This is a genomic window from Streptomyces sp. NPDC057697, assembly GCF_042799335.1.
Lineage (GTDB): Bacteria > Actinomycetota > Actinomycetes > Streptomycetales > Streptomycetaceae > Streptomyces.
Genome location: NZ_JBHVJA010000004.1, coordinates 421,718 through 537,060 on the forward strand (window position 1 = coordinate 421,718; position 115,343 = coordinate 537,060).

Consider the following 115,343-nt stretch of genomic DNA (forward strand, 5'->3'; position numbering starts at 1 on the left):
CCGGGAAGGGGCGGGGCGGGGGAACGGGCCCGCCGCAGGCGCACCCCCCCCCCTCCCCCCCCCCCCCCACCGACCCCCCCGCCCCAACCCCACCCGCCCCGCCCCCCCCCCCCGCGGGCGCGCCCCCCCCACCGCCGGCCGCGGCCCCCCCGCCCCCCCGGCCACGACCGGATCACACCGGTTCGGGCTGCGGTTCCAACTGCCGCACGGGTGCGGCCTCCGGTTCCCACTGCCTGGTCGTCCGTACGTAGGCGTAGATCACCGAGACCATCGCCAGGACGAGGAGCGGCCCGAACAGCCAGGGGTACCTGGCCATTTCCACCGGCAGATAGCGGTAGGCCACCAGGAGCACGGCGAAGACCGCGGTGCCGTAGGCGACCAGCTGGATCCTCGACCGGTCCCAGCCGCGCTCGTGCGCGCGCAGCGCCGCCTCGATCGTGAGGGTGAACACCACACCGGCGATGATGTCCGCGCCGTAGTGGTAGCCGAACCCCAGCGTCGCGCCGAGCGTGGCGATCAGCCAGAACGCGCCCGCGTACCGCAGGACCCGGGGCCCCTGGCGGGAGTGGATGAAGATCGCGGTGGCCCACGCCGTGTGCAGGCTGGGCATGCAGTTGCGCGGGGTGATCCCGTCGAAGGCCATGTGCTGCGGGGTGCCGAGGGGCGTAGGTGTGTCCGGCCACAGGTCGGCCACCGCCCAGTGTCCGCCGTCGGCGCCGTAGGCGAAGATCGGGCCGACCACCGGGAAGATCATGTAGATGGCCGGCCCGAGCAGGCCTATGACCAGGAAGGTGCGCACCAGATGGTGGCCGGGGAAGCGGCGCTCGACGGCCACCTTGCGCAGCTGGTACAGCGCGACCACCACCGCGGCCACCGGGAGCTGGGTGTATACGGAGTCGAGGAAACGCTCCCCGACCACACCGGTGGCCGTGACCATCCGGCCCACCACCCAGGACGGATTGCCCAGCGCGTGATCGGCGGTCGCCACGTACTGGTCGAGCACCAGGGGGCGGGTCTTCGACGTGATGAGCAGCCAGGTGTCGCCGGTCTTGCGTCCGGCCACCAGCAGCAGACCCAGGCCCACACCCTTCAGCAGCAGGAGGCGTTCCGGTCCGGTGCGGCGTGTGACGGCGAGGACGGCACAGCCCAGGATCACCCACAGCGCGCCGTTGCCGAAGGGGTGGCCCTCGGTCACCCTGGTGTCGGTCACCCACCGCACCAGGGCGAAGACGAGGTCGATGCCGATCGCGGCACCGGCCGCGATGAGCCGCTGCCGCCAGGTGAGCACCACCATCATCAGCCCCATGCTGGCGTACAGCAGGAAGCCCGACTTGGGGGCGACCACCACCTCCTGGGCCTGGGTGACGATCGGCCCCGGCAGACCGTAGTGACGCGCGGCGATCTCCAGCGCGATCAGGAAGCCGAGGGTCACCACCGCCGCCGAGGCCCACAGAACCGCCCGTGGTCGACGCCACGCGGCGCCCTCGACGCTGTTGTCTCTTCGCGAAAACACCCGCGATGCTCTAGGTATCAATTGTTTGGCCGATGTGTTAGTCGTTGGCTGGACAAGTCACTCTTCATGCCGGAAAGCACGGTTTCTCCGGTCAAGGACGGGTGACGAGCGTGCTCGCCATGGGCTCGAACATGCTATCGGAGCAGGGTGCGCGGGTTTCGCTGGTCACGGGTGGTGCGAAGGCGTCCTGCCGGCGCGCGCCGGGAGCCGGGGCGCGCCGGCCGCGCCGGTGCCGCTCGCGCGGCCCGCGCCACGCGAGAAGTGGCCCCCCGTCACCTCCCGCTCGGACTCCCCGGGGACGCGTCGCGGAGCCGGGGAAGGCGGGCGATTCCGTCCGTGGGGTGACATCCCGCGCATGTCGGCCCCAGGGCCGGGAACCGCGCGCCCCCTCCTGATACCAGCAGGGCATGCCCAGGCCCTCGCATCAGCAGCCCGACACGACGGACCCCGGCGCATCGTTCGGGGGACGGCGCCACCGGATCCGCGCCGCCTCACGCCGGGCACTGCGCGGCACGACCGCCCCGTCCGGCCGGGACCCGGGCGCCCGGCGGACCTCACCCGGCGCGCCGCACCCGCCCCGTGTGAACCCCGCCTTTCGGACGGCCGCCGCCTACGCGTGGCGGATCCTCGTGGTGGGCGCCGTCGTGTACGCGGTCTTCTCGGCGCTGGGACGGTTCCACGAGGTGGCGGCGGCCGTCTTCCTCGGCCTGGTCGGGACCGCGGTGCTGCGCCCCGTCGCGGACCTCCTGGACCGCGTGATGCCGCGGCCGCTCGCCGTCGCGGTGGCGCTGCTCGGCAGCATCGTCCTCGTTCTCGGCGTCCTGTCGCTCGTCGGCGAGGTGGTCGCCGGAGAACGCGCGGGCCTGCAAAGGGAATTGGGCGACGGACTGGACCGGGTCGAGCACTGGCTGGAGGGGCCGCCCTTCCGGCTGGCCCCGAAAACGCTCGACGACCTCCAGTCCCGGGTCGGCCGCTATCTGTCGAGCCATCGCTCCGCCCTCATCAGCACGGCTGTCAGCGGTGTGGGCCGGCTGGTCGAGGTGGTGACGGTGTTCGCCCTGGGGCTGTTCTGCTCGGTCTTCTTCATCCACTCGGGCGAACGGCAGTGGGGCTGGTTCTGCGAGCAGCTCCCGAGGAGGGCCCGGCCCCGGGTGGCGACCGGGGGCCGGGCCGCCTGGCGTACGTTCACCGGATACACCCACGGCATCATCCTGGTGGCAGGGACCAACGCCGTGCTCGTGGGGCTGGCCCTGTTCGCCCTCGGGGTTCCGCTGGCCCTGCCCCTGGCGCTGCTGGAGTTCTTCGCCGCGTTCGTCCCGCTGATCGGCTCACCGATCGCCCTCGCGGTCGCGTCCGTGGTGGCTCTGGCGGCGAAGGGCCCGATCGTGGCGGCCGTCGTCCTCGTCCTGATCGTGGTCATCGGCCAGATCGAGGGGCATCTGCTGCACCCGCTCGTGATGAGCTGGGCCGTCCGTCTGCACCCGGTCGTGGTCGCGCTCTCGGTGATCGGCGGCGCCATCGCGGCGGGGGTGCTCGGAGCGGTCGTGGCGGTGCCGCTCGTCTCGGTCCTCTGGGCGGTCCGTCAGGCGCTGCGCGGGACGGACGGGCCCCCGCCCGCCGAGGGGTGAGCCGGGCAGGGTCCGCCGTGCCGGGTGCGGCGCGCCCGGCCGAGGAGGCCGGGTGCGCCGGTGCCGCCGTACCGGTCCGCCTCAGCGGGATACCGGCTGCTGCCGCTTCACCACCAGGCCCTTCGGCGCCTCGACGTGTGCCGTGCCGTCGGCGTCGACGGAGATGTCCAGCCGCCCGCCCGCGATGTCGAGCCCCTCGACCTTCAGCGGGCGGTGGGCCTCCGCGAACGCGGGCGCGACCGTGAGCGTCCCGCCGGGGACATCGGCCGAGAGCCCCAGCACCGACTGGAGGACCATCACGGACGAGGCCGCCGCCCAGGCCTGCGGGCGGCACGACGCGGGATAGGGCGCCGGCCGGGCGCCGGCCGACGCGCCATGACCGGCGAACAGTTCGGGAAGCCTGCCGTCGAAGGTCGTCGACGCGCTCAGCAGCCCCTCGGACAGGGACGCCGCCGCTTCCGGGAAGCCGGCCCCGACCAGGCCGTGCACGGCGATGGCGGTGTCGTGCGGCCAGATGGAACCGATGTGGTAGCCGTACGGGTTGTAGGCCACGGAGTCGCTGCTCAGGGTCCGCAGACCATGGCCCGAGTCGAGGTCGGGCGCGCCGATCCTGGCGGCCAGCAGGGCGCTCTCCTCGTGGTCGAGCAGGCCCGTGCCCAGCAGGTGGCCGAAGCCCGAGGTGACGGAGTCCACCGGCCGGTCGTTCCCGTCGAGCGCCACCGCCGGGTACGGCCCCCGCTCGTCCTCCACCCAGAAGCGGCTGCGGAAGCGGTCGCGGAGCCGCTCGGCCCACTCCTCCCACCGGTCGGCACCGGGGCGGCCGAAGGCGCGCAGCAGGTCCGCGCCGCCCCGGGCCGCTTCGTAGGCGTACGCCTGGACCTCGCAGAGCGCGATCGGGGACGTCGCGATGCCCCCGTCGCCGTAGCGGATGGAGTCGCCCGAATCCTTCCAGCCCTGATTGGCCAGGCCCCGTCCGGTGTGGTCGATGTACTTGAGGAAACCGTCCCCGTCCGGGTCGCCGTGGTCACGCATCCAGGCGAGGGCGGACTCCGCGTGCGGCAGGAGCTGTTCGACCTGTTCGGGTGCTAGGCCCCAGCGCCAGGAGTCGTGCAGCAGGGTGATCCAGAGCGGGGTGGCGTCGACCGTGCCGTAGTAGCAGGGCGGCAGGGCGAAGTCCTCGTTGAAGTGCTGCGTGGCGCGGCGCACTTCGTGCAGGATCTTGCCCGGCTGCTCCTCGGTCGCCGGGTCGGACTTCGTGCCCTGCCTGCGGGCCAGGGTGCGCAGCGTACCGGCGGCGAGACCGGTGCCCAGGGGCAGCAGCATGCGGGCCGCCCAGAGGGAGTCGCGGCCGAACAGGGTGAGGAACCACGGGGCTCCGGCGGCCAGGAACTGATCCCCGGGGCCCTCCGGATCGGTGAGCCGCAGCCGGTCGAGGTCGTCCGTGGACCGGCTCAGCCAGTGGTCGAAGCGCCGGTCCGCACTGCGCAGCCGCGGCGTGCGCCAGGGGACGCTGTCCGCGGGCGGCGCGGGGAACTGGTCGCCGTCCTCATGGGCCGCGGCGCAGCTCAGTACGGCGGTCCACGAGGCGCCGGGGGCGAGCTCGATACCGTACTCCAGCCGCCCGGCGGCCGGGTCGAGGACCTCGGGCTCCGGGGAGCTGCCGAGGCGTACCGCGAAGGTGTCCCTGGACCAGGCGAGTTGGCCCCCGGAGGCCGTGGCGGCGACCGGGTTCTGTGTGTGTCCGGACTTGACGCGTTCGATCGGGGCGAGGTCCGTGGTGGCCGTGACGATCAGCCGGGCGCGGACGTGCTGCCGCCCGGCGTTGGTGACTTCGAGGGTCTCCTCCAGCCGCCCGGGGGCGACGCGGCGGCGCCGGTGGAGGGTGACCGCCGGGTCCGCCGTGTCCTCGCCGAGGCCGCGCAGCACGTTGCGGAAGGCCGCTCCGTCCGCTCCCTCCGGGGTGCCGCCCACCGGGGCGAGCACGATGCCCTCCGCGGCGACCGTCAACCGGGCCAGTGCCCTGCTGTCGCCGTGGTAGAAGCCGTCGGCGGCACCGTCGAACCGGCCGTCCTCGCGCGAGATCACGAAGCTCGGCGCGTACAGCGTCACACAGGCGTCGTGCAGGAATGGCTGAAGACCTTCGACCGACGGGCCTGCCCCCGTCCCGGAGTTTGTTACGTCGTGGGTCTTGACAGTGGTGTCCAAAAGAGCAGAACCTCTCAGGCATTGGAGCGTTCCAAGAACCCTAACGACGACCTCAGGGCGTTGACAATGTTTTTGGAACGCTCCAATGAACTCGTCCATTCGTACAACCGGTTCCGGAGATCTCCATGGCCCGCTCCACCAACAACCCCGCGACCAAGGCCGCTTCGGTCACCCTGGCCACGGTCGCGCGGCGGGCCGGAGTGTCTCCCCAGACGGTGTCGAACGCGCTGAACTCGCCCGAACTGCTGCGCCCGGAGACCCTGGACCGGGTCCTGCGCACCATCGACGAGCTGGGCTACCGCCCGCACCGAGCGGCGCAGACCCTGCGCACCCGCTCCAGCAAACTCATCGGCTACGGCATCCGCCCCACCGCCCCCGGCGCCTCGGCCCCGGTCATGGACCGGTTCCTGCACGCCCTGTCCCAGACCGCCGACGAGGCGGGCTACCGGATCCTGCTCTTCGCCGCGCCCCCCGGCACCGCGGGCCTCGACGGGTACGAGGAACTCCTCGACCTGCACAGCGTGGACGGGTTCGTGCTGAGCGGCACCGAACGGGGCGACCAGCGCCAGGCCTGGCTGGAGAAGCGCGGCGTGCCGTTCGTGGCCTTCGGCCGGATGTGGTCCGGCCGGCAGATCGGCGACTGGGTCGATGTCGACGGCGCCTCGGGCACGGACGCCGCGGTCGAGCACCTGGTGGGGCTGGGACACCGCAGGATCGCGTTCCTCGGCTGGCCCCGCGGGTCCGGCGTCGGCGACGACCGCGCCGAGGGCTGGCAGCGCGCCATGCGGCGGCACGGCCTTCCGGTGCGCGGCAGGCGGGCACAGAGCGTCGACGACATCGCCTCGGCGCAGGCCGCCGTCGGGCCCCTGCTGGACGCGGGCGCGACCGCCGTGATCACCGCCAGCGACATGCTCGCGCTCGGCTGCTACCACGCACTGCGCGAGCGACGGGCCGTGCCCGGAGCCGACGTCGCCGTCGTCGGCTTCGACGACGACCCCATGGCGGCGCTGCTGTCGCCCGGACTCTCCACCGTGGCCCAGCCGCTGGAGGCCGTCGGCCGCGAATGCGTCCGGCTGCTGCTCGCCCGGATGTCCGAGGCGGGCGCTCCCCCCGAACGGGTCCTGCTCGAACCCTCGCTCGTCCTCCGCGACAGCAGCACCTCCCCGTCGGACGCCTGAACCGCCGACGCCCCGGACCCCACGCACCACACCCTCACACCCCCACCCGCCCGTTTCGCGGGCCACCTTTCACAGCACGCCCTTCTCGGGCAGCTGAGCCGCAAGCCCCACCCCTCATGGAGGAACTCATGGGAACCCGTACGGCCTTCGCCGCGCTCGCCGCCTGCGCGGCGCTCCTGGCCACGACCGGCTGCTCGTCCAGCTTCGGCAGCGACAAGGAACCGGAGCAGGACAAGGCCGCCAAGCAGAAACTGACGGTTCTGATCGCCACCTCGGGGGACGCCGAGACCCAGGCGGTCAAGGCCGCCGCCGCCGGGTACGCGAAGGAGTCGGGGAACACGGTCTCCGTCGAGATCGCCAAGGACATGAACCAGCAGCTCGCCCAGTCCTTCGCCGGGCACAAGCCGCCGGACGTCTTCTACGTCAACTCCGACCAGTTCGCGAACTACGCGAAGGGCGGCTCGCTGTACCCGTACGGCGACCGGATATCCGACGCCGACGACTTCTCCCAGCAGCTGCGGACCTCGTTCTCGTACGACGGGAAGCTGGTCTGCCTGCCGAAGGACACCTCCACCCTCGGCCTGGCCATCAACACCGACCTCTGGAAGAAGGCCGGACTGACCCGGAAGGACTACCCCAAGACCTGGGAGGAGCTGAGGACCGTCGCGGGCAAGCTCACCCGGAACGGCGTCACCGGCCTGGTCACCAGCGACGAGTACCAGCGGCTCGGCGTCTTCATGAAGCAGGCCGGCGGCTGGCTCACCGACGCCGACCAGAAGAAGATGACCGCGGACACCGCGGAGAACGCCAAGGGCCTCTCCTTCGTCCAGTCGATGCTCAAGTCGGGTTCGATGAAGTTCGCCAAGCAGGTGGACACCAGCTGGGGCGGTGAGGCGCTCGGCAAGGGCAAGGCCGCGATGACCATCGAGGGCAACTGGCTCGAAGGCGGCATGAAGCTCGACTACCCCGAGGTGAAGTACGCCATCGCGCCCCTGCCCGCCGGACCGGCCGGCCAGGGCACCCTCGCCTTCAGCAACTGCTGGGGCGTCGCCGCCGACAGCGCCCACCGCGACGCGGGCGTCGACCTGGTGAAGTACCTGACCTCCGCCAAGCAGCAGCTCGCCTTCGCCGACGCCTTCGGAGTCATGCCCTCGCGGACGAGCGCCCTCGCCTCGTACGCCGAGAAGCAGCCCGCCGCCAAGGCCTGGGTGGACGGCAGCGCCTACGCCCAGGGACCGGTGACGATCGCCGGATTCGACAAGGTCCTGAGCCAGTTCAACACCGAACTCCAGTCGCTGCGCACCGCCGACCCGAAGAAGATCCTCGCCGACCTCCAGCGCAACGGCGAACAGGCGATCGCGAAGGGCCACTGAGCCCCATGCCCATCCGCACGACGCATGCGAGCGACACACCCCGTACGACCGGGTCGCCGGGCGCACCTGACAGCGCCCCCGGCGAGACCGGCACGACCGCGAAGGCCCGCGCCCGGCGCGCGGGCCTCCGCGGGGAGGGCACCTGGGGCTGGCTGTTCGTCAGCCCCATGGTGCTCGTCCTCGGACTGTTCATGGTCCTGCCGATCCTGATGGCGCTGTGGGTGAGCCTGCTGCACTGGGACGGACAGTCCAACCCGTTCTCCGGGCAGGCGGACTTCGTCGGCCTGGACAACTACCGGTCGCTGCTCACCCAGGACGGACTGGACCGCACCCTCTTCGCCACGTCCCTGCGCAACAACCTCTACTACGTGCTGCTGACCGTCCCCCTGCAGACGCTGCTGGCACTGGGCCTCGCCCTGATCGTCAACCAGCGACTGCTGCGGGGGCGCGGAGCCCTGCGCACGACGTTCTTCTTCCCGTCGGTCACCAGCTCCATCGCCGTCTCCACGGTCTTCCTCTTCCTCTTCCAGGGCAGCGGAGCCGTCAACTCCATGCTGTCCTGGATCGGGGTCAAGGGACCGAACTGGTTCGCCGACCCGCGCGGAGTGCTCTCCCTGGTCCTGGGAGGCCTGGGAATCGTCGACCCCCAACGGCCCACCGGCATGCTGGCGGACCACTCCACGATGGGACTGTCGTGGTTCGAATGGCTCTCGGGCCCCTCGGTCGCGATGTGCACGCTCATCCTGCTCGCCGTGTGGACGACCTCCGGCACCTTCATGCTGATCTTCCTCGCGGCTCTCCAGAACATCCCCCGGGAGCTGGAGGAGTCGGCGGCGATGGAAGGGGTGAACCGCCGCCAGATGCTGCGGTACGTGACCCTGCCCGCCCTGCGCCCCGTGCTGTTCCTGGTGCTGACGCTCGGGCTGATCTCCACCTGGCAGGTGTTCGACCAGGTGTACGTGATGGGCCAGGGCGCCCCGGGCAACACGACGCTCACCCCCGCCTTCCTGTCGTACTCGGCGGGCTTCGACAACGCGGACTTCGGCCAGGGCGCGGCGATCGCGTTCATCCTGCTCGCCCTGATCCTCGTCCTGACCGCGTTCCAGCGCTGGGCGCTGCGCGAGCGCGGCGCACGTACCGGGAGGAACCGATGACCGCCGCCACGGCCGTACGCGAACGGACACGCCGCGCTCCGCACGACCGGGGGCGCCCCGTCCTCAGCCGGTTCCGCCTGCCGTGGCGGCTGGTGGGCTACGCCGCGGTGCTCGGGCTGGGGCTGCTCTATCTGCTCCCCTTCGTCCTCCAACTGGTGACCGGCTTCAAGACGGACCCGGACGCCGCCGCCCACCCGCTGTCCCTGCTGCCGGCCACTCCGACCACGGCCGCCTACCAGCGGCTGTTCGGGCTGAGCCGGACCGCGGACGGGGTGCCCTTCCTGCGCTGGCTGGGCAACTCGGCCCTGATCGCGGTCGTGGTGACGGCGGGCCGGGTGATGTTCGACTCGATGGCGGGCTACGCACTGGCGCGGCTGCGCTTCCGGGGCCGCTCGCTGCTGTTCGGCTTCGTGCTCGCGGTGATGGCGGTGCCCGGCGTGGCCCTGCTCATTCCGAAGTTCCTGGTGCTGAACACCTTCGGCCTCTTCGACACCTACACCGGCATGGTCCTCCCGCTGCTGGTGGACGCGGCGGGCATCTTCATCATGAAGCAGTTCTTCGAATCGGTGCCGCGCGAGGTCGAGGAGGCGGCACGGGTCGACGGGGCGGGCGTGTTCCGGATCTTCTGGTCCGTCGTCCTGCCCATGGCCAGACCGGCGTTGATCACGCTGACGATCCTGTCGTTCCAGGGCTCGTGGAACGAGTTCACGCACTTCCTCGTCAGCACCCAGTCCGGCCAGTACGAGACCCTCACCACGGGCCTGGCCCGCTTCGTCTCGGGCGGCCTCGGCGGCGGCACGCAGTACCCGCTGAAACTCGCGGCGGCCCTGCTGTCCACCCTCCCGGTGGCCGCGCTGTTCTTCTGCTTCCAGCGCTACTTCGTCAGCGGAGCCAACGCGGGCGCGGTCAAGGAGTGAGCCCCGGCCCGACGGGCCCCTCGGCACCACCCGCGGCCGGTACCGGCGCGTGCACGCCCAGCCCGGGGCGTGCGCGCACCGGTGCCGGCCCGTCTGTCAGGGCGCTGCGGGGAGCGTGCCGTTCAGCTGTTCCAGCCGGTGCTGGAGAGCTTCGATCGCACCGGGGCGCCGGCCGGGCACATGAAGGCGCAACGCGACCAGCGGCGGGCCGAGTTCGAGGCACCGCCGCGGGTCGTGGAGTTCCTGCCACTGGTGGTGGGCACGGTCCACGGCGCCCACCACGGCGGGGTCGTCCGGGGACTGCCGCCGGGCCAGACGGGCGTCCGCGGCAGCCATCCACAGCTCGCAGCTGCGCGCCGCGTCGCCGGCCAGCCGGGCGAGGTCGGCCCGGACCTCCAGCCAGTGGGTGGCCTGCACCGAATCCGCGCCATGGGTGCGCAGCGCCCACCCCTCCCACATGGCCGCGAGCGACGCGGCCTCACCGTGCCGTCCGGCGTGCGCGGCGGCCAGGATCGCGGGCAGCGGATCCTCTTCGGCGGCCCCGGTGCCCGCCGCGAACGGTACGGACGCCGCCGGAGCGGGCGCCGGGGTCCGCTCCGGCGGATACGGGTCCTGGACGGCCGACGCGGCGGGGGCGGCACCGGCCATGCCGTCGATGGCCAGGAACAGCGCGTCGGGGGAGCCGCTGCGGGCGGCGGCCTGCTCGTGGAGCTGGGCGAGCGGCGGGTTGATGCCGCTGCGCCAGGCGGTGGCGAGGGCCTTCAAGTAGGCCGGTTCCGCGATCTGGCGGCGGGGCGGCGGCGGGACGACCCGGCCGTACACCCGGATTCCGTGGCCGAGGACGAGACCCCCGGAGCCCAGCCTCTGCCAGGCGTCCGGGGCGGCGACCAGGTCGGTGACGACGGTGGTGGTGCCCGGCCGGCGCAGGGCCAGTTCACCGGCCAGCCAGTGCCAGGGCAGTGCGGTGTAGCGCAGGGTGGCCGGGGTGGACCGGGCGAGCGCGAGGTGGATCAGGTGCTGCTTGTGGTCGAGGTGCAGCTGCCCGGCTATGTAGAGGGTGAGCGGGCCGGGGGCGGCGGCCACGGCGCGGACCCGGGTGAGGACGGTCTGCGGATCGGTCGGGTCGGCCAGCTCGACGAGGGTGGCCGCCGCCGTACCGGTCAGGATGCCGGGCGGGACCGCCGCCAGCGCGGGCAGGACACCGGTCGCGTCGATGAGACAGCCCTTGCCCGCCGGGGACGCCGCGATCAGCAGCGCGGTCCCGGATGCCGTGTCCTCCCCGTTGATCACCACGACAGCACCGTAGCCGCTGCCCGCCGTGTGGGGGTAACCAGCGGCCAACTACGGCCCGATGAGCGGTGGGGAACTGTTATGCGACTGTTCGGCCGACGAGGTGCCCGTGCCCGGCGGCGGCAGCCGCGCTGCCGCCCCGCGAGGCCCGGTCAGCCGTGGCCGCCCCCTCGGCGGCTCGCGGCGAAACGCGACGGGGGCAGGCCGAAGGCCCGGGTGAAAGCAGCGGTGAACGCGGCGGGGGAGGCATAGCCGATCCGGCCGCTGACCTCGCTGACCGACTCGGTGCGCAGCAGCGGCACGGCCGCGAGCAGACGGGCGCGGCCCCGCCAGACGGCCGGGCTGTCTCCGGTCTCGGCGCGGAAACGCCGGGTGAAGGCACGCTCGCTCATGGCCGTCCTGGCGGCCCACACGGCATTGGTGGCGTCGGCGTCCGGGGCGGCCAGATACGCGCGGCAGAGCTCCGCGAGGTCGGCGGAGGCGGGAATCCCCACATGGAACGGGAGCGGGGCACGCTCGGCGATCTCGTACAGGAGGAGCGCGGCGATGCTTCCCTCCCGCCCCGACAGGCCGTAGTCCACCTCGAACTCGACGGCGGCGAGCAGCAGTTCCCGCAGCAGCGGCGGAACGTCCACCACCGTGCAGGTGGCGGGCCACCAGGGGACGGCACGCGGCTCGATGTACAGACTCCGGGTGCTCACCCCCAGCATCCGGACCCGGTGACGCGTGGTGGGCGGGATCAGTACGGCACGCTCGGGCGGAACCGTCCAGGTCCCCTCGGCCGTGTCGACGACCATGACCCCCGTGGCGCCGTACAGGAACTGCGCACGCCGGTGCTCGTGCCAGTCCAGTACGTGACCGGGCGGGTAGTCGGTGCCGATGGGCAGGACGGCCCGGTCGACGTGGTCGATCTCGGCCAACGGGACGTTCTTCACCCGTCCACCCTAGGCCGGGCCGTGCGGCGTCCGGTGCGTGCGGTCGCACGGCGGAGGGTCGCCCCGCTACCGGGCGTACCGGGGCGGGCCCGACAACGCGGCGAGTGTGCGCGCCGGACACCGCCGGGCAGGCGGGACTTTCGATACACGCCCCAGGGGTCTTTCGTCCGGAACGTGCCGGGCTCGCGTGCCCCTGATCGGCCCGATCCGGACGGAGGACCCTGGCGGCCGACACACGAAAGAACTGTGCCGACCATCGCATGCGAGAAGACCGCCGGGGCTGGTGGAGTGGGAATCATGGACTTCGTGATGTTGGTCGGTGTCGGGCTCCTCACCGGGGTGACGACCGTGTTGTTCGGCTTCGGCGGAGGGTTCGTCGCGGTACCGGTCGTGGTGTGGGCGGACGCCGCCCTCGGCACGGACGCGATGCGGGTGGCCACGGCCACCTCGGCCCTGGTGATGGTGGTGAACGCGGGATTCGCGACGGCCGTCACACCCCGGCGGGTGCTTCTCTCGCTGCGCGGCAGCGGAGCGCTGCTCCTCCTGCTGGCGGCCGGGGCCACGGCCGGCGCGTTCGCCACCCGCCTCGCCCCGGCCGCCCTGGCCCACTGGGCGTTCGTCGCGTACGTCGCCCTCACCATCGCCGATCTGCTCCTGCGCCCCGGCTTCCTGCGCCCGGACACCCGGGGCGCGGCGGCACCGGACGCGCCGCGCCCGCTGCCGTCCGCCCTCGGCGCACCGATCGGAGGGGTCGCCGCCTTCCTCGGCGTGGGCGGCAGCGTCATGACGGTCCCGGCGATGCGGCGGGCCGGGCACACGATGCAGGTGGCGACCGCACTGGCCAACCCCCTCACCCTGGCGATCGCGTTCCCGGCCACCGTGGTCTCGCTGTACGTGGCAGCGGTCCCGGCCGCCGCGCACGCAGACGTGCATCTGGTGGGACTCATCGACCTCCGCGCCGCCGCGGCGCTGCTCCTGGGAGCGCTGCCGGTGATCGCGGTGCTGAGGCGGCGCCCGCCCCGCATCCCCGACCGCGTCCACGCCTGGGCCTACATCGGGCTGCTCGGCGTGGTGACGGTCGCGATGCTGCTGGTGGCCTGACCGGGCCGGGGCGCGGCCGGTACACGGCTCACGGCCCCGGCTCCACGGCCGGGGCCGTGAACGAGATCCAGCTGTCCGGCGGCAGGTCCGGGCGGCCCGGCACCGCCCTGCGTTCCTCGGTCCACGCCTCGCCCGCGATCTCGGCGGCGGCACGACGCCAGAACCGGACGGCGGCGGCGTTGCGCTCCTGGAAGGCGACCGCCCACGGCCCGGGACAGGTCGCCACGACCTCCCGGACGGCGCGCAGTCCGAGCCCCGTCCGGCGTGCGCCACGCACCACGAAGAAGCTGTTCAGCACGCGCGTCGGTCCGTTCAGGCCGCGGACGAGAGCGAGACCCGCGGGGCATCCGCCGCTGACGAGGAGATAGGGGGCGTAGTCGGCGTCCGTGAACGCGGCGTGGAGCCGGTCGCTCCGGAAGGTTCCGTCCGGGGCGGGCAGGACACCGTCGAACTCCGACATGTCGTGCCGGAACATCAGCCAGAGGCGCTCCATGGCCGGTCGGTCGGCAGGATCGGCGAGGCGCAAGGATGCGTGGTGCACGGGCAGGCCGGTCATGAATCTCCTCCACGTTCTGCGGTGCGGCAGTGACGGCGGCGCCCTCGGGACCGCTCGGCCGTCGCGGCCCGGCGGCTGCCGCGCGGTGTGTCCCGGCCTGCCCCCGGGACGGGCCGGGACACAAAAAAGCCTCCGTGGCGGAGGCGTGGCCCGGCCGGGAGGCGTATGTGCTGCCAGGCAACGTATCAGATCCACAAAGGCGTTCCTCGCGCGCACCGGACCGGTCGACGAGGAGCGTCGCGCCGTGGACGCCGGGCATTCCGCGTGCGGACGTGACACCGCCGCCCCGGGCCATGCCCGTGGTCCGAAGGCCCCTGTCGGGGGTGGTGCCGGTGACACCCCGCACATGGGCCCCAGACGGCCTGACCCTCCGTCGGCCGCGCAGCAGACTCCTTTCCAGCGCCGACGAGGGACCTGTCGGCACCGATCACGGACGGGGAGAGCGATGACCAGTCACACACGCCGAAGGATCCTCCAGGGAGCGGCACTCGCGGCGGCCGGAAGCGTCGTCGGAGGGTACGGCCTCGGCCGCGCCGCGACCGCGGCACAGGCCGCCGGCTCCGGTGCGGCGGCCGGAGGCGGCGACTCGTTCCCGTTCCTGGCGGGCGCCTTCGCCCCGGTGACCGAGGAACTCACCGAGTTCGGCCTGGAAGTGACCGGCCGGATCCCGCGCGACCTCGACGGCCGCTATCTGCGCACCGGCCCCAACGCACTGGGCATCGAGGACCCGCGGGCCCACCACTGGATGATCGGCGACGGCATGGTGCACGGCGTGCGGCTGCGCGACGGGCGCGCCGAGTGGTACCGCAACCGGTGGGTCCGCTCCTCGCAGGTGGCGCGGAAACTGGGCGAGCCGTACCCGGGCGAGGTACCGCCGGACGACTTCGCCTGCAACACCCATGTCATCCCGTACAAGGGGCGCATCCTGGCCCTCCAGGAGAGCGGACCGCTGCCGTACGAACTGGACGGCGAGCTGAACACGGTGCGCCCCTACGACTTCCGCTCCACGCTGGAGGGCGCGTTCACCGCACACACCAAGTACGACGCGGTGGCGGACGAACTCCACGCGGTGGCGTACTACCCGACCTGGAACCATGTGCGGCACCTCATGATCGACCGGACCGGCCGGGTGGCACGGACCACCAGGATTCCGGTGGCGGACGCGCCGATGATGCACGACTTCGCCCTCACGAAGAAGTACGTGGTGATCGTCGACCTGCCGATCACCTTCGACCCGGCGGCCGCCGAGGCGGGCGCGCTCGTGCCGTACGTCTGGAACCCGGGGCACCCGATGAGGGTGGGGGTGATGCCGCGGACCGGCGGAGCCACCCGCTGGTTCGAGATCGATCCGGTGTACTACTCGCACACGCTCAACGCCTATGACCAGGGCGACACCGTCGTCATGGAACTCACCACCATGCCCGCGCCGTTCTACGCCGCGGGCCGGGGCAACGGAGGGCCCTCCGCGACCGGCACGCCCGTACTGGACCGCTGGACCATCGACCTGCGTGCGGGCCGCGTCCGCACCACCCGGATCGACGACCTGCCGCAGGAGTTCCCCCGCGTCAACGAGTCCCTGGTGGCGCGTCGGCACCGCTTCGCGTACGCGGCGAGCGCGGCGGAGATGTGGCGCGCCTACGAGACGGTCGACGGGGTGCCGCCGGACGACAAGTTCACCAACTGCCTGGTGAAGCACGACATGCTGCGCGGCAGCCGGCAGGTGCACCGGTTCCCGCCCGGGGCGGCGGCCGGGGAACCGGTCTTCGTGCCGCGCCGCGGGGCACGGGACGAGGACGACGGCTACCTCCTGTCCTATGTGCACGACCCCGACCGCGGCGCGAGCGACCTGGTGATCCTCTCCGCGCAGGACTTCACCGCCCGCCCCCTGGCCCGCGTCCATCTGCCGGGGCGGGTTCCGCTCGGCTTCCACGGGAGCTGGGTGCCGGACGCGTGAGCCTGGCACCCCGGAGGCGAAGGGCGGGGCAACGGCTTCTCCCACGCCGCGGGCCGTTGCCCCGCCCGTCCGGCGGGAAGCCGGTGATCAGCGGTAGTCGTCCGCCGAGCCCTTCTTCCCGCCGTACGTGACGTCCTCGAAGTACGCCCATGCGTCGGGCCGACTGCCGTCCACGTCCCGGACGTCATAGGTCCGGGCGAGTTCCGCGCTGGAGGTGGACTTCCCGTTCCAGCGCGCGGCCCGGTCCGGGTCGGCGGCGAGGGCGGCGATCGCGCGGGCGAGGTAGTGGGGCGACTCGGCGATCGCGAAGCCCGGCTCCTGGGCGATGGCGTCGCGCCAGTTCTCCTCCCGCACGCCGAAATGGGCGAGCATCTGCTCCGAGCGCAGGAAGCCCGGGGAAACGGCGACGGCGGTGCCCCCGTACTCCGCCAGTTCCTGGCCCAGTCCGAAGGCGATGCGGATGGGGGCGTTCTTCGCGAGGTCGTAGTAGAGGTTCTCGCGGTACCGGCGGTTGGAGGCCGCCGTGCCGTCGGTGACCTCCACGTGCAGTGGTGCGTCCGAGCGGACCAGGAGCGGGAGGGCGAGCGCCGCGGTGATCACGTGCGAGCGGACCCCGAGTTCGAGGATGCGCAGGCCGTCGGCGAGCGGCGTCTCCCAGCTCTTCTTGCCGAAGACGGATCCGGTGAGCAGATGCTCCCCGCCCCAGAGGTCGTTGACCAGGATGTCGAGCCGTCCCTGTTCGCGGTCGATCCGCCCGACGAGGGCGCGTACCCGTTCCTCGTCCAGGTGATCGGTGGGAACGGCGATGCCGGTGCCGCCGGCCGCCGTGACCAGTTCCGCGGTCTCCTCGATGGTCTCCGTGGCCCGGCCGACCTCACTGACATGTTCGCGGGTGGTCCGGCCGGTGACATAGACGGTGGCGCCGGAGCGGCCGAGTTCGACGGCGAGGGCGCGTCCGGCGCCTCGGGTGGCTCCGGCGACGAGCGCGATCCGACCGGCGAGCGGGCCGTCGTGGCCGGTGGTGGGCTGGGTGTGGGTGTGCTTGCTCATGGCACTACGGTGCACGTGAAAGGCGACAGATCATGTCGTCTTTTCTTCCGGGTTTCCCGTGTGTCCCTTCGGCGCGTCTCCGGGGCCGCGGTGCCGGTGTCGTCCGCCGAACCTGGGCCGTTGGCTCTTTCCGGCGCCCGGCGCCCGGCGGGCGGTGGCAGAATGCCGACATGGTTCTGATCAGAAAGGCCGATGCCGCGTAGGCGTCCGAAGGCCGTCCGCGCCGAGCGGTGGCGGCCACCCGGATATGTCCGGGTCTCTCGAATACCGCGCGTATCGGCCCGCACCCGCGCAGCGGTGCGGCGGGTCGAGGCCGACCACCTCTGGCCGGACGCGGTGGCCGATGCCCTGAGCCGGTTCGAGTGCGCTTTCATGCAGCCGGGACGCTTCCTGACCGGCCCCGGAGAGAGCCCCGGCATCGAGATCGAGGACGCCCGGGACGACCTCGACGTGGCGCTGCGTTATCTGCCCGCAGGGGCCCGCGCCGACCTGGGCCGTCTGGTGGAGCGGATCGACGCGGAGTTCGAGCGCCGTACGCTCCCGGACCCGGGTCGGGCGAGCGAGTGGACTGCCGGGCGCTGGTGGTGGTGGCGCATTCGGGAGCGCTGATCCGGGCGGTCGGCGGACCGGGCGAGCGCGGGCTTCGGGGCGGAGGGCGCCGTCAGGAGCAGACGTGACGGGGGCGCCGGGTGAGAGGACGCCGCGACGGCGCGTGGGCGCGGCCGACGGTGGCGGTCATCTGCCCGCGGTCACGGCCTTGAGCTCGTCGAGCGCGTCCTGGATCAGTTCCGGCAGGTCCTGCCGGTTCGACTCGTCGATCCAGCGCACGAACGCGATCTTGAAGACGGTCATCCCCGCTTCGGCGGCGAGGCTCGCGGTCGGCTCCGCCACGCCACGTCGGCGCAGAGCGTCGGCGAGCGTCGACGACAGCGAGGCGAGCTTGATCAGCTCGCGTTCCTGGAGTTCGGTGTGGGCGTCGATGACGGCCTGGCGCCGACGGGCGAGTTCCCGGCGCTCCTGGAGCGGACCGGCCGTGGCCCGGAGGGCTGCGGCTATCGCGTCGATCGGCGCCGCGGTGTCCGTACCGGCGTCGAGTGCGGTGACGAGGGAGTCCCGCAGCGCGCTGGAGCCGAACAGGACCTCGCGCTTGTCCGCGAAATGACGGAAGAACGTGCGCTCCGTCAGCCCCGCGTGCTCGGCGATCTCCTTGACGGTGGTCGCGTCGAACCCGCGCTCACTGAACAGATCCAGTGCCGCCTGTTCCAGGCGCCCGCGTGCGTTCGGCTCCCATCGTCCCATGCCCCGATCATAGCGACGACAGTCCCTGTCATCACCTGTTAGGCTGATGTCAGTCCATGACATCGTCGTCCGTGGTCGCGCCGCCCGGCGGCGCAGGCCGTGGCACAAGGAGGTCCTTCGTATGCGTGTCTTCGTCACCGGAGCGTCCGGCTGGATCGGCTCCGCTCTCGTCCCCGGCCTGATCGCCGGCGGGCACCGGGTCGTCGGCCTCGCCCGTTCGGATGCCTCCGCCGACGCGCTCGCCGCGGCCGGGGCCGAGGTGGTCCGTGGCTCCCTCGGCGATCTCGACGTCCTGCGGGAGGCGTCCACCGCGGCGGACGCCGTGATCCACCTGGCGTTCGACCACGAGGTCGCCTTCGCGCAGGGCGACTTCGGGGCCGCCGCCGATGCCGACCGACGGGCCGCCGAGGCGATGGGGGAGGCGCTGGTCGGCACCGGCAAGCCGTTCGTCCTCGCCTCCGGTACGCCCGTCGAGGCGGGCCGCGTGGCGACCGAACGCGACGGGCACGCCCGCGTCCCGCTCGACGCCGTCCCGCCCGAGGCCGTGGGCATGGTGACCCGTCTCGCCACCGCCGAGCGGGTGCTCGACCTCGCCGCCCGGGGCGTCCGCTCGTCCGTCGTACGGCTGCCGCGCACCAACCACGGCGAGGGCGACAAGGGCTTCGTCGCCTCCCTGGTCCGCACCGCCCGTGACAAGGGCGTGGCGGGCTACTACGGCGACGGGTCCAACCGCTGGCCGGCCGTCCACCGCCTGGACTCCGCGCACCTGTTCCGCGTCGCCCTGGAGACGGCCCCGGCGGGATCGACGCTGCACGCCGTATCCGACGAGGGCGTGTCCCTCCGGGAGATCGCTGACGTCATCGGTCGCCATCTGGACGTTCCCGTGGCCGCCGTTCCCGCTGAGAAGGCCGCCGAACACTTCGGCTGGCTCTCCGCGGTGCTCTCCATGGACCAGCCCGCGTCCAGCGCGCTGACCCAGGAGCTGACGGGCTGGCGGCCGGTGCGTCCGGGGCTCATCGAAGATCTCGACCAGGGCCATTACTTCCGCACCGCGACCGCCTGAGGCGCGGTGCGGGGCCACGGTGTCCGGAGCGGGCGGCAGGAGCTCCCGACGCGGCACGCACCGGGCGTTTCCCGCGTGTGCCCGGCCCGGTCGTGGCGCGCGCGATACGACAGGCTCGTGACCGACGGGCTGCCTGCGCTCGACCGGGCCGACACCGGGATCGTCCGGTCCGGCCGCCGGCCGAGGAGCCGCCCTCGCCCCGGCGCCTGCCGCGCGCCCCCACGGGGCAGCCTCCGACGACCTCGCCGCATGCCCTCTTCTCGCAGCTCCGGGCCGACCCGGATGCGCTGGGCCTTGCCCACGGACCGGTGACGTGGCCACCAGGCCGGAGCCGGTACCGACCCACCTGCGCATGTCTCCGGTCCGCAGCGGCCGCGCCGCCCTGCACGCGTCGCCGGGCACGAGCCATGGCCGTGCCACCCCACCGTGGTAGCCGCTCCCCGAACGCACCGCCGCAGTACGGGACCCGCCGAGGTCTTCCCGCGCCCGCCGAAAGGCGCTCCGGGCGCATCACCGGCAGTACGCGGCGTCCGTCGTTCATGGCAGCAGGGCGGCGGCGAGCTCACGCGGACGGGCGGCGAACGGGCTGTGGCTGCCCGACAGGGTTCGTACGGTGAACGGACGCTCCGGCATGGCCCGGTCGGCTTCCGCGATCATCAGGTCCTGGACGGGCGGCGTCAGCGCCCGGTCCTCGGCACAGCGCAGGAAGACCCGGGGAATCCGCCCCCATCGCGAGGAGGTCACGGCGACCGGTGTGAGGGGGATCGCCGGCGGGAGGTCCGGGCTCAGCGCCGTGCGCCAGCGGCCGAAGCGCTCCGCAGGGGTGTCCTGGTAGTGCGTCTGCCGCAGCTCTTCGACATAGGCGGGATCGGGCGAGAGCGGGTTGATCCGGAAGGCACCCAACTCCTCGGGATCGCCCAGGTGGAGGCCCTGGCCCCGGGCGGCGGCGTTCTCGGGGGAGCCGATGTAGTCGGCGAACCGTGGTCGTCCGGCGGGGACGAAGGCCGACAGGTAGACGAGCGTGTCGACGAGTTCGGGCGCCCGCTCGGCGGCCAGCGACGCGGGACCGCCGCCCGCGCTGTGCGCGACGAGTACGACCCGCTGGTACCGGCGGGCCCGGCGCAGGGTGTCCAGGACCACCTCGGCGCAGTCGTCCATCGTCACGGTGGCGAGCGCGGACTTCTCGGTGAGCAGGCCCGGCTGACCTGGCAGCAGATACCCGCTGGGCAACGGCGCGTCGAAGCCGTGCCCCGGCAGGTCGACGGCCACGCTCGCGGCGCCGAGCCCGGCGAGTGCGCGCTGCGTCGCCGCCCACTGTCCGGAGCTGTGCCAGGCGCCGTGCACGAAGACGAATATGGTGTGGTCCGGGGAGAGTTCGATCATGGACCCATTCCATGCGACCCGACTCCGGTCATCCAGAGAAAGATCTGACACACTGGCCCGCGATACTCCGGAGATATCGCCAGGAGGCCGACGTGGAGGCGCGACACCTGCGGTACGCGCTGGCCCTGGCGGAGCACGAGCACTTCGGCCGGGCGGCGGGCGCCCTCGGCATCGCGCAGCCCCCGCTGTCCAAACAGATCGCCGACCTCGAACGCGAGGTGGGGGCCCGGTTGTTCGAGCGCACCCGGCGGGGAGTGTTCCCTACGGCGGCGGGCACGGCCTTCCTCGCCCGTGCACGCCGAGCGCTCGACGAGATCACGGCGGCCTCGGTCGACGCCGCCCGGGCCGCACGCGGCGAGACGGGCCGTCTGCGCCTCGGGTTCATCGCCTCGGCCCTGCTGGAACCCCTGCCGGACGTCCTCGGCCGGTTCGGCCGCGAACGGCCCGACGTACGACTGGAACTCCACGAGATGGCGAGCAGTCGGAGCACGGCTGCCCTCGTCGCGGGTGGGCTGGACGTGGCGATCACCCTCGGACCGCCCCGGAGCATCGGTGCCGAGCGGCTGGTGTCCGTACCGATCGGACACGACCATCTGATCGCGGTCGTGTGCGACAGCCACCCCTACGCCGGGCAACCGTCGGTGGACGCGGCGCAGTTGCGGCAGCAGCCGCTGGTCGTGGCCTCCGGGGAGGACGAACCCGCCGTCGTCGCCGGGTTGCACGCCCTGCTGGGCAAGGACTCCCCGGCCCTCTCCGGCGCGACCGTCGCGAGGGACATGCACACGATCATCGGGCTTGCCGCCTGCGGGGTGGGCGTCGGGCTGGGACCCTCGCGCATGCTGTCGGCGCCGCGGCCGGGCACCTGGTTCTGCGAGGTGGTCCCTCGTACACCGCTGCCCGATCTCGTTCTGTCCTTCGCCGCGCAGGACCGCTCTCCGGCGCTGAACGCCTTCCTCGACGTCATCCGCGGGAACTGCCCGGACGTCGGTGCCGCACTCGACCACCGGCTCGGCGCGCGGTGCGGAAGCCGGCACGGAGAGACCCGCTGATCACCGGCCTTGCTCCGGGGGAGCGGTGGGCGGCCGGCGCGTGATCAGGCAGGCGGCCGGATGGCTTCCGGGGCGGTGGGGGAGGGCTGGACCGGCTGTTCCCAGAGGCCCGACAGATTGGCGTGGAGGACGTCGTGCGCCTCCTGCGGGGTGAGATGGCCGATGAGGACGTGGGTGGTGAGGCCGTCCGCCAGGGCGAGGAGGGTGCGGGCCGCGCGCCGCGGATCGAAGGGCGCGGAGGGGGCGACGTCCTCGCGAGCCTCCTGGACGAGCTGGGTGAACGCCTCTTGCAGGGCTGCGTAGTTCGCCTTCACCGTGCGTGCGAGCGACGGGGTGACAGCCGCCTGCGCGACGAAGGCGAGCCAGACCCTGGCCTCGGCGCGGTGCTCGTCCCGGAGCAGTGAGACCTCGGCGGCCGCGTGCCCGAGGGCGGTGGCGGCGGACTGGGCCGGGCTCCTGACGAGACGGGCCCGTACGCGCTCGCCGACCCTGTGGCCGATGTGCCCGAGGGCGAACACGAGCATCTCCTCCTTGGTACGGAAACACCGCTGGACGGCGCCCATCGACACCTGCGCGGACGCGGCGACGTCGCGAAGGGTCACACCCTCCAGCCCGCGTTCGTCGGCGAGGCGGCAGACGGCCTCGGCGATGACGCGGCGCCTGCTCATGTGATCGACCTGCCTGGGCATGCCCGGCCGCCTTCCTGTTCCACAACGCTTCCATGACGCTTCCGCCGCACGGTGCCCGGTGACACGGCGGGGTCCGCTCCCCGTGCCTGCTTCCCGCGCGTCTGCTCCATCCCGCACTTTATTCGATGCGACCGCATCGGTTCCAGGGGTACTGTTCCGATGCAAGTGCATCGGAACGTGAGTGAGGAGTGGCACCCATGCGGGACGCCCTGTGGAAGATGTCGGCCGCCGAGCAGGCGGAGGCTGTGCGGAGCGCGGAAGTGTCGGCGGTCGAACTGGTCGACAGTCACCTGGAGCGCATCGCCGAGGTCAACCCGCGGGTGAACGCGGTCACGCAGCTCCTGGCGGAGCGCGCACGCCGGAGCGCGGCTCGGACGGACCGGAAGCGGTCCGCGGGCGAGACACTCGGACCGCTCGCGGGCGTGCCCTTCACGGTGAAGGAGAGCACCGCCGTCGAAGGCGTGCCGACCACGTTCGGGACGGAGCGCTTCCGTGATCTGGTGGCGTCGGCCGACGCGCCTCCGGTGGCCCGGCTGCGCGCGGCGGGGGCCATCCCCATCGGACACAGCAACATCCCCACCCTCATCCTTGCGGGGATGCACACCCGCAGTGAGCTGTTCGGCGACACGCTCAACCCCTGGGACAGCAGCCGGACGCCGGGTGGCTCCAGCGGCGGCGACGCGGTGGCGGTCGCCACCGGCATGGCGGCGCTGGGGCTCGGCAACGACTCCGGCGGGTCGGTGCGTGTTCCGGCCCAGTTCTGCGGTGTGGCGGGGCTGAAGCCGTCCACGGGCCGCTACCCCGCCGACCACCGCGTTCTCGGGCCGGACGACCCGGGCCCGGCGTCCCAGGTGCTGGTCACCGACGGCCCGCTCGCCCGGCGCGTGGGTGATCTCCGGCTCGTCCACGAGGTGCTGGCCGGGGCGGATCCGCGAGACCCACGGGCCGTTCCGGTGCCCGCCCACGGTGAACCGCTCGCCGGACCGCTGAAGGTCGCGGTCGTGGCGGACCCCGGCGGGCACGGCGTCCACCCGACTGTGTGCGACGCCATCGAACTTGCCGCCGACGCGCTTCGCGACGCGGGGTACGACGTGCGCGAGGTGCGGGACGTACCGCGGATGGACGAGGCCCTGGACGCGTACGACCGGATCACCATGACCGAGTTCGCCCCGAACTGGCCGGCGGTGCGCAGACTGCTCGGCAGGGGCGGGGACCGGTACATCGGGATGGTGATGGAGCGGACCCCGCCCGTGAGCGCGGACGAGCTGATGAAGGTGATGGGCACGTGGTTGAACATCCGCCGCTCATGGGCCGAATTCCTCGACGAGTACCCGCTGTTGCTCGGCCCGGTGTTCACCGAGCCGCCGGTCGAGCCGGGGCTGGAGTCGCGTGACAGACAGGGCAGGGACCGGGTCGGCTCGGGAATGCGCCTCTGTACGGTGACCAGTTTCGTGGGCGTCCCGGGCGTCGCTGTGCCGACCGGCACGGCGGGAGGACTCCCGTCCGGGGTACAGGTCATCGGCCGCGCGTTCCGGGAGGACCTGTGCCTGGACGCGGCCGAGGCGATCGAGGACCGGCTAGGGGTCCTTGCCCCGGTCGATCCGTGGGCGGGAGACCGGGCTGACCGATCCTCTGAGTCCCCGCGCCTCTGAGTTCTCGCGCCTTTGAGCCCCTGTGCCGTCGAGCCTCTCGCGCCGTGAGCTCTTGGGCGGTGGCGGGTGTGCCCCGGTCCCCGGACGACTGCCGGCTTCCGGCCGGGGACGGCCCTTGGCGGTCGGCTCCGGAAGCCCTTCGGGGGTTGATCAGGCTGCCGGGGCGATGGACGATTCCTGGTGTCGGTCGACGGTTGTGTGTCGGTCGAGCCGGGCCGGCAGATCGTCCAGGTCGGAGGCGGTGACCTCCGCCGGAACGGCCGTGCCGCGGTGTTGTAGCGGTCCTCGCGTGCTCGGAGCCGGTCCCGGACCGTTGCCGGTCATGGGTCGGGCGGCAGGAACAGGCGAGGCGGACAGGCCGATCAGCAGAAGTGGATCACAATCCCACGGGGCCCTGCTCATCCCGTCTCGCGGTGGGGATCCAGGGCGGTGAGATCTGCCTCCGACAGGCGCAAGGAGCCGATGGCCACGTTCTGGGCGAGGTGGTCGAGGTCGCCGGTGCCGGGGATGGCCAGGACGTGGTCACCTTGGTGCAGCGTCCACGCCAGCCGGATCTGGGCCGCGCTCACGCCGTGGGCGCGGGCGACGGAGTGCACCTGCGGGTTGTGGTCGGTGGTCGCGCCGGCGGTGCGTCCGGTGCCGGCGATCGAGTAGAACGGCACGAACGCGATGCCCCGTTCACCGCAGAGGTCCAGGAGTTCCTTCTGCTCGGACGATGCGCCGATGCCGTACATGTTCTGGACGCAGACCACCGGTGCGATGGCCTGGGCCTCGGCGAGGTGGTGGGGGCGGATGTTGGACAGGCCCAGGTGGCGGATGAGTCCGGCCTCGCGCAGTTCGGCGAGTGCGCCGAAGCGCTCGGCGATCGAGTCGGTGCCGACGATGCGCAGGTTCACCACGTCGAGGTGGTCGCGGCCGAGTTGGCGCAGGTTCTCCTCGACCTGCCCGCGCAGTTGCCCGGGTGTGGCGTGCGGAAGCCATTGGCCCGAGGGGTCGCGGCCCGGACCGACCTTGGTGGTGATGACGAGGTCGTCCGGATAGGGGGCCAGTGCCCGGTTGATCAGTTCGTTGGCCGAGCGCAGCGGTGAGAAGTAGAACGCGGCGGTGTCGATGTGGTTCACGCCGAGCTCGGCCGCGCGGCGCAGCACACGGATCGCCTGGTCGCGGTCACGTGGGACGGCATCGTCCGCGAATGCCTCGCCGTGCTGGGCCAGGCGCATCGCGCCGAAACCGATCCGGTGGACCGTCAGGTCGCCGAGCTCCCAGGTGCCCGATGCCGCTGCGGTGATCGTCTGTGAGGTCATGGCGGGATGATCTCCGTAGGGTAGGCTGGCCCACCATTGATTCATACATGCCTGAATCCATTGAGGAGTGGCTGTCCTGGCGGAGCTGGCGTTCTCGACGAGCGATCTGGCGCAAGTGCGGTTCGCCGTCTCGCCGATGTGGGAGGTCGCGCCCAGCTTCCGATTGCTGAGGTCCGACACTGCGCATCCCGTCCACCGGACCTGGGCCGACCAGGTACGGCCGCGCCTGGTGGCCGCAGGGCTGGACCGGGGATGGCTCAGCGAGCTGATCCCGCCCGGTGGCGGCTACGTCCCCGACTTCCTCAACCCGGCCCCCGCCGGACCGGCCCCCACCCTGGCGGCAGAGCGGGCCGCGATCCGGGCCGCACCCGCCGACCGGGTCCGCCAGGACCTCGACCACCTGGCCCGCCACCAGGGAACCCTCGGCCGCCGGCTGCGAGCCCTGCACAACGACCCACAGGGCCTCCTGCCCAAGGCCACAGAGGAAATCGAAACCTACTGGGAACTGGCACTCGCCCCCTACTGGGCACGAATCCGGGCCGTCCTGGACACAGACATCCTCCACCGGGCCCGCATGGCCGCCGAGCACGGCACCGGCCATCTCCTCAACGACTTGCACACGTCGCTGAGCTGGGACAACGACGTGCTGCGGATGGCCCGCCGAAAGCAGCCACTGACCCGCACGACGGCAGGCACGGGACTACTGCTGATCCCCTCAGCCTTCACCGGACCAGAGCTGCGCACCCGAACAACGCCGCCGGATCCACCCCAACTCGCTTACCAGGCACGCGGTATCGGCTCACTCTGGCAGGCACGGCCCGTCATGCGAGCCGACACCCTCTCCGCCGTACTGGGCCGCTCACGCACCCTGCTGCTGACCGAGTTGGAGAACCCGGCCTCCACCACACAACTGGCCCACCGCACCGGGCTCTCCCCAGCCGGGGTGTCCCAGTACCTCACCGCGCTACGCAACGCGGGCCTGGTCAGCGCCCATCGCGCCGGCCGCTCCGTCCTCTACGCCCGCACCATCGCAGCCGAGACTCTCCTCCAAGCGGCCTCCACCTGACCTCGTGTCAACCCCCGAAGGACTTTCGGAGCCGACCACTTAGGCTGGGGCCATGACTGACAGCGACACGTCGCGGACCGGCTCCGACGTCGAGGAACTGGTCGGTGACGCGGAATTGCCCGCATCCCTGCTCGTGGCCGGGCTCATGCTGGAAAAGGTGGAGAGCCCTCCGTCGATGGCCTGCTGGACCGGCTCCTTTCCGCGCCCGGCCGGCTCGCACCCGGCCGGGGTGAGCCTGGTCGTCGAACCGGCGGCCGCGCCGGGGGAGTCCGCCCTCCGACTCGCTCATGACGTCGTGAGCCGTTTCGACGCCTTGGTCGATCAGGCCCTGGAACACTGCCGCGCACGGCTCCGGGACCGGTGCTTCGCGCTCACGACGGAGGAACTGGGCTGGCTGGACCTCCCTGAACTTCCGCTGGGCGCTCCCGAGGCGACGGTGTGGACCGACCGGACCTGGGCGATCCGATTCGCCGAGAGCAGGTTCCGGCTGGGAGACCCGTACGGAATTCTCGTGACCTTCGACGGAACGCGGCCGGTCGACATCGAGGGCCTCGACGACGAGTGAAGAGCCGCCCGCCGGAGGCGAGCTGACCGAGGCCCGCGGCCCGCAGATCTACAATAAGGTCGTCTGCGGCGTCTGCGGCATCTGTGGCATCCGCGGCGTCTGCGAGCGCGCGGACTTCCTGCTGAAGCCACCTTCAAGGCACCGCGCCGGGTCGGCCGCGATCCCCGGAGCGGGACCGGGCGGGCTTGGCACTCCGGGCCCGTCCGTGCCGAACGCGCCCTTCTACTCAGCCTGGTTGGACCAGGTCAGGAAGTCCGCCCAGAACGTTGCGGTGGCGTCAGCGACCTGCCGGTCCTCTTCGGTGCTGTCCTGCGGGCCGCCGAACTCCTGCTGCACGTAATCGATGAGGTCGTATCCGTAGGGGACGATGTCGGCGCCCAGGATCGACAACACCGGGTGGGCAAACGTTTCCCGGCCAGCTGGCAGATAGCGGTGGGAGTAGACCGGCACCAGCTGCGGTGCCGACGCCAAGTGCGCCCGCGCGACGGTCGCGGCGTCTGCCTGACGGGCGGGGCGAGTACCCCAGCCCGGATGCCAGAAGTCCGCCTCCGCCACTGCGAACAGTACGTCCTCGACCGGCCTGCCGAGCCAGGAACGGAGCAGGGCGGCATCGCCGTAACGCCAGTCGGGCCATCCCCCTCCCGCAGGCAGACCCACCGCGAGGAAAGCGCGGTGGTCGGCGGCGAACGCGAACCCGAACCGCGCTTCGACACCGGTCAACTCCTGCTCCGACAGCCCCGGACGGATCTCGGCGCGCCCGAGCCGGGCCAACAGGCGCGCGGCCTTGGAACCGATCCGTATCCCGAGCTCATCCACCATTTGGGCAGGCTACAACCCCATGGCCGCCTTCGAACGAAAGGGTCGCTTGGACTCGGTCTCCTGGCCCCCGTCCAGGGCTCGCGGACGAACGGTTCGGGCCGCCGCCCACCCTGCGCTGACAGCCTCCTACCAGGGGACCCGCCCGTCAGGAGGGCCTTTGTCTCCCCGGCCTCCGCGCGGATGTGAAAGCTGCCGAGCCGCAGGGCACAGCGCAGTCGCACCTGGCGTGTCGGGCGGGTGCGTGCCGGTCACAGGCTCGTGAGGAGGCCGTCGAGCGGGGCGGGTACCTGGCCGGGGCCGAGGCCCTCCACCAGGAGGTGGCCGTAGCGGATCTTCCGCCCCTTCTTCGTGCCGAGGAAGCGCCGAAGCTGTTGCTGCCGGGGCCGGCCGTCCTGCGCGGGCTGGCGCACGAAGGTCTGCCAGGCCCGCAGGTCGCCCTCCACCTCGATGATCTCCTCGACCCGCTCCGTACCCAGTGCGCGGATGAGCTCGTCCTCCAGATCCGCCACGCATACGAAGACGCCCTCGCGCGGCGCCCGTGCCTGCTCCAAACCCCGTTCGTAGAAGCCCTGTTCGCCCACGTCGCACAGCCCCGTCAATCGCAGGCCGAGACCGGGCGGCCCGAGCAGACCGGCGTAGCGGCCGACGCTCATGGCCCCGCCCATCGCCACGACGCACACCCCCTCGGCGGCGAGGTCCCGGCCACGACGTGCGGCCAGCACTTCGACGGCCGCGAGGTCGCTCGGTCCTTCCAACAGCACCGCCGTCCGCAGCCCCAGCCCCACGGCCAGCTCACCCGCGGGTGCACCGGGGCCACCGGCCGCCCAGTGGTGGAGCGCGTCATGAAATGCCTGCATGTCCGCCATGCGGTAAGTCTGCACGTGCGCCGACCGGCGCGGCACGCGATTAAGGCGCAACGCTTCCCGGCCTTCGCCGGGAGCGCCGCTTCCGCAGTCCTCGTGGCGCGGCTCAGTGGGCTGCTGACACGGCGACCAGGGCCAGGAGGCCGGACAGGCCCATCTCCTGGCCACAGGACTCTTGTTGGGGAGGAACAGGCTCCGAGGACCGATGGAAGGGGAGGGCTGTCGAGAAGGAAGGACCAGCGCAACTACTGCGCGGCGCTGCGTCGCCTCGCGAAGGAGCACGGGTGGACCTGTACGGACTGGCATCCCGAACGCATGCAGTTGTGCGCGGCGCCGCTCGGTGTGGACTCCGAGAAAGCCATGGCGCCGGACGCCGTGAGCGGCACTCTGGACGGCCGTTGGTTCAGTGTCTTCGACTGCGTCACCAACAGTCCCACGGCCACCCGCACCGTCTACCTCGTCCAACTGCCCGCCCTGCTCCCACTGGTGGCGGTGAGTCGGCACCCGCCGGCCGTGGACACCATGATTCCGCCGCTGAAGCGGCTCGTCACCGAGCGCCCGGACCGGGAGCTGTACGAGATCGGTGACCCCGCCTACGACACCGGTCATGTGGTGGAGACCGTGGAGCTGGAGGTGGCGGCACGGCTGCTCACCCCGGCCGTGCGCGAGTGACCCGGGGTTGTGGGGCGAGTCCACGGAAACGGCTCCCGGTGTCGGCGAGGGCAGGGCGGCGGCGGTAACGGAGAAGGACAGGAATTCCGGCGGCCCCGGAGGCGGTCCGGCGGATGCCGTGCCCACGGCCGCGTCGGGCACTGTGCCGACGCCCACGTCGTCGGCCGGGTCCATGTACAGGGCGCGCGGGCCCAGTTGACCGCCCTCGACGCGGCGAGTGGCGAGGAGCTGTGGCACCGGGGCTCCACCGCGAACCAGTTGAGCTGCTGCACGCCGAGCGTCGCGGACGGCATCGTCTGCGCGGGCACCGGCGCCGGTGGGTTCTACGCCTACGACGCCGCCACCGGTGAACAGCGTTGGGGCGCGCAGGCCGCCGGTGTGGTCGACAACACTCCGGCGCTGGCCGAGGGCATGGTCTTCGTGGGCGACAGCCACGGTGGGGTGTACGCGGTGAACGGGAACGACGGTGGGCTCATCTGGCATCTGCCGAATCGTTACGGTGCCTCTTCGCCGGTGATCTGCGGCTCGCACGGCTGGATCGTCGGCGCCACGGACGGGCGAGGTCTGTTCAAGCTCGGGCTCAGCACGGGCGCGGTTCTGTGCCGTCATGCCTTGGACGGCAGTGGGGCCGGCCCCGTCCTTGCCGACGGGGTCATCTATGTCGGCACGTACGCCGGTACGGTGCTCGGGCTGGACGCCGAGAGCGGCCGCTAGCCCGCCCGGGCGCGGCACAGGACGCGTCGCTGACCCGGACGGATCTCGCAGTCGCCCTCATCCGGTCCGGTCGGCCGGATCGCCGCTGTGGTGCAGCGCGCTGATCCCGTGAGGCGGCTCAGTGTGCCCGACCACCGGGGTGTTCACTTGGGCTCGACGGCCCGAGCCGAAGGCGGCCCCCGTCGAAGGCGGTCCACTCATAGGGCAGCCCCGCTCATATGACGGCCCGAGCAGTCCGAGTCGAAGGCGGCCCGGGCCGGAGGCGTCAGGCCTGAGAGGCGGGGCCGGGCGGCAGGTGGACGGTCATGATCAGATGGCAGGTTTCGCTGCCGACGCCGCGGTAGGCGTGGGGGGAGTCGCCGTCGAAGGCGGCGGTCTGCCCGGCCTCGACGGTGTGCTCGGCGTCGTCGACCACCAGGACCATCCGGCCGGAGGTGACACTGACGGTCTCGACGACCCCGGCCTGGTGAGGATGGCTGGGGTACTCCTCGCCCGGCCGGAGCTGCCAACGCCAGACCTCGACCGGCGCCGGGCCCGATGTGGTCAGCATGAGCCGGGCCTCACTGCCCTTCCCACCGGTCCACAACGGCATCACGGTGTCGGCGGACACGACACGGACTCTGCCCTCCGTCCGCCCTTCCATGAGGGCGGACACGGAGACGCCGAGGGTATCGGCCAGCCTGACCAGGGTCGCGAAGTTCGGGTTTCCCTGAGCCTTCTCCAGCGCTACCAGGGCGCCCTTGCTGACCTTGGCCCGTCGGCCGAGTTCGTCCAGGGAGAGCCCGGCGCGGGTGCGTGCCGCCCTGACGTTGTGCGCGAGCGTCCGCAGAGCCGCGTCCGTCTCGGTCATCCGATCACTTCCTTGCAGGTGGACCACTGGAATGCACCGCACGGTCGTTTGGTTGACACAGGGCGGTCGGTCCGTTGTACGGTTCGGTCGTTTCGCTGAATACTAGGGGATGTGTCGTGATCGCTCTGCTGCTGGCACTGGGCAGCTCCCTGGCCTACGGGTGCGCCGACTTCCTCGGTGGCCTCGGCGCCCGCAAGGTGCACGTTCTGCGCACGGTGATGATCGCGGCCCCGGCCTCTCTCGCGGTCGAGCTGATGCTGTGGCCGGTGCTCGGCGCGTCGTTCGGTGCCGGAGCCCTCGGTTGGGGCGCCGCCTCCGGGGTCGCCTCGGCCGCCGCGTTCTCCCTGCTCTACCGCACCCTGGCGATCGGCCCCATGAACGTGCTCTCGCCGGTGACGGCGCTGGTGTCCGCCGTACTCCCTGTCGGTGTGGGCCTGTTCCAGGGCGAGCACCTCGGGGCCGCCGGACTGGTGGGACTGCCGCTCGCACTGGCCGCGGTGGTGATGGTGAGCGCCGGTCACGGCGCGGGGTCGGCGCGGCCCCCGCGTAACGCGCTGCTGCTGGCCTTCGGTGCCGGTGCGGCCATCGCCCTCCAGCTGGTCTTCCTGCACCAGGCGCCGTCCGGCAGCGGTGTGGCGCCACTGATCGTGGGCCGGGCGGTCTCCTCCGCCATCACCCTCGCCGCGGCGGGACTGATGTTCCGCAGACTCGGGTCCGAGCGGCCCGCCTACGCGGTATCGGCCACCGCGGGAGTGCTGGACTCGGTGGCGAACCTGCTGTTCCTCATGGCCGTACGCAGTGGGGACCTCGCCGTCGTCGCCGTCATCACCGCCCTCTACCCGGCGGGTACGGTCCTGCTCGCCCGCAGTGTGCTCGCCGAACGGATTCACCGCGGCCAGCTGGTCGGGCTCGGCACCGCAGCCGTGGCCGTCAGCCTGCTCGCCCTGACCTGAGCGGACCCGGCAGCCCGTTCCACGGCCCGGAGCGGGTACGGGACGCCGGGCACCGGGTACTCGGCCGGCGCGGCGGTCCTTGCCCCTTGCCTCCTGCGCCGAGCCGAGGGGCTGAAGGGCCTGAGGTGGCGGAGCGAGCAGCACCAGGACGCCCGTCGCCCCTGAAGGGGGAACGGCCGTCAGGAGGGCCGGCCGTGTCGCGTACTTCCCCGACCACCTGCGGAGGCTACGACGTGGGGGCCGGGTCCACGTTCCATTCGGCGGGCAGATCGCCGGAGCAGAAGACGCAGACGAAGTCGTCCTCACGCACGATGTTGTGTTCCGCGCAGTCAGGGCAGCGCCGGAACACCACCTCGTGGGTGAAGCCGGACGGGTGGCCGAGCCCCGCCCGATCCAGCGCCTGGGCGACCGAGGGCCAGGAACCGGCGTCCGGGCAGTACCCCGTCGAGTGGTTGCTGACGTAACTCGCCGCCCACCGGCCCGCGTCGTGGACGAAGCCGATCTCACCCGCGCTCAGAACCTCCCCGCCTCCGGCACACACCACATGCTCGCTCCGTCGCGGAGCCAGACGAAGCACACCGTCCACGCCGACCACAAAGGTGAACGGCTCGGAGAACTCCGCCGCCGAGCGCTCAGTGGCCCAGACGCCGAAGTCCGTCGTCGAGCGGATCCGGCGGCCCCCACTGCCGGGCCGGACCGCCGCTTTGAGATCGACCGGACCGACGTACCGGTAACACCGCCCCCGCATGCTCATGCGCTTCAGCCTCAAACATCTTGCGGCAGGCGGTGGTTGGGCAGGACGGAGCCGGGCCCTGTGACGTCGTGGGTCCTGCGGCGGGGGCGTGGTCGTGGAGGGCGGTGACGGGCCGGACCGTGTACGGGAGACCGCTGCCGCGTTGCCGTCAGCCGCACAACCGCCTCAAGCCTTCCTTCGCGCGGCCGACCTGGCGGCCTGCTCGATCTTCGCGCAGTGGGCCGCGCGGGCCTCCTCGTCGATCTGCTTCTCGTGTTCGGCGCGCAACCCGGTCCGGCCGTCGAGGCCCTCGCGCAGGATGTCGGCGTGCCCGGTGTGCCGGATGGACTCGCCGAGGACGTGGACCATGACGGCGAACAGGTTCGTGCGGGAAAAGGGCTCCGGCCACCATGGCACGTGGCCGGGGGCATCGAGGGAGAGCTCGCTGATCGTCGCGTCGGAGTGTTCCCATGTGCGCCGGTAGAACTCGATGATCCGATCGCGGGTCTCGTCCTCGGCTGCCCATTGATCGCTGCCGTCGGAGTCCTGCCACCGGGACAGCGGTTCCGGGGAAGGGCGGTCGAAGACCTCACCGAAGTACCGGGCCTCGACGGTGGCCACGTGTTTGACCAGGCCGAGGAGGTTGGTTCCGGTCGCTGTCAGAGGTCGGCGGACGTCGTATTCGGACAAGCCGTCGAGCTTCCAGAGCAGCGCCTTGCGGTCCCGCCGCAGTCTCTCGTGCAGGTTCTCTTTCGCGAATTCATCGATCATGCGGCACGAGCCTGCCATGAGCTGCGCGCGGTCTCAAGATCCCTTGTGTGGTCCACAACGACCGGCAGGGCCAAGACCTGGCCCCGGCCGCCGCCTGGCGTGTGCCGCGTCCCGGTCCGCCCTTTCGGCAACGCAAAGCGTTTCTTGAACAGGGCGGAGTAAGGAGCCGAAGTCGTCGCGGTATTCGCCACCCGTTCCCGGAAGAAAGTCCGGTGAAATTCAAAGCCGCGGGTTCTGCATGCGGCAGCGCGCGGGCCCACAGGGGCGCCGTCCTCGGCGCCTCGCCCCCCAATTGGCTGGGGTCGCCGCAGCGCCGATGCCGCAGCCGGGTGTGCGCCGCCGTGGCCGAGCGGGGCGAACACCGTGACTTGTGCGTGACGCGGCCGGGCACTCTCATCGCGGCCTGAACCCTCTCTTAAGAGACCCCTAAGAAAGGGAGGAAGCGCTGCAACGGATGCGTCGGCAGGTATTTCAGGAGTTAAGTTACCGGCTGTCGAACGGCTTTGCGGCCGTGCAAACCATGGCCTCGCCCCGGGCCGGGTCACTGCCGTTCTCCGACGCCGCCGTGACCGTCGGCACAAGGACTCAGCCGGATCCAGTCATGAACCGGTGCCCGGGGCAGCACCGACCAGGAAGGAAACTCTGCCGTGGACAGCAGGTCAGCCAGGGGAGTTGTCCGTATCGCAACCGTGCTGGACGCTCTGCCGGACGGTCTCGTGTTCGTCGACCACAACGGCCTGGTCGTCAACGCGAGCATCAGCGCCCTCGACATGTTCGAGACGCCTGGCGCCGGGCTCTTCGGGCTCCACCTCTTCGATCTGCTGCCGGACTGCGGTTCGTTGCTGATCTCCGGTTCGCAGCGCCGCGCCGAGGCCGCCGACGACCGGAGAGTCCGTACCCGTCCGACCAGAATGACGGCACGGCGCACGGACGGCACCGAGTTCCCGGTCGAGGCGGCGGTCGCCGGTATGGAGGACGGGCGCGAGGCATACGACGTGTACGGCGCGGGCAGCGGCGACGAGTTGGTCGTGATCGTCGTACGAGACCTCACCGGCACGCTCGACACCGAGGCGCAACTCATCCGCTCACAACGTCAGACCGAGATGATCCTGCGCGCCGCGGACGAAGGATTCGTCGGGACCGACGCAGGCGGCCGGGTCGTCCTGGCCAACCCGGCCGCCGCCCGCATTCTCGGCTACCGTGCCAGCGAACTCAGCGGCCAGGAGCTGCACCCGTTGGTGCTGCACTCGCGCCCGGACGGCCGGCCCCTCCCGTACTCCGAGTCAGCACTTGCCGACACCCTCGGTTCCGGCCGCAAGCACCGGGTCCGGGGGCAGGTGCTGTGGGCGAAGGACGGAGAACGGGTGCCGGTCGACCTGACCACAGCGGCGGTCCACGACGGGGGCCGGCTCGTCGGCGCGGTCATGACGTTCACCGACCGCAGGCCGTACGAGCAACTGGCCGAGCAGCACGCGGCCGATCTCGCCGCCCGTGCCGAGCGGCATGCGGTGGAACTGAAGCGGCAGCAGGAGCGGTACGCGGCACTCGCCGCCCGGTACGAGCAGCTGATGGCCGAGCGTGGCGAGTCCCCGACCGGTACCGACCGCGAGCTGGCCCCCGCCCGTCAGCTCCCGACCACCCCGGTACGGGAGCGTCCGGCGCAGAGCCTTGCGCCTGCCCCGATAGCCGGGTCCTGGATCATCGGTGCGGCTGTAAGTGCCAGGCTCGGCAAGCGAGTTGTCGAGCAGGCAGAGCGGCCCGCCCCGGTGCGCCTGGCGAACCAGCGTGCCCTCGCGCCCACCTCGCTTCGCTCCGACGCAACCGGCGAGACCGTCCGGCCGGCCGATCTCCACGATGTCAACGGCTCCAGAGGCCCCGGCGCCGCGAGCGCTACGGACGGAGGGGCCTCCTCCCCGTCCCGCCGGCCGCAGCGCCCCCGGACCGCCTGGGCAAGGACCGGCACGGGTGAACAGCCCCAGGGCGGCGAGGCACGGGTACCAAGCCGATCTCTCGACGGCTCGGCCGAATCCCAGGGAACGCACCGCTACGGTGACGCTGCGCAGAACAGCATCGCGAGTCTCCTCGCAAGGATCAGGAGCCGTCCGGTCTGAGCGCGTCCCCCCGCCCGTACAGGTGCCCGCATGTGCATACGAAGGTGCCCGCAGGCGCATGTGCGTACTCACGAGTGCGTCTCCGGGCTCGCAGTCGTTCGAATCCGAGGTGCTGCGTCAGGGGGATCGAGTGTCACGCTCGTCGTCGCCTCCAGCAGGCCGTCGAATGGCACGGATGCTCTAGAAACGGGACTCCTTCCTCGCCGTAACGGGTGACAGCGGAGGCAATGCGGGATGCATGTGCGAATTTGTGGGGGAGGCCAAGTGCTACGGGCGGGGCCCGCCCAAACGTCCCCGTTCGAGGGATGGTCGCCCGTTCGGCCGTGTGCTCCGAGAGTTTCCGGCCAACCTGAACGCCTGGTCGCTCCGTGCGGCAATTGCGCGGCGCCGGCACGTGCCGCGCGGTGTCACGGTGATGGCAATGGCCCGATTCCACATGGCCACCGACTCGCCGCCGACGCACCGTGCCAGGCTGCCGTCCACCGCGGCGCCCCCCGCCTCGTTGCGGCCCAGCAGCCCAGCAGCCCAGCAGCCCAGCGGCCCAGCGGCCCAGCGGCCCAGCGGCGCGCGCGTCCGCCATCCGACAGCGAGGAACCCCCCATGACCGACGACTCCACACCACAGGTGCTCACCGGCGGCTGCCTGTGCGGGCACATCCGCTTCGAGGCCACCGGCGAGCCCTACGACCCCCACCTGTGTTCCTGCCCCCACTGCGCCCGCTTGTCCGGCGGCCCCTTCATGGGCTGGGTCGGTTTCCAGCGCACCGCCTTCACCTGGACCGGTCCCGGCACGCCCGCCTCGTTCCGTTCCTGGCCCACGTTGGAACGCTGGTTCTGTCCGGTGTGCGCCACGCCCCTGGGTGCGGCGGGCGACGGCGACGATCTCCTCGGTGTCTGTCTCTCGGCCCTGGACGACTGCGACGGGATCACCCCGGTCGGCCACAGCTTCCGCGAGCGGACCCCCGCCTGGCTGCCGCCCATCCCCTCCACCCGGCCGACGACCTGATCCGGCGGTCCCCGGGCTCCTTCAGGGCCGCCGTATCAGGTCCTCGGCGTACTCGGTCCGATGGCGCCCGGCCGGCTCCGTTCGCGCGATGCCCGGGGGTGGGAGAGGCTCGGTGAGGGCCGCCGGGCCACATCGCCCGCCGCGGCCGTTCCGTGTTCGCTCCGCCGTACCGGAGGTCAACTCGTGTCGGCATCGAAGAACTCCCAGGTCCACCTCGTCGGCGGCGGCATCGCCTCGCTCGCCGCAGCCGCCTTTCTCGTACGGGATGCCGGGGTGCCCGGCGAGAACGTACACATCCTGGAACAGCTGCCGATCCTCGGCGGATCGATGGACGGTGCCCCCGCGCCGACCGCCGAGGGCGGATACGTCACCCGGGGCGGCCGGATGTTCGAAGAAGAACACTATGTGTGCCTGTGGGACCTCCTGGAGACGATTCCGACCCTGGACGACCCGGCCATCTCGGTACGACAGGAGATGCTCGCCTTCAACATCGAGCACCCCACGAACGCCAAGGCCCGGATCATCAACGGCGACCGCACGATCGCCGACGCCTCCCGGCTCGGTCTGGACGCCCGCGACCGCGTCGACATGACCCGGCTGCTCGCGCTCCCCGAGCGGGTGATCGGCGCACGCCGTATCGACGACTTCTTCCAGCCGCACTTCTTCGACACCAACTTCTGGTGCATGTGGCGCACGACCTTCGCCTTCCAGACCTGGCATTCGGCGATCGAGCTGAAGCGGTACTTCCTCGCCTTCGTCCAGGAATTCGACCGTATCCACACGTTGTCCGGGGTGCGGCGCAGCAAGTACAACCAGTACGACTCCGTCATCCGTCCCATCCAGGAGTGGCTGACCGCCCAAGGCGTGCGGACCGAGTTCGGGGTGACCGTGGCCGACGTGGACTTCTCCGACCCCTCCGCGCGCAGGATCTCCCGGCTCCACCTGGAGCGCGACGGAGTCGAGGCGGGAACGATCGAGCTGGGCGAGGAGGACTACGCGTTCCTGACGATCGGATCGATGACGGCCGACACGACGTACGGCGACCGCTCCACCGTCCCGGAGCTGATCCGGGACAGGCGTGACGGCTCCTGGCGGCTCTGGGAGTCGATCGCCAGGAAGGCCCCGGACTTCGGCCGCCCTACCGCGTTCTGCGGCAACATCGACGAGACCAAGTGGGAGTCCTTCACCCTCACCATGACCGGCAGCACCCTCCTGGACCGCATCCAGGAGTACACCGGAAACGTCCCCGGCGAGGGCGCCCTGATGACCTGGAAGGACTCGCGCTGGCTCCTCTCGGTGGTCGTACCGGCCCAGCCGCACTTCCGGGACCAGCAGGAGAACACCTACACGTTGTGGGGGTACGCGCTGTTCGGCGACGTCCCCGGGGACCATGTGCCCAAGAAGATGGACGACTGCACCGGTGCCGAGATCCTCGACGAACTCCTCGGCCATCTCGGTTTCGACGACATCGCCGACGAGGTCCGGGCGACGACGAAGGTGACCACGGTCCAGATGCCCTACATCGACGCCCAGTTCCAGCGGCGCGCCGTCACGGACCGACCGCTGGTCGTCCCCGAGGGAGCCGAGAACTTCGCGTTCCTCGGCCAGTTCGTCGAGATCCCCGAGGACGTGGTCTTCACCGTCGAATACTCGGTCCGGGCCGCCATGATCGCCGTCCACCATCATTTCGGCGTCGACAAGAAGATCCCGCCGATGTACCACGGCCTCGCCGATCCGAAGGTCGCCTGGTCCGCGCTGAGGACCGCCTTGGCTTGATTCCGCAGCGGGTCGCACGCTACTCGAACGGCGTCGGAGACGCCTGCTGGGGGCCGTGTCCGGACCTGGCACGGCCCCTCCGGCGCATACGGCCTCCGCCGTGGGTGTCCGACGAGGGGACCCGGGCCGTTCCGGGGCGACCACCTGCATCAAGTCCCTGACGCATTCACGGCGTTCGAGTTGGATGAGGGCATCGGGATAGTAGGTTGGGACCTGTGTCTGCTCTGTATGCGCGTGTGCTCGCCGGGAACTACCCGGCCGTCTTTGCCTTCTACGAGGCCGTACTGCCCGAGCTGATGGGATGTGGGCTCGCGCGGGGTGATGCGGCGTCCGGCTATGCCAGTTGGGATACGCCCGACGGGGCGACCGCGTTCGCGGTGATCCAGCGGGACGCGTTCGCCGGTGAGGTCCCGTCCGCTCCGGCCGCGGGTGGCGCGACCTTTGTGGTGCCCGTCGCGGATGCGGCGGCGTTGGACGCGGCCGTCGCGTTGTGCGAGCGGCACGGTGGTGTTCTGGTGGCCCCGGCCCGGGACCTGCCGGGCTGGAGGCTGCGGGCGGCGCACCTGCGTGACCCGGACGGAAATCTGCTGGAGATCCAGACGTACTGAGCACCTGTGCGCTGCCGGCCGTACGGAGTGCTGCTCGGCGGCCCTCGGCGTCATCGGCCCGCGCGAGCCACGAGGGGCCTCGTCGCGGGTCGAGGGCGCCCCGGGTGGGCGCTGCCGGCGTCCGTCGTGACGGGATGCCGCCTTGCGCCTGCCCGGTGGACCAGGTCGTGATCCGGAACTGCCTGGGCGCGGGGAATTCCCATGCCTCATGGTGTCCGTGCTACGCCGTCCTGACACGTCCTTTGCTGATCCAGCAATGATATTTGCCGTGGTGGGGTTGGTGCTTGCAGCCTGGTGTTCGACCGAAGGTCGTCGACAACAGCATCAGGAGGCCCCACGTGACCACTCACAGAGGCATCGAGTCCGCGCCGGACACCGAAGGCGGCGTCCCTCCGAACAACCGGGTCCACCGCGTAGGAGCAGGCGAGCTGGACGGCTACGCGGCTCTCAGCGGCGGTACGGTCGGTTCGAAGAAGCTCTGGATGGGCCTGGTGGAGAATCCGCCGCTGAGCACAACGGACAACCACCACCACGGTGATTCGGAGGCGGGGATCTACGTGGTCAGCGGACACCCCGTGTTCGTGTACCACGACGGTGAGCGGGAAGTGAGGATCTGCGCCGGTCCCGGCGACTTCCTGCTCGTGCCGCCGTTCGTCCCGCATCGCGAGGAGAATCCGGACCCGGACGAGCCCGCGGTCGTCGTGATCGCACGGACCACTCAGGAACCGATCAAGGTCTCGGTGCCCGAGCTGTACCAGCTCACCGGGACGAGCGCGGGGTAGGGGAGCGGAGTGGACCGGCGCCCGCCTCGGGCGCCGGCCCCCTCGTACCCGGACGGCTCTTCGCAGCCGCGGCGACTGTCTCCGTGGCGGTTGCACTCGCCGACCGTGGCGCCAACCATGGATGACGGGGGATCTCTGCCCGAAGGCGGTCGCCGCCAACGCTGATCGCCGAAATCCAGTGACCCGGTCCGCAGTCCACCTGTGTGCCCGCGATATGGAGCGAACATGACCGAGCTTCCGCCGCCCCTCACGCCCTACCTCGAACCGGCCGCCAAGGAACTGGCCGAGGCCACCGATCCCCATCCCCGGATCTACGAGGTCCCTCCGGAGAAGGGCCGGGACATCCTGCTGGGCCTGCAGAGCGGCCCCGATGTGCCGCGCCCGGAAGTGGACGAGGAGTGGGTCGATGTCGATGCCGGACCATGGGGCAAGGTCCGCACCCGCATCATCCGTCCCAAGGGAACGGACGGTCCGCTACCGGTCGTGGTCTTCATCCACGGTGCGGGCTGGGTCTTCGGCGACGACAGGACACACGACCGTCTCTTCCGCGAACTCACCGTCGGCGCGGGCGCCGCAGGCGTCTTCCCCGTCTACGACCGGGCGCCGGAGGCGAAGTACCCCACCCAGGTGGAGCAGAACTACGCCGTGGGCCAATGGATCACGGAGCACGGCGCGGAACACGGCCTCGATCCCTCACGCGTCGCGGTCACCGGAGAGTCGGTGGGAGGCTGCATGTCGGCAGTGTTCGCGCTGATGAACAAGGAGCGCGGCGGGATCGACCTCAAGGCTCAGGTGCTGCTCTACCCGGTGACCGACGCCGACTTCGACACCCCGTCCTACCTACAGTTCGCCGAGGGCTACTACCTCACCCGCGACGGCATGAAGTGGTTCTGGGACGCCTACACCACCGACCCCTCCCAGCGCACCGAGGTGTACGCCTCCCCGCTCCGGGCATCCCTGGAACAGCTCCGAGACCTGCCCACCACCCTCGTCATCACCGACGAGGCCGACGTACTGCGTGACGAGGGCGAGCAGTACGCCAACCGACTGCGCGAAGCCGGCGTGGACATCACCTCGGTCCGGGTGGCCGGCATGGTCCACGACTTCCTCCTCCTGGACAGCCTCCGCGACACCCGCGCCGCCCATATCGCCCGCGGACTCGCCGTCGACTTCCTGAAGAAGGCCCTGCACGGCGAATAGGACCCGTCCTACGACCGGCGGCCGGGCCACGCGCCCACGACAGATGGGGGTGTTCTCGGCCACCCCGGACGCAAGGTAACGGCCCGTCAACTCGCCCTCCAGTGAGTAGCGGTGGCGATCCGCGCTACGCCGCCATCGGCGCATGGCCAGGGTTTTGGGGAGGAGTCGCGGCTGCGAAGCGTGCCCGTCCGGACTCGTGGCGAAGTACCAAGTCCGGTCATGCTTGGGCGACTTCCGGACAATCGGCCCTACCCGGGTATCGGGGTGATGACAGGCGCCACCGGGCAGGTCACGATGCTGCGACATCGACGGGGGGCGTGATGAGTACTGCCGAGAACGAGCGCCGTGAAGAGGGCGAGCCGGAGGCCGGGGCGGAACTGGCACTGCGTGTCTTCACCGGGGAGGAACGCTGGGGCTGGGAGTTCGTCCAGCCCCCCGAGCCGCCCGCGCACCGGGATGCCCAGAACCCGCCCGTGTACACCGAACCCTCCGGCGCAGAGGTCCGCGCCATGGAGGAGCGGGTCATGGCCGGGAGCAAGAACAAGGGCTGCGGCTGCCTCGTGCTGCTGGCCGGTGTCGTCGGTTTCGCCGCAGGCGGAGGGATCGCCGCGGCGGTCGCTGTCTGCCTCGTCGTCGTCATACTGATGGCCAGCTCCCCCAGCGCCCGGCTGAGAGCGGCCCAGAACCGCCTGGAGACGTCCCGGGCCCACGCCCGGCGCGACTACGAGCGGCGTCGGCGTGCCTGGCAGAGCAGACTCGACGCCCACCGCGAGAAACACCTGAAGCACAACGAGACGCTGGACACGTGGTTCCCGCTCTCCCTGGCGTCCAGGCCCAGCCGGATCGATGTCTTCGGCGGCACGGGCAACGGCTGGGCGAGCCTGCTCGCCACCGTCGGCGGGCCACTGCTCGGCAGCGGCGAGCCGCTCGTCGTCCTCGACCTCACCCAACAGGCCGTGGCACTCGAACTGGCCGGGCTCGCCGCGAGCCGCGACATCGCCGTCACACACGTGCCCATGCCGGGAGCCCTGCTCGACAATGATCTCCGGGACGAGTTCACTCCCGAGGAGCTGGCCGAGACACTGGCGGAGACAGTGGGCACCTTGCGCCCGCCCGGTGCCGACGTGGACCTCCACACCATCGACGTCGACGTGGTCCAGACCGTCGCGGAACTCCTCGAAGGACCGATGACCTTCACCCGTCTCGCCGCGGGCCTGCGCGTCCTGCTCCGCGTCCACGAAACCGCCCCGGACGCTCCGGGCGCGCTCAGCCCCTCCGAGGTCGAGTCCATCACCCGGGCCATCGACCTCCTGGGCCAGGGCGAGCGCGTGCAGAACGAACTCCGCTACATGCGGGCACAGACGGAACTGCTCACCCCGAGGAAGGCCGAGTCCGCGGCCCCCGGGGGCCTGGCGGCGGACTGGTGGCGGACCGCCGGGCTGACCATCGTCACGACCGAGGACTCCGTGCGCCGCCGCAAGGACCTCACGGACCGTTTCGTCTTCTTCCGGCTCCTGCATGTGCTGCGCAAGCGCGCCGTACCGCACGGATCGGGGACGCTCGTCGTCGCCGGAGCCGACCACCTCGGCCGCGACGCCCTGGAATCCATGGCCCGGGAGGCGAGGACGGCCGGCGTCAGGCTCGTGTTCCTGCTCGAACACCTCCGCGAGGACACTGTGCAGGTGGCCGGTGGGTCCGACAGCGCGACCGTGTTCATGCGCATGGGCAACGGCGAGGAGGCCAAGGCCGCCGCGCAGTTCATCGGGCAGGAGCACAAGTTCCTCGTGAATCAGCTGACCCGGCAGACCGGGGAGACCCTCACCGAGGGCCGTGGCAGCAGCTACGGCTACCAGCGCGGTGTGTCGGACACCGACGGCTTCAACCGGGGCGGCGGCATGTCCGGCAGTAACTGGGGGAGTTCCAGCTCCTTCTCCACCTCCCTCTCCCGCAGCTGGCAGGACTCCACGAACACCTCCACCGCCCATTCGACGACCACGAGCGAGAATCTCAGCCGCGTCTACGAGTTCGCCGTCGAACCCACCCAGCTCCAGGCCCTTCCGATGACCGGACTGGTTCTCGTCGAAGCCGGTCCGGGAGGCCGACGCGTCGTGTTCGGGGACTGCAATCCCGGAATCAACTTCCTTCCCCGGCTCTCCTCCCTGCCCCGCGCGAGCCTGACATGACCCCAGGCGACGGGCCCGCGGGCGGAGAGCCCGCCGGGGGCGTGCTCTCCGTGCTCGGCGCCTACCGCTTCCACCGCCTGCTCACCGTGCCCCGCCGCCCGGACGCCCCCCGGACGGAGGACCGTACGGCCGCCCAGCTCGCCGCGGCGGTGACAGCGGCCCACGCCGTGCTCGGCGGGCACGGCGACGGCCGGCCGGCCGGGCTCGCCACCGCGTGGGTACGCCCCGGCTCGCACCGGCCGATGCACTTCCTCGTGGGCGGCGCCCCCGGCTTCCCGCCCGCCGGGGACCGGCCCCCCGGTACGGACGAGCACTCGCTGAGATACCCGCCCGGCGCGACGGCCCGGGACGTCCCGCCCGGTGAGGCGACCGCACTGCTGGCGCGGATGCCGTACTGGCTGCCCTGCCTCGGCTCCCACGACGCGCTGCGCATGGGCGAGGACCAGCACGCGCTGCCCACCGAACGCCGCGGATCGTTCGACGACGCCGTCGCCCACCTCCCCGACGCCTTCGCCTGGCTGCTCCTGGCCGAACCCTTGCCCTACGAGCGGCTGGAACAGGAGCGCGCCGCGCTGTCCGTGCAGCTGCCCCGGCTGCGCCAGCGGGAGAACTCCGCACCCGACCGTGTGGCCGCCGAACGGGCCGAGGCCCGCTACCGGGAGCTGACGAGGGCGCGCGCCACCGGCGTGTGGAACGTCCGGGTACTGGTCGGCGCGGAGCGCCCCGGGGCGGCGCTCGCCGCGGCGGCGCTGCTGTGCGGTTCGGGCGACCTGGACGAACTGCCCTACGTCCTCGTCCCCGCACGGCGTCCCGTACCTCTCGCCGACGCGCTGGGCACGACCGTCGTCCAGGCCGCCGACGGGTCCGGGCCACCGGGCGCCACCCCCTTCGTCGCCCCCGCGGAACTCGTGGCGGCGCTCGCCCGGCCACCGCAGCGGGAACTCCCGGGCATCCGCACGGTGGCGCCCAACTCCTTCGACGTCACCTCCGACGAAACGGCGGAGGCCACGGCCACCGACGGCTTCCTGATCGGCGAGATCCTCGACGAATCGCTGTCGGCCGCGGGCAGGGTCCATGTGTCGCGCGCGACCCTCAACCGGCACGCCTTCGTCTGCGGAGCCACCGGCTCCGGCAAGTCCCAGACCGTACGGAGCCTGCTCACCGCACTGTCCACGCACGAACGTCCCGTCCCCTGGCTGGCGATCGAACCGGCCAAGGCCGAGTACGCGCGCATGGCCGGACGCCTCGGCGCGGCGAGCGGGCCGGAGGGCGCCCGGCGGGTCACCGTGATCCGCCCGGGTGACGTCGACGTGCCGCCCGCCTCGCTCAACCCGCTGGAACCGGAGCCCGGCTTCCCGCTGCAGAGCCATGTGGACCTGGTACGGGCCCTGTTCCTGGCGGCCTTCGAGGGACACGAACCCTTCCCCCAGGTCCTGGCGCGGGCACTCTCCCAGTGCTACACGGACGCCGGATGGGACCTCGTGACCGGCGAGCCGCGCCCCGCCCACAAGCCGAAGTTCGTGCTGGACGAACCCGACGTGCCCCGGACGGCGGTCTACCCGACCCTCGGCGCGCTCCAGGCGACAGCCGCCCGGGTCGTCGAGATGATCGGGTACGGCAAGGAGGTCACCGCCGACGTCCGGGGCTTCGTCGACGTCCGCATGGGATCCCTGCGGGAAGGCACACCGGGGCGCTTCTTCGAGGGCGGCCACCCACTCGACGTCGCCGGTCTGCTCTCCGGAAACGTGGTCCTCGAACTCGAAACGATCACGAACGACCAGGACAAGGCCTTCCTCATCGGAGCCGTCCTCATCCGCCTCGTGGAACACCTGCGGGTCCACCACGGCACCGGCGGCGTGCCGCTGCGCCACGTGGTCGTCGTGGAAGAGGCCCACCGCCTCCTCAAGAACGTCGAGGACGGGCCCGCGGCCGCGGCCGTCGAACTCTTCGCCTCGCTGCTCGCCGAGATCCGGGCGTACGGCGAGGGCGTCGTCATCGTGGAGCAGATCCCCAGCAAGATCCTCCCCGACGTGATCAAGAACAGTGCGCTGAAGATCATGCACAGGCTGCCGGCGGAGGACGACCGCCGCTCCGTGGGCGCGACCATGAACCTCCAGGAGGAACAGAGCGAGAACGTCGTCGCCCTCCCCCCGGGACGCGCCGCCGTCGCCGCCGACGGCATGGACCGGCCCGTCCTCGCGGCGATCCCGCACGGTGAACACGACGAGACCACCGCGGGAGCCTGCGGGGACCCACCGCTGCTCGGCAGCCGCAGCAGCCTCTGCGGAGCCTCGTGCCGCAGCGCACCCTGCACCCTGCGCACGATGAACGACGCCGATCACCGCTCCATGAAGCCGCTGCACCTGATCTGGGTGGAAGCGGCCGCCTGCGCGCAGGCGATGGGCATGGCAGCCCCCGGTCCGGCGACGGAGGTACGGAGGGCGCTGACGGCGCTCGCCCCGCGCGATCTGGAGTGCACCCTGGTGTACGCGGCGGAACGCGCCGTCGCCGCGCGGAACGCCCTGATGCGCGACGAGGTCGACCCGGCGGACTTCGCGGAGCGTCTGTACACCGTGCTGTCGGCCGGGCTGTCCGGCGTAGACACGCCACTCGCAGGGGACCGGCGTCGCTACACATACGCCAACTACCGCTTCCGGGATGTGCTGGAAGCCGTCCAACGGGCTCGGAAGGCCGCCCCTGACGGGCCCCACAGCTATCCGGAACACGAGGCCGAATGGGCGTCGCGCGGCCTGGTCCTGACCGGGACCTCGGGCGCGGACCACCGCCTCCAGGTGCGCGCCCTGCCCGGGTACGGACCGGAGAAGGTCCATGCCCGGATCGGTGAGGTGAACCGCAGCGGCCTGCGTGACGCGGTGGCGGCGGTGACGGGCGGCACGACGGAGGAGCACGTACGGAGGGCCTTCGCCCTGGCGTGCGAGGACGGCCCGCGTCTGCGCGCGGTGGTGACGGAGACGGCGGCACGGGTGGCGAAGGTGTGCGCCGAGTCGAAGGGAGCACGCTGATGAGCGAGCTGGGCAGCGTCACCGACGTCCCACCACCGCCTCCTCCACCACCTCCGCCCCCGGAGGACACGCATGCTCGCGGGGACGGAGACGTACCGGAGGACTCCGGCGAGCACAGCGGGGCGCCGCACGAGGGCGCTCCGGAGCGGGCGGACGACGCGGAGAGTTCCGGCGCACCGGAGCGTTCCGGCGGACCGGAACGTGTCGACGCCCCGGAGCCGACCGCCGATTCTGCCGAGCCGTCGCCGCCTGCCGCTGAGACCCTGGAGGACGGTGACCCTCCGGCAGACGGTGACTTTCCGGTGGACGGCGACTTCCCGGCGGACGACGACCCCGCGGTGGACGGTGATTCTCCAGCGGACGATGACCCTGCGGTGGACGGTGATTCTCCAGCGGACAAGTCCGGGCCCACGAAGCCGCCGGGCGAGCCTCCGACAGGGAAGGCTCCGCCGGACCCGGGCCCCGACCGTCCTGAACCGGACCCGGAGTCCGACCAGAAGGCGGACTCGAAACCTGAACCTGAACCGGAACCGAAGCCTTCGCGGGAATCGGTCCCTGAGCAGCAGGCACAGCCGGAAGATCCTGAGCCCGGCCCGCAGGCCGAGGCCGCTCCCGAGCCCCGGCCCGAGCCCGAATCCACCACGGAAGAGAGGCCGGTACAGGAGCCGGGTGCCGAGAGCCGGGCAACGGAGGAGGCGCCGGACGGCACCCGGCCGGACGACTTGGCGGAAGCCTCGTCCGAGGCCCGTTCCGAGGCCCCGTCCGGGCCTCGTTCCGAGGTGCCCGATCAGACCGGCACCGAGGCCGGTACTGCTGACGCAACCGAGGCCGCTGACGCAACCGAGCCCGCAGACGCAGAACGAGATGGTTCGGACCCCGCGTCGCCCGATCGTCCCCGCGCCGAGCAGTCGGATGCCCCCGACCAGGACGACCCGCAGCCGTCGTACGCGGAGAGGGAAGGCACGACCGAGGGCACGAACCGGGACCGGGCCCCGCATGGCCAGGAGCAGCCGGAACCCGAGGCCGGGGACGGGCAGCCCCCTTCGAGCCCACTCTCCGAGGCCGAAGAAGCCGTGGGGGCGACGGCCGACGGAGCGGCCAAGGTGGTCGGCATCATGGCCGAGACTGCTGCGGGCCTCGTCGGGCGAGCCGTGGACGCCTTGGACCAGGCCGGCGCCAGTGCCTCCTTCGACGCGCGTGCGAGGGCGGCTGCCGAGGGGATGCCGGACCGGCGACCGGACGCCGCGATGCCCGAGCAGAGCACGCCTTCGGACGGCACGTGGGAGGACGGTGACCCCCCGGACGGAGGCAGGGAGGAGCCCGAGTGGGCCGGTTCGGTCAGTGGGCCGCATTCCAATCCGTGGCTCAACGTCGGACGACCGGCGACGCACGCGGCGGGGGACGGCGGGGGAGCCGAAGTACCTCCGGATGGTCCGGGCGGTCCGGACGGCCTCGGTGACGATTCCGACGACGACCCCGATGACGACGAAGGGGTACCGGTCGGCCCCGAGCCCGCCGGATCTGATGTACCCGGAGAGTCCGACACCCGCGACATCCCGTCCCGCCCCAGTGCCCCGCCCCGGGACGACAAGGACGGGAACGACGAGGATCGGCCCGATGCCGAGACGAAGGAACTCAAGCCGCAGGACCTCGAACTCGAACCGGATGTCGAACGCATGCGCGGGGCCAACATGGCCCGAGCCGGCGAGGCACAACAGGTGTACGAAGCTGCGCGAGAGCTCCAGGAACGGGAAGGACCGGACCGGTCCCAGGAAGGCCGGGACCAGGAGCGTGACGTACCGGGGAGTTCGAACGCGACGGACCAGCAGGCGCGGGTCAACACTGCCGCACTGGGCCTCGGCGACGCGTCCCGAGCCACTGCGCCACGGGTGTCGGACGTCACGACCGGTGAGCCGGGTGCCGTGCAAGGCGGCCGGGCGCCGGACCTCGGACAGGACACGGATCTAGGGAAGGACATGGGCCTGGGGTGAAGGGCGGACACCTTGGGGCCCGTGTACGGGCAAGCGCCTCGACCGCGCGAGACGGAGCGGGCGACGGCAGCACGGAAGTGAAAGCACGCACCGACGGCGGAGGAACAGTTCATGGATGAGATCAGCGATGTCTCCGACGCACCCACGCCTCCGCTTCCGCCACCTCCGGCAGACGCCCATGCGCCCGACGACGGGGATGTCCTGGAGAAGAGCGATGCGGGCGTCGACGTACAGAGTTCCGGAGAGGTGACGGCGGACGACGTCGAGGACGGCGACGTTCCCGAGCAGCCGGAACCGACGGCAGGCGGGCAGGCCACCGACGCCCAGGAGCTGGAGGACGGCGACATCGGCGTGCGCGAGACGTCGGTGGAACAGCCTGACATCGAACCGGCGTCGGCGGGGCAACAGCCGCCGGGCGGAAGCGAACCCCCAGAGCCGCCGACGCCTGCGGGACCGCCGGACGGACCGGACCGCTCCGTGCCGCCTGATGACCGGATCGTGGTCGAGGAGGCGGAGGAGGATCAGAAGCTCCCGGATGCCCCAACGGCCCTGGAGCAGAAGGCGGACGATGCCCCGTCGCAGGGGCTGGAAACAGCCCCACGTTCCGAGCAGGTCGGGGCGGTGACGGACGAGACAGAGGACGGTACGACACATGACGGCGTGAGACATGACGGCGAGGCAGCCACGACCGCCGGTACAACGCGTTCCGATCAGCCGGTCGCCGCCGAGGAGGAGGCGATACCCCTCGGACAGGCCGACGAACAGCGACCGGCCGCCCCGGAAGCGAGCAAGGAGCCGGAGACACGCCAGGACCCGGACCGCACAAGGGCAGCCGAGGCCGACGCCCCCGGGGACGACGCCGACGCCGACCACGGCACCAGGGCCGACGAGGAACAGAAGGAACCAGCCGACGTCGGCCTCGCCGAAGGAGCCGAGAAGCCGTCGTCGCCGGAGTCGGAGAACGCAGGGGAGGCCGTCGACGTCGTGGAGTCCGACAGCGGGACCGGCATGGCCGAGAACGTCGAGTCGGAGGGCACAGACGAGAACACCCCGGCAGGACCGGCGACCGATGAAGCCCGGCCCCAGGAACCCCAGGACGGTGCGGACCCGGCCGATTCCCCAACAGCGGAGGAAACCGACTCCCGAGCGGAAGGGCCCGATTCACGCGAGCGCACGGCTTCAGAGCCGCAGACGGACTCCGGGCAACCATCCCCGAGCATTCAAGAGAGAATACGACAGGCCGTCGGAGCAGCCAGGAACTGGGCGAACGACACCTACCTCGGGCGTCTTGTGGCGGGAAGGCCGATGGAGCCGTGGAAGAGCAATCGCGCATTGCACCGAAGCCTTGACGGCGCGCGCCCTCCGGCGAATGCGGTGGTCGCCGATCTGGAGAACATCGGGCGAGGGAACGGTGTCATCGGATACAAGGACGCCAATGCGAAGCTCCGCCCGGATGCCGATCTGATCAACTCCGTCTTCGCACCTCGTGATGGGCAGTACATATCGACACATGTTGATAATCCGGGCGTGATAGGGCAGGGAAACCACAGGGCTGAGGAACTCTTGAAGCGCGCCAAGGACCCGGACAACCAGAACATCGACATGACGACACCGATATTCATCCACCGGGTCGGGGAGACGGAAGCGGACGCGGATACGGCGGCGAAGGAGCAGGAGTGACGGGCGGCGGAGTCAAGGACACCTGCGGGGCAGGCAGGGAGCCCCATGCGGCCCTGGCGACGGCGTTCGAACGCATCGAGTCCGCCCGGCCCGTTTGTGCACGGCCACCGGAACTCACCTCATCGACCTCGTCCATCCGGCGCCAGGTTCCAGAACGTTGTCCTCGGCGAGAGCCTGAAGAGCCCTGCCGCATGATTCGGATTCGCGGCAGGGCTCATCGATCGCTCAGGAAGGTGACGAAGCGACCGAAGTCCTCCTCCCCAGCACGATTGTGGGCGAGTTCCGCGCACAGCACGGGAAAACCGATCCAGGCCTCGCCCTCGACGGTCCACCGGTCGACTTCCCATCCTCTCCCGTGGATCCCCTGGTTGAGCAGGTGGACGGGCCGGACCTGCTGGGGCATCTCGGTGGCCGCTGCCGAAAGCGTCTCCTCGACCAAGGGATGCCACCCGGTGCGCACTCGGGCGAACGCCCCATGCAGGTCGGGCCATGGCGACACCTGCGCAAATCGCAACCGAAACCGCCCGAACCAGCGATCATCGCACCGTGTGACGAACGCCGCCGGTGGCTCCACCGGACAAGGTTCCCTCATGCGCCGAGAATAACGGGGCCAGTTGCGACCATTCATGAGGGATCGTCAGTTCTTCTCCGGTGGGGACCGTTCGTTCGGGAATCGGCTACCAACGGCATGCTGAACCGTCCTGAAACGGTCTACTTTGGCCCCACTCCACCCTCGGCGCCCCACTCCCTGTCAGACTGGCCCCTACCTCGCCGTCACCCGTCGGCGAGACCGTCCGGGGAGAGCCATCATGACGTGCGGGAACTGCGGCGCAGCAGCCACCGAGGGGCCCGACGGGTCCTGGACCTGCAACAACCAGTGCGGCTGGTCGTCCACCGCACCCGGCCCCGCCATGACACCGGAGATCACGACCACCCGGTGCCGCGGCTGCGACGCTGAGATCCACGGCCTCAACGGCCGGTACGCCTGCGGACTCTGCGGATGGTCCAACCACTGGGACGAAGGGCATCAGCCCCTTCCTGCTGCCGGTCATGTCCCCAGGGGCGCCAATACCCTGTGACGGCCGGACCTGGGCATCTCTCGCGCGGTTCCATGAACGAGGCGCGGGCCAGGCCCCAGGCGTGGCACGGGCGGGCGGCACGGCCCCTGGGGCCTGTCTCTCTGGCGCGGTGACAACCGATACGGCGGGGAAACTTTAGTTTCCATTGACGGGTTCGGGAACTATAGTTGTCGCATGACGGCCTTTGAGATCACCCCTGAAGAGCAGGCAGAACTCGACAAGACCCTGTACGACGCCTTGAACCCGCTGGCTTCGGCCATCCGCTCCCGGGAGACCGGGTTGTCCGCCGACCGTATGTGGGACGCGAGTCCCGTCGAGGTGGCGCTGTCCGTCCTGGCCGCGTGGAAGGTGATGGATGGCGAGGTCAAGCGGCTCACGGAGCAGGCAGCCGTGACCGCCGGCTCCTACGGCGCGAGTTATGAGCAACTGGGGGCTGTCTGGGGTATCACCCGCCAGGGCGCCCGCAAGAAATGGCCCGATGCCGTCAGCCGCCCAGCACCCGGGACAGCGGGCGCGCTTGCGCTGTTCGGAGGGACTGCCGAGCTGGTGCAGTCGCCTTCAGGTGGTTGGGGCTGGACCGGGCGAGGAGCTGATGGAGCATCCGGCACGGTTGCAGAGCAGGCACCGTACGCGACCGCAGAAGAGGCAGCAGCCCACGCGGGCGCATTCCTGAAAGAACACGCCCTCGACATCGACGACCAGGTCTAGAGCTTCTCCCGTGAGTCGTCTGCGGGTCCGGACGAGGCTGGCCGCGAGGCGTGGCGTGCGGCCTGCGGCGGGGCCGCGTCCCAGAGGGTGGCCGAATCGGACGTCGGCAGCGCACGCGGGCGGGCTCAGCCGCCGCGCCTCCAGCGGTCGGTACGAGTGTCACCGCGTATCCAACCGTCTCGGCCACCACCCGCAGGGCGTTCCCGGGCGGAGGACTACTTCTCGCGCAGGCCCTCGATTTCGGCGGCGAGTACGGTCATGTCGCGCAGGTGTGTGTAGTACTCGCTCGCGTAGTCGTCGTCGATCGCCGGAAGGACCTTCGCGAACACCGGCGTCAATCCCATCAAGCCTGCCCGGTGCCGATCGCTGAGCGGGCCTTTCCGGACGCCTGAGGCGTAGCCATAGGCGTCCGCGTCGAGCAGCACCATGTCCTGGCCCTCGAAGTCCAGGCCGCGGACGCCAGGCGGGAACGGACTGGCCATGTGCTGGGCCATCATCTGCGTCAGCGCGTCGAGCTTCTCTTCGAGCATGCGGGAGATCCTGCCAGGCATCCACACGCGTCATCGGATCGGGTGTTCCGGCACACCGGAACACCCGCGAGCCACACATCGGTGGACCCGTGCGGACAGCGCGCCGGCCGTCGAGCGTGCCACCGACGCGCCGCGGCCGGACGGTCCGGCCGGGCGGGCCGCCCGTGATGGGGGGCCGCCGCCCGGCCAGTGGGCTCCTCCTGTCGGTGGTCCTGCTCGTAGGGTGCCGGGATCTGCTGCGTTCCCGGCCGGCACGTCGTACGGCTGCCTTGTCGCCTACCCGGTGTGTGCCCCTCCGTCCGCCCGCCGGTCGCGTGCGGGTTTCACACGGTCGCGATGCCCGGATCGCTCACACCGGGCCGACCGTTTTCGACGTGCCCGGCCAGACGTCGCAGGTACCCGACGTTGCCTTCGACGACGACCGTCAGGTCGTACCAGCGCCCGGTGGTGCGCAGGTCGATGCTCTGATCGACGGTGGCACCGGCACGGACCGTATAGGTCTGGCGCCCGCCACCGTAGGCGTTGGCCACGGTGAGGCGGGCGTCGGCGGCCGACGGGTTGGTCAGGGTGAGCTTCAGACCGCCTGCGTCGTGGCGTGCTTTCACCTCCGGTTCGGCGGCCTTGTTGTTGCCCTGGAAGGTGCGCAGGAAGCCGTTCGGACCGTGGACCGTCAGGTCGTAACTGCCGCCGGAGTACACCGAATTCCAGCTGTCGGAGACGGGCTTCCCGGCTGTCGAGGTGTACGTCCACGGGCCGTCGCCGCGCTTCTGCGAGCGCACCTGGAAAGCGGCGCCCGCTTGACTTCCCGCGCTGAACGTCAGCTTGTACTTCCCGGTCGTGAGGTCCGCGGCCCCGTCGACGTAGGGAGCGTAGGGGAGTGGGCGGCTCGGCCGCACCCCGGACTCCTGCCGGGGCAGAACGCCCTGGGCAGGCGGCTTCGGCACATAGCTGTTGTGGCGGTCGCGGTCCGGCGGGGCGTAGCCGGCGGTGTCCGGCAGGTCGGCCGGGTCCGTGACCTTGAGGGAGAAGTCGAAGGCGGAGGTGAGATCGCCGCAGATGGCACGTCGCCAAGGCGAGATGTTGGATTCCTTCACTCCGAACCGCTTCTCCATGAAGCGCAGGATCGAGGTGTGGTCGAAGGTCTCCGAGCAGACGTACCCGCCGGTGGACCACGGCGAGACGACGATCATCGGAACGCGCTGTCCGAGGCCGTATGCGCCTGCGGAGTATCCGGCGCCTCCCTTGTAGTAGTCGAGCGTGGTGTCGACGGTGGACAGGCCCTGATCGGCGGAGGCCGGCGGATAGGGCGGCACGACGTGGTCGAAGTAGCCGTCGTTCTCGTCGTATGTGATGAACAGGGCCGTCCTGCTCCAGACATCGGGATTGGAGGTGAGCGCGTCAAGGACGTGCGAGATGTACCAGGCTCCGTAATTCGCAGGCCAGTTGGGGTGCTCGGAAAAGGCCTCCGGAGCGGCGATCCAGGAGATCTGCGGCAGTCGCGCGGCCTTGACATCGGCTGTGAGGAGGTCGAAGTACCCGTCCCCCGCCTTGGCGTTCGTTCCCGTACGGGCCTTGTCGTACAGCGGGTCGCCGGGCTTGGCGTTGCGGTAGTTGTTGAAGTAGAGCAGGGAGTTGTCGCCGTAGTTGCCGCGATAGGCGTCGTTGATCCAACCCCAGCCGCCGGCCGCGTCGAGACCGTCGCCGATGTCCTGGTACACCTTCCAGGAGATGCCCGCCTTCTCAAGGCGTTCGGCGTATGTCGTCCAGCCGTAGCCCGCTTCCTGGTTGCCCAGGACCGGGCCGCCGCCGGAACCGTCGTTGCCGACGTGACCGGAGAGCATGTAGTAGCGGTTCGGGTCCGTCGCACCGAGGAACGAGCAGTGGTAGTCGTCGCAGACGGTGAACTTGTCCGCCAGGGCGTAGTGGAACGGGATGTCGTCCCGTGTCAGGTACGCCATGGTGCCGGTGCCTTTGGCGGGTATCCAATTGTCGTACCTGCCGTTGTTGAATGCGCTGTGACCGCCGGCCCAGTCATGATCGAGGCCCGCGATGAACTGCATTCCGAGGTCGCTCGCGTCCGGGTGGTAGGGCAGCGTTTCCTTGCCGCCGCCCGATTGGTGCCATACCGGCTTGCCGCTGGGCAGAGTGACCGGGCGGGGGTCCCCGAAGCCCCGGACGCCCTTCATCGACCCGAAATAGTGATCGAAAGAACGATTTTCCTGCATGAGGACGACGATGTGTTCGATGTCCTGGACGGTTCCGCTGCGCCGCGCCGCGGGGATGGCGGCGGCGCGGTCTATGGAGCCGGACAGGGCGGCGAAACCCGCGGTGGCTCCGGCGATTTGGAGGAAGCGACGCCGATTGATTTCGGTCATGAGGGTGGGGTCCTCCTGTTGCTTCGGTCATGTCCGTCCACGAAGAGGGGCACACGGAGTATTCAAGAGGACCCGGGCCTGAGGAAAGTGGGCCGAGGTGACGGTCGCGCAAAATGCGGGAGGCGGCCCAGGTTCAGGCACCGTGACCGGTCGGTCGATCTCTGGTCCTGCCTCGTCCAGCACAGGACTCAGTGCACCAGCGCCTCAGCGCCTCAGCGCGTCTGTGCGTCTGTGCTGTGACAACTGGTCTGTCGGTACATGGTTCAACGGTCTACTGCCCATGACGTGTCCGACGGTGGAGCACCATGGGCGAGGATGTGGTGGGCGATCCGGAGCGCTTCACCGAGGGGCACAGTGTCCTCGTCGGGATACTCGTCGTCCTGTCCGTTCTCCAGGACGAAGCCATCGCTCCAGCCCTCGGCCCCCGGGTCTGTCGCGTGTTCACCGGGGTCGCCTTCGTCTTCGAGCAACAACACCATCGCTCGCTCGGTGTTCGTCACGACGGCGAGTTGTCGTCCCGTCGAACTGGTCAGCCAGGACTCAAGCTTGCCTTCGGCGGCCCTTCCACGCAGTTCTTCAACGGCCTCCTCGGCTGTCACCGGCAGAGCGCCCTCGCTGAAGGCCCACGTCTCGATCATGGGTACGACCATCTCACGCCGGGGCGGCTGATCCTCGGCGGGGGCAGGGGCGCCAAGTCCCGCGTGCGGTGACGGCAGGGATGCATACGTTCCACGAGAGCTTCGCCCAGGACCTGTTGGCGGAGGAGACGCCGGCCGTCGGCGTCACGCAGGAGACGTCGCTGACATCGGCGTTCGACGACAGCATCGTCGTGGCGGCCTGGCGGCCTGGCGGCCTGGCGGCCTGGCGGCCTGGCGGCCTGGCGGCCTGGCGGCCTGGCGGCCTGGCGGCCTGGCGGGCCAAGCCGATCTGATCACTGTGTCGGCCTCGCGGGCCGGCCGACCCGGCACCAGATTTTCACCAGCGCCCGCGTGATCCGCCCCGACTGCGAGCGCCGCACGGCCAAGCGCATGAGCCCGCGCGCGATTTTGAACTTGGCCTCTTGGTCGGGACCGTTCACCGACCTCATCGAGGAAGCCGCGGGCGCTGCTGCCTGACCCTTGATTCGGTGGTCATCAGGCAGTCAGCGCGTGTTCTTGCAAGAGCGGATCATTCACGTGTCCGCCGGCTGCCGACTGCCGACTACCGGAGAATGCCCGATGCCCCGCGCCAGGAGGTGAGTGAAGCATCCCCTGGCGCGGGGCCGTTGCTACGGTCAGCCCTGCTTCCAGGTGGCGCCCGAGCCGGTGAACGCACCGGACACGCCATTGTCGTCGGACCAGATCCAGAAGTCGGTGTGCTGGACGCCGTCGGGGCTGACGACGGAGTTGGTGTCAGCCACTCCGGCGCCGTTCTCGTTGGCGACGAACTGTCCCTTGCCGAAGTTCGCGTCGAGGCCCTCGTCGGCAGAAGCCAGGCCGGCGCAGCCGATCAGGACCGGGGCCGCGAGGGCGCCGACAGCCAGGGCTCGCGCGAAAGTACGCATACGCATAGGAATCAACTCCATGAGCGTGGGGGTGTGCAGGCACCGAACGGCGTCTGCGTAGCTGATCCAATACTCTTCGTAGTCGACAGCGGGGGAGGCGCGCTGGATGCTCTCCGCGCAACAACCCATGAGCCGTGCACAACAGTGAATTCCGGTGTGACCGGATGAAGTAAGCACGCTGGCCGTTGAATTCTGTACTTGCCCGCCGGGCGGATACGGACAAGGACGCTACGACCTGCTGCGCCAGGGCGAGTTCCCACGTCTGATGGGACGGACGTTCCACACCGCCCTCGGCGGTGCGCTCGTCATCTCATCCGCTCCTCCGGGCGGAGGTGCGAGGCGGCCGCCGTTTCGGCGGGGAACGGGTTCCTAACGATGCGATGGCGCACGGTACTTACGACGATGGGGTGGAATCATTCAGCCGTGCGCGTGAGGTGCGCACCCCGACGCTCCCACGACTGGCCGCTTCTTCTCTTTTTCGGGTTGTCGTCCGAGAGGGGCGCACCATGCCTCGTTCGCGCGGACGCCGGAAGGAGCGAGCTCGACATCGGTGCCCCGCGCCACTGCTGTGCCCGCCATTGGGAGTTGACGAGCGCGGCCGCCCGCTCGGCGGGTTGGTGTCGCTCGACGGACGGCCTCGCATCGAGGCCGCGGGCGCGCTCGACCCGGTTCGCGACCCGCTGACCAGCGGTGGTCTGGTGGCGCTGGTGATTCTCGGAAGTCGCGCCACCTCGACGTTGGTCACCGCACACCTCGCGTACGGGCTGCACAGCGGTCGGCCGGGCCTTCGCCCCCGCCGTGCGTACGGCACGCACGGCGGGGGCGTCCGCCACGCCGGGGGGGGGCGAAGGCCCGGCGCGTGGAGCTGGGCTCGTTATCGACTCGACGCGTCGTCTCTGCCACGTGCCGGGTCCCCGCTCGTGCGGGAGGGCCGATGCGGCATCGCTGGTCGCGAGGCTCGGCCCGAGTGCCCCCTGGCCTGCTGAGCCCTGTCCCCTGTGCGCCGGGTCAAGGACATCGAGCAGCGGTGCGCGGGCCCGTGGCGGCGCACCGCACCGTCACCGTACGAGATGGCCCCGCCGCGTCAGCTGCCCGCCCGCTGGGCGGTCGAGCCGCGCACGACGAGTTCCGGTTCGAAGAGAAGCTCGCCCGGGTGGTTCTGGACGCCGCCCTGGATCTGGGCACAGAGCAGATCGACTGCCGCGCGCCCCATCGCCTCGATGGGCTGCCGCACCGTCGACAGGGGCGGATCCGTGCAGTTCATGAACAAGGAGTCGTCGAAGCCGATGACCGAGAGGTCGCGGGGGACGGCGAGCCCGCGCCGCCGCGCCGCCCGGATCACCCCCAGAGCAAGCGGGTCGCTGGCACAGACGATGCCGGTGACCCCACGCTCCAGCAGTCGTGTGCCGGCCGCCTGGCCGCCCTCCAGCGAGAAGATCGACCGCTCGACGAACTCGTCGGCCAGCTCCGCGCCCGCGGCCCGCGCCATCGCCCTGGCGGAGTCCAGCTTGCGGCGCGACGGTGCGTGGTCGCGCGGTCCGAGCACGAGTCCGATGCGCTGGTGCCCGAGCGAGACGAGATGGCGCCACGCCTGCTCGACGGCGGCGATGTCGTCGCACGCGACGCACGGGAAGTCCAGTCCTTCGGCCATCGCGTTGATGAGGACGACCGGGATCTTCCGTTCGGCCAGCAGCTGGTAGTGGCCGTGCGGTGCGTCGCCCTGCGCGAAGAACCCCCCGGCGAAGACCACCCCGGAGACCTGCTGCTGGAGCAGCAGGTCCACGTAGTCCGCCTCGGCTGCGCCGCCCTTGGTCTGCGTGCACAGCACCGGCGTGAGCCCGCGCTGCGCGAGGGCCCCGCCGATGACCTCCGCGAACGCGGGGAAGATCGGGTTCTGCAGCTCGGGTATGACGAGGCCCACGAGACGGGCGCGCTCGCCGCGCAGCTGCGTCGGCCGCTCGTATCCGAGGACGTCCAGTGCGGTGAGGACGGACTGCCGTGTTGCCTCGGAGACACCGGGCCTCCCGTTGAGGACGCGGCTGACCGTCGCCTCGCTGACCCCCACCTTCTTGGCAACTTGAGCAAGTCGTCGTGTCATGGGCGCAAGAATAGCGCAATTCCTGTCCGCTATTTGCGTTCAGTCATGCTCATTTCTGCAACCACGCAGCGGTGTCGGCCGGTAGCCTGCCCTGCCCGTCGAGTGGACCGCTGGTCAGGATCAGTCGCTCGTGGGGCGGGAGGTCCGCAGGCCGGTCGGCGAAGTTCACCACACAGACCAGGCCGTCCGTACGGGCGAAGGCCAGCACCCCCTCCGGCGACGGCAGCCAGGTCAACGGGCCGTCACCGAAGCCCGCAAGGGTCCGGCGCAGCAGCAGCGCCGTGCGGTACAGGGCGAGCATCGACTCGGGGTCGTCCTCCTGGCGGTCGACGGCGTACCGCGCCCAGTCCGCGGGCTGCGGCAGCCAGGGCTCACCGTCCGAGCCGAAACCGCAGGCGGGTTCGTCCGCGGCCCAGGGCAGGGGCACCCGGCACCCGTCGCGGCCGGGATCGGTGCCGCCGGAGCGGAAGTGCATCGGGTCGTGGACGCGGTCGAGCGGTATCTCCGCCTCGGGCAGCCCGAGTTCCTCGCCCTGGTAGAGGTAGACCGAGCCGGGCAGGGCGAGGGTGAGCAGGGCGGCGGCACGGGCCCGGCGGGTGCCGAGGGCGAGGTCGGTGGGGGTGCCGTAAGCCTTGGCCGCGAAGTCGAAGCCGGTCTCGGCGCGGCCGTACCGGGTGACCGTCCGGGTCACATCGTGGTTGCACAGCACCCAGGTGGCCGGGGCGCCCACCGGGGCGTGCTCGGCAAGAGTGTCGTCGATGGTGCGGCGCAGCCGGTCCGCCTCCCAGGGGCAGGCCAGGAAGTTGAAGTTGAATGCGGTGTGCAGCTCGTCGGGGCGCAGATAGCGGGCGAACCGCTCGGCGTCGGGCAGCCACACCTCACCGACGAACACACCGCCGTACTCGTCGGCGACGGCCCGCCAGGAGCGGTAGATGTCGTGGAGCTCGTCCTGGTCGATGTACGGATGAGGGTCGACGCCCTCGGTGAAGTCCGGCAGGTCCGGGTGCTTGGCGAGCAGTGCGGCGGAGTCGATGCGCACCCCGGCCACACCGCGCTCGAACCAGAACCTCAGCACCTCTTCGTGTTCACGGCGGACGGCGGGGTGGGCCCAGTTGAGGTCGGGCTGTTCCGGTGTGAACAGATGGAGGTACCACTCGCCGTCCGGGACCCGGGTCCAGGTCGCCCCCGCGAACTGCGACGGCCAGTCGTTCGGTGGGATCTCGCCGTGCGCGCCGCGGCCGGGCCGGAAGTGGAAGAGTTCCCTCTCGGGGCTGCCGGGTCCGGCCGCCAGCGCGGCCCGGAACCAGGCGTGCTGGTCGGAGACATGGTTCGGGACGATGTCGACGATGGTCCGGATGCCGAGGTCGGCTGCCTCCGAGATCAGCTTCTCGGCTTCCTCGATGGCGCCGAAGGCCGGATCGATGGTGCGGTAGTCGGCCACGTCGTAGCCGCCGTCCACGAGCGGGGAGAGGTACCAGGGCGTGAACCACACCGCGTCGACGCCGAGTGCGGCGAGGTACGGCAGACGGGCGCGGACCCCCGCCAGGTCCCCGGCACCGTCCCCGTCCCCGTCTGCGAAGCTCCGGGGGTACACCTGGTAGATGACGGCGTCGCGCCACCAGTCGTCGGTGCGGGACGGGGGAGACGAGGGAACAGCTGCCACGGGACGGTCCTTTCGGGCAGGTGGGACTCCGTCACCGGACCGTGCGCGGGCGCGGAAGGGCGGACCGGTGGTGGAGTGCTTCGTGGTGATGGCGGGCGCGGGCTCGGTCAGCCCTTGAGGCTCCCGGCGGTCAGGCCCGCCATGATGCTGCGCTGGAAGAAGAAGAACACGATGATCATCGGGACGCTCGCGATCACGAGCCCGGCCATGATCTGGTTCTGCGTCACGGCTCCCGCGGTCTGGGACAGGCCCACGCTGATGGTCGTCTTCTCGCTGTCGGGGAGGACGAGCAGCGGCCAGACGAAGTCCTTGAAGACCGCGACGACGGTGAAGATGGAGACCACCCCGAGGATGGGCCGGGAGATCGGCAGGATGATCGACACCAGGACGCGCCACGGCGGCACGCCGTCGATCTCCGCCGCTTCCAGGATCTCGTTGGGGATCGAGTCGAAGAAGCGCTTGAGCAGGAAGATGTTGAAGCCGTTGGCGGCCACCGGGAACCAGATCGCCCAGGGCGAGTTGAGCAGATGCCAGCCGAGCAGCGGCACGTCGGTGACGGTGATGTACGCCGGGATCATCACGACGATCGGCGGGATCATCAGGGTGGCCAGCATGCCCGCGAGGATCACGTTGCCGAACACCGGCCGCAGCTTGGACAGCGCGTAGGCGGCGGAGACGTCCACCGCGAGCGCGAAGAGCCAGGCGCCGCCCGCGTAGAACAGTGTGTTCTTCAGCAGCGTCCCGATGTCGAAGAGTTCCCAGGCGTCGGCGAAGACGGAGAAGTCGGGCGATCGGGGGAACAGGCTGGGCGGCATCCGGGCGATCTCCTCACCCGTCTTCATCGCCCCGGTGACCATCCAGTACAGGGGGAAGACGAACACCAGGGTGAACACGATCACGACGGCCGTGAGCAGCGCCCAGTAGATCTTCCGGCCCCAGCGCGACTTCAGCTCCAGCGGTGAGACGATGGTCCGGGCATGGCCGTCGGCCCAGGAGCCCCGGCGCCTCCCCGGCTTCTCGCCCCGCGAGCGCGGTTCTTCCGGCCTCGGGGGCCTCGTCGCCTTCTCGCGGCGGGCGGTGGCGTTCGTCATGGCCCTACTTCTCCTCTCGGGTCAGACGGAGCTGCACCGCCGCGACCGCCAGCAGGACGATCATGAGCATCAGGCCGAGCGCGCTGCCGGCCCCGTAGTTGCCGCCGTAGACGAAGGCGTACTGGTACATGAGGTAGACCACGGTGACCGTCGCGTTCTCCGGGCCGCCGCCGGTGAGCATGTACGGTTCGATGAACACCTGCATGGTGGCGACGAGTTGGAGCATCAGCATCAGCGTCAGGATCAGCCGGGTCTGCGGGATCGTGACGTGCCGGATCCGCTTGAGGATGCCGGCGCCGTCGAGCTCCGCGGCCTCGTACAGGTCACCCGGGATGTTCTGCAGCGCCGCCAGGTAGATCAGCACGCCGGACCCGAGGTTCATCCAGGTGGAGACGATCACCAGCGAGATGAGCGCGGTGCTGGTGGAGTCCAGCCACGACAGGGCCGGCAGCCCCACGAAGTCCAGCGCCTGGTTGAACAGGCCCGGCCCCGGATCGTAGAACCAGCGGAACAGCAGCACCGAGACGATCGGCGGCAGCATCACGGGAAGATAGACCACGAACCGCAGGTACGCGCGCGCGTGCCGCAGCTCGTTGAGGACGACCGCGACGGCGAACGGCACCACATAGCCGCACACCAGGGCCAGCAGTGTGAACACGAGGGTGTTGCGCCAGGCCTGGCCGAACGCCGGATCGCTCACGACCGTACGGAAGTTCTCCAGGCCCACCCACGACGGCTTGTCGACGAGGTTGGTCTGCTGGAAGCTCAGCAGCGCTTCCCTGATGATCGGCCACCACGCGAACATCGCGAAGCAGAACAGCGCGGCACACAGGAACCCGTACGACGTCAGATTCCGCCGTGTCGCCCGGCGTCGCTTCGACGGTGGTCCGGCGCGCCGGGGCACGGGGCGCTGCCGGCGCGGCTCCATGGTGAGTGTTTCCATCGTGATCTTCCGTTCCCGGCCCGTGGCGTAGACGCGGGGCCGACGCGGGGTGCCACGGCGTCGCGGCACCCCGGGTCCGATACCGTCAGCTCCTGGCCAGAATCGAGTTCGCCTTGGACTCGGCATCCGCGAGCAGCTTGTCGACGTCGGCGTTCTCCCGGGTCAGCACCGCGGACATCGCCACGTCCAGCACCGCGTACAGCTCCTGGGCCTTGACGGGCTCCAGCCGGGGGGCGATGCCGACGGATCCGGCGACGTAGGGCTCGTAGTTCGCGACCGGGAGTACGGCGTTCGCCTTGCGCTGCTCGGCGAGGGCCTTGCCGGTCGCGGAGTCGCCCATGTAGTCGTTGTTGGGCACGCCGACCGCCTCGCCGTTGGCCTTGCCGCGGGCGAAGTCGAAGCGGCCCTTGCCCGGGGTGTTGAACTCGAAGTCGATCCACTGGAGCGCCGCCTCGGTCTGCGCCGCGCTCGCCTTCGGGTTGATCATGTAGGCCTCGCCGCCGGTCAGCGACGCCTTGCCGTCGGGTATGGCGGTGATGCCGTAGTCCTCGACCTTGCCCTGGAACTTCTGGATCACGTCGGTGACGACGTCCGGCGCGCCGAGCATCATGCCCGTCCTGCCGGCCGCCATCTGCTGCATCAGCGACTCCCAGCCGATCAGCACCTTGTTGCCCGTGCTGTGGTCCTCCCAGCGCATGTCGTGCAGGGTCTGGAGCACGGCCTTGCCCTCGGGGCCGTTGAACGCGGCCTTGCCGTCCCGGACCATCTCTCCGCCGCGGCTGAACAGGGCCTGCGCGAAGTGCCAGCCTCCGGTGTTGCCACCGCCGTACTCGCCGTACCCGACGTATCCGTCGCCCAGATCGGCGATCTTCCTGGCAGCGGTGCGGACCTCGTCCCAGGTCCTGGGCGGCGCGTCGGGGTCGAGACCGGCCTTGGTGAACAGGGTGCGGTTGTAGACGAGGCCGACGGTGTAGCTCACGTTGGGGATGCCGTACACCTTGCCGTCCCGGGCGACCATGTCGCGGACGTCCTGCTTGATGTCCTGGTAGTTCTTCACCAGCGCCGTCGAGCCGGTGATGTCCTTCGCCTGTCTCTTGGCGATCACGTCGGCGTAGTTGGTCACCGGCACCACGAAGACGGTCTCCATCTGTCCGCCGGCCAGCTTCGCCGCGAAGGTCTTCGGGTCGAAGCAGGGCTGCTGGTCGGTGCTCCTGACCCGTACGCCCGGATGAGCCTTCTCGAACGCGGCGATGTCGTCATTCCACGCCTTGCGCGACTTCGGCGCGGTCTTCGCGGGCTGGCATGCCACGGTGATCGTGGTGTCGCCTCCGGCGTCGGAGCCCGTGTCACCGCCGCAGGCCGTGGCGGTGAGCATGAGACCTGTGGTCAGAAGGATCGCGAGGTTACGGGGCTTCATTACGGCTCCTCTGGGATGACGCCCAAGCGCAGCTCCGATGGGTGCCGTCACGATAGGGCGGCGGACAGATGTACGCAAGATTCCGATGCATGTCCGCAAGATTGCAACTGCCGTGTGACAGGCTGACGTTGGTGAAATGTCGGATTTCATGGGATTGCGGGCCGCCGTCGCATGGTGGCTGCGTGGCTGATCGCTTGCTTCGCCAGGCTGTCAATTATTTGCAATGCATGACCGACATCTTGTGCTCATATGGTCGCGCTGCTTGAGTGGGCGCCACTCCCGCCACCCCCGGCCCCCATCAGGAAGGTGCACCGGAGATGAAGAGAAATGACATGTACGCGTCATTCGTATCGCCGGGTCGCCGCCCCGTGCGCGGCTCGTCCGTCCTCGCGGTAGCGGTCGCGCTCGTCGGCAGCGTCCTCGGCACCACCGGCCCGGCCTTCGCCCAGCGTGACGCCGCGCCCAGGGCGGCCGCCGTCGGTGCCACGCTCCCCTTCACCTCGGTCGAGGCCGAATCCGGTGTCACCACGGGCCAGAAGATCGGCCCCGACCACACCCAGGGCACCGTCGCCTCCGAGGCCTCGGGGCGGCAGGCCGTGCGACTGAACGCGGGCCAGAGCGTGGAGTTCACGCTGAGCGCCGCGGCCAATGCCGTGAACGTCGCCTACAACGTGCCCGACGGGCAGACCGGATCGCTCGCCGTCCACGTCAACGGCACCCGGCTCGCCACGCCCCTGGCGCTCACCTCCGAGTACAGCTACATCGACACCCCCTGGATCGCCGGCGCCAAGACGCACCACTTCTTCGACAACGCCCGTCTGCTGCTCGGCCGTGACCTCCAGGCCGGGGACAAGGTGAGACTGGAAGCCGCCGACACCCAGGTCACCGTCGATGTCGCCGACTTCGAGCAGGTCGAGGCCCCCGCCCCGGCCCCGTCCGGCGCCGTTTCCGTCGTCGACAAGGGCGCCGACCCCACTGGCGCACAGGACTCCACGGACGGCTTCCGCGCGGCCATCGCCGCCGCGAAGTCGAGCGGCGGCACGGTGTGGATCCCACCGGGCTCGTACAAGCTGGGTTCCGAGCTGAGCGGCGTGGAGAACGTGACCATCCAGGGCGCGGGCAGCTGGCACTCGGTGGTGCACTCCTCGCGGTTCGTCAACCAGACCAACTCGGCGGGCAAGGTGCACCTCAAGGACTTCGCGGTCATCGGCGAGGTCACCGAACGCGTGGACAGCAGCCCGGACAACTTCGTCAACGGCTCGCTGGGCCCCGGCTCCAGCGTCTCGGGGATGTGGATCCAACACCTCAAGGTCGGCCTGTGGCTGACCGGCAACAACGACAACCTCGTCGTCGAGGACAACCGCATCCTCGACACCACCGCCGACGGCCTCAACCTCAACGGAACCGCCAGGGGCGTCACCGTACGCAACAACTTCCTGCGCAACCAGGGCGACGACTCGCTCGCCATGTGGTCGCTCAACACCACCAACAGCGACGACACCTTCGAGCACAACACCATCTCGCAGCCCAACCTGGCCAACGGCATCGCGGTCTACGGCGGCCGCGACATCACCGTCAAGGACAATCTCGTCCAGGACACCAACGCACTGGGCAGCGGCATCGCCATCTCCAACCAGAAGTTCCTCGACCCGTTCTTCCCCCTGGCCGGCACCATCACCGTCTCCGGGAACACACTGGTGCGCACCGGCGCCATGAACCCCAACTGGGGCCACCCGATGGGCGCGCTGCGGGTGGACGCGTACGACAGCTCCATCGAGGCCGACGTCCGCATCACCGGCACCACCATCAGGGACAGCCCTTACAGCGCCTACGAGTTCGTCTCCGGCGGCGGCACGGGCAAGGCCGTCAAGAACGTCACCGTGGACGGCTCCACCGTCGACGGGACCGGCACCGTCGTCGTCCAGGCCGAGACGCCGGGCGCCGTCACGATGGCACACGTCACGGCCACCGGCGTCGGCGCGGCGGGCGTCTACAACTGCCCCTACCCGGCTGGTTCCGGGACCTTCGCGCTCACCGACGGCGGTGGAAACTCCGGCTGGGACAGCGCCTGGGGCGACTGCTCCACCTGGCCCCGGCCGGGCGGCGGCAACCCGGACCCCGACCCGGACCGCAACCTCGCCCGGGGCCGGACCACCACCGCGACCGGCTCCACCGACGTCTACACCCCTGGCAGAGCGGTCGACGGCGACGCGAACACGTACTGGGAATCCGCCAACAACGCCTTCCCCCAGGCGATCACCGTGGACCTGGGCTCGGCACAGGCCGTCCGGCGCGTCGTCCTGAAGCTGCCGCCCGCCGCCGTCTGGGAGGCCAGGACCCAGGCCCTGTCGCTCCAGGGCAGCACCGACGGTTCCGCCTTCGGCGCACTCGTCACGTCGAAGGACTACCGATTCGACCCGGCGACCGGCAACACGGCGACCATCGACCTGCCCGCGACGGCCCCCGCCACTCGCTATCTGCGGGTCCATGTCACCGCGAACACCGGCTGGCCCGCAGCCCAGCTCAGCGAGATCGAGGCGTACCTGAACTGAGCCGACCGCCCCCGCCCGCACACCGAGAGGACCACAGTGAGACTCAGACAACGGAGCCTGCGGCACCTCGCCGTCTGGCTGGGCGCCGCCCTGACCGCCTTCGGACCGGCGCCAATCGCCCACGGGGCATCGGCACCGGCACCGGCACCGGCCCGAGCGACCACGAACCTGGCACTGAACAAACCGGTAGAGGCATCCTCCACAACGCAGAACTACGTGGCCGCGAACGCCAACGACGGCAGCACGAGCACCTACTGGGAGTCGAGCACCACCCCGGCGACGCTCACCGTCCGGCTCGGCGCCGACGCCGACCTCGACTCCGTCGTACTCAAGCTGAACCCCGACCCGGCCTGGTCGCAGCGCACCCAGAGCATCGAAGTGCTCGGGCGCGCACAGACGGCCGACGACTTCAGCACGGTGAAGGCGCGCGCGGACTACACCTTCGCTCCGGACGGCAATCAGAACACCGTGACGATCCCGGTGTCCGGCCGCTACGCCGACATCCGGTTGAAGATCCACTCCAACACCTCCGGGTACGGAGCCCAGATCGCCGAACTCCAGGTCGACGGGACCGCCGCGCCCAACCCCGACCTGGTCGTGTCCGCCCTGGCGTGGGAGCCCGCGCAGCCCAGCGAACGCGACGTGGTCACCGTCCGTACCACGGTGCGCAACATCGGGTCGGCGGCCTCGGCCGCCACCACCGTCGACGTCGGCGTGGGCGGCTCGGTCTCCGGCAGCGCCGAGGTCGGCGCACTGGATGCCGGAGCGTCGGTCACGGTGCCGGTCTCCATCGGCAAACGGGCGCAGGGCAGTTACACCGTGTCCGCGGTGGTCGACCCGCGCGACACCGTCGTCGAGCAGGACGACGACAACAACGGCCTGACCTCCGCGGACAAGCTGACAGTCGCCCAGAGCCCCGGCCCCGACCTGGAGGTCACCGCCATCACCTCCAACCCGGCGAGCCCGGCGGTCGGCTCGGTCGTCACGTTCTCGGTGAAGGTCCACAACCGCGGCACCAGCGCGGTCGCCGCCGGCTCGGTGACCCGGCTGACCGTGGGTGGCACGACACTGAACGGCACCACACCCGCCCTCGACGCGGGGGAGAGCGCCACCGTCGCCCTCGGCGGCAGTTGGTCCGCCACCAGCGGCGGCGCCACGCTGACCGCCACGGCGGACGCCACCGGCGTCGTCGACGAGACGAACGAGGACAACAACGTCTTCGCGCGGTCCATCGTGGTCGGCCGCGGCGCGGCACTGCCCTATGCCGAGTACGAGGCGGAGGACGGGAAGTACGACGGAACACTCCTGGAGACCGACGCGGAGCGCACCTTCGGACACACCGACTTCGCCACCGAGTCCTCGGGCCGGAGGTCGGTGCGGCTCGAATCGACCGGCCAGTACGTGGAGTTCACCTCGACGAGTGCGGCCAACTCGATCGTGGTGCGCAACTCCATCCCCGACGCGCCGGGCGGCGGCGGTCAGGAGAAGACGCTGAGCCTGTACGCCGACGGGAAGTTCGTACAGAAACTGACGCTGTCCTCCAAGCACAGCTGGCTGTACGGGAACACCGACCAGCCCGAGGGACTGACCAACACCCCCGGCGGGGACGCGCGTCGGCTGTTCGACGAGTCGCACGCGCTGCTTGCGCGGACCTATCCGCAGGGCACCACGTTCCGGCTCCAGCGCGACGCCGGTGACGACGCCGCGTACTACGTGATCGACCTGATGGACCTGGAGCAGGTGGCCCCGGCGGCGAGCAAGCCCGCGGAGTGCACCTCGATCACCGAGTACGGTGCGGTCCCCGGTGACGGGATCGACGACGCGGACGCGATACAGCGCGCCGTGACCGCCAATCAGAACGGCGACATCGACTGCGTGTGGATCCCGGCCGGGCAGTGGCGCCAGGAGAAGAAGATCCTCACCGACGACCCGCAGAACCGGGGCGAGTACAACCAGGTCGGCATCAGGAACGTGACCGTGCGCGGCGCCGGCATGTGGCACTCCCAGCTGTACTCCCTGATTCCGCCGCAGGACGCGGGCGGCATCAACCACCCGCACGAAGGCAATTTCGGCTTCGACATCGACGACAACACCAAGATCTCCGACATCGCCGTCTTCGGCTCGGGCACCATCCGCGGCGGCGACGGCAACGCGGAGGGTGGTGTCGGTCTCAACGGCCGCTTCGGCAAGAACACCAAGATCACCAATGTGTGGATCGAGCACGCCAACGTCGCGGCCTGGGTCGGCCGTGACTACAGCAACATCCCCGAGCTCTGGGGACCGGGCGACGGCCTGGAGTTCAGCGGCATGCGTATCCGCAACACCTACGCCGACGGCGTCAATTTCACCAACGGCACGCGCAACTCCACCGTCTTCAACTCCTCGTTCCGCAACACCGGCGACGACGCGATGGCGGTATGGGCCAACAAGTACGTCAAGGACCAGTCCGCCGACATCGGCCACGACAACGTGTTCCGGAACAACACGGTGCAGCTGCCCTGGCGTGCCAACGGCATAGCGGTGTACGGGGGTTACGGAAACAGGATCGAGAACAACCTGGTGTACGACACCATGAACTATCCGGGCATCATGCTCGCCACCGACCACGACCCGCTGCCCTTCTCCGGACAGACCCTGATCGCGAACAATGGGCTCTACCGCACCGGCGGGGCGTTCTGGAACGAGGACCAGGAGTTCGGCGCGATCACCCTGTTCGCGCAGGGGCCGGACATCCCTGGCGTCACGATCCGCGACACCGACATCCAGGACTCCACGTACGACGGCATCCAGTTCAAGACGGGCGGCGGCGCCATCCCGGACGTACGGATCAGCAATGTGACGATCTCCCGGTCCAACAACGGCTCCGGCATCCTCGCGATGGGCGGTGCGCGCGGCAGCGCGACGCTCAGCAACGTGCAGATCACCGACTCGCGCGACGGGGACATCCTGGTCGAACCCGGCTCGCAGTTCGTGATCAACGGCGCGGCCGCGCACAAGGACCCCGCCGTACCGGGCACCCGGCAAGGTCTGTGACCGACCGGCACCCGGCACCGACGGCGGCCCGTCCGCTGCCGGTGCCGGGTGCCACGGCGCGCGGAGTGCGAGGCCCCGGGGTGGCGCTGACGCAGCGGGGGAGAGAGGACGTACGCGCGCAGCGCGACCTGTTCCCCGTCACGACGGCTGCCGTGTTCAGCACCGGCCTTGCGCCGGCCCGCCCCGCGGACCGCAGCCCCGAGGCCGCGGCCGTTCGGGCCACTCCAGGCCCTGGGCACCCGGGCCGCTGCCCTCCGTCCATGTCTTCCGGGGCCGCGAGGGCGACCGGGTGGCAAGATCGATCCGGCGGAGCCACGGAAGCCATGGACGTCTCCGAAGCCACGGAGGTCACCGAAGCCACGGAGATCACCGACGTCATTGAAGCCGCGGAGACTTCTCCGCCGACTTCCCGGCGGACCTCCCGGTCGCCGGACCACCCGGCCGGGGAAGATGGCGCGGTGAGTACTGTGCTGGCGGAAGTCGTCTCCGCCGTTCTTCTCGCGATCGTGCTGGCATGCGCGGTCGTCCGCCCGTTCGGCTGGCCGGAGGCCGTCGTCGCGGTCCCGGCCGCCGGTGCCCTCATCGCCACCGGGGCGATCTCCCCGGCCGACGCGGCCGACGAGGCCGCCCGGCTCGGGCCGGTGATCGGGTTCCTCGCCGCCGTGCTGGTCCTGGCACAGCTCTGCGACGACGAGGGCCTGTTCCACGCATGCGGGGCATGGATGGCCCGGACCGCGGCGGGTCGGCCCCGCCGCCTGCTCGTACAGGTCTTCGTTCTCGCCTCGGCGATCACCGCGGTGCTCAGCCTGGACGCCACCGTCGTGCTCCTGACCCCCGTGGTGTTCGCCACCGCCACCCGGCTCGGGGCGCGGTCCCGGCCGCACGTGTACGCCTGCACCCATCTGTCGAACACCGCGTCGCTGCTGCTGCCGGTCTCCAACCTGACCAACCTGCTGGCGTTCACGGCCAGCGGTCTGAGCTTCACCCGGTTCGCCGCCCTCATGGCCCTGCCCTGGCTGGTGGCCATCGCCGTCGAGTACGTCGTCTTCCGCCGCTTCTTCGCCACCGACCTGGACGCCGGCGCCACGGCCCCGGCCACCGCCGCGCCGCGCGAGGTGCCGGTGTTCGCGCTGACCACCGTGGCGTGCACACTGGCCGGGTTCGTGGTGACGTCCGCGTTCGGGATCGACCCCGCCTGGGCGGCGTTCGCGGGCGCCGCCGTCCTGGCGATCCGCGCCCTGGCCCAGCGCCGCACCACACCTGTCGCCGTCCTGCGGGCGAGCGCGGTGCCGTTCCTCGCCTTCGTGCTGGCCCTGGGCATCGTGGTCCGCGCCGTCGTCGTCAACGGCCTCGACACCGCCCTCGGCCACCTGATCCCGGACGGCACCGGACTCCCAGCCCTGCTGGGCCTCGCCGCGCTGGCCGCCGTCCTGGCCAATGTGATCAACAACCTGCCCGCGGTGCTGGTGCTGCTGCCGCTCACTGCCCCGTCCGGTCCCGGCGCCGTTCTCGCGGTGCTGCTCGGGGTGAACATCGGGCCGAACCTCACCTACGCCGGATCGCTGGCCACCTTGCTGTGGCGGCGCATCGTCCACGCCCACGACTCCGAGGTGGAGCTGAAGGAGTTCACCCGACTCGGTCTGTACACCGTCCCGGCCGGACTGTGTGCTGCGGTGCTGGCCCTGTGGGTCTCACTGACCGTGATCCCAGGGGGCTGATCGCTTGGCCGTGATGGTCCGGGTTCCCGGGCGAGGACGACGCGACCTTCGTCGGCCGAGTCCTACGGGTCGGCCACTGGGCCATCGATCCCCGCACCGATCTGGCCGGATACTGATCCGCCGTACACCACGGACCCACGCGCAGCCGCTTCCACGACGACGCGACAAGAAGAAGAGACACGAAACGACTCGGCACGACACGGACCGGCCCGGCTAACCTGCGCGCATGAACCGGATTCAGCGGGCCGCCGGAGCGGTCGTGGGCTCGGCGGTGGGTGACGCCTTGGGCGCACCCTTCGAGTTCGGCCCCCAGGGAGTGTTCTCCGCACGGTTTCCCGCGCCCGGTGCCGGTGGAGAGATGTGCGGAGGCGGTGGCTGGGACCCCGGCGAGGCGACCGACGACACGCAGATGGCCGTCCTGGTCGCGGAGTCGCTGCTGGAGCGGGACGGACTGGACCTGCCGGACGTCTTCGGACGTTTCCAGCGGTGGGCGGCATCGGAACCGAAGGACATCGGCTTGCAGACCGAGGACGTGCTGACCAACGGCATGCCCTGGGACCTCGCCGCCGCCGTCCATTTCCAGGTCAACCAACGAGCGGCCGGAAACGGTTCGTTGATGCGGGCGTCGACCTCAGCGGTCCATTTCGCGCCCGCGGGTCGAGAAGCCACCATGGACGCGGCCCGCCGCATCGCCGCCCTCACCCATGGCGACCGCGCGGCCTGGGAAGGCACCGCGATCTTCCACGAACTCATCCGGGTCACGTTCGAGGGCACCGACCCCCTCGCCGCGCTCCCCGAGATCCTGACCCTCGTCCATCCCGAACACCACGCCCGCTACGCCACGGTCCTCGCGCCCGACTGGCACCCGGATCGGGCGACCGAGTTCAACGGTGCCGTCTGGCCCTGTCTGGGCTCCGCCGTCTGGGCCCTGCGCACCACCACCGGCTTCGAAGAGGCGATACGCGCGGCACTCGACCTCGGTGGTGACACCGACACCGTCGCCGCCGTCACCGGCGGCCTCGCGGGCGCCCACTACGGGCTGGACGCCATCCCCGCCCGTTGGACCGAGCCGCTCCACGTCCCCCTCCCCGGCTTCGACGGACGCGTGCTGCGCCTGGAAGACCTGCTCCACCTCGCCGAACGCCTCGGCAGCTGAACCGGGCGACGCTCCCCGATGCCGCCCCCCGCAGTGAGTGCGACCCCCGCCCCGCCGCGGTCGACGCGGCGGGGCCGGTCACGGGCCGCCTCGCGCCGTCCGTCCGCGGCCCGGCGACGACGGCCGAAGGATCCCTCGCGAACGCGACCCGGCCTCCGGCACGACCTGTGCCCCGCTGTGCTCCCGCTACGGGGCGCCCGCCCCGCGACCGACGAGATTGCGTGCCGTGAACCCGAGCAGCCTGCGCGCGGCCGAGGTGTCGACCGGCGCCGTGCGCCCCGGGAGCCGGCGCCGCAGCACGGTGCCGGGGTGGTAGCGGCGCAGCAGTTCCTCCGTCGGGTACGGCACGATGATCTCGGGGGCGCAGAGATGCACCGCGTGCGCCGCACGGCCCGGTACGTCCAGGGCCAGCAACGCGGCCCTCGCCGCGTCATGGACCTCCAGGTACGTCCACAGCTCCCTCGCCCCGGCGGCCGGATCGGCCGTGAGCCGGGCGGCGTGCGCGTCGAGCCGCTCCTCGAATCCGCCCACGTACGGATAGCGCAGGCACACCACACTCATCCCGTGCCGCCGCGCCATCATCTGCGCGGTCAGCTCGTCGACCTGTTTGGACAGACCGTAGGGATCGGCCACCTGGGAGGCCATCGCCTCATCGACCGGTGCGTACGGTGGATGCGGATCCTCGGCGTCCGTCCAGGGCAGGCCGGTGACGCCCCAGGAGCTCGCCACCGCCGCGTGCCGGATCCCCGCCCGGCCGGCCTCCTCCAGGACGGTGAAGGTCGAAAGGCTGTTGCCCGCGAAGACCTCGAAAGCGGTGTTGCGCGCGGGAGTCGGGATCGCCGCCAGGTGGATGACCGCGTCGGCGCCCTCCAGGGCCGCCCGTACGGTCTTCGCGTCGGCGGCGTCCCCGGTCACGACCAGGCGCGCCGCGAGGTCACCGGGATCGTCGAGGACCAGGGCGTTCGCCTCGATCCCGCGCTCGGCCAGCAGCGTGAGGACCGCCCGCCCGATCCGCCCGGCGGCCCCGGTGACCATCGCTCTTCCGACCATCCGGTCACTCTCCCGCGTCGTGCTTGTGCTCATAGGCGCGCACGGCGACGACGTGCGCCGACGCCGCCCCGTTGGTGGCTTCGACGACGACCCGGATCGCCGAGGTGGTGACCGGCTCCGCCAGTGCATGCGTCACGCGCCGCCGCCGATTGCGCGCCGCACGGGCGATCACGCGCCAGGTGCCGTCAGTATCCAGTGCCTCGACGCGATAGTCGCGCAGGAGGGTGGGGAGGACGTCGAAGGGGGTGCGGTGGTGGTGCAGGTTGATCAGGTCCTCGTTGACGTCGTCGTCGGCGACGACCTCGATCCGGCCCAGGTCGACGGGTTCGGGCCAGGCCAGCTCGACCCAGGGCGCAGGGTCCTTGGCCGGCGGCGCGGAGACCCACATGTGCGGTCCCGCGTACGGGCGGGCGTAGCCGTCGACGGCCTTGGCGGGCGCGTAGGCCGAGGTCCCTCCCGTACGGAGGCAGAAGGTGCGGCGCAGCAGTCCCGCGTCCGTCCACTCGCGCAGCGGCTGCGGCGATTCGTCCGAGGGACGCAGCGGGACCCGAGTGAAGCACAGGACGCCGGGGGTCGGGCGGTCGGAGCGGTGCAGGGCGAGGGCGTCGTTGGCGCGGACGACCAGGAAGGCGTTGCGCGGGGTCTCGGGAGACCAGTCCAGGCCCGTCCGCAGCCACTGCCGGGCACCGGCGGCGACGGGCAGGGTGAGGGAGGTGACCAGGCGGCGCGGTACGTAGTTCTGGCCGAGTTCGGGGTCGTACAGATCGATCACGACCTCGGTGTCGCGGTCGGCGTCGACGAGCAGCTCCACCCCGGAGAGGCCCGGGTCCGCGGGGAGGACGAGTCCGGCGTCCGCCGTGAGCGGCCACAGCCCGTCGGAGTCCTCGACCGCCAGACGGTCCAGGGCGGACGAGGCCGTGGCCGTCGCCCGCAGCGCCAGGTCGTCCGGGTCCGTCGAGGCGAGGCCGATGAGCGAGGCGTCCTGGCGCAGCAGCGTCCGGTGCAGTTCGGGCACGGGGAGTTCGCGCGGGGCGACCTTCCCGGCGGCACAGAGCGCCGCCGCCGTGCCGGCCGCCTGGCCGATCGTGGCGCAGGTCGCCATGACCCGGGTCGAGCCGAAGGCGACGTGGCTGGCGGAGATGTTGCGCCCGGCGAACAGCAGGTTCTCGGTGTTCACCGAGTAGAGGCTGCGGTACGGAATGTGGTAGATGCCGTCCGCGTAGCGCTGTCTGGCACCCGCCTCGGTGGCGTACATGCCCTGGGGCGGATGCAGGTCGATGGACCAGCCGCCGAACGCGACCCGGTCGGCGAACTCGGTCTGGCCGAGGATGTCGCCCTGGTGGAGGACGTAGTCGCCGAGGAAGCGCCGGTACTCGCGCTTGCCGGGGACCGAACCCACCCACTCCAGGGTCATGTTCGCCGCGTCGAACTCGCCGGAGTTCTTGATGTGGTCCCAGATGCCGTGGATCACCGCCCACAGCTCGTCACGGATGCGCTCGTTGTCGTGGACGGTGTCGAGTTCGCCGCCGAACTCGATCCACCAGTACGCGCAGCCGTTGTCACCCGCCTTGATGATGCGGCGCTGCGGGATGGAGGTCCGGCCGATGTCCTTGGCGAAGTCCGGGCGCACGAACTTGACCGGGTGCCCTGCGTCCTTCGTGTAGAAGAGGAGCGTGGAGCCCAGGGTGATGTCGTCGGCCGTCTCCGGAGCCCATGCCTCGTCGTACTCGGCACGCGACTCCCGGCCGATGCGGTGGTGGGCGCCCGCCAGGTGGCCGATCAGGCCGTCTCCCGTGCAGTCGAGGAAGAGGGAGCTCTCGAAACATATCCGCCGCTCCGAGCCCATCATCCAGCCGGTGACCGATGTGATCCGCCGGGCCTCGTCCGGGCCTTCGGCGTCGACCTCGCGCACATCGGTGTTGAGGTACAGCGTGATGCCGGGCTCGGCCCGTACGGCGTCCAGGACCACGGCGTCCCAGTAGTAGGGGTTCCCGTCCGGGTTGCGGAACTGGTTCTCCACGAGCAGCTCGCCCATGATGCCGCCCTCACGGGCGTGGTGGTTCTTGCCGTGGCCGGTCGCGCCGCACACCCAGACGCGGACCTCGCTGCTCGCGTTGCCGCCGAGCACCGGCCTGTTGTTGATCAGCGCGACGCTCCGGCCGAGCCGGGCCGCGGCGATCGCCGCGCAGACCCCGGCCAGGCCGCCGCCGACGACGGTGATGTCGTGCTGTGCGGTTTCATTCCTCATGTCGTACGTCACTTACTTCCAGTCGGGATTGGCCGCGAGGCCGTAGTAGATGCGCGGGGCGCCGTCGACGGTGAGGGCGACCTTGCCGCCGGAGGCCCGCAGAGAGCGTTCCTGGCCGATGCAGTTCAGCTCCCGCACCGTGCCGTCGACCGTCCCCGAGTGGGCGACGACCACGGTCCTCGTCGTCCAGGTGTCGACCCAGGGCTCCGGCGATGCGTACCACGGGTCCTCGCCGTGGTCGGAGTTGAGGACGTACCCGTCCTTGCGGCTCCAGACGATCGACACCGGTCCGCCGGGCGTGGTGAAGAGGAGCCCCTTGATGTCCCGGTCCGCGAAGGCGAGATGCCGGACGAACTCGGCCTCGTCCAGGACCCGGGCAGCGGTCGCGAAGGCGAGGAGCGAGGGCTTGGCGCTGGTGTCGCGGTTCATCAGGCCGTAGTGGTACTCGGGGTTGGCCGGGTCCGCCTCCTGCGGGTGGTAGAGCACCGAGTCGTGGAGCTGGTACCAGTTGACGGCACGCACCTTCTCGGACTTCGCGAGAGCGAGGGTGAGCAGGGTGTTCTCGGCGGCGTGCCGGTAGGTGTCGCTCCACCACGCGTTGGGCCGGGTCGGCGCGTACGCCTCGGTGAGCCAGAGCTCCTTGTCGCCGCCGTACTCCTCCAGCACCTGGTTGGCCTTGCGCAGTGCGCCGAGGAAGTTCCAGTACGAGCCGGAGGGCCCCTGCGTCCACTCCTCGGGCGGCGGCGCGAAGTCGGGGGTGAAGTTGCCGCGGCCGGGGTGGAAGGCGAACGCGTCGATGAGGTCCCAGCCGCCCGCGGCACGGAAGTTCTCGGTCCATACGTAGTCCATGCCGCCGAGGCCGGCGTTCATGACCTTCATCCGCGAGCCCGCCGCGTCGAGGCGCGTGGTGACCTGGCGCAGACCGTCCCGGACGTAGGCGTCGGCGCCGCGGCCCGACATCCAGGGCTGGTTGACCTCGTTGCTCACCTCGAAGTACGCGGCCCCGGCGTCCAGGGCCTTGGCGACGTTCGTGTCGGCCCAGGCCGCGATCTGCTCCGGACCACCGCCCACGGGGATGCCGCTCAGCTCCACGTTGTGTCCGATGCCGTTCGCGTCCAGGGTCGCGACGTCGATGCCCGGGGCACCCGCGTAGGCGATGCGGATCCACTTGATGCCGAGCGTCTTCACCAGCCCGAGTACGGCGTCCTTGCCGGGCTTCAGCAGCCAGGGGTAGTTGGCGAGGCCGAACATCGACTCCTTGCCCGCCCGGTACGCGAACTCCGGGAGCACGCTCAGATTCGTGCGGGCCAGTGCCCTGTCACTGCCGCTGACCACCTCGACCTGGGTGAACACGATGTTCTGCGAGGGGGAGACGACGGGGAAGGAGGCGTTCCAGGCGGCGCCCGCCGGAAGGCTCCGGCAGAGCGTCCCGCCGGCGATCCTGTTGCCCCCGAAGTCCCGCGCCCACCACGTCAGGGTCACCTTCCTGGCCGTGGCGGAGCCGTTGACGACCTGCGCCTTGAGCGTCATCGTCTGCCCGGCCGCCTTGTAGAGGTTGAACGGCTGGTCGGTCCACACCTCCACGCCGAGGGGCCTCCCGGCGGCGAGCGCCCCCGCCGCGCGCGGCCGCAGATCGCCGAGGACCAGATCGGCCTCGGTGACCGCGGTGCCCGCACCGGTCGAGGTGCCGGGGGAGTGGACCCATGTGGCGTTCGTGTTCGCGGGGTTGGTGGACGGGAGACAGAAGAAGCCCTTCGTCCCCGCCCACGTCTCCACGTACGCGCCGCCCGCGTTGACCTCGTACGGGATGCCGCCCCGGGCGTCCCGCTCCCAGACGGTCAGCGCTTCGTACGACTCCGCGGCGCTCGCCCCGTACACCGTGCGGGAGAACATGAAACCGGCCGGTGTGAGCGTGCCGGAGCCGCCGACCTCCCACTTCATGTGCGCCTTGCCGGGGGTGACGTCGAAGATGCCGCGCACCGTGACCCCGGGCGCGCCGCTCGCCATCGTGTACGTGACCTGGATCGCGGGCCGCCCGTCGGAGAGCGTGACCCGGGCGGGCGTGCCGCCGAAGGTGCGCTGCTGGCCGAGCGCGGTGTCCTTGATCATGAAGTGGCTGAGCAGGACGCGGTCGGTGCCCGCACCGTCCCGCACGAGGACGCTTCCGTCGCTCCGGCCGACCAGGGTGATTCCGTCGGCCTCGATGGTGACCGGGTCCGCGGCGAACGCGGGAACGGCCGGCAGCAGCGCGGCGCCGGTGGCGGCTGCCGTGCCCTGGACGAATCTGCGGCGGGCGACTGACATGGAGGTGCCCTTCTCTTGTTCGGGATGTTCCGGATGCTGCGCGAGTCTTGAAGCGGAACGTGCGGTGGGGGAGACGGGGATCGGCCCCGGTGGGACTCAGCCCTTGACTCCGGTGAAGCCGAGCCCGGCGACGATGTACTTCTGGCAGACGACGAAGACGAGCACCGGCGGGGCGACGGCGAGGACCATCGCGGCGATCAGCTGGTCCTGCGGAGCCTGCGTGGCGAGCTGGGCGAGCGCGACGCTGATCGGCTGCTTCTCCGGGTCGGTGATGGCCACCAGCGGCCAGATGAAGTCCTTCCAGGAGTGCATCACCGCGAGCAGACTGATCACGGCGAGCACCGGCTTGCTCATGGGCAGCACGATCCTGGTCAGCAGCTGCCGGGTGCTCGCCCCGTCGACCCGTGCCGCGTCGAACAGCTCCTTCGGCAGGGCGTCGAAGAACTGCTTGGCGAGCAGCACCGTGAAGGCGTTCGTACCGGCCGGCAGCCAGATCGCCCAGTAGGTGTCGCCCAGGTTCAGGTGCAGGAACGGCACGTCGATCACGGTCATGAAGAGGCTGACCATGTTCACCGTGTACGGCACGAACATCGTGGCGAGGATCGCCCCGTAGACGACCTTCCCGAACTTCGGCCTGAGCACCGAAAGGGCGAAGCCCGCCGTGGCCGAGACGAAGAGCTGCACGAACCACGATCCGCCGACCACCAGGAAGGTGTTCATCAGATAGCGGCCGACGCTCAGATCGGTGTACGCCGCCGCGAAGTTGCCCAGCGCCGGCCGGTCCGGCCAGAGCGCCAGGGGCTGGGTGGTGAGCTCGGTGGGCGGCGAGACCGCGCCCTTGACCATCCAGTACAGCGGCCCGATGCCGATGAGCAGCAGCAGGATCAAGGTGAACACCTGGATGGAGCGCACCGCGGCGCGCACACCGGGGCGCTGACGGTCGCTGGCGGAGACGAAGGTGGTGAGCGTGGTCATGACGTGCTCCAGCTGCGGGTGGCCCGCAGATACACCGCGGAGAGCAGGGCGAGGGTGAGCACCATCAGGAAGGAGAGCGCGGCGGCCTGGCCGTACTCGCCGTCCTGGAAGGCGTACCGGAAGATCAGCAGCAGGACCGTGAGGGTGGAGTTCTCGGGCCCGCCGCCGGTGAAGATGTACGGCTCGGTGAAGACCTGCACCGTGTTGATCAGCTGGACGAGCAGCAACAGCCCGATGACGGAACGCAGCTGGGGCAGCATCACATGCCAGATCCGCCGCCAGATCCCGGTGCCGTCCACCTCGGCCGCCTCGTAGAGCTCGCCGGGAATGCCGACCATCGCCGCGAGGTAGATCAGGACGGCTCCGCCCATTCCCGCCCAGGTGGCCTCCAGGACCAGCGAGAGCATGGCGCTGTCGGAGGACTCCAGCCATGTGTACGGGCCGAGCCCGACCTTGCCGAGGACGTTGTTGAAGAGCCCGCTGCCGGGATCGTAGAACCACTTCCAGAGCAGGATCGCCACCACGGGCGGGATGACCACCGGCAGGTACACCAGGAAGCGGTAGACGCCGGCGCCGCGCCGCACCGTCGACATGATCGCGGCCAGGACCAGTGGGGCCGGGAAGCCGATCAGCAGGCAGAGGGCCACGAAGAACAGTGTGTTGCCGACGGCGGTGCCGAGCAGCGGATCGTCGAACAGCGTACGGAAGTTGTCCAGGCCGACCCAGACCGCGGGCTCGACCAGATTGGTCTTCTGGAAGCTGATCAGCAGGCTGCGTACGATCGGCCACCAGGCGAAGAGCCCGAAGACCAGCAGCGCGGGAACGAGGAACAGCCAGGCCGTGAGCTGTCTGCGGGCGCCGGTGCCCCGCCGCCGCGGCAGGGCCGACGGCACGGGCTTCTCGGACAGGTCGGCCGGGCGCCTGGACGGAGTGAGCAGTGCCATGGGGCGGCTACTTCTGGTCCGCGGCGAGCTTGGCATTGACGTCCCTCTCGGCCGAGGCCAGCAGGGCGTCGATGTCGGCGTCACGCTTGGTGAGCACGGCCTGGACCACCGGGTCGAGCGCGGTGTACAGCTTCTGCGCCTGGTACGGCGGCTCCGGCTTCAGCTTCAGCGCGGAGAGCCCGTCGATGTACGGCTTGAAGCTCTCCAGCTTCACATTCACGTACGGCTTGACCGCGGCGTCGATCTCGTTCTGCCGCTTCTGGTCGAAGACCGGCAGCGTCGGCACGCCCACCGCGGACTTCGGGTCGGCGGAGAGCGCCTTGGCCTGCTCGGCGGCCGTCTCGGTGCTGTACTGCGGCTTGGCGTAGGCGAAGGTCAGCCACTCGACGGCGGCTGCCGCGTGCTTCTTGTCGGCGGACTTCGGGACCATGTAGATGTCACCGCCGGTGAGAGTCGCGTCGCCACCGGACTGCGGCATCGGAGCCACCCCGAAGGCGTCGGTGTTCTCCATGCCGAACTGCATCTTCGCCAGTCGGTACGTCCCCGGGCTGCCCATGAACATGCCGACCTGCCCGGCCGCGAACTGCTTGATCACGTCGTTCTGGTTGTTGAGGAGGGTCTTGCCGAGCGAATCGTCCTTCCAGCGCATGTCCTTCAGCAGCCGCAACGCCTTCTTCGTCGGCTCCCCGGTGAGCGTGGCGGTGTACGTGCCGTCCTCCTCCTTCTCCAGCTCGCCGCCGAACGCGTACGACAGCATGGTCAGCTGCCAGCCGCCCTGGTTGTCCTTGGACTCGTGGACGAAGCCCGCGTTGCCGGTGCTGTCGCTGATCTTCTTGGCGGCCGTCCGGACTTCCGCCCAGGTGGCCGGCGGCCGGTCGGGGTCGAGCCCGGCCTTCTCGAAGAGCTCGCGGTTGTAGACCAGCCCCTGGGCGTACGGATTCTGCGGTACGCCGTACACGTCGCCGGCGCCGTCGGTGAGCGGCTGGAGGACCTGGGGGTTGAACTCCTTGAAGTGCTTCCACTCCTTGAGCTGCCCGGTGATCGGCTGCACCTGCTTCTGCTGGATGAGCCGCTGCGGCTCGGTCAGCGGCACCTTGATGACGTCCTCGACGTTGCCGCCGGACAGCTTCGCGGAGAACGTCAGCGGGTCGAAGACCGTGGTCGACCCCTTGACCTTGATGCCCGGGTTGGCCCGCTCGAAGTCGGCCACCTGCTTCCTGAACAGGGCGAGTCCCGGCTTGTCGGTGGCCGGCGGCATGCCCTGCACCCGCAGCACGAGGTCGCCGTCCCCGCCGGCGCTGCTCGGAGTGAGGGAGGAACAGCCCGCGAGGGTCGCGGTCAGCGCCATGCAGCCAAGTATGGCCGCACAGCGGGAGTTTCTGGGCATAACGGCTCCAAGAAGGGCAGGAGTGGGCTCGGTGCGGTGCAGTACGGAGTGGTGTTCGTCGTGGGGGTGCGCGCCGGGGATCAGCGGACGGGTGCGGGGCCCGTCGAGGCGCGAGGGATCAGGCGGGAGCCGATCTCCACGAAGGGGGCCGGGGTCCCGGGGCCGCTTCCCGTGCGGCCCGTGGTGTTCGCGATCGTCTCGATCAGGAGGTCTCCCGCCCGCGTGGCGATCTCCTCGGGGTCGATCCTGATCGTCGTGAGGCTGGGGGTGGAGACGGAGGCGAGCAGAGTGTCGTCGATGCCGATGACGCTGACGTCGCGCGGCACGTTCACGCCGAGGTTGGCCATCTGGTGCAGTACGCCGAGGGCGACCAGGTCGTTGTGGGCGATCACGGCCGTCGCCTCATGCGCGGCGACGAGGGTCGCGGCGTGCACGCCCGTCTCGAACCGCGGCTCGTACGGGCCGAGTTCGGAGAGGGAGAGGTCGAGCGCCTCGAAGGACTCCTGGATGGACTTGCCGCGGCTCAGCTCGGCGCGGGACGCGTTGATGAAGACGCAGCGCCGGTGCCCGTACGCCTTCAGCTGCTCGGCGGCCTGTGCGATGCCCGCGGACAGCGAGATCCTGACCTCGGGGATGCCCGGCACGTGCCGGTTCACCACCACCAGCGGCATCCGGGCCGCGAGTTCGTGGAGCCGGTCCTCGGTGAGGGTGGAGGCCCACAGGATCAGGCCGTCGACCCGCTTCGACACGGCCGCGATCGCGGCCAGTTCGTCCGCCTCGCGCTCGTCGCTGTCGGCGACCAGGACCGTGTAGCCCAGGTGCCGGGCGCGGGCCTGCATCGCCTTGATGATCGGGGGGAAGAACGGGTTGGCGATGTCCGGGACGATCAGGCCGAGCGTTCCGGTGCCGCCGCCGCGCAGTGAACGGGCGGCCGGGTTGGCGGAGTAGCCGAGCCTGGCCGCGGCGTCGAGGATGCGCTGCCGCGTCGTCGGCTGCACCTGGTCGGGCGCGGTGAACGCTCGGGACACCGTCGACACCGACACGCCCGAGGCGCTCGCCACCTCCCGGATCGTGACTGCCACGGACCGCCTCCTCGTCGTCCTGAGCCGGGTGATCCCGGCCGTCCCGCATCTGAATCCTGCGAATGCGGTTGATGTTTGCGAACGTTCCCATGGCGTGTCAAGACACGTGTCATGACTAATTGTTCGAAGGAAACCCTCTTGACGCACGGGTCTTGTGCTCCGGCTCGACTGCTGCTGATGATGTGTTCTCAGGAACGGTACTGAAGTTGCGGGAACGTTTTCATAGAAGGAGTGGAATGAAGATCACCGGCCTGGAAGTGCTGACTCTCCCCGACCACGGCGACAGCATGATGCTGGTCGTGGTCGACACCGACGAGGGCATCCACGGCCTGGGCGAGGTCGGCATCAGGTCCCGCCAGCGGGCGGTCGCGGGAGGTCTCGAACACCTGGCGGACCTGATCGTCGGCGAGGACCCGCGGCGGATCGAGCACCTCTGGCAGGTGATGTTCCGGCGCGGGTTCTTCCCCGCCGACCGGATACTCGGCGCCGCCGTCGCGGCGGTGGACGTGGCCCTCTGGGACATCCGGGGCAAGGCGCTCGGCGTGCCGGTGCACGAGCTCCTCGGCGGCCGGGCGCGCGACCACGTACCCGCCTATGTGCATGTCGGCGACGGCTACCACGACCGCGCGTGGTTCCTGGGCCGCTGCCGCGACCTGGTCGCCGAGGGCTGGCGGCATCTGCGGTTCGCCTCGCCGCACGACGCCGACGGCACGCTCGACGCCCGCCGCTGCCTGCGCGATTCGGTCGATCTCTTCCACCAGGTGCGGGACGCCGTCGGCGACGAGGTGGAGCTCATCCTGGACGTCCACACGCGTCTGGATCCGCCGGAGGCACTGACCCTGTGCCGCGAGATCGAGTCGGCCCGCCCGTACTTCGTCGAGGACCCGCTGCGCTGCGAGAACCCGGACAGCTACCGGATGCTGCGGGCCCGCACCGGCGTACCGCTGGCCGCAGGCGAGCAGTACGGCTCCAAGTGGGAGTTCAGGACCCTCGTGGAGGGCGACCTCATCGACTACGCGCGCGTGGACGTCGGGGTGGCCGCGGGGCTGACCGAGGCGAAGAAGATCGCGGCGATGGCGGAGGCCCATCACATCAAGCTCGCCACCCACAACCCGCTCGGCCCGGTCACCGCCGCGTCCTCGCTCCAGCTCAACCTGGCCTGCCCCAATGTGGCGATCCAGGAGCACCAGACCGACCCCGATCCGGCCATCGCCGCCCTCTTCACCGTGCGGCCGACGATCCGGCCCGGACGGGTGGAGCGGAGTGAACTGCCGGGCATCGGCGTCGACATCGACCGGGCGGAGGCGCGGCGGTTCCAGGCCGCTGCCGCCGAGCGCCCGCAGTTGCGCACCGCGGACGGTGCGTTCACCAACTGGTAGGAGCCGCCTGGGGCCGGAACGTACGGGCCGCCCACGGCAATGCCGTCGGCACGGGGCGGGGCCCGATCCTCCGCCCCGCCGTTCACCGTCCCGGCGGGCCACTGCCCGCATCCACACACCGAGCACGATCTCCGACTCCAGAAAGTGAGGCGAGTTCCGTCGTGTTGTTCACAAGAGCCGCAAGACCGGTCCGGCTGGGCCTGGTCGGCATGGCGTTCATGGGCGTGCTGATAGGCGCGTCGGCGACGCCGGCCGACAGCCAGGAACGCGAGAAGCTGAGGGTGACGGTCGTGTCCTCGCGGCCCGGCACGGTGTCGGGGGACGACGCCCTGATACGGGTCGAGGTGCCCGCCTCCATCGCCGCCGGCCAGGTCCGGGTCGAGGCGGACGGCCGCGATGTGACACCGAGCTTCCGGCCTTCGGGCGACCACGCGCTGATGGGCGTGGTGAAGGGGCTGTCCCGGGGCGCCAACAGACTGACGGCCAGGGCCGGGGGCGTGGACTCCGGGCAACTCACCCTGAAGAACCACCCCATCACGGGGCCGATGTTCTCCGGCCCGCACGAGCAGCCGTTCATCTGTGACACCGCCGCGTTCAAGACCGTCACCGGCGACACCCTCGGGCAGCCGCTCGACGAGGACTGCTCGGTCGGGACCCGCGTCGACTACATGTACCGCACCACGGCCGGCACGTTCGTTCCGCTGCCCGACGAGAACGCCCGGCCCGCCGACCTGGCGACCGCGACGACGAGCACGGGCGAGAAGGTGCCCTACATCGTCCGCGTGGAGACCGGCACCATCAACCGAGGCATCTACGAGATGGCCATGCTGTACGACCCGGGCGCCGGTGCCCCCGACCCGCTGGTGCGCGGGCCGGGCTGGAACGGGCGCCTCGTGTACGGCTTCGGCGGGGGCTGCGACGGGGGCTGGTACGTCCAGGGCCGCAACACCGTCGGCATCATGAACGACACGTATCTGAGCAAGGGCTACGCCGTCGCGTCGTCCTCGCTGAATGTCTTCGGCAACAACTGCAACGACGTGCTCGCCGCCGAGACCATGAGCATGGTCAAGGAACACTTCGTGGAGACGTACGGCGTTCCGGCCTTCACCATCGGAAACGGCTGCTCCGGCGGCTCGTACCAGACCCATCAGATCGCCGACAACTACCCGGGTCTGCTGGACGGCATCCTCTCCGGGTGCAGCTTCCCCGACGTCGGCTTCGGGACGATCCAGACGCTCAGCGACGCCCGGCTCCTGAACCACTACTTCAAGGACGTCGCGCCGAACGTGTTCACCGAGGAGCAGCAGAGGGCGGTCTCCGGGTTCGGGAAGTGGGAGAGCATCGGCAGCCTGGCCAGGGCCGGCGGCCGTATCGACCCCACGGTGTTCTGCCCGGTCCAGCTGCCCGCGGCACAGCGCTACGACCCCGCCGCCAACCCGGACGGCGCCCGCTGTGACGTCTACAGCCACACCGTGAACGTCTACGGCGAGGTTCCGGAGACCGGGAAGGCGCGCAGGCCGCTCGACAACACCGGTATCCAGTACGGACTCGAAGCCCTGAACAAGGGGACCATCGACATGGACCGGTTCATCGACCTGAACCGGCGCATCGGCGGCCTCGACGACGACGCCAGACCCGCCGCGAAGCGCACCGCCGCCGACCTCAAGGCGGTACGGCTCGCCTACCGCACGGGCCGCCTGCTGAACGGCGGCGGCGGCCTCGCCGACATTCCGATCATCGACTACCGCGACTACACGGACGACGCGGCGACCGGCGACATGCACATGCGCTTCCACTCCTTCTCCACCCGGGCGCGCCTGGACAAGGCCAACGGCACCCACGCCAACCAGGTCATGCTCACCCGCTCCGACGGGCACGGCTTCACCCTCGCCGGGATGCTGTCCGACATGGACCACTGGCTCACCGGCATCAAGGGGGACTCCAGCGACGACGCGCCCATCGAGAAGATCGTCCGCCACCAGCCGCAGGGCCTCACGGACGCCTGCTGGACCCGTGGCACGGGCGCGAAGAAGATCGCGGAGCCGCAGGTCGAGGGTATCGACAACACCCAATGCAACACCCTCTACCCGGTGTGGACATCGCCGCGGATGGTCGCAGGAGCGGATGTGGCCAATGACATCATCAAGTGCCGCAAGCGTCCCGTGACCCGATCCGACTACCAAGTTCCGGTGAGCGACGGCCAGTTCGAGGATCTGAAGGCGATCTTCCGGGACGGTGTCTGCGACTGGTCCATCCCGGGGGCGGGACAGCAGGGCCTCGCCGGTACCTGGCTCTCTTTCGACCAGGAGTAGCAGCAGAAGAAACAGCACCGTGGCGGGGCGAGACGCGGTCCGGGGGAGCGGCGACCGGGTCTCGTGCGGCCGGAGTCCAGGTGGGACAGGCAGAGCCCGGTGCCCGGAACGCTCAGGCGTTCCGGGCACCGTCAGCGCGAGCGGCAGCGCCCGAGCCCGGGTGCGGGGCCCTCGCCATGGCCGAACTCGCCGATGAGGCGGGGACCCGGAGTGCGTGGAGGCGTTCAGGTCAGCTGTACCGAGCGGGTGGAGTTGCCCATCACCACGCGGTCGATGGCGCTGACGGCGCTGCCGGGGTCATCAGCGGCGCCGACGGCGAGGAGCAGCGGGACGAAGTGGTCGGCCGTCGGATGGGCGACCGCGGCGCCGGGTGCCTTGTTGCAGTAGTCGGTGAGGGCGTCGGCGTCACCCCGGGCAAGGGCGTCGACGGCCCACGCGTCGAAAGCCCTGGTGTCGGCGGCGAGCTCCGGTCGGCGGAAGACGGCGAAGCTGTGCGTCATGAAGCCCGAGCCGAGGACGAGGACGCCTTCTTCGCGAAGCGGCCGCAGGCGTGCCCCGAGCTGGAGCAGGGCGTCGGGGTCGAGGCTGGGCATCGACAGCTGCACGACCGGGACGTCGGCCGCGGGATACATGGCCATGAGCGGGATGAATGCGCCGTGGTCGAGGCCGCGGTCGGTGAACTCGTGCACCGGCGTGCGACCCAGCAGGCCCGTGAGCCGCCGAGCCAGATCGGTGGCGTCCGGGGTCGCGTAGGGAAGGGTCTTGTAGCGGGGGTGGAAGCCGCTGAAGTCGTAGAAGAGCGGAGTGCCGGCGGCGGCACCGGATATGGCGACCGGTGCCTGTTCCCAGTGGGCCGACACGACAACGATGGCCCGGGGCTTGGGCATCGACCGGGCCCAGTCGTAGAGGTCGGCGAGCCACTGCGGATCGTCGAGGGTGAACGGGGCCCCGTGGCTGACGAAGAGACTCGGCATGCGCCCGTCCGAGGGCTGCCACATCCGTTGCTCGCGTGCCTGCGGCAGGACCCGGGCGAGGAGGTCGTCGTACGCCGCGGCCGGTCTGCGCGACGGGAAGGGTGAGGTCAGGCCGTCCGGGGCGGCCACGCCGTGTGTGGTGGTCATCGAAATCAGCTCCTTCACTTGCCCAGGCAAATGTTTTTACTTGCCTGGGCAAGTTGAAGCTAACCCGATATGGCTTGCCTGGGCAAGTGATGCGAGGTGTCCGGGCACGTATGATGGGGATCATGGACATCCAGTCACCCTGGCTCGACGACGGCCAGCAGGACCTGTGGCAGGCTCTTCTCACCGTCGTCATCGCCCTCCCGGCGGCCCTCGACCGCCAACTGCAACGAGACGCGGGCATCTCCAACTTCGAGTACGGGGTCCTGGCCCGGCTGTCCATGGCCGACGGGACCACGATGCGGCTCAGTGAGCTGGCCCGGGTGTGCGACAGCACCCAGCCCCGTCTGTCGAAGGCGATGGACCGTTTCGAAGCCCGGGGGTGGGTCGCCCGCCGACCCGATCCCGACGACGGCCGCTACACCCTCGCGGCCCTGACCGATGCCGGCCGGCAGAAGCTCGTCGAGAGCGCCCCGGTGCACGTCGCACAGGTGAAGCGGCTCGTGTTCGATCCGCTCGGCGCTGCTCAGCGCCGCCATCTGGAGGCCGCGCTCACGCGTATCGCCGCCACCGTGCGCCGGGAGCTCGAAGGAGGCTGAACGTCACCTCCTGGGCAGCCCCCGCCGCCCGGTGCACCCTGGATTCAGGCGGTGTTCGGATGGGGCTTCGGCGTGCGGACCCCGGCCCGTACGCCGCACCGGGTGCGGACCTCAAGGGCTCAGCGCCCGCCCCCCGGCTCACTGCCGTTTCCGTCGACGGGCTGGAGGCCGGCGGTCCATTTCTCCTCGATGCGGCCGAACCTCCAGACCGCGAACGCGGCGATCCAGGTGGCGGCGAAGAGACCGACGACGAGGTAGCCGATGACGTTGAGGTCGAGGCCGCCGACCCAGTCCCAGAACGGTCCGTGCAGGTCCAGCTTCTCGCCGACCAGACCCAGCAGCTCGACCGTGCCGATGATGAGGGCGACGGCGACGGACAGGCCGGTGATGGTGAGGTTGTAGTAGACCTTGCGGACCGGCTTGGAGAAGGCCCAGCCGTAGGCGAAGTTCATGAACGAGCCGTCGATCGTGTCCAGCAGTGACATGCCCGCCGCGAAGAGGACGGGCAGGCAGAGGATCGCGTACCACGGCAGTCCGGAGGCCGCGCCGGTCCCGGCGAGGACCAGGAGGGCGATTTCGGTCGCGGTGTCGAAGCCGAGCCCGAAGAGCAGGCCGAGCGGGTACATCTGCCAGGGCTTGGTGATGGACTTCATCAGACGGCCCAGGAGCCGGTTCATGAAGCCGCGGTTGTTGAGCTGCTCCTCCAGGGCCGCCTCGTCGAAGTGTCCTGACCTCATCCGGCGGAAGACCTTCCAGATCCCGGCAAGGATGACCGCGTTGATGATGGCGATGGCGTAGAGGAAGGCCCCGGAAACGGTGGTGCCGATCCAGCCGGTGACGTCGTGCAACTGGGAGCCGTCGTTCACCACGGGCCCGGCGAGTGCCCTGATGCCGAAGGAGAGCAGGACCGCGAGGGCGAAGACGATGCTGGAGTGCCCGAGCGAGAACCAGAAGCCGACCGACAGGGGCCGCTCGCCTTCGTGCATGAGCTTGCGGGTGGTGTTGTCGATGGCGGCGATGTGGTCGGCGTCGAAGGCGTGGCGCATGCCCAGGGTGTAGGCGGTGACGCCGATTCCGACGCCGAAGGTCTTCTCGCCGAGGCTGTAGTGCTCGGGAGCGACGATCGCCACGAGGGTGAACCAGCCGATCACATGCAGCGCCGTGATGAACGCGGCCATTCCGGCCACACGCCGCCACTCCGCCCGGGTCATGGACCCGGCGAAGCGCTGCCATCGGGAGCCGGAACATGCTGGTGAGGTGGGGGCGGCGGCTTTCATGGCGTCTTCTTTCGGTTCGCGTTCCACAATTAACGCGAGAAGACTGCTCCTGCAACCTATGTGCAATAAGTGTTTTGAGTTGATATGACCGAAAGGTCGACCTGCGGCTGATCGAAGCTTTGCCCCACCGTGGGGTGGGCGTGGCATTCGGCCAGGCCGATGCGGCCGGACCACCCGGAGTCCGGGGCCGTCGCCCTGTGCGAGGTCCTCCGCCGCACCTCCGTCCGCTCTTGGCCGTGACGGCCCGGTTCTCACGGCGGCTTGCGTATCGAGCGAGCTCCCGCAGGACACTCGCCCGGTACGGGGCGGGGTGATACCGGGCTGCTCGCGCGCCGGTCCGCGAGTCTGGGCCGCCCCAGCGCGACCCCGGCGAGGACCAGGACCAGCCCGCACAGTTGCTGAGCGGTCACGACTTCCCCGGCGACGGCGGTACCGAGCAGTACGCCGGTGACGGGGTTGAGCAGTCCGATCAGTCCGACCGTCCCGGCGGGCAGCTGCCGGAGACCGGTGAACCAGGCGACGAAGGCCAGCGCCGTGGCCACCAGGGCGACGTAACCGAACGCGAGGAGCGTCGACGGGGGGAGTGCGGGCGCAGACCCCTCCATGACGGCGGCGACCGGAAGCAGGATCACGCCCCCGGCGGTCAGCTGCCAGGCCGTCGAGGCAAGCACATCGGCGCCGCCGCTCCACCGTTTGCTCAGGATGTGGCCGAAGGACGACACCAGCATGGCGGCGGCCGAGGCGAGAACCCCCGGCACGCTCACCCCGTCCGCCCCCGTGAGCAGCATGAGGCAGACCCCGGCGAATCCGACCGCGGCCCCGGCCAGGTGGGCGGTGCGCGGTCGCTCGGACAGCAGGGGCCAGGCGATGAGCATCATCGTCAGTGGGGACATCGCCATGACGGTCGAGGCCACGCTCGTCGGAAGCAGCTGGGAGGCGGCGTAGACGAGGACGAAGAACACGCTCATGTTGAGGAACCCGAGCACCGCGGAGCGCCCCCACCACACGCCGCGGGGCCGCTGCCTGCACAGGGCCAGCAGAGCCAGGCCGGCGGGCAGCGCCCGCAGGGCGGCCCCGTACAGCGGGCGGTCCGCCGGCAGGAACTCGTGCGTGACGAAGTAGTTGGTTCCCCAGGCCACCGGTGCGACCGCGGTCAGGGCAACCCAACGCATATTGGCTTCCATGGAAGGCAATATAGCTTCTCGGGAAGCTATTGTGGAGGTCATGGAACACCGTCAACCGCTGGACCGAGTGGCCCGCATCCAGGCCGACTGGCGCCTCGAACGGCCCGACGTCGACGTCGGGCCGCAGGGTGTGATCGGCCGACTGCACCGCTTGGCCGACCTGCTCACCGAGGAGCTGTGCCTCGTATACGGCCGCTACGGCCTCGGCGAGGGGGAGTTCGACGTTCTGTGCGCACTGCGCCGCGCCGGTAAGCCCTACGAACGCGCGCCCGGCGAGCTCGCGGCGCACACCATGGTCACCACCGGCGCGATGACGAAGAGAATCGATCGCCTGGAGCGAGCCGGGCTCGTCACCCGCCGCCGCTCGGACGACGACCAGCGCGGCCGGATCGTCGCCCTGACCACGGCCGGACGCGAGCTGATCGACCGGGCGTTCACCGACCACATGCACAACGAACGCCGCCTGCTGGACGTGCTGACTCCGGCCGAGGCCCGGACACTTGAATCGTTGCTCACCACCTGGCTCTCCCGCATGGAACCCCCATACTCCGCCACCGGCGAGTGATGCCTCGCCCGCACCGAATCAAGCGCTGTCGGACAGTGGCAGCCGTACCGGCCGCCCTGCCGGGGGCACCGCCGTGGAGCTGCGGCCGAGACGAGTCACCCATCCGCCGATGTGATCCATACGCCCATGGAACGCACCGGCGGATCCCGGTGTATCGCTGCCATGAGGCGGCTCCGGGTGTTCTTCCGCGGCGCCGTCACCCTGGGAAGGGCGCGACCGTTCGTTCACCGGCCAGCGCGTTGAGCCGTGTGGCCGCGTCGTCGTCGAGGAAGAGGAGGGTCATGGCCTGGCCGTTGTGCCGGACGTAGAAGCGCCGTTCCCCGTGCTCCAGCTCGTCGATGAGACAGCCGACCACCATGAGGTCCGCCCAGTCGTCGTGGACGTCGATGGGCCAGCTGTTCCGCCGGCCGTTGGCCGTGTACTCGATCCATGCCTCTTCCTCGCCGAGGTCGACATGGTCCCGCACGTCGGACAGGGCGTCCGGCAGACCGGTGATACGGCACAGCTGCCGGGCGATCGCCACGTACGACCCCGGCCCCCGGACGCACTCGGTGTCGAAGTGCCATGCCCGGTCGCAGAACCACCGCTCCCACGGCTCTTCCTCGACCGCGCAGCCCAGCGCGAACAGCAGCAGGTCGAACGGCTTGCGCTCGTACTCCTCTCGCGGCCACGAGTACAGCAGTTCGTCCACGGTCCGGTCGGCCGCGAGCGGCAGCCCCAGTTCCGCCAACCTGTCCAACTGATCTTCAAGCAGCATGGCCGGGATCGTAACCGCCGCCTCCGACAACGCCCCCGCATGCGGCGACGCGGGCTCCGCCACCGACGTGCCGCGACTCCCGGCCCTGTCGAGCAGGTGACTTCTCCACCGAGAACGCGAAGCGCGCACACCGCAAGTGCACGACGAGCGTCCCCGGCTGGTGCGACCGCCTCCGACCGCCCCCGGCCGTCGAGTTGGCCGGTACGATCACCTGCGCCAGTTCAAGTACGCGAGCGGTGACCCGCCGCGCGCGGCGCCGGAAAGATGGACGCATGCGCCGACTGCTTCTGCTCGCCCCGCTGTTGCTGCTCACCGTCGGCTGCGGTGTGGTGCAGTCTCCCGAGGACGAGGCGACGAACGCGGCACGGGAGGTGGCCAGGAAGGCGGGCGAGCGGCTCTACGGTCAGCGTCCGCGCACCGCGGTGGAGGTCGGGCGCTCCGCTTCCGGCGTCGAGGGGGTGGAGGTGCTGCGGGTGACGGGTACCTCGACACACGACGGAAACGGCGTCGATGTGATCGTCCGCGCATCCGGCTCGGCGTACAGCGGATGGGTCGACCCCGAGGAGATCACCGTGCGGCGCTGCTTCACGGTGCGCGTGTCGCCCAAGTCGGAGTGGCGAGAGACTCCACGTGACGTGAGCTGCCCGGACGGTCCTCCACTGACCTTCGCCCCGCCCCCCGAACCACTCCGCCTGCCGTACGAGGAGCTCCGCGCGAGACTTCCCCGGGTACGCGAGGGCGGCCAGGTGGACGAGGCCGGGGTCCGCCGTGTGCTCGCAGCCCTGGACCTGCCTCGGGCGATCCGTACTGAGGTGAAGGCGGACGGCGGACGGGTGGGCGTGCTCCTGTCGGTGAAGGGCAACGGCTTCGACGCGCAGGACTGCCTGCTCGCCCGCGTGGCTCCCGGCGCCACCGAGGTGTGGGTGCCGCCCCGGATCCAGCGGATGCCCGGAGAAGGTGGTTGCACCACCGGCAACGCACTGGACCCGAGTCCGTCACCGCACTGAACGAGATGTGCGGCTCCGGCGAGGGTGCCGCCAGAGCCGGAGCCGTCGGCCATCTGTCACAACCCCGCTGTCACAACCCCGCGCCACCGCCAGCGGTGAGCAGCCGTCGTTCGGCGCCCCGGGCAGGGGGCCAGTGGCGCTGACGCGGAGGCTCAGCCGAGGGCCGACTGGCTTCTGTCCGAAGGGCCCTGTGGGGACAGGGTGGGCGTGACGTCCGGCGCGGGCGTCGATGCAGGGCCCGTGCGCAGGATGTCCTCGACACCACGCAGGAACGTCTCGCAGATCAGCGCCGGGTCGAAGAGGCAGCCGGCTGCCATCGCGCCGTCCCGCAGCATGACGAAGTGCCGGCCTGCCGCGTCGGCGGGCACGCAGTCGGCGTTTTCCAGGAGTTGCGTGGCGGTTTCCAGGAACCATTGCCGATGGGCCAGCACGGCCTGGTGGACGGGGTGGGTCGGGTCGGGATACTCGGCCGCCGCGTTCAGGAAGGCGCATCCGCGGAACCCGGAGGACTGGATGCCTTCGGCGATGGACCGGCTCAGGGCCCGGACTGTGTCGGCAGCGGTCAGGCCCTGTGCGCGGATGGCCGCTACCTGCCCTCGAATGCCGTGATCGGCCTGCTGGAGGTAGGAAAGGATCAGTTCTTCCTTGCCCTTGAAATGACGGTACAAGGTGGCGCGAGTGACCTGGGCCTCCGCGATGATCCTGTCCACACCGACGGAATGGATCCCCTCGGCGTAGAAGATCCGGGTGGCCGTGTCGAGCAGCCGCGCCCGTGCCTCGGAGGTGCTCCCGCCTGCTGTGCTCGCGCTCATGGGGCCACCGTACCAGGCGGCGAGGGAGAACGTTCGGTCTTGACGGACGGGGTGCGGTCCCCTTGAATGAAGCATGAGACTGAACGTTCTCCCTCTCTCTTGCTCTCCTCTCCGAGGCTGGTGACTTGAGAGAAGAAAGGGTCACGGCAGCTCCGTATGGACTGCGGCACCCGATGGTCCCGCCCCTCGCACCATCCGCCCTTCCCGAAAGGTCCCCTCATGGACACCTCTACCGTTGCCCCGGCTCCTGCCGCCGGTGCTGCCGCAGCGCTGCGCAAGCTGTACTTCCTGCGCTTCGGCTTCGCCGCCGTATGGGCAGCCCTGCTGTTCGCCTCTCCTCGCACCCTGGGTTCCCTCAATGCAACGCTGCTGGTGATCTACCCCTTGTTCGATGTGGCGTGTGCGGTCGTCGATGTCAGGTCCGCCAAGGCCAACCAAGGTCCCGTGCGCGGCCTCTACGTGAACATCGTGCTGAGCGCTCTCACGGTTGCGGGCCTGGTCGTCGCCGCGACCTCCGGTATTCCGGCCGTTCTGCGGGTCTGGGGCGTCTGGGCCATCACCGCAGGTCTCGTCCAGCTGGTCGTCGGGGTCCTGCGGCGCGGCATGGGAGGGCAGTGGCCGATGATCGCAAGTGGCGCTATCTCCTCCCTCGCCGGAGCCTCGTTCGTCGCCCAAGCGGGCAAGGGCGACGCCTCCTTGAGCACCCTGGCCGGCTACGCCTTTCTCGGTGGGGTCTTCTTCCTCGTCTCCGCACTCCGCCTGGGGCGAGCCGACACGGCCGGATGATCGGGAACGGCTCGACCGGGTGAGTCCACGGGGCGAACGCCACCTGCCGCTGACGGTCGCCATGCCGCGCGGGAGGGCTGCGCCGGACAGCAATCAACTGGCGGCGTTCGGCACGGAGTTACGCCCTGGGTACTGCTCGCCGTCCTCGGCGCGATCCACGTACCCGTCGAGCACCGCCCTCCCGCCGCGCCGGCCATCGTCCGGCCGGATCGCCCCCGCCGTTCGCGCGGCGGCAGCCGACGCCGAGTCGCGGGTGCCAGAGCCGTTTCCAGCCGTTGTGCCCGGCCCGTACCTCGTACTGGCGCCACCCCTCGCGGACCTCCGGGCTGCCCTTGTCCAGTTCCCGGATCGTTCGGGTTCTGTGGTCTTCCGCGTCGGAACCACCGCGAGGGGGCGGGGCCGCCGGTGGGGTGCTGTCGATCGGGCGAGGCCGGCGAGCCCACCGGCCTCACTGCGCGGCGTCCGCCCGACCCCGTCCCTCCACTCGCCCGTCCCTTCACCCGCCCGTGTCGAACCGGTCGGCACCGGACGCCAACTCCTTTGCGCCCGAACCGAGTTGGACCACCTGCATCCGACCGGTCCGGAAGAGGCCGAAAACGTCTCAACCGTCCCGGCCGGGCTCAACCCGCCGCTCGCCTCCCGCAGTCCCTTCCCGTGACCGCCGTTCACCATCACGGGAGCCCGCATGTCAGCCGCACGTACCGTCCGCAGCCTCCTCGCCGCCGCACTCGTCGCAGGGATCACCGCCACCGCGCTCGCCACGCCCGCCATCGCCGCCGCACCGCCTGCCGAGCCGTCCCACGCCGCCACCCAGCAGGCCCTGGACGCGGCGGTCGCCGAGGGCGTGCCCGGCGCGGTCGCGCAGGCCCGTGACGGAAAGGCCCGTTGGGTCGGCACTGCGGGGGAGCGCGGGGGGAGGGATCGTTTCCGGGTCGGATCGATCACCAAGACCTTCACCGCCACCGTCCTGCTCCAGCTCCAGGCCGAGGGCCGGATCGACCTCGACGACCCGGTCGAGAAGTGGCTGCCCCGTGTGGTGCGCGGGCATGGGAACGACGGACGGAAGATCACCGTCCGTCAGCTGCTCAACCACACCAGCGGCATCTACAACTACACCGAGGACCCGGTCCTCCAGAAGAAGGTCCTCGGCCCCGGCTTCCTGCGGCACCGTTACGACACCTGGACCCCGAACCAAATCGTCGCCGTCGCGATGGCGCACCAGCCCGACTTCGCTCCCGGGACGGACTGGAACTACTCCAACACCAACTTCGTGCTGGCCGGGATGATCGTCGAGAAGGTGACCGGACGTCCTTACGGCAAGGCGATCGAGAACCGGATCCTCAAGCCGCTCAAACTGCGTGCCACCTCCCTGCCCGGTACCGACTCCCACATGCCCCAGCCGAACTCCCGCGCCTACTCCAAGCTCTCCGGTGAGGCCGGAGGACCCACGTACGACGTCACCGAGCTCAATCCGAGCGTCGCCAGCGCGGCCGGCGAGATGGTCTCCGACGCGAACGACCTGCAGACCTTCTACCGTGCGCTGCTCAAGGGGCGGCTGCTTCCCCCGGCCGAGATGAAGGAGATGACCGACACGGTCCAGATCTCACCCGACCTGCCCGGCGTGGGCTACGGGCTCGGTCTCATGCGGCAGAAACTGAGCTGCGGCAAGGAAATCTGGGGACACAACGGCGGCATCCACGGGTCCGCTTCCGAGGCCGAGGTGACGCGGGACGCTGAACACTCGTTCGCCGCGAACTTCAACGCCGACTGGACCGGTGACACCCAGAAGCTGGTCGAGGCGGAGTTCTGCGGCGCAGCCCCGGCGAAGCGGTAGCCGTCAGCGGTACGGGGCCGGTCACGCGGGCCGTCTTCCGCCGCCGGTCACGCAAGTCGCCGGTCCTGCGGTTGCTTCGGGTGCGGCCCGTCCCGCGGAGGTGCCCCCGGCGCGTGGTCGGCCAAGCCTCGGCCGGGCGCGAGCGGTGGCAGAAGACGGCCTCGTCCCGTGCCGACGGGTGCCCCGGAAAGGCGGCGTCCAGCAGGCGTGGCCGTTCCGCGGCGCGGGACACCCGGTGAGCGGAAATGCCGGAGGACCAGCTACATGATCAACGGCGCGTACCGGCCCCGGGGCGGGGGTTGCGTGCGACGGAGCCGTCACGCTTGAGGGTCCGGATGATCGGGGCGGTCTCGACCGCATCGATGCCAGGGAGGGCACCGATGCGGTCGGAGAGGTACGCGTAGAGGGATTCGTCGTCGGAGCAGAGGACGCTGGCCAGGAGGTTGGTCCGCCCCGTGGTGGCGGCGGCGTATGCCACTTGGGGGTGGCCCGCCAGCGCTGCTCCGGCGGCGGCGAGCTGTGAGGGCCGTACCGACATCCAGATGGCGGTGCCCGCCGGGTTGCCCAGGACGCGCTCGTCCATGTCCAGCACGAAGAAGAGTGCTCCGGCCGTCCGCAGGTGCGCGATGCGGCGGCGCACCGTCGACTCGTGGCAGCGGGCCTCGACGGCCAGCGCGGCGTGCGGCGTGCGGCCGTCGCGGTTCAACGCGGCGAGCAGGACGTGGTCGAGATCGGTGAGCTCCACCGGAGCCGCGCCGGAGTGCGGAGGCGGGTACGGGGGCGCGAGTGCGTCCATCTGTTCCCGGCTCAGCGCGGACGTGGGACCGTCCCAGGTGGTCGGACCGCCCTTGAACAGCCGCAGCATGCGGTGCGCGGTGATCGAGGTGACCCGGCGGCTCGAAGGGATCCTCTCCATCAGCAGCGCGTCCCGGTCGCTGTCGCTGTGGACCGCCAGGTGGCAGATGACCTCGGTGCCGCCGGATGCGAGCTGCACCCATCGTGTGTCCTCGCGCTCGGCCAGCGCCTGGGCCAGGCCGAGCGAGGCGCTGGGAACACACTGCAGCCGAAGCGCCCACACGGTCTGCCCGACGGGACGCGGATTGAGCCGGCCCACGACTCGGAGCCCGGCCGTCTCGCGCAGCCGGGCGTAGCGGCGGGCGGCCATCTGGTCGGATACGCCCAACACTGACGCAATCCGGCGCAGTGGTGCGCGGCCATCAATGTGTAGCGCATGAATGAGCTGGAGATCGATGTATTCCACGCACCCCGACTCTATCTCGCGCAATATCCGGCATGCGGCTCCAAGCTCGTTGCACCTGGTCCGGGCCGGTCCGGATCCTGGCGATGCAGGCCCGCGCGGTGACTGCCCTCGCGAAGCGGCCCCCCGGGGGCGACCGCTCTTTGCGCAGCCGCAGCCGCCGCCGTCACGAAAGAGAAGAGGAGGACGGGAGGCACGGGCGCACCGCCCGGCTCCCCGACGACACATGAACGCATTCCGTGACCTTCGGCAGTACATCGACCACATGGTGCAGATCCTCGGGAAGGACGAGATCCTCCGGATCAACGGCGCGGACCGGGATCTGGACATCGGCGGCATCACCGAACTGATGGCGGAGAAGGAAGGCCCCGCGCTGATGTTCGACAACATTCCCGGCTATCCGGCGGGGCACCGTGTGTTCACCAACTTCATGGGGACCGCCGCCCGGACCGCGGTGGCACTCGGGCTGCCCCACGACGCCTCGAAGCTCGACATCGTGCGGGCCTGGAAGGACCTGAGCAAGCGGCTCGAACCCATCCCCCCGGTGGAGGTTCCCACGGGCCCGGTCCTGGAGAACGTCCTGGTCGGCGACGATGTGGATCTCGGCATCTTCCCCACGCCGCGGTGGCACGACGGGGACGGCGGCCGCTACATCGGCACCGCCTGCATGGTCATCACCCGCGACCCGGACAGCGGCTGGGTCAACGTCGGCACCTACCGGGCCTGCGTCCAGGGCCCGGACCGGCTCTCGTTGTGGATGCTCGGCAACCGGCACGCCAAGGCGATCGCCGAGAAGTACTGGAAGCGTGGCCGGACCTGCCCCATCGCGGTGGTGGTGGGCCAGGACCCGATCCTTTCGACAGCGGCGGCGATCGCCGCACCGTCCGGGATGTCGGAGTACGACCTGGCGGGCGGACTGCGCGGACAGGGCGTCGAGGTCTTGTACGCGCCCGGCAGCGACCTTCCGGTTCCGGCGTACGCGGAGATCGTCATCCAGGGCGAACTGCCGCCCGTCGAGGAGGAGTCCGTACTGGAGGGCCCCTTCGGGGAATGGACCGGCTACTACACGCACTCGGGCCAGGAGACCGTCGTCCGGGTCGACCGGATCATGCACCGGAACGACCCGATCATTCTGGGCGCCCCGCCGATGCTCCCGACCGTTCCCGCCGGTGACCAGGCCGTCCCGCTGTACTCGGCCTCGGTGACCTGGGACCATCTGGAGGCTGCCGGCGTCCAGAACATCAAGGGCGTGTGGGCCTACGCCCGCCAGCTCATGATGGTCGTCTCCATCGAGCAGACCGGCGCGGGCGACGCCATGCACGCACTGATCGCGGCGGCCGGGCGCAAGCGCACCGGCGGCATGGAGCGGTACTTCGTCGTGGTCGACGAAGACATCGACATCACCGACATCAACCACGTCCTGTGGGCGGTGTTCACCCGTGTCGACCCGTCCGAGTCCATCCAGGTGCTGCGCGCGCCCACCACCGCCATCGACCCGAGGCTGTCGCCCGACAAGCGCGCCGCCGGAGACCTGTCGATGGGCATCGTACTGATCGACGCGTGCAAGCCGTTCGCGTGGAAGGACCAGTACCCGGCAGCCAACCGCGTCGACGACACGACCCGGGAGGAGCTGCGCGAGCGCTGGGCGGGCGTCCTGTCGATGTAGCGGGCACCGCGAGGGAGGGGACAAGCAGGTCCCCTCCCCACCACTCCGCAGATCTTCCGCCACGACAGGAGCCCGCCGTGACCACCGCTTCCCCCACCCGCCTCGTCGTCGGAGTCACCGGCGCCACAGGGGCCCCGATCGCCGTCCGTCTGCTGGAGATCCTGCGGGAGGTTCCGCAGGTGGAGACCCATCTGGTGCTGAGCACCTGGGCCCGCTCCACCATCGAGGTGGAGACACCCCGCACCAGCAGGCACTGCGCCGAACTCGCCGACGTCACCCATAAGTTCGGAGACCTGGGTGCCACGATCTCGTCCGGCTCCTTCCCGGTCACGGGCATGGTCATCGTCCCGTGCAGCATGAAGACGCTTGCAGCGGTACGCCATGGCCTGGCCGACAACCTGATCACCCGCGCGGCCGACGTCACCCTCAAGGAGCGCCGCCCGCTGGTCCTCGTCCCCCGGGAAACCCCGCTGAACGAGATCCATCTGGAGAACATGCTCGCTCTCTCCCGCATGGGCGTCCGTATCGTCCCCCCGATGCCGGCCTTCTACGACATCCCGAACGGCATCAGCGACCTCGTGGACCACATCGTCATGCGGATCCTCGACCAGTTCGACTTCCCCGTGGGCACCGCGGACATCGCGGCGCGGTGGCAGGGTCTGGCCCATACGCGTCGTAACGGATCCATGTGGGAGGCGGACCGGATGCAGCAGCGCGGCCCAGAGGACGGCGCACACCCGTAGCCGGTCGAAAGGGCACGGGCCACCCTTGATCCACGGTCCGGAGCGAAGCCCGTCGCCGCGCAGCGCCTTGCCGAGCACGACCACTCACGCACGGGCGGGACTCGCCCGGCGGCAGACCTCCGACCGTCGTCGACGACATGGCTGCCCATGTGTTACGGCGTCGCGAAGGCAACAAGTCGGCCAATGGGCTGGGTACTTGTTTCTCATCCGTGCACCCGTCAGCGCGCGGCCTTTGACGTGAGGTTCGGATTCCGTGACGAGAGCCTGGGGACGGTCGGGGCAGGGACGCTCACTGCGCACGCCGGCATGGGCGGTACTGGCCGTGGTTGTCGTCGCGGCGACCGGGTGCGCGAGCGATGCGCAGGACCCCGCCGGTGACGACATGGCGCCCGCGGCGCGGACGTACGTGTCGAAGGCGCTGAGCATCATGGAAGAGCTCTCGCTGTTCCGTCACCAGATCGACGGGAACGCTCTCCGGAGCAGAACGTTCTCGCAGGCCCGCGGGGCGCAGAAGCCCGCGGACACGTACGGGGCCGTCGAGTCGGCGCTGGGGGCTCTGGGCGATCTGCACAGCACCTTCCGGGACCCGGGGCAGGCGAAGGAGGGCACGGAGGCGTCCACCTCCTCTTTCGACGGCCTGGAAGGCCGTTCCATGAAGAACGGCATCGGATACGTTTCCCTGCCTCGGGTGAGCGGTTCCCGCAAGACGTACGACGCGTACGTACGGCAGGGCCGGGGGTACGGGCCGCGCAGGCCCCCGGCCGGGACCGCGGGACCGCCGTTCCGTCGCCCGGACAGTCGTCACCGGGGCTGCGTCGCGGTCGTCTGAGAGAGGGCCGGGGCAGCGGAGAACAGCGCCAGGACCGCACTGCGAACCTTGTCGGCGATCACGTCGGGAGAGGAGATGTCGAACTTGCCGTCGAGGTGCAGGAAGGCCAGGCCGTGGACGAGTGCCCACACCGAGGTCCACAGCGCATCCGGGTCGGTGCCGGGGAAGGTGCGGCGGACGATGTCGCGGACGTATTGCGTGATGGCTTCGGTCGCGGCGAGCCGTTCCTCGTTGTCGGAGTCGCAGGGCTCGGCGAACATCGCCCGGAACAGCGCGGGGTGGTCGAGCGCGAAGCGGACGTAGGCGACGGCGACCGCCGCGAGCTCGTCGGGAGTCGCGGGCGAGGGGTGGGTGGTGGCCAGGTGCTCGGTGAGTTCGCGGTAGCCCTCGGCCGCGACCGCCGAGACGAGCGCTTCACGTTCCGGGAAGTGTCGATAGGGCGCGGTCGGCGACACGCCCGCGCGCCGTGCGACGGCCCGCATCGACAGTGCGGCGCTGCCGTCCTCTTCCAGCAGCTCGCGCGCGGCGCGCAGGCAGGCTGCCCGCAGGTCGCCGTGGTGGTAGGCAGTTGCTTGTGGCACGGGTCACACCCTCTGAAGTATGCGGTGCTTACATTCCTTGGTTAATGTGAGCGGTGTACACATTCTAGGCGATCGTTTCGATCGGCCGAGCAGAGAGGGATTCGGATGACCAGCGAACTGTTCTCGCCGTTGTCCCTGCGCTCCGGACAGGCGCTGGGCAACAGGATCGCGAAAGCGGCCATGGAGGAGAACCTGGCCGACGAGGGGCAACTGCCCGGTCGGCACCTTCTGGAGCTGTATCGGCGCTGGGCCGCAGGCGGTACTGGACTGTTGATCACCGGCAACGTCATGGTGCACGCCGAGGCGTTGACCGGCCCCGCGGGTGTCGTGCTCGACGAGGCCGCGCCGCTGGAGCCGTTCGCCGAGTGGGCCAAGGCGGGCAAGTCGGGCGGTGGGGCGATGTGGATGCAGATCAACCACCCCGGCCGTCAGGTGCAGACCGGCATGCCGGGCGTGGTGTGGGGCCCGTCCGCCGTGGGTGTCGAACTGGGTCGGCACAGCAGCCGCTTCGGCCGTCCCCTCGCCATGACTCCCGAGCAGATCGACGCCACGGTGAAGCGGTTCGCGGTGACGGCCCGCCGCGCCGAGGAGGCCGGCTTCGACGGTGTGGAGATTCACGCCGCGCACGGGTACCTGGTGTCGCAGTTCCTCTCCCCGTTGGTCAACAAGCGCACCGACGCATGGGGCGGGTCCCTGGAGAACCGGGCCCGGCTGCTGCTGGACATCGTCCGTGCCGTACGCGCCGCCGTCTCCCCGTCCTTCGGGGTCGGGGTGAAACTCAACTCCGCCGACTTCCAGCGCGGTGGGTTCGACACCGACGACGCACGTCAGGTGATCGAGATGCTCGCACCGCTCGGTGTCGACCTGGTCGAGCTGTCCGGCGGCAGCTATGAGAGTCCGGCGATGACCGGCCGCGCCGCCGACGAGCGCACCCAGGCCCGCGAAGCCTACTTCCTCGACCTGGCCAAGGACCTGGTCGAGGCCAGCCCCCTGCCCTTGATGCTCACCGGCGGCATCACCCGCCGGGAGACCGCGGAGAAGGTCCTCGACAGTGGGGTGGCGCTCGTCGGAGTGGGTACCGCACTCTCCGTCACCCCGGACCTGCCCGACCGCTGGCGCAACGGCCGCGAGGCCGACCGACACCTTCGCCCGGTTTCCTGGTCCGACAAGGCCCTCGCCTCGGCCGCCAGCATGGCCCAGGTCCGCCACCAGATGCGCCGCATCGCTCATGGCCAGGCCCCCCGGCCCGGCACCCACCCGGCGCGCGCCCTGCTCTGCGAGCAGGGTCGACAGCGACGGGCCCTGCGCCGCTACCGCACCTGGCTGACCACCACGCGACACACGGAAACGACCACGAGTCGGGCCGTGTGACCCCCGTGCCCGGCCGGGCCGAGCGGACAGCACCACGGGAACGCTCCCCGGCGCGTGCGCCCCAGCCCGGCCGCCCTCCGGCGGTGCACCTCATCGGCGCGCCCGCCGGACCTCCCGACCGATGGCGGCTCGGGCGGGCCGGGCTCCCCACCGAGCCGACGAGCCCGGACCGTATGCGAGGGGCAGCTGACGCCACGACGGGCTGACTGGTCGGAGACCAGGCCGGCCATGGCGGCTTGGGGCTCGGCGAGGTCTTCGCGGCGGCCGGCGCAGCGCGGCGGGGGACACCACTGCTTGTACTCGGCGTCGGCGTGCTCCACGCAGATCCGGTTGGAGGAGGACTGCGCTCGCGTTCATGCCGCCAGGCGTGCCGTTTGCCGACTACGCCTGCCGCCGCTCCCACTGATCCTTCGTGATCTCGTACCGCACACCCCCGTGCTCGGAACCCTCAACAGCCATCATGTCGTCCGGCGTGGGAGTGCTCTCCGCGAGCGTCATCCCGAGCTTCTCCATCACGTTGCGCGAAGGGCGATTCACGGTCATCGTCTCGGCCCAGACCATACGGATGCCGAGCACGGCGAACCCCTTTGCCAGCAGCGCCCGCGAGACCTCCGTGGCGTAGCCCCGGCCCCAGGCCGCCTGGCGCAGGCGGTAGCCGAGCTCGGCCTCCTCGCGCGGGCCGCTGCGCAGCGGACGCAGGCAGAACCATCCGACGAACGCGCCGCCGTCCTTCTCGTGCGCGGCGAACAGACCGAGATCGTGATCCCAGCGCTCGTACCCGGCGAGGATGCTGGGGATGGCGCGGTCGCGGACCTCCTCCGGCGGGGTCGGAGCGCCGCCGGTCAGATAGCGCATCACCGCCGGGTCGCTGTCCAGCTCGATCAGCAGGTCCGCGTCGTCGGCAGCGAAGGGGCGCAGGGTCAGGCGCTCGGACTCAAGGTAGGTGGTCACGTGAGGATCATGGCCGAGACAGGTGAGACGGTCCATGGAGTTTAGGGCCGCGTGTGTCACCGGGTGGGGTGCTGGAGGAGCAGCACGGCACGGCCACCTCGACGCCACGGCCGAGGAACCGCCTCCGTCGTTCCCCGACTCGTAAGTGTGTAAGCGGTGCTGAAAGCCGTGCCGGAGGCCGTGAGCTGTGACGTTCCGCGACAGTGGACTGGGCCGGGTGGAGCTCGTGCGGTTCCCGGCAGCAGCCACCTGAGATTGATCATTTTCTTCGTTTGCGCAACCCACGTCGATGATCCGCCGTCCCACTCCATGACGGTCGGATGTTGATCATCGAGGAGGAAGCGTGGCGAAGAAGGACAGGACAGCAGACGCGGCGAGGGACGACGACCGCGAAAAGTGGATGGCGCGCTTCCAGCTACGGCTGGCCATGCAGCCGGGCGTGGACCGGGCAGTCGTGCTCCAGGCGGTCAAGGAGGTCACGGTGCACTGCGCGGAAACAGGAGAGCAGCCGCAGGCCGCTTTCGGCGTCCCGGACACATACGCCGTGGAGGTCGCCGCGCGACTGGTTCCCGCTGACCGGGCGGCGCGCGCGAGGCGGCAGAACGCCGCAGTGGACGCGCTCGACTCCGTACTGAAAAAGGCCAGGGACATCACGGGTATGTGATCCGGTCGAAGAGAAAGCCGTCATGGTCCGGCCCACGGGGTTCTGACACGGCTTCTCTCCAGTGGGACAGCGGGACAGTGGGACTACGGGGCAGCTGGGGCGATCGGCGGGCGTCGGAGCCAGGTGACGACACCGACTGTCGCTGATGCGCTGCTGGTGGCGGACGGGGTGCCGTACCGGTGCAGCCATCGTGCTGCGCCCGGTCGTAGGCGCGGGCCGGACGACGTCGCAGGGGTGCCTACCGTGCTTCTGCTCCGTTCGGCGGGTTGACGAACAAGAGCTCCGGCGGTGGCCCGCTCCTGAATCCGCTTCACGAATACGAGACCGAGGGCGACGAGGACGCGGCTGCCCAGCGGCCCCGTCGGCCATGGGCCCCGCGCATCGCGGCACACCGCGAGCCGGTGGCCGCGCCCGCCCGGCCGCCGCACAGTGCGCCGCCGCGCCATGGACGACATGTACGCCAGAGCCCTTGCGGCGGACCCGGCGAAGCACCGTTCGACGCCCGGCGGTAATCGCGGAGTGGGAACGTAGCGGTCGACTGCTCGCCGACACCGAGCCGGATCGCGCGCCTCGCGGTTGCCATTCCCAGAGGCCAGAGGCCAGAGGCCCTGGGTTAAAGGTGGGGTCGCGCTCCGTGATGAGTGTCTGCCGCGCGGTCTCCGGTGGGCATCGTCGCAGGTGACATCGAGGGCATGGGCGATCCTTCAGCGTGGCCACGCTCGGGTCAGGGCGTCACGAAGCTCTGCCACGGTCGCGGGTCCCAGCCGATTGCCGAGCTCCACTTCCAGGTCACGAAGAATTCCCAGGGCGACATCACGGCGCCGGCGTCCGGCGTCGGTCAGCCGGATGAGGGTGCTGCGCGGAAAACCGGGCCCCGGCGTGCTGGTCAGGAGACCTTCGGCGATGAGCTGCGTGACGGCGCGGTGCATCGTCTGGCGGGTGACGCCGGCACGGCGGGCCAGCTCGGCGATGCTCAGGGACGCGTCGTGGTCCAGATGCGCGAGCACGGTCGTGTGAGCCGGCGTCACGGGGGCTACTTCCGCGGCCTCCAGACGAGCCACGAGTTCATCGGAGAACCATCGGACACCTCGTTGCAGGAGTGCGTGCAGTGGCAGATGTGCGTCCGAGCGATCCTCAGTCGTCATGGTTCGTGGGTCTCCTCGTTCGTAAGATACCGTCCCTGTGTCAGCGAAGCTAACTCAGGGAGTGTGGTCGCATGACAGGCTATGACGTGGATGTCCTCGTGGTGGGGGCCGGTCCGGTGGGGCTGATGGCGGCATCACAGCTGGCCCACTCGGGGGTGTCGGTTCGATTGGTGGATGCCGCCGCTGGTCCGGCGACGACCAGTCGTGCGCTGGGTGCCCATGCCCGGAGCCTGGAGATCTACGATCAGCTCGGGATCGTCGGTGAGATCGCGCCGCACGGCACGAGGATCAGTACGTTCGTCCGCCATCAGGGCGGGCGCGGGATGCGGCTCGACTTCGACTTCGCCGGTCTGCCGACCCGGTTCCCGTACATGTTCAATATCGATCAGGTGATCATCGAACGCGTGCTTCGTGGTGCCGCCGCGTCGGCGGGGGTCGCGGTGGAGTGGAACACGCGGCTGGAGTCGTTCCAGCACGACGACGACGCCGTCACGGCCGTACTGCGCGGCGGCGACGGCTCCGGTGCTGCGCACGAGACCGTGCGCGCCCGGTACCTGTGGGGCTGCGACGGCGGGCACTCGACCGTCCGTAAGACGCTACGGCTGCCCCTGACGGGCGAGTCCGCCCACACCTGGCTGATCGCCGACGCGATTGTGCACACCGACGTGGACCGCGACGGCGTGCACTGGCTGTTCCCGCCGGGCGGCGCGCTGATGCTGTTCCCGTTTCCGGAACCGGGCAAATGGCGGCTGCTGGACACCACCGGTGAAGGGCGGCCGGAGGACCCCGAGCAGATCGCCCGGCAGTTCGGAGCCAAGCTGTCGCGGGCACTGGAGCGCGACACCGTCGTCGAGAACCCCACCTGGGCGTCGAAGTTCACCATCCAGCAGCGCGCGGTACCCGCGATGCACGTCGGGCGGTGTTTCGTCTCGGGCGACGCCGCCCACGTCCATTCCCCGGCGTCGGGGCAGGGCCTCAACACCGGTGTCCAGGACGCGTACAACCTGGCGTGGAAGCTGGCCATGGTCATCCACGGCCAGGCCGACGCCACCCTGCTCGACACCTACGACGCCGAGCGCGTCCCCATCGGCCGGGCCCTGCTCGCCTCCACCAGCGAGGTCATGGGAACCGTCATGGTCGACACCGCCGGCGGCGGCACCCCGGAGTCCCCCGAGTCGATGCGGGAGTTCCAGCACCAGCTCATCCGGAGCATGTCCGGCCTGGCCATCGCCTACCCCGACAGCCCGCTGACGGTCCCCGACGACGAGCCGGGCGAGGGCCCGCGCCCCGGCGAGCGACTCACCCAGATCTCAGCCGCCGACGCCCAGTCACCCGGTTGGACCATCCTGCGGGCGGAGCTCAGGTCACCCGCCTGGCACCTGCTCCATTTCACCGGGAGCGAGAAAGCCGCAGGGCAGGATCACCTCACCTCCGGGACCGGGGCGCTACCAGCCTGGGTGGACACCGTGACGATCAGCCACGAGCGTCCTGGCGACGGCCACGGTGTGTGGGACCCCGACGGTCGGGTCCACGACACACTGGCCGCGACCGCCGGGGACTGGATCCTCGTCCGCCCCGACGGCTACCTCAGCGCCCGTGGCACCGGAGGCACCAGCCTCCGCGCCGCCCTGAACCGGCTGACGAGCCTCCGCAAGCCGGAGCCGACACGCGCGTGATCAACGGATGCCGCCCTGCGCATTGCAGGAGGGCACGCAAGGCGGGTGGATTCGGTGGGGCTTCACCGCGGCACGACACCGTGGCGAAGCCCCAGGACACGAGGAAAGAGAGATCCGTATGAGCGAGAACGATCTGCCCCTCAACTGGGGACGCTGGGGTGACGCCGACGAGATCGGTGCGCTCAACCTGATCGACGACGCGGCACGCTCACGCGCCGCGGCCGAAGTACACGACGCGACCTCCGTGAGCCTCGCGCGTCCCACTGCTCCCGTACCGCTCACCACCGGCCTGGCACCCGTCGGGAACCCCGCCACGATGCCTGCGCCCGTCATGCAGGTCGTGAACTTCAACGGAACCCGACCCGTGGCCCTCACGGACTCCTTGCTCATCAACACGCACAACGCTGGACTGACGCACTTCGACGCGCTCTCACACATTCCAGTCCGCGACACGGTCTATCCCGGCGTCCCGCTGCAGGACGCCGTCACACCGACCGGCGTACGCCACGGCTCCGCCGACCACGTCGCTGGGGGCATCGTCACACGAGGCATCCTCCTGGACCTGGCCCCCGGCCGCGGCAGACTCGACGCGGACCACCGCGTCAGCGGAACAGACCTCGACGCGGCGCTCGACCGAGCGGGCACATCGGTGCACCCGGGCGACGCGATCGTCGTCCGCGGTGGCTGGGACGTGAACCAGCCCGTGACGCAGCCCGTCCCAGGGCTGGACCTCAGCGCCGTCGAGTGGCTGGACGAGCACGGTGCGGCTCTCTATGTCGGTGACATCAGCGACGCCCGCCCACCCAGCTTCCCGATGCCGATGCACCAGGTCGCCCTGGCACGGCTGGGTCTGCCGCTGGTGGACGCCGCCCACCTCGACGACCTTGCCGACCGGTGTGCCTTCCTGCAGCGGTGGAGCTTCATGCTCGTTCTCGCGCCACCGCGTATCACGGGAACCACGGGGCTCGCGGTCAATCCGATCGCGATCTTCTGATCACGAACCGAGCGCAGGTCCACCGCGGACCCCTCCGAGGGCATGTGCGTCCATTGTGATCGCTGTCGAGCCGGGTGGGGCCATGGCCGGTGACTTCCGCCGGGCGTTGCCAGGGGTTCCGGTCGTCAGGGGTGACGGCCTGCTCTGCCGCCGGCCGAGACTTCCTGCGACCTCATCACGTACGCCCGGTCCTGGCAGTGGACCGACCCCGGCCGGTCCACTGCCAGGAGGTCTTGTGTGTCTTGCGGGCGGGCGGTGCGCCGGCGATCCTGCCTTAGTCCACTGTCGGCCGACGGCCGGGGCACAGGAAGGTCGGGCCGCTTCCTAGGAAGGATCTCTCCCAGGCAGAGCCGTTTCCGCGGTGCCATGCCGGAGGGGTGACTGGTTCCGCACGCCTTCGTGAGCTCGGCGAGTTCTTCAGGCATCGCCGTGGTGAACTCACACCGGCGCAGGTCGGGCTTCCCGGGCACCGCGTTGCGCACCAGTACTTCGGCAGCAAACGCGTGACCCACTCCACCGTTGGTGAACTCACCCTCGACTGGGACACCTTCCGCTACGCCGGTGCACCGGAGCAACAACTCGTGCTCTGGTCGGCCGAACCCGGCACCCCGGACGCGGAACGACTCGCCGATCCGGCCCGCGGCACGGTCCGGAGCCCGTGACCGAGGCCGCCGAGGCACCACCCCCGGCCCACCCCCGACCGTCGCCTCCCGACTGAACGGGACACTCTGCCGGAGGCCGGAGGGCCGGAGACGACGCCCCCGTCGGCGGGCGGGTCAGGCCGTCCGGTCGGCCCGTTCACGGGCGGTCGCACCGTCGGCGGTGGCGGGCGAGAGCACGGCCGCGAGCAGTATCAGCAGCAGTACGGGCAGCATCGCGGCGCGCAGGCCGTGGTGTTCGCCGAGGAAGCCCAGCAGTGGGGGACCGGTGAGCAGCGCCACGTAACCGATCCGGGAGGTGAGGGCGATCCGGGCGGTGGTGTCCGGGCCGGACTCGCCGGCCGCGGAGAGCGCCAGCGGGAACCCGAGCGAGGTGCCGAGCCCCCAGAGCAGCACGGCGCAGGCCGCGGCCGCCGGGGCATCGACGAAGGACACCAGGGCGATGCCGACGGCGGTCAGCAGTGCGCCGCCGCCGAGCACGGCGGGCCGCCCGAACAGGGCGACCACGGGCCCGCCGGCGAATCGGCCGACCGCCATGGTGGCGGCGAACCCCGCGTAGACCGCCGACCCGAGGCCGGTCGGCATGCCATGGCCGTCGACCATCAGCAGCGGCAGCCAGTCGGTGGCGGCACCCTCGGCGAGGGTCATGCCGAACACCACGCCGCCGATCATCAGCAGCCGCGGGTCCAGCAGTAGCCGGCGCTCCCGCGAACCTCCGGCGGGTACCGGGCCCGCCGCGGGGGGCGGCGCGGAGATCGGCTCCGGGCGGCCCAGGCCGGGGCGGAGGCCCGGCACCGCACAGGCGAACAGTCCGGTCGCCACCACCAGTACCGCGGCCAGGTGCCAGGGCACCGGGAAACCGACGGTGGCACCGGCCACTCCGAGACAGGCGCCGATCACCGTGCCCAGGCTGTAGCAGCCGTGCAGGGCCGGGAGCACGGGCCGGCCGAACTCCCGCTCCACCACGGCCCCGTCGACGTTGCTGGCGACCTCGGACAGGCCGATGCCGGCGCCGATGAACAGCAGCCCGGCGGCCACCGTCAGGGCCGAGGCAGCCGCCGTGCCCAGCGCGGCCGTCCCCACACCGGCCAGCACCAGGCCCATGCCGGCCAGGATCACCGGCCGGGTGGTGAACCGCGCCACCAGGGCTCCGGCCGCCAGGATGCCGAGCATCGAGCCGATCGACATGCCGAACAGCACCAGGCCCATCTCCGCGGTGGAGGCCCCGAGCCGGTCCCGGACGTCGGGGGTCCGGGTCACCCAGGTGGCGAGCGACAGTCCGGGTATCGCGAAGCAGAGTTGCAGGGCCCGGCGGTGACGGCGGATCACCGGGTTCGGGAGGATCGACTCCATGGTGCGAGGGTCTCCAGGACGGGGTGATTGGCGTACCCGCGCACCCTAGCCGCGCCGCCGCCCCTGCTCACGACCGGGGTAGGGCGCCTCCGGAGCGCCCCGCGGAGGCGTCGGCACCGTGGGACTCGCGCAGAAGAGACCCCAGCGTGGTGTCCGCCTCCCGTCACCGAACGTGAACGCGACCTACGCTGCGCTGACAACACCGCACGACATCACGCAGCGCTGCATCACGCCGCGGCGCCCGCTCCGCCCCGCCCGCCCCACATCGCTCCGCCCCGGGCTCCTTCCCTCACTCCCGCCGGCCTCCCCTGTCCGCGCACCGCCCCGCCCCGCCTGCGTACGGAGCGCGGAACCATGAGGCCGCACCGTGTGGCAGGAAGATTTTTCGGACGGTTGTGCAACCTGACCGTGGATGCCTTCGTCTCCTCACGCACAGGCTCCGGTCCCACAGCAGCCCATGATCCGAACCATGCAGGATTCTCAAGGAACTTGGGAATCCGAAACGGAAGAAGACCGTTGACGAAGCACCGCCAGATCACCCGGAAGCACCGCAGGTCGTGCGGAGCCGGGCAGCCACCCGGTCCCTGCCGGGGAGATCGGTGCTGAGGTGCTGACCCGCGCGTTCCACCGGGTACGGCAAGGACGCGTCAGCATGCCGTCAAGGAATCTTGTGTGGTGTTTCACCACCTCTATAAGTTCGCACGGAAACAGTCGCAAATATGAGTGGAGCGGATGTGCGCCACCAACAAGGCCCGCCGACAGCCGAGTTGTCCGGCCGACGGGCAGTGTGTTCCTTCCCCACGGGGCTCCCGGGGCTGATCAGGGAAATGTCCCGGGCGAAGCCCGAGGCCGTCGCCGTCGAGTACGGCGAGGAGAGACTGACGTACGCCCAACTGGAAGCGTGGTCCGACGATACGGCCCGCACACTGCGGGCCGCGACGCCGCCGGGCCTGCCCGTGGTGGTGGCAATCCCTCGGAGCGTGCAGTTGCTCGTGGCCCTGCTCGGCACCTTGAAGGCAGGGCTTCCCTACCTCCCCGTGGACGCCGACGCCCCCCCGGACCGGCTGCGGCGCATACTCGATGTATCGGGCAGCGCTCTGGCCCTCGTCACGGACACGACACAGGACCGGTTGGCCGCCCAGAGGCTACGTACACTCGCGTTACCCGCGCACTGGGAAAGCCCGGCAGCGGGGGAGCCGGAATGGGACTCCATACAGCCGGTCCACGACGCGCAGCCCGTCTACGTGCTGTTCACATCGGGGACCACCGGCACACCCAAGGGAGTCGTGCTGCCGAGCTCCGCTCTCGCCAACCGGCTGGTGTGGATGCGCGACACCTACGAAGTCGGCCCGGACGACCGTGTTCTACAGAAGACGCCCATCACCTTCGATGTTTCGGGCTGGGAGCTGTGGCTCCCCCTCATCTCCGGTGGCACCTGCGTCCTGCTGCCGCCCGGGGAGCATCGCGAGCCCGGACTCGTGGCGCGCGCCATCCGCGAACAGGGCATCACCCTCTGCCATTTCGTCCCCACCATGCTGCGTGAGTTCCTCCGCCACCGTGACGCGGCACGGTGCACCTCCCTCCGGCACATCTTCTGCAGCGGTGAATCGCTGCCGGTCGAAGTGGCGCGTGCGTGTGTGAACACGGTCCCCGCCGCACTGCACAATCTCTACGGCCCCACCGAGGCCGCCATCGACGTGAGCCACTGGACCAGCCCGGCATCGGCGGGGGAGATCGACCACGTCCTCATCGGCCGCCCGATCGACAACTGCGTACTGCTCGTGCTCGGCCAGGACGGCAGGCCGGTCCCCGACGGAGACGAAGGGGAGCTGTGCATCGGGGGCACACCACTGGCCCTCGGCTACCTCAACGATCCCGTACGGACCGCCCGTGCCTTCGTGCCCGCGCCATCGGGATCCTCCGTGCGGCGGATCTACCGGACCGGCGACCGGGTACGCCTGACCGGCGGGAACCTGGAGTACCTGGGACGGACCGACGACCAGGTGAAGATCCGGGGGCAGCGCATCGAGCCGCAGGAAGTCGAGTGCCGGCTGCGCTCCCACCCCTCGGTGAGCGACGCCGTGGTGGTGGCGGCCCGGCTCGGGGAGGACACCGAACTGGTGGCGTGGATCCGTGCGGCCGAGGCCGGTACCAGCCCCCGCGCGCTCTCCGCCGCCCTGCGCGCGCACATCGCCTCCGCCCTCCCCTCCGCGTACGTGCCCGGTCACTACCTGACGCTCGACCGAACTCCCCGGACCAGCAGCGGCAAGCTGGACCGGGCGGCGCTGCGCGTACGCGCCGAACAGCAGCTCGGCGCCGACCGGGCCACTCCTGCCGCCCCCTCCTCCACTCCGGGCGACCGACCCCTGCTCGCGGCTCTGCTGCGGGAACGCAACACCCGCGCCGTCGCGACCGAGTCCCACGAAGGGACCCACTGACCTGACGGTCTGCCCTCACCGGGGTGCCACACACCCTGTCCTTCCTCCCTTCATCCTTCCCCGCCCTTCCGAAGCCCCCGCATCCACAGGGGGCTCGTCCCGACGCGTCATGAGCGCCTCCATCCCTGCGGCGCTCCCGAAGATCTGGAGCCATCCCATGCCGGTCGATTCCCCGCAGCACCTACAGGCCGAGGAGCATTCCCCTTCCCGGACGGTCCACGACCTGGTGGCCCGCCAGGCCGCCCGCCACCCCGACGCCACAGCCGTGATCGCGGGTGAGCGCAGGACGAGTTACCAGGAGCTGCTCACCCTCGCCGCACGGATCAGCGCGCTTCTGCCCTCCGCCCCATGGGGCAGAACCGGAATCTGCCTCGGGCGCGACGAGCGCACGGTCGCCGCCTTCCTGGGAGTGTGGCGGGCCGGCCGCTCCTGCGTGGCCCTCGACCCCGCGCTACCGCCCTCCCGGCTGGCCCACATGGTCAGCGCCGCCGGGATCGGCGAGGTCCTCACCACACCGGAACTGGCCCCCGTCGTCGCCGCTGCGGGCGCACGCCCCCTCATTATCGATGCCGCTTCGCGGCAGGGCGTTCCCGACAGCCCCGTACCGAGTCCGGCACGAACGGTGGGGGAGGAGGCGTACGTTCTGTTCACTTCCGGATCCACCGGGACCCCCAAGGGCGTGGTCATCGGGCATTCCTCCGTACTCGCCCTGCTGGAATGGATGACCCGGACGATCGACCCCGAGCACCTGCGCGTGGGCCTGGCGACCGCGTCGCTCTCCTTCGACGCCTCCATCCACCAGATCTTCGGCCCCTTGTGCGCGGGAGGCAGCGTCGTCCTCGCCGACGACATCCTGGCACTCCCCGACCTCCCCGCACGGGACGAGGTCACCATGATCAGCGCGCCCCCCTCCGGTCTCGTGATGCTGCTGGAACGCCCCCTGCCCCCCGGCGTGCGGCGGGTCAACGCCGGAGCGGAACCGGTACCCCGCTCCCTTGTCGACCAGCTCTACGCACAACCGGGCGTCGAAACCGTCGTCAACCTCTACGGACCCACCGAATGCACCGTCTTCTGCGCCACCTACCCGATAGGCCGTGACGAGACGGGCAAGCCGCCGATAGGCACGGCAGTCGCCGGCTGTGACCTGTCGGTGCGCGACCCCCAGCAGCGCCCGGTGCCGGACGGCACCATCGGCGAACTCTGGGTCGCCGGGCCCCTCGTCGGCCTCGGCTACCTGGGAGCCCCGGAGGCGACCGCGGCGGGCTTCGTCCCCGATCCCGACGTACCCGGTGGCAGGCGGTACCGCACCGGCGACCTCGTGCGCCGCGCGGGCGGAGTGCTGCATTACGTCGGTCGCCTCGACGAGCAGATCAAGGTACGCGGCTTCCGCGTGGAGCCCGGCGACATCGAGGCGGTCCTGGCGACGCTCCCCGGTGTGCGGCACGCCGTTGTCCTCGCCCCCGTGGACCAGGACGGCACACGGACACTGCACGCGCACGTGGAGACCGCACCGGAAGGCACTCCTGCCCCCACCGAAGGAGAACTCCTCCGGCTGCTGCGCGCCCGCCTCCCGCACTACCTCGTCCCGGCCCGTGTCCTGGTGACGGACCGGCTGCCGCGCAGCAGCAACGGCAAGGTGGACCGCAAGGCCCTGTCCGCCGTGACCCCTCCCGCCGGCACGACGGAACCGGGCGAGCGCCCCCGGCCGGGAGCGGAGACACGACTCGCGACGATCGTCGGCGAGGCGCTCGGCATGGACCGGCCGGTCGGCCGCACCGACCGCTTCGACCTCCTCGGCGGGCACTCCCTGGCCGCCGCCCGGGTCCTGGCCCGGGTCCGTGCGGAATGGGGAGCGGTGGTCCCCCTGGGGGACTTCCTCACGGAGCCGACCGTGGCGGCCCTGGCCGAACTCATCGACGCCGCCCCTCCGGTGCCCGCGCCGGTCCGGCGGCCGGACGCCACCGAGTCGCCGCTCAGCGACATGCAGCGCGCACTGTGGACGACCCGCCAGATCAGCCCGGAACCAGGCGTCACCACGGAGGCCTTCGACCTCGGCATCGACGGCGCCGTCACCACCGACGCGCTCCGTTGCGCCCTCGACGCACTCGTGGTGAGGCACGAAGCGCTGCGTACCGTCGTGGAGGAAACCCCGCACGGCCCCGTGGCGCGGGTGCTGCCCCCGGCACCGGTTCCCCTCACCGAGCACGACATGACGCGACGGACGACGGAAGAGGCCGACGCGCTCCTCGACATGGCGGCCCGGCAGGTGTTCACGCCCCGGGACACCCCGCTGCTGCGCGCCGTGCTCGCCCGCACCGCCCCCGACCGCGCACGGCTGTTGATCGTCGTCGACCACCTGGCCTTCGACGGATGGTCGGGCGGCCTCGTCCTGGAGGAGCTCGCCGCCGCTCTCGACGGCCGGTCCGTGCCCGAACCGGACGTGCAACTGGGGGACGTGGCGCGTTGGGAGGAACACGCCCTCGCGCTCTCCGCACGGTCCGACCGCGACTTCTGGCGCGAGGAGCTCAAGGGCGCACTGCCCCCCTGGGACCTCGCGCGCGGCACGCGTGCGGGGACCCCCGCGCACCGGGGCGCCCGACTGGTCCGTCGGCTGCCGACCGGCACCGCCGAGGCCGTACGCGACCTCGCGGCCTCCTCGGGCACCTCGGAATTCGCGGTGTACCTGGCAGCGCTCGATGTGCTCGTCGCGCACTGGACCGGACGGAACGACGTCCTCGTCGGCGTGCCGGTGGCGCGACGCCCGGTCCCGGAACTCGACCGGGTCGTGGGGCCGTTGCTCTTCGTCCTTCCGGTCCGCGTCGGTTTCGGTCCCGAGGAGACGTTCCGTACCGTGGCGGCGCGGGCGGCCCTGGCACGCAACCGGGTGCTCGCACACACGATGTGCCCCGCCGACGCACTCGCCGAGGCCGCCGTGGCGGCAGGGCTGCCCAGGCGCCCCGGTGCGCCTCTGGTCCCGGTCTCGCTGTCCATGCGGCCGTCGGGGGCGCCGGTCCGGGCCGTCGCCGGTGCGGCGGCCCTGCGGGTGCTCGGCGAACGCGACACCGGCACCGCGCGGGACGACGCGACCTTCCTCGTCAACTCGACGGTGTCGGGTACCGAGATCCATCTCGTCCACGACCTCGAATGTTTCGACGAAGAGGCGGCCATGGCGCTGCTGGACGGATTCCTCCATGTCCTCGCACGGGGTACCGAGGCACCCGACCGCTCCTGCTCGGCCATCGACCTGCCCGACCCGCCCCCGTCGGCCCAGCCGCCGTCCACGTCGGCCCAGCCCCCGGCCCCGGACGGGGGAGCGCGGGTCGCACCCTCCACCGTCGTCGAGGAATTCCTGGCCACGGTCTGGGAACGGCTGCTCCCGGTGAAGGACGTGTCCGCGTCCGACTCGTTCCTCGATCTGGGAGGGACCTCGCTCACCGCGATGCGGGTCGCGGCCGAGATCTGGGACGCGCTCGGCGTCGACGTCTCCGTACGCGCGGTCTTCGCGCTGCCGGTGCTGCGCGACCTGGCCGCCGAGGTCGAACGGCAGGCGCTGGCCGCCCTGGACGCGGCGGACCAGAAGGAGGAGACGGCATGAGCGAGACGACCGGCACGGCCTCACCGACCGACCAGGACCGGCTGCGCGCCCTGCTCTCCGCCCGCAGAGCGGGGCGCCCGCAGGCCGCCGCGCCACAGGGGGAGGAGCCCTCGCCGCTCAGCCCCGCACAGCAGGCGATGTGGCTCGCCTCCCAGCTCCAGCCCGACAGCCCCGCCTATCTCGTCCCCGTCCTGCTGCGGCTGCGCGGCTCGCTGGACCGCCCGGCCCTCCTGGCC

93 protein-coding genes and 2 pseudogenes (1 of these 95 cut by a window edge) are annotated in these 115,343 nt (G+C 70.6%); 52 read left to right on the plus strand and 43 right to left on the minus strand.

The features are described from left to right. Positions 1-172: 172 nt before the first annotated feature. Positions 173-1,435: a phosphatase PAP2 family protein gene (locus ACFVFH_RS15050; RefSeq protein ID WP_383768037.1), complete on the minus strand. Its 1,263-nt coding sequence runs from the start codon at positions 1,433-1,435 to the stop codon at positions 173-175. Positions 1,436-2,094: 659 nt separating this feature from the next. On the opposite strand from ACFVFH_RS15050, the gene ACFVFH_RS15055 reads away from it, so the two are divergent. Continuing rightward, on the plus strand, positions 2,095-3,141 hold the full coding sequence (locus ACFVFH_RS15055) for an AI-2E family transporter (protein WP_383767736.1): 1,047 nt from the start codon (positions 2,095-2,097) through the stop codon (positions 3,139-3,141). 81 nt (positions 3,142-3,222) lie between these two features. On the opposite strand, the gene ACFVFH_RS15060 is transcribed toward ACFVFH_RS15055, so the two are convergent. Continuing rightward, complete coding sequence (locus ACFVFH_RS15060; protein ID WP_383767739.1) at positions 3,223-5,346, minus strand: glycogen debranching N-terminal domain-containing protein; 2,124 nt, start codon at positions 5,344-5,346, stop codon at positions 3,223-3,225. Positions 5,347-5,471: 125 nt separating this feature from the next. Between ACFVFH_RS15060 and ACFVFH_RS15065 the strand changes: the two genes are divergently transcribed. From ACFVFH_RS15065 to ACFVFH_RS15080, 4 genes are all read left to right on the plus strand, one after another. Beyond that, positions 5,472-6,524 carry a LacI family DNA-binding transcriptional regulator gene (locus tag ACFVFH_RS15065; RefSeq protein ID WP_383767740.1) on the plus strand — a complete coding sequence of 351 codons (1,053 nt, stop codon included), beginning with the start codon at positions 5,472-5,474 and terminating at the stop codon, positions 6,522-6,524. 128 nt (positions 6,525-6,652) lie between these two features. Next, complete coding sequence (locus tag ACFVFH_RS15070) at positions 6,653-7,897, plus strand: extracellular solute-binding protein (RefSeq protein ID WP_383767742.1); 1,245 nt, start codon at positions 6,653-6,655, stop codon at positions 7,895-7,897. A 5-nt stretch (positions 7,898-7,902) separates the two neighbouring features. Continuing rightward, positions 7,903-9,051, plus strand: a complete 1,149-nt coding sequence (locus ACFVFH_RS15075) for a carbohydrate ABC transporter permease (RefSeq protein ID WP_383767745.1) — start codon at positions 7,903-7,905, stop codon at positions 9,049-9,051. Next, positions 9,048-9,968 carry a carbohydrate ABC transporter permease gene (locus ACFVFH_RS15080; protein WP_383767747.1) on the plus strand — a complete coding sequence of 307 codons (921 nt, stop codon included), beginning with the start codon at positions 9,048-9,050 and terminating at the stop codon, positions 9,966-9,968. Before ACFVFH_RS15075 ends, ACFVFH_RS15080 begins: the two co-directional genes overlap by 4 nt. 96 nt (positions 9,969-10,064) lie before the next feature. Here the strand turns inward: ACFVFH_RS15080 and ACFVFH_RS15085 are convergent, their stop codons facing one another. Continuing rightward, positions 10,065-11,261, minus strand: a complete 1,197-nt coding sequence (locus ACFVFH_RS15085) for a hypothetical protein (RefSeq protein ID WP_383767749.1) — start codon at positions 11,259-11,261, stop codon at positions 10,065-10,067. Positions 11,262-11,410: 149 nt separating this feature from the next. Continuing rightward, complete coding sequence (locus ACFVFH_RS15090) at positions 11,411-12,193, minus strand: AraC family transcriptional regulator (protein ID WP_383767752.1); 783 nt, start codon at positions 12,191-12,193, stop codon at positions 11,411-11,413. 297 nt (positions 12,194-12,490) lie between these two features. Between ACFVFH_RS15090 and ACFVFH_RS15095 the strand changes: the two genes are divergently transcribed. Further along, the gene (locus tag ACFVFH_RS15095) at positions 12,491-13,294 is read left to right on the plus strand and encodes a TSUP family transporter (RefSeq protein ID WP_383767755.1); all 804 of its coding nucleotides are present in this window, start codon (positions 12,491-12,493) and stop codon (positions 13,292-13,294) included. A 28-nt stretch (positions 13,295-13,322) separates the two neighbouring features. Here ACFVFH_RS15095 and ACFVFH_RS15100 read toward each other — a convergent pair whose 3' ends face one another. After that, a complete protein-coding gene (locus ACFVFH_RS15100; RefSeq protein WP_383767757.1) occupies positions 13,323-13,850 on the minus strand; it encodes a GNAT family N-acetyltransferase in 528 nt (175 codons plus the stop codon). A 445-nt stretch (positions 13,851-14,295) separates the two neighbouring features. Here ACFVFH_RS15100 and ACFVFH_RS15105 point away from each other — a divergent pair, with 445 nt between their 5' ends. Continuing rightward, positions 14,296-15,804: a carotenoid oxygenase family protein gene (locus ACFVFH_RS15105; RefSeq protein WP_383767759.1), complete on the plus strand. Its 1,509-nt coding sequence runs from the start codon at positions 14,296-14,298 to the stop codon at positions 15,802-15,804. Positions 15,805-15,891: 87 nt separating this feature from the next. On the opposite strand, the gene ACFVFH_RS15110 is transcribed toward ACFVFH_RS15105, so the two are convergent. Continuing rightward, positions 15,892-16,854 (minus strand): SDR family oxidoreductase, encoded by a 963-nt coding sequence (locus ACFVFH_RS15110; protein ID WP_383767762.1) that lies wholly within the window; start codon positions 16,852-16,854, stop codon positions 15,892-15,894. A gap of 297 nt (positions 16,855-17,151) precedes the next feature. Here ACFVFH_RS15110 and ACFVFH_RS15115 point away from each other — a divergent pair, with 297 nt between their 5' ends. Then, positions 17,152-17,463 (plus strand): hypothetical protein, encoded by a 312-nt coding sequence (locus tag ACFVFH_RS15115; protein WP_383767765.1) that lies wholly within the window; start codon positions 17,152-17,154, stop codon positions 17,461-17,463. Between the two features lie 126 nt (positions 17,464-17,589). On the opposite strand, the gene ACFVFH_RS15120 is transcribed toward ACFVFH_RS15115, so the two are convergent. After that, positions 17,590-18,153: a TetR family transcriptional regulator gene (locus tag ACFVFH_RS15120; protein WP_383767768.1), complete on the minus strand. Its 564-nt coding sequence runs from the start codon at positions 18,151-18,153 to the stop codon at positions 17,590-17,592. Between the two features lie 121 nt (positions 18,154-18,274). On the opposite strand from ACFVFH_RS15120, the gene ACFVFH_RS15125 reads away from it, so the two are divergent. After that, positions 18,275-19,216: an SDR family oxidoreductase gene (locus tag ACFVFH_RS15125; RefSeq protein ID WP_383767770.1), complete on the plus strand. Its 942-nt coding sequence runs from the start codon at positions 18,275-18,277 to the stop codon at positions 19,214-19,216. 537 nt (positions 19,217-19,753) lie between these two features. On the opposite strand, the gene ACFVFH_RS15130 is transcribed toward ACFVFH_RS15125, so the two are convergent. After that, entirely contained in the window at positions 19,754-20,599 is an 846-nt protein-coding gene (locus ACFVFH_RS15130) for an alpha/beta fold hydrolase (protein ID WP_383767772.1), read from the minus strand. Between the two features lie 92 nt (positions 20,600-20,691). Between ACFVFH_RS15130 and ACFVFH_RS15135 the strand changes: the two genes are divergently transcribed. Next, the gene (locus tag ACFVFH_RS15135; RefSeq protein ID WP_383767775.1) at positions 20,692-21,648 is read left to right on the plus strand and encodes a LysR family transcriptional regulator; all 957 of its coding nucleotides are present in this window, start codon (positions 20,692-20,694) and stop codon (positions 21,646-21,648) included. A gap of 44 nt (positions 21,649-21,692) precedes the next feature. Here ACFVFH_RS15135 and ACFVFH_RS15140 read toward each other — a convergent pair whose 3' ends face one another. Continuing rightward, the gene (locus ACFVFH_RS15140; RefSeq protein ID WP_383767778.1) at positions 21,693-22,337 is read right to left on the minus strand and encodes a TetR/AcrR family transcriptional regulator; all 645 of its coding nucleotides are present in this window, start codon (positions 22,335-22,337) and stop codon (positions 21,693-21,695) included. 197 nt (positions 22,338-22,534) lie between these two features. Here ACFVFH_RS15140 and ACFVFH_RS15145 point away from each other — a divergent pair, with 197 nt between their 5' ends. Further along, positions 22,535-23,989, plus strand: coding sequence for an amidase (locus tag ACFVFH_RS15145; protein ID WP_383767780.1), 1,455 nt, complete (start codon positions 22,535-22,537; stop codon positions 23,987-23,989). A gap of 398 nt (positions 23,990-24,387) precedes the next feature. Here ACFVFH_RS15145 and ACFVFH_RS15150 read toward each other — a convergent pair whose 3' ends face one another. Next, complete coding sequence (locus tag ACFVFH_RS15150; protein WP_383767783.1) at positions 24,388-25,293, minus strand: aldo/keto reductase; 906 nt, start codon at positions 25,291-25,293, stop codon at positions 24,388-24,390. A 67-nt stretch (positions 25,294-25,360) separates the two neighbouring features. On the opposite strand from ACFVFH_RS15150, the gene ACFVFH_RS15155 reads away from it, so the two are divergent. Together ACFVFH_RS15155 and ACFVFH_RS15160 are read left to right on the plus strand one after the other, a co-directional pair. Beyond that, positions 25,361-26,359, plus strand: coding sequence for an ArsR/SmtB family transcription factor (locus tag ACFVFH_RS15155; protein ID WP_383767786.1), 999 nt, complete (start codon positions 25,361-25,363; stop codon positions 26,357-26,359). Between the two features lie 52 nt (positions 26,360-26,411). Continuing rightward, the gene (locus tag ACFVFH_RS15160; RefSeq protein WP_383767789.1) at positions 26,412-26,924 is read left to right on the plus strand and encodes a hypothetical protein; all 513 of its coding nucleotides are present in this window, start codon (positions 26,412-26,414) and stop codon (positions 26,922-26,924) included. Positions 26,925-27,146: 222 nt separating this feature from the next. Here ACFVFH_RS15160 and ACFVFH_RS15165 read toward each other — a convergent pair whose 3' ends face one another. After that, positions 27,147-27,743, minus strand: coding sequence for a hypothetical protein (locus tag ACFVFH_RS15165; protein WP_383767792.1), 597 nt, complete (start codon positions 27,741-27,743; stop codon positions 27,147-27,149). Between the two features lie 248 nt (positions 27,744-27,991). Continuing rightward, entirely contained in the window at positions 27,992-28,609 is a 618-nt protein-coding gene (locus tag ACFVFH_RS15170) for a TOPRIM nucleotidyl transferase/hydrolase domain-containing protein (RefSeq protein WP_383767794.1), read from the minus strand. 372 nt (positions 28,610-28,981) lie between these two features. On the opposite strand from ACFVFH_RS15170, the gene ACFVFH_RS15175 reads away from it, so the two are divergent. Both ACFVFH_RS15175 and ACFVFH_RS15180 read left to right on the plus strand, forming a co-directional pair. After that, entirely contained in the window at positions 28,982-29,278 is a 297-nt protein-coding gene (locus tag ACFVFH_RS15175) for a hypothetical protein (protein ID WP_383767797.1), read from the plus strand. Between the two features lie 195 nt (positions 29,279-29,473). After that, on the plus strand, positions 29,474-29,992 hold the full coding sequence (locus tag ACFVFH_RS15180) for a PQQ-binding-like beta-propeller repeat protein (protein WP_383767800.1): 519 nt from the start codon (positions 29,474-29,476) through the stop codon (positions 29,990-29,992). A gap of 265 nt (positions 29,993-30,257) precedes the next feature. On the opposite strand, the gene ACFVFH_RS15185 is transcribed toward ACFVFH_RS15180, so the two are convergent. Next, positions 30,258-30,842: a helix-turn-helix domain-containing protein gene (locus ACFVFH_RS15185; protein ID WP_383767803.1), complete on the minus strand. Its 585-nt coding sequence runs from the start codon at positions 30,840-30,842 to the stop codon at positions 30,258-30,260. A gap of 116 nt (positions 30,843-30,958) precedes the next feature. On the opposite strand from ACFVFH_RS15185, the gene ACFVFH_RS15190 reads away from it, so the two are divergent. Continuing rightward, on the plus strand, positions 30,959-31,795 hold the full coding sequence (locus ACFVFH_RS15190) for an EamA family transporter (RefSeq protein WP_383767806.1): 837 nt from the start codon (positions 30,959-30,961) through the stop codon (positions 31,793-31,795). 226 nt (positions 31,796-32,021) lie between these two features. Here the strand turns inward: ACFVFH_RS15190 and ACFVFH_RS15195 are convergent, their stop codons facing one another. After that, entirely contained in the window at positions 32,022-32,549 is a 528-nt protein-coding gene (locus tag ACFVFH_RS15195) for a hypothetical protein (RefSeq protein ID WP_383767809.1), read from the minus strand. A gap of 165 nt (positions 32,550-32,714) precedes the next feature. Further along, positions 32,715-33,299: a DinB family protein gene (locus tag ACFVFH_RS15200; protein WP_383767812.1), complete on the minus strand. Its 585-nt coding sequence runs from the start codon at positions 33,297-33,299 to the stop codon at positions 32,715-32,717. 647 nt (positions 33,300-33,946) lie between these two features. On the opposite strand from ACFVFH_RS15200, the pseudogene ACFVFH_RS15205 reads away from it, so the two are divergent. From ACFVFH_RS15205 to ACFVFH_RS15250, 10 genes and pseudogenes are all read left to right on the plus strand, one after another. Then, positions 33,947-34,912 (plus strand): annotated as a pseudogene (locus ACFVFH_RS15205) (PAS domain-containing protein); the annotation flags it as partial. Positions 34,913-36,010: 1,098 nt separating this feature from the next. Further along, entirely contained in the window at positions 36,011-36,415 is a 405-nt protein-coding gene (locus ACFVFH_RS15210; protein WP_383767815.1) for a GFA family protein, read from the plus strand. Positions 36,416-36,598: 183 nt separating this feature from the next. Continuing rightward, positions 36,599-38,191, plus strand: a complete 1,593-nt coding sequence (locus ACFVFH_RS15215) for an oleate hydratase (RefSeq protein WP_383767818.1) — start codon at positions 36,599-36,601, stop codon at positions 38,189-38,191. 215 nt (positions 38,192-38,406) lie between these two features. Beyond that, entirely contained in the window at positions 38,407-38,799 is a 393-nt protein-coding gene (locus ACFVFH_RS15220) for a glyoxalase/bleomycin resistance/extradiol dioxygenase family protein (protein WP_383767821.1), read from the plus strand. Positions 38,800-39,137: 338 nt separating this feature from the next. Next, the gene (locus ACFVFH_RS15225) at positions 39,138-39,581 is read left to right on the plus strand and encodes a cupin domain-containing protein (RefSeq protein WP_383767824.1); all 444 of its coding nucleotides are present in this window, start codon (positions 39,138-39,140) and stop codon (positions 39,579-39,581) included. Positions 39,582-39,806: 225 nt separating this feature from the next. After that, positions 39,807-40,781 carry an alpha/beta hydrolase gene (locus ACFVFH_RS15230; protein WP_383767827.1) on the plus strand — a complete coding sequence of 325 codons (975 nt, stop codon included), beginning with the start codon at positions 39,807-39,809 and terminating at the stop codon, positions 40,779-40,781. Between the two features lie 320 nt (positions 40,782-41,101). Next, positions 41,102-42,964, plus strand: a complete 1,863-nt coding sequence (locus tag ACFVFH_RS15235; RefSeq protein WP_383767830.1) for a hypothetical protein — start codon at positions 41,102-41,104, stop codon at positions 42,962-42,964. Further along, positions 42,961-45,987 (plus strand): ATP-binding protein, encoded by a 3,027-nt coding sequence (locus tag ACFVFH_RS15240; protein ID WP_383767832.1) that lies wholly within the window; start codon positions 42,961-42,963, stop codon positions 45,985-45,987. The genes ACFVFH_RS15235 and ACFVFH_RS15240 overlap by 4 nt, the downstream gene beginning before the upstream one ends. A gap of 1,115 nt (positions 45,988-47,102) precedes the next feature. Further along, complete coding sequence (locus tag ACFVFH_RS15245) at positions 47,103-47,978, plus strand: hypothetical protein (RefSeq protein WP_383767834.1); 876 nt, start codon at positions 47,103-47,105, stop codon at positions 47,976-47,978. 111 nt (positions 47,979-48,089) lie between these two features. Beyond that, entirely contained in the window at positions 48,090-49,658 is a 1,569-nt protein-coding gene (locus tag ACFVFH_RS15250; protein ID WP_383767836.1) for a hypothetical protein, read from the plus strand. A gap of 214 nt (positions 49,659-49,872) precedes the next feature. On the opposite strand, the gene ACFVFH_RS15255 is transcribed toward ACFVFH_RS15250, so the two are convergent. After that, positions 49,873-50,232: a hypothetical protein gene (locus tag ACFVFH_RS15255; RefSeq protein WP_383767839.1), complete on the minus strand. Its 360-nt coding sequence runs from the start codon at positions 50,230-50,232 to the stop codon at positions 49,873-49,875. Between the two features lie 235 nt (positions 50,233-50,467). Between ACFVFH_RS15255 and ACFVFH_RS15260 the strand changes: the two genes are divergently transcribed. Both ACFVFH_RS15260 and ACFVFH_RS15265 read left to right on the plus strand, forming a co-directional pair. Continuing rightward, entirely contained in the window at positions 50,468-50,737 is a 270-nt protein-coding gene (locus ACFVFH_RS15260; protein ID WP_383767842.1) for a hypothetical protein, read from the plus strand. Positions 50,738-50,911: 174 nt separating this feature from the next. Further along, entirely contained in the window at positions 50,912-51,445 is a 534-nt protein-coding gene (locus ACFVFH_RS15265; protein ID WP_383767844.1) for a hypothetical protein, read from the plus strand. Positions 51,446-51,660: 215 nt separating this feature from the next. Here the strand turns inward: ACFVFH_RS15265 and ACFVFH_RS15270 are convergent, their stop codons facing one another. From ACFVFH_RS15270 to ACFVFH_RS15280, 3 genes are all read right to left on the minus strand, one after another. Beyond that, the gene (locus ACFVFH_RS15270; protein ID WP_383767847.1) at positions 51,661-51,975 is read right to left on the minus strand and encodes a hypothetical protein; all 315 of its coding nucleotides are present in this window, start codon (positions 51,973-51,975) and stop codon (positions 51,661-51,663) included. A 323-nt stretch (positions 51,976-52,298) separates the two neighbouring features. After that, positions 52,299-54,350, minus strand: a complete 2,052-nt coding sequence (locus ACFVFH_RS15275; RefSeq protein WP_383767850.1) for a phosphocholine-specific phospholipase C — start codon at positions 54,348-54,350, stop codon at positions 52,299-52,301. Positions 54,351-54,613: 263 nt separating this feature from the next. Then, positions 54,614-54,988 (minus strand): hypothetical protein, encoded by a 375-nt coding sequence (locus ACFVFH_RS15280; RefSeq protein ID WP_383767854.1) that lies wholly within the window; start codon positions 54,986-54,988, stop codon positions 54,614-54,616. Positions 54,989-55,068: 80 nt separating this feature from the next. Between ACFVFH_RS15280 and ACFVFH_RS15285 the strand changes: the two genes are divergently transcribed. Next, complete coding sequence (locus ACFVFH_RS15285) at positions 55,069-55,281, plus strand: hypothetical protein (protein WP_383767857.1); 213 nt, start codon at positions 55,069-55,071, stop codon at positions 55,279-55,281. 342 nt (positions 55,282-55,623) lie between these two features. On the opposite strand, the gene ACFVFH_RS15290 is transcribed toward ACFVFH_RS15285, so the two are convergent. From ACFVFH_RS15290 to ACFVFH_RS15315, 6 genes are all read right to left on the minus strand, one after another. Next, positions 55,624-55,899, minus strand: coding sequence for a hypothetical protein (locus tag ACFVFH_RS15290; protein WP_383767860.1), 276 nt, complete (start codon positions 55,897-55,899; stop codon positions 55,624-55,626). A gap of 1,078 nt (positions 55,900-56,977) precedes the next feature. Next, a complete protein-coding gene (locus tag ACFVFH_RS15295; protein WP_383767863.1) occupies positions 56,978-57,991 on the minus strand; it encodes a LacI family DNA-binding transcriptional regulator in 1,014 nt (337 codons plus the stop codon). Positions 57,992-58,040: 49 nt separating this feature from the next. Then, on the minus strand, positions 58,041-59,654 hold the full coding sequence (locus tag ACFVFH_RS15300) for a glycoside hydrolase family 13 protein (RefSeq protein WP_383767866.1): 1,614 nt from the start codon (positions 59,652-59,654) through the stop codon (positions 58,041-58,043). A 107-nt stretch (positions 59,655-59,761) separates the two neighbouring features. Beyond that, positions 59,762-60,745, minus strand: coding sequence for a carbohydrate ABC transporter permease (locus tag ACFVFH_RS15305; RefSeq protein ID WP_383767869.1), 984 nt, complete (start codon positions 60,743-60,745; stop codon positions 59,762-59,764). Between the two features lie 4 nt (positions 60,746-60,749). Then, the gene (locus ACFVFH_RS15310; protein ID WP_383767872.1) at positions 60,750-61,688 is read right to left on the minus strand and encodes a carbohydrate ABC transporter permease; all 939 of its coding nucleotides are present in this window, start codon (positions 61,686-61,688) and stop codon (positions 60,750-60,752) included. A gap of 85 nt (positions 61,689-61,773) precedes the next feature. Continuing rightward, positions 61,774-63,105: an ABC transporter substrate-binding protein gene (locus ACFVFH_RS15315; protein WP_383767875.1), complete on the minus strand. Its 1,332-nt coding sequence runs from the start codon at positions 63,103-63,105 to the stop codon at positions 61,774-61,776. Between the two features lie 332 nt (positions 63,106-63,437). Between ACFVFH_RS15315 and ACFVFH_RS15320 the strand changes: the two genes are divergently transcribed. The 4 genes from ACFVFH_RS15320 (at position 63,438) to ACFVFH_RS15335 (ending at position 71,564) form a co-directional block, all read left to right on the plus strand. Next, on the plus strand, positions 63,438-65,657 hold the full coding sequence (locus tag ACFVFH_RS15320; protein ID WP_383768039.1) for a discoidin domain-containing protein: 2,220 nt from the start codon (positions 63,438-63,440) through the stop codon (positions 65,655-65,657). A 36-nt stretch (positions 65,658-65,693) separates the two neighbouring features. After that, positions 65,694-68,690 (plus strand): CARDB domain-containing protein, encoded by a 2,997-nt coding sequence (locus ACFVFH_RS15325; RefSeq protein WP_383767879.1) that lies wholly within the window; start codon positions 65,694-65,696, stop codon positions 68,688-68,690. Between the two features lie 458 nt (positions 68,691-69,148). Beyond that, positions 69,149-70,408: an SLC13 family permease gene (locus ACFVFH_RS15330; protein WP_383767881.1), complete on the plus strand. Its 1,260-nt coding sequence runs from the start codon at positions 69,149-69,151 to the stop codon at positions 70,406-70,408. A gap of 226 nt (positions 70,409-70,634) precedes the next feature. After that, positions 70,635-71,564 carry an ADP-ribosylglycohydrolase family protein gene (locus ACFVFH_RS15335; RefSeq protein WP_383767884.1) on the plus strand — a complete coding sequence of 310 codons (930 nt, stop codon included), beginning with the start codon at positions 70,635-70,637 and terminating at the stop codon, positions 71,562-71,564. Positions 71,565-71,750: 186 nt separating this feature from the next. Here the strand turns inward: ACFVFH_RS15335 and ACFVFH_RS15340 are convergent, their stop codons facing one another. The 7 genes from ACFVFH_RS15340 to ACFVFH_RS15370 form a co-directional block, all read right to left on the minus strand. Further along, complete coding sequence (locus tag ACFVFH_RS15340) at positions 71,751-72,614, minus strand: NAD-dependent epimerase/dehydratase family protein (RefSeq protein WP_383767888.1); 864 nt, start codon at positions 72,612-72,614, stop codon at positions 71,751-71,753. A 4-nt stretch (positions 72,615-72,618) separates the two neighbouring features. Next, complete coding sequence (locus tag ACFVFH_RS15345; RefSeq protein ID WP_383767890.1) at positions 72,619-74,862, minus strand: FAD-dependent oxidoreductase; 2,244 nt, start codon at positions 74,860-74,862, stop codon at positions 72,619-72,621. A gap of 12 nt (positions 74,863-74,874) precedes the next feature. Further along, positions 74,875-77,166 (minus strand): hypothetical protein, encoded by a 2,292-nt coding sequence (locus ACFVFH_RS15350; RefSeq protein ID WP_383767893.1) that lies wholly within the window; start codon positions 77,164-77,166, stop codon positions 74,875-74,877. 96 nt (positions 77,167-77,262) lie between these two features. Then, positions 77,263-78,141, minus strand: a complete 879-nt coding sequence (locus tag ACFVFH_RS15355) for a carbohydrate ABC transporter permease (protein ID WP_383767895.1) — start codon at positions 78,139-78,141, stop codon at positions 77,263-77,265. Continuing rightward, complete coding sequence (locus tag ACFVFH_RS15360; protein WP_383767897.1) at positions 78,138-79,085, minus strand: carbohydrate ABC transporter permease; 948 nt, start codon at positions 79,083-79,085, stop codon at positions 78,138-78,140. Before ACFVFH_RS15360 ends, ACFVFH_RS15355 begins: the two co-directional genes overlap by 4 nt. Before the next feature lie 7 nt (positions 79,086-79,092). Beyond that, entirely contained in the window at positions 79,093-80,433 is a 1,341-nt protein-coding gene (locus tag ACFVFH_RS15365) for an ABC transporter substrate-binding protein (protein WP_383767900.1), read from the minus strand. A gap of 119 nt (positions 80,434-80,552) precedes the next feature. After that, on the minus strand, positions 80,553-81,554 hold the full coding sequence (locus ACFVFH_RS15370) for a LacI family DNA-binding transcriptional regulator (RefSeq protein WP_383767903.1): 1,002 nt from the start codon (positions 81,552-81,554) through the stop codon (positions 80,553-80,555). Positions 81,555-81,790: 236 nt separating this feature from the next. Between ACFVFH_RS15370 and ACFVFH_RS15375 the strand changes: the two genes are divergently transcribed. Both ACFVFH_RS15375 and ACFVFH_RS15380 read left to right on the plus strand, forming a co-directional pair. Further along, positions 81,791-82,933: a mandelate racemase/muconate lactonizing enzyme family protein gene (locus tag ACFVFH_RS15375; RefSeq protein WP_383767906.1), complete on the plus strand. Its 1,143-nt coding sequence runs from the start codon at positions 81,791-81,793 to the stop codon at positions 82,931-82,933. Between the two features lie 161 nt (positions 82,934-83,094). Next, the gene (locus ACFVFH_RS15380; RefSeq protein WP_383767909.1) at positions 83,095-85,245 is read left to right on the plus strand and encodes a DUF6351 family protein; all 2,151 of its coding nucleotides are present in this window, start codon (positions 83,095-83,097) and stop codon (positions 85,243-85,245) included. A 224-nt stretch (positions 85,246-85,469) separates the two neighbouring features. Here ACFVFH_RS15380 and ACFVFH_RS15385 read toward each other — a convergent pair whose 3' ends face one another. Next, entirely contained in the window at positions 85,470-86,366 is an 897-nt protein-coding gene (locus ACFVFH_RS15385) for a dioxygenase (RefSeq protein WP_383767911.1), read from the minus strand. Between the two features lie 122 nt (positions 86,367-86,488). On the opposite strand from ACFVFH_RS15385, the gene ACFVFH_RS15390 reads away from it, so the two are divergent. Continuing rightward, positions 86,489-86,962 carry a MarR family winged helix-turn-helix transcriptional regulator gene (locus ACFVFH_RS15390; protein ID WP_383767914.1) on the plus strand — a complete coding sequence of 158 codons (474 nt, stop codon included), beginning with the start codon at positions 86,489-86,491 and terminating at the stop codon, positions 86,960-86,962. Between the two features lie 119 nt (positions 86,963-87,081). Here ACFVFH_RS15390 and ACFVFH_RS15395 read toward each other — a convergent pair whose 3' ends face one another. After that, positions 87,082-88,173: a HoxN/HupN/NixA family nickel/cobalt transporter gene (locus ACFVFH_RS15395; RefSeq protein ID WP_383768042.1), complete on the minus strand. Its 1,092-nt coding sequence runs from the start codon at positions 88,171-88,173 to the stop codon at positions 87,082-87,084. Between the two features lie 317 nt (positions 88,174-88,490). After that, positions 88,491-89,411 carry a DMT family transporter gene (locus ACFVFH_RS15400; protein WP_383768045.1) on the minus strand — a complete coding sequence of 307 codons (921 nt, stop codon included), beginning with the start codon at positions 89,409-89,411 and terminating at the stop codon, positions 88,491-88,493. Between the two features lie 52 nt (positions 89,412-89,463). Between ACFVFH_RS15400 and ACFVFH_RS15405 the strand changes: the two genes are divergently transcribed. Beyond that, positions 89,464-89,988, plus strand: a complete 525-nt coding sequence (locus tag ACFVFH_RS15405) for a MarR family winged helix-turn-helix transcriptional regulator (protein WP_383767917.1) — start codon at positions 89,464-89,466, stop codon at positions 89,986-89,988. A 196-nt stretch (positions 89,989-90,184) separates the two neighbouring features. On the opposite strand, the gene ACFVFH_RS15410 is transcribed toward ACFVFH_RS15405, so the two are convergent. Next, on the minus strand, positions 90,185-90,745 hold the full coding sequence (locus ACFVFH_RS15410; protein WP_383767920.1) for a hypothetical protein: 561 nt from the start codon (positions 90,743-90,745) through the stop codon (positions 90,185-90,187). A gap of 272 nt (positions 90,746-91,017) precedes the next feature. Here ACFVFH_RS15410 and ACFVFH_RS15415 point away from each other — a divergent pair, with 272 nt between their 5' ends. Next, the gene (locus ACFVFH_RS15415; RefSeq protein WP_383767923.1) at positions 91,018-91,752 is read left to right on the plus strand and encodes a translation initiation factor IF-2; all 735 of its coding nucleotides are present in this window, start codon (positions 91,018-91,020) and stop codon (positions 91,750-91,752) included. A gap of 152 nt (positions 91,753-91,904) precedes the next feature. On the opposite strand, the gene ACFVFH_RS15420 is transcribed toward ACFVFH_RS15415, so the two are convergent. After that, complete coding sequence (locus ACFVFH_RS15420; RefSeq protein ID WP_383767926.1) at positions 91,905-92,564, minus strand: TetR/AcrR family transcriptional regulator; 660 nt, start codon at positions 92,562-92,564, stop codon at positions 91,905-91,907. Between the two features lie 219 nt (positions 92,565-92,783). On the opposite strand from ACFVFH_RS15420, the gene ACFVFH_RS15425 reads away from it, so the two are divergent. Next, positions 92,784-93,350 (plus strand): hypothetical protein, encoded by a 567-nt coding sequence (locus ACFVFH_RS15425; protein ID WP_383767929.1) that lies wholly within the window; start codon positions 92,784-92,786, stop codon positions 93,348-93,350. A 118-nt stretch (positions 93,351-93,468) separates the two neighbouring features. On the opposite strand, the gene ACFVFH_RS15430 is transcribed toward ACFVFH_RS15425, so the two are convergent. Continuing rightward, the gene (locus ACFVFH_RS15430; protein ID WP_383768048.1) at positions 93,469-93,771 is read right to left on the minus strand and encodes a hypothetical protein; all 303 of its coding nucleotides are present in this window, start codon (positions 93,769-93,771) and stop codon (positions 93,469-93,471) included. Between the two features lie 264 nt (positions 93,772-94,035). On the opposite strand from ACFVFH_RS15430, the gene ACFVFH_RS15435 reads away from it, so the two are divergent. Beyond that, complete coding sequence (locus ACFVFH_RS15435) at positions 94,036-95,184, plus strand: serine hydrolase domain-containing protein (RefSeq protein WP_383767932.1); 1,149 nt, start codon at positions 94,036-94,038, stop codon at positions 95,182-95,184. Between the two features lie 268 nt (positions 95,185-95,452). On the opposite strand, the gene ACFVFH_RS15440 is transcribed toward ACFVFH_RS15435, so the two are convergent. Continuing rightward, complete coding sequence (locus ACFVFH_RS15440; RefSeq protein ID WP_383767935.1) at positions 95,453-96,781, minus strand: AsnC family transcriptional regulator; 1,329 nt, start codon at positions 96,779-96,781, stop codon at positions 95,453-95,455. Between ACFVFH_RS15440 and ACFVFH_RS15445 the strand changes: the two genes are divergently transcribed. The 3 genes from ACFVFH_RS15445 (at position 96,669) to ACFVFH_RS15455 (ending at position 99,680) form a co-directional block, all read left to right on the plus strand. Continuing rightward, on the plus strand, positions 96,669-98,108 hold the full coding sequence (locus ACFVFH_RS15445) for a UbiD family decarboxylase (RefSeq protein ID WP_383767938.1): 1,440 nt from the start codon (positions 96,669-96,671) through the stop codon (positions 98,106-98,108). The genes ACFVFH_RS15440 and ACFVFH_RS15445 overlap by 113 nt on opposite strands. Before the next feature lie 77 nt (positions 98,109-98,185). Further along, entirely contained in the window at positions 98,186-98,851 is a 666-nt protein-coding gene (locus ACFVFH_RS15450; protein WP_383767941.1) for a UbiX family flavin prenyltransferase, read from the plus strand. Between the two features lie 253 nt (positions 98,852-99,104). Continuing rightward, positions 99,105-99,680, plus strand: coding sequence for a hypothetical protein (locus ACFVFH_RS15455; RefSeq protein ID WP_383768051.1), 576 nt, complete (start codon positions 99,105-99,107; stop codon positions 99,678-99,680). Here the strand turns inward: ACFVFH_RS15455 and ACFVFH_RS15460 are convergent. Further along, positions 99,653-100,261, minus strand: a complete 609-nt coding sequence (locus ACFVFH_RS15460) for a TetR/AcrR family transcriptional regulator (RefSeq protein ID WP_383767944.1) — start codon at positions 100,259-100,261, stop codon at positions 99,653-99,655. The two genes, ACFVFH_RS15455 and ACFVFH_RS15460, sit on opposite strands and share 28 nt — an antisense overlap. A gap of 105 nt (positions 100,262-100,366) precedes the next feature. Here ACFVFH_RS15460 and ACFVFH_RS15465 point away from each other — a divergent pair, with 105 nt between their 5' ends. After that, positions 100,367-101,632: an NADH:flavin oxidoreductase/NADH oxidase family protein gene (locus tag ACFVFH_RS15465; RefSeq protein ID WP_383767947.1), complete on the plus strand. Its 1,266-nt coding sequence runs from the start codon at positions 100,367-100,369 to the stop codon at positions 101,630-101,632. 381 nt (positions 101,633-102,013) lie between these two features. Here ACFVFH_RS15465 and ACFVFH_RS15470 read toward each other — a convergent pair whose 3' ends face one another. Further along, positions 102,014-102,583 (minus strand): GNAT family N-acetyltransferase, encoded by a 570-nt coding sequence (locus ACFVFH_RS15470; RefSeq protein ID WP_383767950.1) that lies wholly within the window; start codon positions 102,581-102,583, stop codon positions 102,014-102,016. A 343-nt stretch (positions 102,584-102,926) separates the two neighbouring features. Between ACFVFH_RS15470 and ACFVFH_RS15475 the strand changes: the two genes are divergently transcribed. Continuing rightward, on the plus strand, positions 102,927-103,247 hold the full coding sequence (locus ACFVFH_RS15475) for a hypothetical protein (protein WP_383767953.1): 321 nt from the start codon (positions 102,927-102,929) through the stop codon (positions 103,245-103,247). A 704-nt stretch (positions 103,248-103,951) separates the two neighbouring features. On the opposite strand, the gene ACFVFH_RS15480 is transcribed toward ACFVFH_RS15475, so the two are convergent. After that, on the minus strand, positions 103,952-104,392 hold the full coding sequence (locus ACFVFH_RS15480) for a MarR family winged helix-turn-helix transcriptional regulator (RefSeq protein ID WP_383767955.1): 441 nt from the start codon (positions 104,390-104,392) through the stop codon (positions 103,952-103,954). A gap of 71 nt (positions 104,393-104,463) precedes the next feature. On the opposite strand from ACFVFH_RS15480, the gene ACFVFH_RS15485 reads away from it, so the two are divergent. The 4 genes and pseudogenes from ACFVFH_RS15485 (at position 104,464) to ACFVFH_RS15500 (ending at position 107,724) form a co-directional block, all read left to right on the plus strand. Further along, the gene (locus ACFVFH_RS15485; protein ID WP_383767958.1) at positions 104,464-106,068 is read left to right on the plus strand and encodes an FAD-dependent monooxygenase; all 1,605 of its coding nucleotides are present in this window, start codon (positions 104,464-104,466) and stop codon (positions 106,066-106,068) included. A 118-nt stretch (positions 106,069-106,186) separates the two neighbouring features. Further along, positions 106,187-107,062 (plus strand): cyclase family protein, encoded by an 876-nt coding sequence (locus ACFVFH_RS15490; RefSeq protein WP_383767961.1) that lies wholly within the window; start codon positions 106,187-106,189, stop codon positions 107,060-107,062. Positions 107,063-107,144: 82 nt separating this feature from the next. Further along, positions 107,145-107,331: pseudogene (locus tag ACFVFH_RS15495) on the plus strand (methyltransferase domain-containing protein); the annotation flags it as partial. A gap of 108 nt (positions 107,332-107,439) precedes the next feature. Further along, the gene (locus ACFVFH_RS15500) at positions 107,440-107,724 is read left to right on the plus strand and encodes a hypothetical protein (protein WP_383767964.1); all 285 of its coding nucleotides are present in this window, start codon (positions 107,440-107,442) and stop codon (positions 107,722-107,724) included. A 114-nt stretch (positions 107,725-107,838) separates the two neighbouring features. Here the strand turns inward: ACFVFH_RS15500 and ACFVFH_RS15505 are convergent, their stop codons facing one another. Further along, on the minus strand, positions 107,839-109,074 hold the full coding sequence (locus ACFVFH_RS15505) for an MFS transporter (protein ID WP_383767967.1): 1,236 nt from the start codon (positions 109,072-109,074) through the stop codon (positions 107,839-107,841). 827 nt (positions 109,075-109,901) lie between these two features. Between ACFVFH_RS15505 and ACFVFH_RS15510 the strand changes: the two genes are divergently transcribed. The 3 genes from ACFVFH_RS15510 to ACFVFH_RS15520 form a co-directional block, all read left to right on the plus strand. Then, on the plus strand, positions 109,902-111,512 hold the full coding sequence (locus ACFVFH_RS15510) for an amino acid adenylation domain-containing protein (RefSeq protein ID WP_383767970.1): 1,611 nt from the start codon (positions 109,902-109,904) through the stop codon (positions 111,510-111,512). Between the two features lie 109 nt (positions 111,513-111,621). Continuing rightward, a complete protein-coding gene (locus ACFVFH_RS15515) occupies positions 111,622-115,107 on the plus strand; it encodes an amino acid adenylation domain-containing protein (protein WP_383767973.1) in 3,486 nt (1,161 codons plus the stop codon). After that, on the plus strand, positions 115,104-115,343 hold the beginning of the coding sequence (locus ACFVFH_RS15520) for an amino acid adenylation domain-containing protein (RefSeq protein WP_383767975.1). 5,133 nt of this gene lie beyond the right edge of the window; the window shows 240 of its 5,373 coding nt (coding positions 1-240); it begins with the start codon at positions 115,104-115,106; the stop codon falls past the right edge of the window. The genes ACFVFH_RS15515 and ACFVFH_RS15520 overlap by 4 nt, the downstream gene beginning before the upstream one ends.

Bases quoted from the DNA above. Each gene is read 5' to 3' on its own strand.
- ACFVFH_RS15395 (WP_383768042.1), bottom strand. From the start codon at position 88,173: ATGACCCGGGCGGAGTGGCGGCGTGTGGCCGGAATGGCCGCGTTCATC.
- ACFVFH_RS15195 (WP_383767809.1), bottom strand. From the start codon at position 32,549: ATGAGCATGCGGGGGCGGTGTTACCGGTACGTCGGTCCGGTCGATCTC.
- ACFVFH_RS15105 (WP_383767759.1), top strand. From the start codon at position 14,296: ATGACCAGTCACACACGCCGAAGGATCCTCCAGGGAGCGGCACTCGCG.
- ACFVFH_RS15310 (WP_383767872.1), bottom strand. From the start codon at position 61,688: ATGGAAACACTCACCATGGAGCCGCGCCGGCAGCGCCCCGTGCCCCGG.
- ACFVFH_RS15100 (WP_383767757.1), bottom strand. From the start codon at position 13,850: ATGACCGGCCTGCCCGTGCACCACGCATCCTTGCGCCTCGCCGATCCT.
- ACFVFH_RS15390 (WP_383767914.1), top strand. From the start codon at position 86,489: ATGGACATCCAGTCACCCTGGCTCGACGACGGCCAGCAGGACCTGTGG.
- ACFVFH_RS15185 (WP_383767803.1), bottom strand. From the start codon at position 30,842: ATGACCGAGACGGACGCGGCTCTGCGGACGCTCGCGCACAACGTCAGG.
- ACFVFH_RS15360 (WP_383767897.1), bottom strand. From the start codon at position 79,085: ATGGCACTGCTCACTCCGTCCAGGCGCCCGGCCGACCTGTCCGAGAAG.
- ACFVFH_RS15515 (WP_383767973.1), top strand. From the start codon at position 111,622: ATGAGCGCCTCCATCCCTGCGGCGCTCCCGAAGATCTGGAGCCATCCC.
- ACFVFH_RS15265 (WP_383767844.1), top strand. From the start codon at position 50,912: ATGACGGCCTTTGAGATCACCCCTGAAGAGCAGGCAGAACTCGACAAG.
- ACFVFH_RS15290 (WP_383767860.1), bottom strand. From the start codon at position 55,899: ATGCGTATGCGTACTTTCGCGCGAGCCCTGGCTGTCGGCGCCCTCGCG.
- ACFVFH_RS15230 (WP_383767827.1), top strand. From the start codon at position 39,807: ATGACCGAGCTTCCGCCGCCCCTCACGCCCTACCTCGAACCGGCCGCC.
- ACFVFH_RS15280 (WP_383767854.1), bottom strand. From the start codon at position 54,988: ATGATCGAGACGTGGGCCTTCAGCGAGGGCGCTCTGCCGGTGACAGCC.
- ACFVFH_RS15465 (WP_383767947.1), top strand. From the start codon at position 100,367: ATGACCAGCGAACTGTTCTCGCCGTTGTCCCTGCGCTCCGGACAGGCG.
- ACFVFH_RS15410 (WP_383767920.1), bottom strand. From the start codon at position 90,745: ATGCTGCTTGAAGATCAGTTGGACAGGTTGGCGGAACTGGGGCTGCCG.
- ACFVFH_RS15295 (WP_383767863.1), bottom strand. From the start codon at position 57,991: ATGACACGACGACTTGCTCAAGTTGCCAAGAAGGTGGGGGTCAGCGAG.
- ACFVFH_RS15415 (WP_383767923.1), top strand. From the start codon at position 91,018: ATGCGCCGACTGCTTCTGCTCGCCCCGCTGTTGCTGCTCACCGTCGGC.
- ACFVFH_RS15315 (WP_383767875.1), bottom strand. From the start codon at position 63,105: ATGAAGCCCCGTAACCTCGCGATCCTTCTGACCACAGGTCTCATGCTC.
- ACFVFH_RS15365 (WP_383767900.1), bottom strand. From the start codon at position 80,433: ATGGCGCTGACCGCGACCCTCGCGGGCTGTTCCTCCCTCACTCCGAGC.
- ACFVFH_RS15355 (WP_383767895.1), bottom strand. From the start codon at position 78,141: ATGACCACGCTCACCACCTTCGTCTCCGCCAGCGACCGTCAGCGCCCC.
- ACFVFH_RS15340 (WP_383767888.1), bottom strand. From the start codon at position 72,614: ATGGTCGGAAGAGCGATGGTCACCGGGGCCGCCGGGCGGATCGGGCGG.
- ACFVFH_RS15425 (WP_383767929.1), top strand. From the start codon at position 92,784: ATGGACACCTCTACCGTTGCCCCGGCTCCTGCCGCCGGTGCTGCCGCA.
- ACFVFH_RS15320 (WP_383768039.1), top strand. From the start codon at position 63,438: ATGTACGCGTCATTCGTATCGCCGGGTCGCCGCCCCGTGCGCGGCTCG.
- ACFVFH_RS15385 (WP_383767911.1), bottom strand. From the start codon at position 86,366: ATGACCACCACACACGGCGTGGCCGCCCCGGACGGCCTGACCTCACCC.
- ACFVFH_RS15405 (WP_383767917.1), top strand. From the start codon at position 89,464: ATGGAACACCGTCAACCGCTGGACCGAGTGGCCCGCATCCAGGCCGAC.
- ACFVFH_RS15435 (WP_383767932.1), top strand. From the start codon at position 94,036: ATGTCAGCCGCACGTACCGTCCGCAGCCTCCTCGCCGCCGCACTCGTC.
- ACFVFH_RS15335 (WP_383767884.1), top strand. From the start codon at position 70,635: ATGAACCGGATTCAGCGGGCCGCCGGAGCGGTCGTGGGCTCGGCGGTG.
- ACFVFH_RS15110 (WP_383767762.1), bottom strand. From the start codon at position 16,854: ATGAGCAAGCACACCCACACCCAGCCCACCACCGGCCACGACGGCCCG.
- ACFVFH_RS15125 (WP_383767770.1), top strand. From the start codon at position 18,275: ATGCGTGTCTTCGTCACCGGAGCGTCCGGCTGGATCGGCTCCGCTCTC.
- ACFVFH_RS15285 (WP_383767857.1), top strand. From the start codon at position 55,069: ATGCATACGTTCCACGAGAGCTTCGCCCAGGACCTGTTGGCGGAGGAG.
- ACFVFH_RS15445 (WP_383767938.1), top strand. From the start codon at position 96,669: ATGAACGCATTCCGTGACCTTCGGCAGTACATCGACCACATGGTGCAG.
- ACFVFH_RS15130 (WP_383767772.1), bottom strand. From the start codon at position 20,599: ATGATCGAACTCTCCCCGGACCACACCATATTCGTCTTCGTGCACGGC.
- ACFVFH_RS15170 (WP_383767794.1), bottom strand. From the start codon at position 28,609: ATGGCGGACATGCAGGCATTTCATGACGCGCTCCACCACTGGGCGGCC.
- ACFVFH_RS15270 (WP_383767847.1), bottom strand. From the start codon at position 51,975: ATGCTCGAAGAGAAGCTCGACGCGCTGACGCAGATGATGGCCCAGCAC.
- ACFVFH_RS15075 (WP_383767745.1), top strand. From the start codon at position 7,903: ATGCCCATCCGCACGACGCATGCGAGCGACACACCCCGTACGACCGGG.
- ACFVFH_RS15150 (WP_383767783.1), bottom strand. From the start codon at position 25,293: ATGACCTCACAGACGATCACCGCAGCGGCATCGGGCACCTGGGAGCTC.
- ACFVFH_RS15485 (WP_383767958.1), top strand. From the start codon at position 104,464: ATGACAGGCTATGACGTGGATGTCCTCGTGGTGGGGGCCGGTCCGGTG.
- ACFVFH_RS15490 (WP_383767961.1), top strand. From the start codon at position 106,187: ATGAGCGAGAACGATCTGCCCCTCAACTGGGGACGCTGGGGTGACGCC.
- ACFVFH_RS15070 (WP_383767742.1), top strand. From the start codon at position 6,653: ATGGGAACCCGTACGGCCTTCGCCGCGCTCGCCGCCTGCGCGGCGCTC.
- ACFVFH_RS15305 (WP_383767869.1), bottom strand. From the start codon at position 60,745: ATGACGAACGCCACCGCCCGCCGCGAGAAGGCGACGAGGCCCCCGAGG.
- ACFVFH_RS15095 (WP_383767755.1), top strand. From the start codon at position 12,491: ATGGACTTCGTGATGTTGGTCGGTGTCGGGCTCCTCACCGGGGTGACG.
- ACFVFH_RS15440 (WP_383767935.1), bottom strand. From the start codon at position 96,781: ATGCCGCCGATGTCCAGATCCCGGTCCGCGCCGTTGATCCGGAGGATC.
- ACFVFH_RS15420 (WP_383767926.1), bottom strand. From the start codon at position 92,564: ATGAGCGCGAGCACAGCAGGCGGGAGCACCTCCGAGGCACGGGCGCGG.
- ACFVFH_RS15120 (WP_383767768.1), bottom strand. From the start codon at position 18,153: ATGGGACGATGGGAGCCGAACGCACGCGGGCGCCTGGAACAGGCGGCA.
- ACFVFH_RS15165 (WP_383767792.1), bottom strand. From the start codon at position 27,743: ATGGTGGATGAGCTCGGGATACGGATCGGTTCCAAGGCCGCGCGCCTG.
- ACFVFH_RS15275 (WP_383767850.1), bottom strand. From the start codon at position 54,350: ATGACCGAAATCAATCGGCGTCGCTTCCTCCAAATCGCCGGAGCCACC.
- ACFVFH_RS15260 (WP_383767842.1), top strand. From the start codon at position 50,468: ATGACGTGCGGGAACTGCGGCGCAGCAGCCACCGAGGGGCCCGACGGG.
- ACFVFH_RS15375 (WP_383767906.1), top strand. From the start codon at position 81,791: ATGAAGATCACCGGCCTGGAAGTGCTGACTCTCCCCGACCACGGCGAC.
- ACFVFH_RS15145 (WP_383767780.1), top strand. From the start codon at position 22,535: ATGCGGGACGCCCTGTGGAAGATGTCGGCCGCCGAGCAGGCGGAGGCT.
- ACFVFH_RS15160 (WP_383767789.1), top strand. From the start codon at position 26,412: ATGACTGACAGCGACACGTCGCGGACCGGCTCCGACGTCGAGGAACTG.
- ACFVFH_RS15480 (WP_383767955.1), bottom strand. From the start codon at position 104,392: ATGACGACTGAGGATCGCTCGGACGCACATCTGCCACTGCACGCACTC.
- ACFVFH_RS15065 (WP_383767740.1), top strand. From the start codon at position 5,472: ATGGCCCGCTCCACCAACAACCCCGCGACCAAGGCCGCTTCGGTCACC.
- ACFVFH_RS15200 (WP_383767812.1), bottom strand. From the start codon at position 33,299: ATGATCGATGAATTCGCGAAAGAGAACCTGCACGAGAGACTGCGGCGG.
- ACFVFH_RS15345 (WP_383767890.1), bottom strand. From the start codon at position 74,862: ATGAGGAATGAAACCGCACAGCACGACATCACCGTCGTCGGCGGCGGC.
- ACFVFH_RS15240 (WP_383767832.1), top strand. From the start codon at position 42,961: ATGACCCCAGGCGACGGGCCCGCGGGCGGAGAGCCCGCCGGGGGCGTG.
- ACFVFH_RS15510 (WP_383767970.1), top strand. From the start codon at position 109,902: ATGTCCCGGGCGAAGCCCGAGGCCGTCGCCGTCGAGTACGGCGAGGAG.
- ACFVFH_RS15400 (WP_383768045.1), bottom strand. From the start codon at position 89,411: ATGCGTTGGGTTGCCCTGACCGCGGTCGCACCGGTGGCCTGGGGAACC.
- ACFVFH_RS15235 (WP_383767830.1), top strand. From the start codon at position 41,102: ATGAGTACTGCCGAGAACGAGCGCCGTGAAGAGGGCGAGCCGGAGGCC.
- ACFVFH_RS15210 (WP_383767815.1), top strand. From the start codon at position 36,011: ATGACCGACGACTCCACACCACAGGTGCTCACCGGCGGCTGCCTGTGC.
- ACFVFH_RS15080 (WP_383767747.1), top strand. From the start codon at position 9,048: ATGACCGCCGCCACGGCCGTACGCGAACGGACACGCCGCGCTCCGCAC.
- ACFVFH_RS15140 (WP_383767778.1), bottom strand. From the start codon at position 22,337: ATGCCCAGGCAGGTCGATCACATGAGCAGGCGCCGCGTCATCGCCGAG.
- ACFVFH_RS15245 (WP_383767834.1), top strand. From the start codon at position 47,103: ATGGCCGAGACTGCTGCGGGCCTCGTCGGGCGAGCCGTGGACGCCTTG.
- ACFVFH_RS15350 (WP_383767893.1), bottom strand. From the start codon at position 77,166: ATGTCAGTCGCCCGCCGCAGATTCGTCCAGGGCACGGCAGCCGCCACC.
- ACFVFH_RS15505 (WP_383767967.1), bottom strand. From the start codon at position 109,074: ATGGAGTCGATCCTCCCGAACCCGGTGATCCGCCGTCACCGCCGGGCC.
- ACFVFH_RS15250 (WP_383767836.1), top strand. From the start codon at position 48,090: ATGGATGAGATCAGCGATGTCTCCGACGCACCCACGCCTCCGCTTCCG.